86 protein-coding genes, 16 tRNA genes, 1 other RNA gene and 1 riboswitch (1 of these 104 running past the window's edge) are annotated in these 96,796 nt (G+C 39.0%); of the genes, 42 read left to right on the forward strand and 61 right to left on the reverse strand.

The genetic code is table 11. From position 1 onward, the window contains the following. The 5 genes from IMO47_RS05285 to rpoD all read right to left on the reverse strand — a co-directional run. Positions 1-888, reverse strand: the 5' portion of a protein-coding gene (locus IMO47_RS05285; protein WP_196076081.1) for an iron-containing alcohol dehydrogenase. Its footprint begins 297 nt before the window's first position; the window shows 888 of its 1,185 coding nt (coding positions 1-888); it begins with the start codon at positions 886-888; its stop codon lies off the left edge, out of view. 3 nt (positions 889-891) lie between these two features. Continuing rightward, complete coding sequence (locus tag IMO47_RS05290; RefSeq protein ID WP_004828241.1) at positions 892-1,425, reverse strand: hypothetical protein; 534 nt, start codon at positions 1,423-1,425, stop codon at positions 892-894. Positions 1,426-1,501: 76 nt separating this feature from the next. After that, positions 1,502-2,191: a lipoyl(octanoyl) transferase LipB gene (lipB, locus tag IMO47_RS05295; RefSeq protein WP_196076082.1), complete on the reverse strand. Its 690-nt coding sequence runs from the start codon at positions 2,189-2,191 to the stop codon at positions 1,502-1,504. Between the two features lie 171 nt (positions 2,192-2,362). Continuing rightward, positions 2,363-2,650, reverse strand: coding sequence for a DUF493 domain-containing protein (locus IMO47_RS05300; RefSeq protein WP_004828246.1), 288 nt, complete (start codon positions 2,648-2,650; stop codon positions 2,363-2,365). Positions 2,651-2,775: 125 nt separating this feature from the next. Continuing rightward, positions 2,776-4,722: an RNA polymerase sigma factor RpoD gene (gene rpoD / locus IMO47_RS05305; protein WP_277922760.1), complete on the reverse strand. Its 1,947-nt coding sequence runs from the start codon at positions 4,720-4,722 to the stop codon at positions 2,776-2,778. Positions 4,723-5,050: 328 nt separating this feature from the next. On the opposite strand from rpoD, the gene IMO47_RS05310 reads away from it, so the two are divergent. Continuing rightward, on the forward strand, positions 5,051-5,257 hold the full coding sequence (locus tag IMO47_RS05310) for a hypothetical protein (RefSeq protein ID WP_004722524.1): 207 nt from the start codon (positions 5,051-5,053) through the stop codon (positions 5,255-5,257). A gap of 66 nt (positions 5,258-5,323) precedes the next feature. After that, positions 5,324-5,848: a YecA family protein gene (locus tag IMO47_RS05315; protein WP_196076084.1), complete on the forward strand. Its 525-nt coding sequence runs from the start codon at positions 5,324-5,326 to the stop codon at positions 5,846-5,848. A gap of 134 nt (positions 5,849-5,982) precedes the next feature. On the opposite strand, the gene IMO47_RS05320 is transcribed toward IMO47_RS05315, so the two are convergent. From IMO47_RS05320 to IMO47_RS05335, 4 genes are all read right to left on the reverse strand, one after another. Next, a complete protein-coding gene (locus IMO47_RS05320) occupies positions 5,983-6,252 on the reverse strand; it encodes a DUF4282 domain-containing protein (protein ID WP_196076085.1) in 270 nt (89 codons plus the stop codon). 232 nt (positions 6,253-6,484) lie between these two features. Further along, a complete protein-coding gene (locus IMO47_RS05325; protein ID WP_196076086.1) occupies positions 6,485-7,093 on the reverse strand; it encodes a LysE family translocator in 609 nt (202 codons plus the stop codon). 411 nt (positions 7,094-7,504) lie between these two features. Further along, complete coding sequence (locus IMO47_RS05330) at positions 7,505-8,080, reverse strand: DedA family protein (protein WP_196076116.1); 576 nt, start codon at positions 8,078-8,080, stop codon at positions 7,505-7,507. Positions 8,081-8,319: 239 nt separating this feature from the next. Next, on the reverse strand, positions 8,320-9,252 hold the full coding sequence (locus IMO47_RS05335) for a rhodanese-related sulfurtransferase (RefSeq protein ID WP_196076087.1): 933 nt from the start codon (positions 9,250-9,252) through the stop codon (positions 8,320-8,322). Between the two features lie 232 nt (positions 9,253-9,484). Here IMO47_RS05335 and IMO47_RS05340 point away from each other — a divergent pair, with 232 nt between their 5' ends. Beyond that, complete coding sequence (locus IMO47_RS05340) at positions 9,485-9,967, forward strand: DUF1289 domain-containing protein (protein ID WP_196076088.1); 483 nt, start codon at positions 9,485-9,487, stop codon at positions 9,965-9,967. A 105-nt stretch (positions 9,968-10,072) separates the two neighbouring features. On the opposite strand, the gene ribB is transcribed toward IMO47_RS05340, so the two are convergent. Further along, entirely contained in the window at positions 10,073-10,732 is a 660-nt protein-coding gene (gene ribB / locus IMO47_RS05345) for a 3,4-dihydroxy-2-butanone-4-phosphate synthase (protein ID WP_196076089.1), read from the reverse strand. Positions 10,733-10,840: 108 nt separating this feature from the next. Further along, positions 10,841-10,998, reverse strand: a riboswitch (FMN riboswitch). A gap of 170 nt (positions 10,999-11,168) precedes the next feature. Between ribB and IMO47_RS05350 the strand changes: the two genes are divergently transcribed. Both IMO47_RS05350 and IMO47_RS05355 read left to right on the forward strand, forming a co-directional pair. After that, positions 11,169-12,998 (forward strand): DUF2157 domain-containing protein, encoded by a 1,830-nt coding sequence (locus tag IMO47_RS05350; protein WP_196076090.1) that lies wholly within the window; start codon positions 11,169-11,171, stop codon positions 12,996-12,998. Then, positions 12,995-13,627 carry a GDYXXLXY domain-containing protein gene (locus IMO47_RS05355; protein WP_196076091.1) on the forward strand — a complete coding sequence of 211 codons (633 nt, stop codon included), beginning with the start codon at positions 12,995-12,997 and terminating at the stop codon, positions 13,625-13,627. The genes IMO47_RS05350 and IMO47_RS05355 overlap by 4 nt, the downstream gene beginning before the upstream one ends. A gap of 57 nt (positions 13,628-13,684) precedes the next feature. Here IMO47_RS05355 and panD read toward each other — a convergent pair whose 3' ends face one another. From panD to IMO47_RS05410, 11 genes are all read right to left on the reverse strand, one after another. Continuing rightward, a complete protein-coding gene (panD, locus tag IMO47_RS05360) occupies positions 13,685-14,065 on the reverse strand; it encodes an aspartate 1-decarboxylase (protein WP_004722504.1) in 381 nt (126 codons plus the stop codon). 154 nt (positions 14,066-14,219) lie between these two features. Further along, positions 14,220-14,798, reverse strand: coding sequence for an aminoacyl-tRNA hydrolase (gene pth / locus IMO47_RS05365; protein ID WP_196076092.1), 579 nt, complete (start codon positions 14,796-14,798; stop codon positions 14,220-14,222). A gap of 20 nt (positions 14,799-14,818) precedes the next feature. Then, complete coding sequence (gene rplY / locus IMO47_RS05370) at positions 14,819-15,115, reverse strand: 50S ribosomal protein L25 (RefSeq protein ID WP_151812193.1); 297 nt, start codon at positions 15,113-15,115, stop codon at positions 14,819-14,821. A 97-nt stretch (positions 15,116-15,212) separates the two neighbouring features. Next, a complete protein-coding gene (locus IMO47_RS05375; RefSeq protein ID WP_004828271.1) occupies positions 15,213-16,166 on the reverse strand; it encodes a ribose-phosphate pyrophosphokinase in 954 nt (317 codons plus the stop codon). Positions 16,167-16,202: 36 nt separating this feature from the next. Continuing rightward, positions 16,203-16,277: transfer RNA gene (locus IMO47_RS05380), tRNA-Gln, on the reverse strand. Positions 16,278-16,367: 90 nt separating this feature from the next. Next, positions 16,368-16,442 (reverse strand) — tRNA-Gln (locus IMO47_RS05385). Positions 16,443-16,461: 19 nt separating this feature from the next. Further along, positions 16,462-16,536: transfer RNA gene (locus IMO47_RS05390), tRNA-Gln, on the reverse strand. A gap of 31 nt (positions 16,537-16,567) precedes the next feature. Beyond that, a tRNA-Gln gene (locus IMO47_RS05395) sits at positions 16,568-16,642 on the reverse strand. Between the two features lie 4 nt (positions 16,643-16,646). After that, complete coding sequence (gene ispE, locus IMO47_RS05400) at positions 16,647-17,474, reverse strand: 4-(cytidine 5'-diphospho)-2-C-methyl-D-erythritol kinase (RefSeq protein ID WP_196076093.1); 828 nt, start codon at positions 17,472-17,474, stop codon at positions 16,647-16,649. Between the two features lie 25 nt (positions 17,475-17,499). Beyond that, entirely contained in the window at positions 17,500-18,099 is a 600-nt protein-coding gene (gene lolB, locus IMO47_RS05405) for a lipoprotein insertase outer membrane protein LolB (RefSeq protein ID WP_196076094.1), read from the reverse strand. An 8-nt stretch (positions 18,100-18,107) separates the two neighbouring features. Then, positions 18,108-19,820 (reverse strand): hypothetical protein, encoded by a 1,713-nt coding sequence (locus tag IMO47_RS05410; RefSeq protein ID WP_196076095.1) that lies wholly within the window; start codon positions 19,818-19,820, stop codon positions 18,108-18,110. A gap of 77 nt (positions 19,821-19,897) precedes the next feature. Here IMO47_RS05410 and hemA point away from each other — a divergent pair, with 77 nt between their 5' ends. Then, positions 19,898-21,184: a glutamyl-tRNA reductase gene (gene hemA / locus IMO47_RS05415; protein ID WP_196076096.1), complete on the forward strand. Its 1,287-nt coding sequence runs from the start codon at positions 19,898-19,900 to the stop codon at positions 21,182-21,184. A gap of 217 nt (positions 21,185-21,401) precedes the next feature. Here hemA and IMO47_RS05420 read toward each other — a convergent pair whose 3' ends face one another. Both IMO47_RS05420 and IMO47_RS05425 read right to left on the reverse strand, forming a co-directional pair. Further along, entirely contained in the window at positions 21,402-23,315 is a 1,914-nt protein-coding gene (locus IMO47_RS05420) for a CHC2 zinc finger domain-containing protein (RefSeq protein WP_196076097.1), read from the reverse strand. Positions 23,316-23,464: 149 nt separating this feature from the next. After that, positions 23,465-24,487 carry an outer membrane protein assembly factor BamD gene (locus IMO47_RS05425; RefSeq protein ID WP_196076098.1) on the reverse strand — a complete coding sequence of 341 codons (1,023 nt, stop codon included), beginning with the start codon at positions 24,485-24,487 and terminating at the stop codon, positions 23,465-23,467. Positions 24,488-24,558: 71 nt separating this feature from the next. On the opposite strand from IMO47_RS05425, the gene rluD reads away from it, so the two are divergent. The 5 genes from rluD (at position 24,559) to IMO47_RS05450 (ending at position 30,535) form a co-directional block, all read left to right on the forward strand. Continuing rightward, on the forward strand, positions 24,559-25,611 hold the full coding sequence (rluD, locus tag IMO47_RS05430; RefSeq protein ID WP_196076099.1) for a 23S rRNA pseudouridine(1911/1915/1917) synthase RluD: 1,053 nt from the start codon (positions 24,559-24,561) through the stop codon (positions 25,609-25,611). Positions 25,612-25,649: 38 nt separating this feature from the next. Next, positions 25,650-26,393, forward strand: coding sequence for a peptidoglycan editing factor PgeF (gene pgeF, locus IMO47_RS05435; RefSeq protein ID WP_196076100.1), 744 nt, complete (start codon positions 25,650-25,652; stop codon positions 26,391-26,393). A 126-nt stretch (positions 26,394-26,519) separates the two neighbouring features. Beyond that, positions 26,520-27,086 carry a flavodoxin family protein gene (locus IMO47_RS05440; protein WP_196076101.1) on the forward strand — a complete coding sequence of 189 codons (567 nt, stop codon included), beginning with the start codon at positions 26,520-26,522 and terminating at the stop codon, positions 27,084-27,086. A gap of 240 nt (positions 27,087-27,326) precedes the next feature. Further along, a complete protein-coding gene (locus IMO47_RS05445; protein WP_242052610.1) occupies positions 27,327-28,796 on the forward strand; it encodes a hypothetical protein in 1,470 nt (489 codons plus the stop codon). A 422-nt stretch (positions 28,797-29,218) separates the two neighbouring features. After that, positions 29,219-30,535 (forward strand): hypothetical protein, encoded by a 1,317-nt coding sequence (locus IMO47_RS05450; protein WP_196076103.1) that lies wholly within the window; start codon positions 29,219-29,221, stop codon positions 30,533-30,535. A gap of 50 nt (positions 30,536-30,585) precedes the next feature. On the opposite strand, the gene smpB is transcribed toward IMO47_RS05450, so the two are convergent. Further along, positions 30,586-31,062, reverse strand: coding sequence for an SsrA-binding protein SmpB (smpB, locus tag IMO47_RS05455; protein WP_004828309.1), 477 nt, complete (start codon positions 31,060-31,062; stop codon positions 30,586-30,588). Positions 31,063-31,222: 160 nt separating this feature from the next. Between smpB and coaD the strand changes: the two genes are divergently transcribed. The 4 genes from coaD (at position 31,223) to IMO47_RS05475 (ending at position 32,524) form a co-directional block, all read left to right on the forward strand. Then, complete coding sequence (coaD, locus tag IMO47_RS05460; RefSeq protein ID WP_196076104.1) at positions 31,223-31,714, forward strand: pantetheine-phosphate adenylyltransferase; 492 nt, start codon at positions 31,223-31,225, stop codon at positions 31,712-31,714. 1 nt (position 31,715) lies between these two features. Beyond that, positions 31,716-31,985, forward strand: coding sequence for a YfhL family 4Fe-4S dicluster ferredoxin (locus IMO47_RS05465; protein ID WP_196076105.1), 270 nt, complete (start codon positions 31,716-31,718; stop codon positions 31,983-31,985). Positions 31,986-32,005: 20 nt separating this feature from the next. Next, an RNA gene (gene rnpB, locus IMO47_RS05470) (RNase P RNA component class A) lies at positions 32,006-32,383 on the forward strand. A gap of 64 nt (positions 32,384-32,447) precedes the next feature. After that, positions 32,448-32,524, forward strand: a tRNA-Met gene (locus tag IMO47_RS05475). 82 nt (positions 32,525-32,606) lie between these two features. On the opposite strand, the gene IMO47_RS05480 is transcribed toward IMO47_RS05475, so the two are convergent. Together IMO47_RS05480 and IMO47_RS05485 are read right to left on the reverse strand one after the other, a co-directional pair. Continuing rightward, positions 32,607-33,563, reverse strand: a complete 957-nt coding sequence (locus IMO47_RS05480; RefSeq protein WP_196076106.1) for an RDD family protein — start codon at positions 33,561-33,563, stop codon at positions 32,607-32,609. 218 nt (positions 33,564-33,781) lie between these two features. After that, positions 33,782-33,867 (reverse strand) — tRNA-Leu (locus IMO47_RS05485). 218 nt (positions 33,868-34,085) lie between these two features. Between IMO47_RS05485 and IMO47_RS05490 the strand changes: the two genes are divergently transcribed. Further along, the gene (locus IMO47_RS05490) at positions 34,086-35,852 is read left to right on the forward strand and encodes an alkaline phosphatase D family protein (protein ID WP_196076107.1); all 1,767 of its coding nucleotides are present in this window, start codon (positions 34,086-34,088) and stop codon (positions 35,850-35,852) included. Positions 35,853-35,907: 55 nt separating this feature from the next. Here IMO47_RS05490 and IMO47_RS05495 read toward each other — a convergent pair whose 3' ends face one another. The 3 genes from IMO47_RS05495 to IMO47_RS05505 all read right to left on the reverse strand — a co-directional run bounded on the left by IMO47_RS05495 (position 35,908) and on the right by IMO47_RS05505 (position 36,933). Then, positions 35,908-36,639, reverse strand: coding sequence for a hypothetical protein (locus tag IMO47_RS05495; RefSeq protein WP_196076108.1), 732 nt, complete (start codon positions 36,637-36,639; stop codon positions 35,908-35,910). Between the two features lie 124 nt (positions 36,640-36,763). Continuing rightward, positions 36,764-36,849: transfer RNA gene (locus IMO47_RS05500), tRNA-Leu, on the reverse strand. Between the two features lie 10 nt (positions 36,850-36,859). Continuing rightward, positions 36,860-36,933: transfer RNA gene (locus IMO47_RS05505), tRNA-Cys, on the reverse strand. A 152-nt stretch (positions 36,934-37,085) separates the two neighbouring features. Between IMO47_RS05505 and folD the strand changes: the two genes are divergently transcribed. Both folD and IMO47_RS05515 read left to right on the forward strand, forming a co-directional pair. Beyond that, positions 37,086-37,934 (forward strand): bifunctional methylenetetrahydrofolate dehydrogenase/methenyltetrahydrofolate cyclohydrolase FolD, encoded by an 849-nt coding sequence (gene folD, locus IMO47_RS05510; RefSeq protein WP_196076109.1) that lies wholly within the window; start codon positions 37,086-37,088, stop codon positions 37,932-37,934. 255 nt (positions 37,935-38,189) lie between these two features. Continuing rightward, a complete protein-coding gene (locus IMO47_RS05515) occupies positions 38,190-38,858 on the forward strand; it encodes a 50S ribosomal protein L11 methyltransferase (RefSeq protein WP_196076110.1) in 669 nt (222 codons plus the stop codon). A gap of 36 nt (positions 38,859-38,894) precedes the next feature. Here IMO47_RS05515 and IMO47_RS05520 read toward each other — a convergent pair whose 3' ends face one another. Continuing rightward, a complete protein-coding gene (locus IMO47_RS05520) occupies positions 38,895-39,320 on the reverse strand; it encodes a hypothetical protein (protein ID WP_196076111.1) in 426 nt (141 codons plus the stop codon). 147 nt (positions 39,321-39,467) lie between these two features. Continuing rightward, positions 39,468-40,787 carry an MFS transporter gene (locus tag IMO47_RS05525; RefSeq protein ID WP_196076112.1) on the reverse strand — a complete coding sequence of 440 codons (1,320 nt, stop codon included), beginning with the start codon at positions 40,785-40,787 and terminating at the stop codon, positions 39,468-39,470. Between the two features lie 456 nt (positions 40,788-41,243). Here IMO47_RS05525 and IMO47_RS05530 point away from each other — a divergent pair, with 456 nt between their 5' ends. Beyond that, a complete protein-coding gene (locus tag IMO47_RS05530; protein ID WP_196076113.1) occupies positions 41,244-41,999 on the forward strand; it encodes a DeoR family transcriptional regulator in 756 nt (251 codons plus the stop codon). A gap of 139 nt (positions 42,000-42,138) precedes the next feature. Next, positions 42,139-43,668: a glycerol-3-phosphate dehydrogenase gene (glpD, locus tag IMO47_RS05535; RefSeq protein ID WP_196076114.1), complete on the forward strand. Its 1,530-nt coding sequence runs from the start codon at positions 42,139-42,141 to the stop codon at positions 43,666-43,668. Between the two features lie 163 nt (positions 43,669-43,831). Here glpD and IMO47_RS05540 read toward each other — a convergent pair whose 3' ends face one another. Both IMO47_RS05540 and IMO47_RS05545 read right to left on the reverse strand, forming a co-directional pair. Beyond that, positions 43,832-44,710, reverse strand: coding sequence for an ATP-grasp fold amidoligase family protein (locus tag IMO47_RS05540; RefSeq protein WP_196076117.1), 879 nt, complete (start codon positions 44,708-44,710; stop codon positions 43,832-43,834). Between the two features lie 193 nt (positions 44,711-44,903). After that, positions 44,904-46,736 carry a phosphoenolpyruvate carboxykinase (GTP) gene (locus IMO47_RS05545; RefSeq protein ID WP_196077380.1) on the reverse strand — a complete coding sequence of 611 codons (1,833 nt, stop codon included), beginning with the start codon at positions 46,734-46,736 and terminating at the stop codon, positions 44,904-44,906. Between the two features lie 407 nt (positions 46,737-47,143). Between IMO47_RS05545 and IMO47_RS05550 the strand changes: the two genes are divergently transcribed. The 4 genes from IMO47_RS05550 to groL all read left to right on the forward strand — a co-directional run bounded on the left by IMO47_RS05550 (position 47,144) and on the right by groL (position 51,056). Then, entirely contained in the window at positions 47,144-48,085 is a 942-nt protein-coding gene (locus tag IMO47_RS05550) for a diacylglycerol kinase family protein (RefSeq protein ID WP_196077379.1), read from the forward strand. Then, complete coding sequence (locus tag IMO47_RS05555) at positions 48,066-48,821, forward strand: metallophosphoesterase (protein WP_196077378.1); 756 nt, start codon at positions 48,066-48,068, stop codon at positions 48,819-48,821. The genes IMO47_RS05550 and IMO47_RS05555 overlap by 20 nt, the downstream gene beginning before the upstream one ends. Positions 48,822-49,028: 207 nt before the next feature. After that, positions 49,029-49,319, forward strand: a complete 291-nt coding sequence (locus IMO47_RS05560) for a co-chaperone GroES (protein ID WP_196077377.1) — start codon at positions 49,029-49,031, stop codon at positions 49,317-49,319. A gap of 102 nt (positions 49,320-49,421) precedes the next feature. Next, positions 49,422-51,056, forward strand: a complete 1,635-nt coding sequence (groL, locus tag IMO47_RS05565) for a chaperonin GroEL (protein ID WP_004828344.1) — start codon at positions 49,422-49,424, stop codon at positions 51,054-51,056. A gap of 149 nt (positions 51,057-51,205) precedes the next feature. Here groL and IMO47_RS05570 read toward each other — a convergent pair whose 3' ends face one another. From IMO47_RS05570 to IMO47_RS05580, 3 genes are all read right to left on the reverse strand, one after another. Further along, on the reverse strand, positions 51,206-51,406 hold the full coding sequence (locus IMO47_RS05570) for a hypothetical protein (RefSeq protein ID WP_196077376.1): 201 nt from the start codon (positions 51,404-51,406) through the stop codon (positions 51,206-51,208). A 502-nt stretch (positions 51,407-51,908) separates the two neighbouring features. Further along, positions 51,909-52,283: a diacylglycerol kinase gene (locus IMO47_RS05575; RefSeq protein WP_196077375.1), complete on the reverse strand. Its 375-nt coding sequence runs from the start codon at positions 52,281-52,283 to the stop codon at positions 51,909-51,911. A 141-nt stretch (positions 52,284-52,424) separates the two neighbouring features. Further along, positions 52,425-53,570 (reverse strand): glycerophosphodiester phosphodiesterase, encoded by a 1,146-nt coding sequence (locus IMO47_RS05580; RefSeq protein WP_196077374.1) that lies wholly within the window; start codon positions 53,568-53,570, stop codon positions 52,425-52,427. A gap of 272 nt (positions 53,571-53,842) precedes the next feature. Here IMO47_RS05580 and IMO47_RS05585 point away from each other — a divergent pair, with 272 nt between their 5' ends. Beyond that, positions 53,843-56,941, forward strand: coding sequence for a multidrug efflux RND transporter permease subunit (locus tag IMO47_RS05585; protein WP_196077373.1), 3,099 nt, complete (start codon positions 53,843-53,845; stop codon positions 56,939-56,941). Positions 56,942-57,187: 246 nt separating this feature from the next. Next, the gene (gene mgtE / locus IMO47_RS05590; RefSeq protein ID WP_196077372.1) at positions 57,188-58,525 is read left to right on the forward strand and encodes a magnesium transporter; all 1,338 of its coding nucleotides are present in this window, start codon (positions 57,188-57,190) and stop codon (positions 58,523-58,525) included. A 16-nt stretch (positions 58,526-58,541) separates the two neighbouring features. Here the strand turns inward: mgtE and IMO47_RS05595 are convergent, their stop codons facing one another. The 7 genes from IMO47_RS05595 to IMO47_RS05625 form a co-directional block, all read right to left on the reverse strand. Beyond that, the gene (locus IMO47_RS05595; RefSeq protein WP_196077371.1) at positions 58,542-58,991 is read right to left on the reverse strand and encodes a DUF2726 domain-containing protein; all 450 of its coding nucleotides are present in this window, start codon (positions 58,989-58,991) and stop codon (positions 58,542-58,544) included. 63 nt (positions 58,992-59,054) lie between these two features. After that, positions 59,055-59,130, reverse strand: a tRNA-Asn gene (locus tag IMO47_RS05600). Positions 59,131-59,465: 335 nt separating this feature from the next. Next, positions 59,466-59,541, reverse strand: a tRNA-Asn gene (locus tag IMO47_RS05605). 5 nt (positions 59,542-59,546) lie between these two features. Continuing rightward, positions 59,547-59,622, reverse strand: a tRNA-Asn gene (locus IMO47_RS05610). A gap of 74 nt (positions 59,623-59,696) precedes the next feature. After that, on the reverse strand, positions 59,697-60,362 hold the full coding sequence (locus IMO47_RS05615; RefSeq protein WP_196077370.1) for a hypothetical protein: 666 nt from the start codon (positions 60,360-60,362) through the stop codon (positions 59,697-59,699). Positions 60,363-60,415: 53 nt separating this feature from the next. Beyond that, the gene (locus IMO47_RS05620; RefSeq protein ID WP_196077369.1) at positions 60,416-61,042 is read right to left on the reverse strand and encodes a superoxide dismutase; all 627 of its coding nucleotides are present in this window, start codon (positions 61,040-61,042) and stop codon (positions 60,416-60,418) included. Positions 61,043-61,251: 209 nt separating this feature from the next. Next, entirely contained in the window at positions 61,252-62,010 is a 759-nt protein-coding gene (locus tag IMO47_RS05625; protein ID WP_196077368.1) for a Nif3-like dinuclear metal center hexameric protein, read from the reverse strand. Positions 62,011-62,182: 172 nt separating this feature from the next. Between IMO47_RS05625 and IMO47_RS05630 the strand changes: the two genes are divergently transcribed. Then, the gene (locus tag IMO47_RS05630; RefSeq protein ID WP_196077367.1) at positions 62,183-63,358 is read left to right on the forward strand and encodes a trypsin-like peptidase domain-containing protein; all 1,176 of its coding nucleotides are present in this window, start codon (positions 62,183-62,185) and stop codon (positions 63,356-63,358) included. Positions 63,359-63,490: 132 nt separating this feature from the next. Here IMO47_RS05630 and IMO47_RS05635 read toward each other — a convergent pair whose 3' ends face one another. From IMO47_RS05635 to radA, 3 genes are all read right to left on the reverse strand, one after another. Beyond that, a complete protein-coding gene (locus tag IMO47_RS05635; RefSeq protein ID WP_196077366.1) occupies positions 63,491-63,838 on the reverse strand; it encodes an EF-hand domain-containing protein in 348 nt (115 codons plus the stop codon). Between the two features lie 379 nt (positions 63,839-64,217). Further along, positions 64,218-65,213: a TIM44-like domain-containing protein gene (locus IMO47_RS05640; protein WP_196077365.1), complete on the reverse strand. Its 996-nt coding sequence runs from the start codon at positions 65,211-65,213 to the stop codon at positions 64,218-64,220. A gap of 395 nt (positions 65,214-65,608) precedes the next feature. Further along, positions 65,609-66,997, reverse strand: coding sequence for a DNA repair protein RadA (radA, locus tag IMO47_RS05645; RefSeq protein WP_196077364.1), 1,389 nt, complete (start codon positions 66,995-66,997; stop codon positions 65,609-65,611). 280 nt (positions 66,998-67,277) lie between these two features. Between radA and IMO47_RS05650 the strand changes: the two genes are divergently transcribed. The 5 genes from IMO47_RS05650 (at position 67,278) to IMO47_RS05670 (ending at position 71,755) form a co-directional block, all read left to right on the forward strand. Next, positions 67,278-68,681, forward strand: a complete 1,404-nt coding sequence (locus IMO47_RS05650) for an amino acid permease (RefSeq protein WP_196077363.1) — start codon at positions 67,278-67,280, stop codon at positions 68,679-68,681. 146 nt (positions 68,682-68,827) lie between these two features. Next, the gene (locus IMO47_RS05655) at positions 68,828-69,058 is read left to right on the forward strand and encodes a hypothetical protein (protein ID WP_196077362.1); all 231 of its coding nucleotides are present in this window, start codon (positions 68,828-68,830) and stop codon (positions 69,056-69,058) included. 33 nt (positions 69,059-69,091) lie between these two features. Then, positions 69,092-70,336 carry a diaminopimelate decarboxylase gene (gene lysA, locus IMO47_RS05660; protein ID WP_196077361.1) on the forward strand — a complete coding sequence of 415 codons (1,245 nt, stop codon included), beginning with the start codon at positions 69,092-69,094 and terminating at the stop codon, positions 70,334-70,336. Between the two features lie 14 nt (positions 70,337-70,350). Then, positions 70,351-71,199, forward strand: coding sequence for a diaminopimelate epimerase (dapF, locus tag IMO47_RS05665; protein WP_196077360.1), 849 nt, complete (start codon positions 70,351-70,353; stop codon positions 71,197-71,199). A gap of 127 nt (positions 71,200-71,326) precedes the next feature. Then, the gene (locus IMO47_RS05670) at positions 71,327-71,755 is read left to right on the forward strand and encodes a hypothetical protein (protein WP_196077359.1); all 429 of its coding nucleotides are present in this window, start codon (positions 71,327-71,329) and stop codon (positions 71,753-71,755) included. 207 nt (positions 71,756-71,962) lie between these two features. Here IMO47_RS05670 and IMO47_RS05675 read toward each other — a convergent pair whose 3' ends face one another. The 3 genes from IMO47_RS05675 to IMO47_RS05685 form a co-directional block, all read right to left on the reverse strand. Next, entirely contained in the window at positions 71,963-72,340 is a 378-nt protein-coding gene (locus IMO47_RS05675) for a VOC family protein (protein ID WP_198426918.1), read from the reverse strand. Between the two features lie 235 nt (positions 72,341-72,575). After that, complete coding sequence (lon, locus tag IMO47_RS05680; protein ID WP_196077358.1) at positions 72,576-75,005, reverse strand: endopeptidase La; 2,430 nt, start codon at positions 75,003-75,005, stop codon at positions 72,576-72,578. A gap of 135 nt (positions 75,006-75,140) precedes the next feature. After that, positions 75,141-75,737, reverse strand: a complete 597-nt coding sequence (locus IMO47_RS05685; RefSeq protein WP_196077357.1) for a 5-formyltetrahydrofolate cyclo-ligase — start codon at positions 75,735-75,737, stop codon at positions 75,141-75,143. A 708-nt stretch (positions 75,738-76,445) separates the two neighbouring features. Here IMO47_RS05685 and IMO47_RS05690 point away from each other — a divergent pair. After that, positions 76,446-77,699, forward strand: a complete 1,254-nt coding sequence (locus IMO47_RS05690; RefSeq protein WP_196077356.1) for a putative solute-binding protein — start codon at positions 76,446-76,448, stop codon at positions 77,697-77,699. Positions 77,700-78,106: 407 nt separating this feature from the next. Continuing rightward, a complete protein-coding gene (locus IMO47_RS19570) occupies positions 78,107-78,262 on the forward strand; it encodes a hypothetical protein (RefSeq protein ID WP_227552221.1) in 156 nt (51 codons plus the stop codon). 111 nt (positions 78,263-78,373) lie between these two features. On the opposite strand, the gene IMO47_RS05700 is transcribed toward IMO47_RS19570, so the two are convergent. The 9 genes from IMO47_RS05700 to pyrC form a co-directional block, all read right to left on the reverse strand. Continuing rightward, a tRNA-Glu gene (locus IMO47_RS05700) sits at positions 78,374-78,449 on the reverse strand. Between the two features lie 42 nt (positions 78,450-78,491). Further along, positions 78,492-78,567: transfer RNA gene (locus tag IMO47_RS05705), tRNA-Glu, on the reverse strand. Between the two features lie 147 nt (positions 78,568-78,714). After that, on the reverse strand, positions 78,715-79,599 hold the full coding sequence (locus IMO47_RS05710) for a hypothetical protein (RefSeq protein WP_196077355.1): 885 nt from the start codon (positions 79,597-79,599) through the stop codon (positions 78,715-78,717). A gap of 129 nt (positions 79,600-79,728) precedes the next feature. After that, positions 79,729-81,159 carry an amino acid permease gene (locus IMO47_RS05715; protein WP_196077354.1) on the reverse strand — a complete coding sequence of 477 codons (1,431 nt, stop codon included), beginning with the start codon at positions 81,157-81,159 and terminating at the stop codon, positions 79,729-79,731. A gap of 334 nt (positions 81,160-81,493) precedes the next feature. Next, a tRNA-Glu gene (locus IMO47_RS05720) sits at positions 81,494-81,569 on the reverse strand. 348 nt (positions 81,570-81,917) lie between these two features. Continuing rightward, a complete protein-coding gene (locus IMO47_RS05725) occupies positions 81,918-83,345 on the reverse strand; it encodes an amino acid permease (protein WP_196077353.1) in 1,428 nt (475 codons plus the stop codon). A gap of 149 nt (positions 83,346-83,494) precedes the next feature. After that, positions 83,495-83,570, reverse strand: a tRNA-Glu gene (locus tag IMO47_RS05730). 20 nt (positions 83,571-83,590) lie between these two features. Further along, a complete protein-coding gene (gene rnt / locus IMO47_RS05735) occupies positions 83,591-84,250 on the reverse strand; it encodes a ribonuclease T (RefSeq protein WP_196077352.1) in 660 nt (219 codons plus the stop codon). Further along, complete coding sequence (pyrC, locus tag IMO47_RS05740) at positions 84,235-85,269, reverse strand: dihydroorotase (RefSeq protein WP_196077351.1); 1,035 nt, start codon at positions 85,267-85,269, stop codon at positions 84,235-84,237. The genes rnt and pyrC overlap by 16 nt, the downstream gene beginning before the upstream one ends. A 517-nt stretch (positions 85,270-85,786) precedes the next feature. Between pyrC and IMO47_RS05745 the strand changes: the two genes are divergently transcribed. The 3 genes from IMO47_RS05745 to IMO47_RS05755 all read left to right on the forward strand — a co-directional run bounded on the left by IMO47_RS05745 (position 85,787) and on the right by IMO47_RS05755 (position 87,968). Further along, on the forward strand, positions 85,787-86,818 hold the full coding sequence (locus IMO47_RS05745; protein ID WP_196077350.1) for a L,D-transpeptidase: 1,032 nt from the start codon (positions 85,787-85,789) through the stop codon (positions 86,816-86,818). A 160-nt stretch (positions 86,819-86,978) separates the two neighbouring features. Then, entirely contained in the window at positions 86,979-87,560 is a 582-nt protein-coding gene (locus IMO47_RS05750; protein ID WP_196077349.1) for a DUF4112 domain-containing protein, read from the forward strand. A 54-nt stretch (positions 87,561-87,614) separates the two neighbouring features. Further along, entirely contained in the window at positions 87,615-87,968 is a 354-nt protein-coding gene (locus IMO47_RS05755) for a bleomycin resistance protein (RefSeq protein ID WP_196077348.1), read from the forward strand. Positions 87,969-88,152: 184 nt separating this feature from the next. Here the strand turns inward: IMO47_RS05755 and htpX are convergent, their stop codons facing one another. Then, positions 88,153-89,058: a protease HtpX gene (gene htpX / locus IMO47_RS05760; RefSeq protein WP_196077347.1), complete on the reverse strand. Its 906-nt coding sequence runs from the start codon at positions 89,056-89,058 to the stop codon at positions 88,153-88,155. Between the two features lie 343 nt (positions 89,059-89,401). Further along, positions 89,402-90,262 (reverse strand): lytic transglycosylase domain-containing protein, encoded by an 861-nt coding sequence (locus IMO47_RS05765; protein WP_227552223.1) that lies wholly within the window; start codon positions 90,260-90,262, stop codon positions 89,402-89,404. A gap of 519 nt (positions 90,263-90,781) precedes the next feature. Here IMO47_RS05765 and ttcA point away from each other — a divergent pair. Beyond that, positions 90,782-91,690: a tRNA 2-thiocytidine(32) synthetase TtcA gene (ttcA, locus tag IMO47_RS05770; RefSeq protein ID WP_005030632.1), complete on the forward strand. Its 909-nt coding sequence runs from the start codon at positions 90,782-90,784 to the stop codon at positions 91,688-91,690. Positions 91,691-91,915: 225 nt separating this feature from the next. Beyond that, positions 91,916-92,299, forward strand: a complete 384-nt coding sequence (locus IMO47_RS05775; protein WP_004828485.1) for an SCP2 sterol-binding domain-containing protein — start codon at positions 91,916-91,918, stop codon at positions 92,297-92,299. A 154-nt stretch (positions 92,300-92,453) separates the two neighbouring features. Here IMO47_RS05775 and IMO47_RS05780 read toward each other — a convergent pair whose 3' ends face one another. After that, positions 92,454-93,563: a transglycosylase SLT domain-containing protein gene (locus IMO47_RS05780; RefSeq protein ID WP_196075075.1), complete on the reverse strand. Its 1,110-nt coding sequence runs from the start codon at positions 93,561-93,563 to the stop codon at positions 92,454-92,456. A gap of 561 nt (positions 93,564-94,124) precedes the next feature. Here IMO47_RS05780 and greB point away from each other — a divergent pair. The 3 genes from greB to IMO47_RS05795 form a co-directional block, all read left to right on the forward strand. Next, positions 94,125-94,619, forward strand: coding sequence for a transcription elongation factor GreB (gene greB, locus IMO47_RS05785; RefSeq protein ID WP_196075074.1), 495 nt, complete (start codon positions 94,125-94,127; stop codon positions 94,617-94,619). A 90-nt stretch (positions 94,620-94,709) separates the two neighbouring features. Further along, positions 94,710-94,799, forward strand: a tRNA-Ser gene (locus IMO47_RS05790). Positions 94,800-95,581: 782 nt separating this feature from the next. Then, positions 95,582-96,796, forward strand: a 1,215-nt coding sequence (locus tag IMO47_RS05795; protein WP_196077906.1) for an ESPR domain-containing protein, incomplete at its 3' end; no start/stop codon positions are given.

Genomic DNA, 96,796 nt, shown 5'->3' on the forward strand with positions numbered 1-96,796 from the left:
ATTGTATTCCAGCACATAAGGGAGGAATAAGTTCATACATAAACCATGTGGTAAGTGAGCGACTGCACCTAAAGCATGACCCAGTGAATGAACAATACCAACCATAGAGTTGGAAAATGCGATTCCTGCCATAGTTGATGCTTGTGCAAGTTCTAAGCGCCCGTTGGCATCACTTGGATTATCCAGTACATCAAACAGACTCTTGCTGATTTTTTTGATCGCAGCTGTAGCATAGGCATCTGAGATTGGATTGGCTGCGATACAGGTATAGGCTTCAATCGCATGTGTCATGGCATCCATTGCCGTCATTGCCGTCAAATGCGGTGGCAAGGTCTGAGTCATTCTAGGGTCAAGAATAGCCGCATGTGGCATTAAGTAATTAGATGCAAAAGCCAGTTTTACATTTTTTTGATTATCCGATACCACAGCAGCCAAAGTGACTTCGGAGCCTGTCCCAGAAGTAGTCGGGATCACGAAAAAAGGTTTGAGCGGGCGAGGGAGGTTGTGTGCACCTGAGTATTTTAATAAATCATCACCACCTTCGGATACAAGAATATTGGCAGTCTTGGATGTATCAATGACTGAACCCCCACCCACTGCAATAATCGCATCACAATTATTTTTGCGATAGGCTTGAGCCGCAGCTCGCACAGTTTCTAGGCTAGAGTCTGGAGGTACATCATCAAAGATTACGCCGATTTCAATCTCAGTAGATTCAAAGGCTGCTTCAATCGGTGCCAAGAGTTGATTGGCTCGAACACCTTTGTCAGTAATGATCATCGGGCGTTTAGCGCCTAATGCTGCAAGTTCAAATGGAATGTGCTCAAGCGCAGCATGACCAGCAATCACTTTTACAGGGCAGAAAAATTCGTAATATGGTTTTGACATGGGTTAAGCGCTCCCTTTTAAATATGATTGGGCAACTTTGAGATAAATATTCGCTGCGCCAGCTAATTTTTCTTTTAAGGTTAATTCTGAAGGATATTCCTTGACCGCAAGTTCTGCGACCAGTTTTGGTAAGATCAATGCTTCCATTTTGTTTAAGCAACGCACTAAACGGATCGCATAAGACACATCACCATCTGCAATCATACGGTCATTGGCAAAAGCTTGCGCTGTACTTTCTTGGAATGAAAAGACCAGGAAAGCATGATGAACATGCTTAAAAATAATCGAAAGATCAGGTTTATGATCTAATGATTTGACCAATTCAAGCTGTTGTTTTTGATTCACCTTGGCAATAAAAGAAGCGCCATTTGGAAAAACTTTCATCGATAATGTAAAACCAACAGGGAGTACAGATACTTCATGTTTAATTTCATCATCAACTTGACTCGCCATCACTAAACCTCTGCCAATCACATCCATCATGAGTTTGACATAGGCTTGTTCCAAAGCGGGTTTGATAGATTTACTCGAAATCACTCGCTAATCCCTTATTCAGTTGTATTTTGTTTTAGAGTAATTACTCTAATTTGTTTTTGGGGAAAAAGAAAGTGATTTATTTACATGTGACTTCATCGTCACTTGAGTTTTCGTCAATGACTTCGATCTCACTAAAGTAATTGCTTCGTTGAAAATACTCAACCACATCTTGAGACAATTGATTGTAATCTGGATAATTCTGAACTAAATCACAAACACGTACCATTTCTAAACCTGAATAGCCACAGGGATTGATGGTATGGAAGCCCTCTAAATTGCAGTCAATATTTAAAGCTAAACCGTGATAGCTCCGTCCTCTACGGATTTTAAAACCTAGAGAACCAATTTTCCTTTCATTGACATACACCCCGGGTGCATCAGGTTTGGCATATGCTTCAACTTGATATTTCTTAAGCAAATCAATCATGAGATTTTCTGCATAAGTCACGAGTGTGCGGACATTCCATTTCAAACGGTTCAAATCAAACATGAAGTAAATCACCATTTGACCTGGTCCATGCCAAGTCACTTGTCCTCCACGATCTGATTGCACTACAGGAATATCCGTATGCATTAAGATGTGTTCTGGTTTACCTGCCTGTCCCTGAGTAAGTACGTCAGGATGTTGGAGAATCCAAAGCTGATCAGGTGAGTGTTCATCACGTTGCTCAGTAAAGGATTTCATTTCTTGAAAACGTTCTGAATAAGAACTTAAGTCTTGATACTGGCGAATAATCAGGCGAGGTTTTAGAACAGCATCATTCACTGATATGTATCCTTGAGAGTAGGGAGGATTCATGAATTATAAAGAAATTTGTCCAATAAAAGTGAAAGCTGTTGCTGAACTTTTACAAATAACTGCCCGTCCAATATATTGAAGATAATGAATCGGCATAAAAAACACGCCATATAGGCGTGTTTTTTATTGAACGTCAAATTACAATGCGGTACGGATATGTTCGCAAGCTGCAAGGTCTGCATATAATGCATGGACTTGTTCAAGCTCATCAAAACGCAACTGAGCAGTAATTGAATGATATTTACCTGTACGCGATGGTTGTACAACGAGGGTTGCTTCATCAAATTCTGGAAAATGTTTAACCAAAATTTCGACGACAGCACCACGTAATTCTTCACCCGCATTACCAATCAATTTAATTGGGTAATCCATTGGAAAAACCCAAAGATGTTCTTGTAATTCGCGAGATGGAGTGCGGTCTAACATTTTTTCACCTCTAATTTATCAACAATGCCTGCAACAGTGCAGGCATTGTGTTTGTCTTAAATACTTAATGGGGTTACTCGATTAATTTTCAAGTCCCGACAGCATTCATAGATCAAGCATTGAAATCAGTCATTTTCAAGGAATGAACGCAAATGTTCAGAACGTGATGGATGACGCAGTTTACGTAAAGCTTTTGCTTCAATCTGACGAATACGCTCACGTGTTACATCAAACTGTTTACCAACTTCTTCCAGAGTATGGTCTGTTGGCATATCAATACCAAAACGCATTTTCAAAACTTTGGCTTCACGTTCAGTCAGGTTTTCAAGCACTTCACGCGTCGCTTCTTTTAAGCCTTCTGAAGTTGCAGCATCCACAGGCGAGGTGATGTTGCTGTCTTCAATGAAATCTCCAAGATGTGAATCTTCATCATCACCGATCGGTGTTTCCATGGAAATTGGCTCTTTGGCAATTTTGAGGACCTTACGTACTTTAACTTCGTCCATCTCCAAACGCTCACCTAATTCTTCAGGAGTGGGTTCACGTCCCATTTCTTGAAGTAATTGACGAGATACACGGTTGATCTTGTTGATCGTCTCGATCATGTGCACAGGAATACGGATTGTACGTGCTTGGTCTGCAATAGAACGAGTAATCGCCTGACGAATCCACCAAGTCGCATAAGTCGAGAATTTATAACCACGACGATATTCAAACTTGTCTACTGCTTTCATCAAGCCAATATTACCTTCTTGAATCAAATCGAGGAATTGCAGACCACGGTTGGTATATTTTTTCGCAATCGAAATTACCAAACGTAAGTTTGCTTCCACCATTTCTTTCTTGGCACGACGAGCTTTCGCTTCACCAATCGCCATACGTTTGGAAATATCTTTAATTTCTTTGACGTTTAGATTAAGTTCTTTCTCGATGTCTGCAATTTTTTGTTGAAATGCCAATACATCTGGGCGAACTTTTTCTAAATAAGCTTTCATCTCAGCAGGCGCTTTGGCAATTTGCTCGTCCAACCATGCTGGATTTGATTCTTGACCTGGGAATGATGTGCGGAATTGCGTACGATCCATACGTCCACGGCGAACTGCATAGCGCATCACTTCACGTTCGGAGGTACGAATCTGCTCATGTGTACCACGGATCATTTCAGAGATAATGTCAAACAAACGTGGTGTGAATTTGAACATCATAAATACAGTGGCAAGTGCTTCCATTGCTTCAACACCTTGAGCGCTATTGCGACCATGTTGAGCAATCGTTGCTTTTGCTGTATTCCAAACCGCTTCTAATTCATCGAAACGAACTTTGGCAATTTCAGGGTCCGGACCAGACTCACCTTCAGAATCATCATCACCTTCTGACTCTTCATCTTCGTCATCATCATCCAGTTTAACGTCTTTGGTCGGTTTGGTTGATGAACTGCTTTCATCATCAACTAAATCTTCTGACTCATCTTCTAAAACTTCAGGAATCTCTTCATCTGTTTCAGGATCTAAATAACCTGAAAGAATATCGGCAAGGCGACGTTCACCTGCTTCATAATCTTTATATTCTTGTAGTACAACTTCTACTGCATTTGGCCAGTAAGCGATGGAATGTAAAACATCACGTATTCCTTCTTCGATACGTTTAGCAATGCTGATTTCGCCTTCACGTGTAAGAAGTTCAACAGTCCCCATTTCACGCATATACATACGTACAGGGTCAGTGGTACGACCAGGTTCATTTTCTACAGAGGCAAGTACAGCAGCAGCTTCTTCTTCTGCAACTTCATCGCCAGCTTCGCTATTCCCATCAAACATTGCATCGTCAGTTTCTGGTGCACGTTCATGAACAGGAATACCGACGTCTTGAAGCATTTGAATAATGTCTTCAATCTGTTCGCTTTCTGTGATTGAGTCTGGGAGATGATCGTTAACCTCAGCGTAGGTTAAGTAACCTTGTTCTTTGCCTCGGCTAATAAGAGCCGCTACTTGTGAAGTAGGGGAATGCATTTCGCTCATCTTTACTCTCTTCTCGTTGAATCTGTGGCAGTGAAAAACCGTGCATGATAGCACAATCTGTTAATATATAGATGTGAATAGCTCAGCTATCCCATCAGAAAACCCGTCAAGAATGGTCTGATAGAATGTTTAGAATTCAAATTCAATCAATTAGGTGGGGCTGAAATTGTTATTTTCAAGATCATCCCGTGCGTTTTTTGTCCGAATTTATCGAAAAACAGCAAGACGCAGGGTGGATTATATCATTGCATAAAATAGGGCTTAAAAAAAGCCCAATTTGGTCGATGAATGCAAAAAAAATAAAAAAAACTTGACAAGTTTTCTGAAGACAGATAAATAGCGCCTAGACCCATTCACTTTTTTTCATTATGAGGTAGTTTTAGTGTCTTCTACAGATTTTGAACTAGATGATAACTACGGTGATGATGATGTTAGTTTTGATGAGTCATCAAGCAAAATTAGCGCCAAAGAATCTTTAGAAAAGCGACGTTTGATCGATGATTTACTTGCACAGCGTCGTTTGGAAAAAGATCTAAAAGATTTTGATTATGACATTGATGATGACGACGATTTTGATGATGAAGATTAAAAATTCATTGGGCATAGGCTTGGAAAATGCTATGCTTAAATCTGATCAAAGTTTATTGGAAACAAAATGAGTGCTTTAGATTTAGACCTGCTGAGCGATTATCTAGATGGTGACCAAAACGAATTTGGTCTAGATTTCGCAGCGACTCACGGTTTCTTGTGCGCAACTGCAGTTGGACCTCGTTTTGATCAATGGCTAGATGAGTTGTTTGATAACAATCAAAAGAAAGTGCCAGCTGAAATTATTGCACAAATCAAAGCATGGCTTGAAGCGATTCGTCAGAACTTGGCCAACGAAGAAGGAATTGAGTTTCCTTTTGAAATTGAAGAAGCAGACGTAGAGTCTAGTTTAGGGGACTGGAGCGTAGGTTTTGTAGACGCAATGTTCCTGAATGAAGATGCTTGGTTTGCACCAGAATATGAAGAGCAAATTGTAGATTTAACACTGCCGATGATGGTATTTAGTGGTGTTGATGATGAAGATCCTCAAATGGAGTCATTCCGCCGTAATGGACAGTTGATGGATGAAATTGCTGAAGAAATTCCAGAAAACCTCAATGAGATTTACTTGATGTATCATACACCAAGTTAATCGACTCAGATAAAAAAGCCTGCTTTCTCCAGAGAAAGCAGGCTTTTTTTGTTTTGCCTATAACACACGGATATGATCATATTGAAGGATATAAATTTGAACTATATCTGCGTATTTACACCATATTTTTTATGTCACGGTTGTCGATCTGCAATTTTCTTTAAATTTTCATGAATTTTAAAAATCACAATCAGCAATTCAGAGTAAACCCGCACGGCCAGACCACCAAATACAATAATCAGTACTGCTGAAATCAAACGGCTAAAAAATCCTGAATATGCGCCATAGCCAAAACCAAACAGTGTCGTCAAAGCAGCGATCACGACACCAATCAATCCGAGCCAATATAATACCGTGACAATTTTAGGGGTAAGCATGTCGTTGAGGGTGAATAAATTATTCATATATTAAGTACCTGTTATATTCTTCATTCAATGTTGTATGTGCATTGGTTTGTAAATGATTAAAATTTGCACTTTTGATATTAAATGAGATTTATTACATAATCAATCTTGCAAATAAAACAGGTTGAATTTCCTCCCGGTTTCAATTGTTCACATACAAATGATTTTTGAGTTATTTAAAAGATACTAATTTCTCTCAAAAATCATGATATCAGAATGTTTTTTTCGAAATTTAGAACTTCGCGAAAAGTAAGCTGCAACCTAAAATGAATAATAGAATCCCAATAATCTGATTGATGATAATTTCATGATCTAAAATTTTATTGCGGATTGTAGGGTGAGCGCAAAATAGGGCAATAAGTGCGAACCAAATGAAATGGCTGATTGAAATGAAGGCGCCATAGGATACTAATTTCAGCGTGGAGTTACCCGCTGTGGTCATCAGTTGTGCAAATAAACTGACGACAAACAGGGTCGTTTTGGGGTTCAGACTATTGGTTAAAAAACCATGTCGAAATGCCTGCCAAGCAGTGATGCCTACACCATTTTCATCCAACTGTACTTTGTTTTGGGTGAAGGTTTTGTATCCCAGATAAATCAAATACCCTGCACCAATATATTGAATCATTTGCAAGAGATAAGGCATATGATTTTTTAAAAAACCGAGTCCCAGTAGACTGTATGCCACATGAATCCAGACACCGCCTGCAATTCCCAGCGCCGTACTTAATCCAATTTTACGACCATATAAATAACTGTTGCGCGTCACTATGGCAAAGTCAGCACCTGGGCTAATAACAGCCAAACAAGTGATTAAGATGACGGCAATCATTTCATTCACTCATGTATTCCTTTTTTAGAAAATAAATTATTGTGTATATTTTTCATATATTTGATTTGGAATAAATCAACAATAATTTTTGACTATCTATGAGTTTTTGGAATAAATATAAGAGTGGTTGAATTTCTTCAAGTTTATTTGCCAATTGCTAGATTTATCTTTGTTGCGGCTGTAAAGATTGAGATCAAGTGATTAAATCATCGCCATTTTAAAGATAGTAAGGGGTGCAGGAGTTTGAACATTTTTTAGAAAGGCATGTGGAAAATTATTTTGCAATTGAATTCATATATTTTATAAGTGCAAAGTAGGAAATGTACCGATTTGATCTAAGGAATGGGTGGGCGGTCAGCATCGTGCTTATCCATTTATACGCTCTAGATTTTCAGATTTGATATTCTTGACTGTACTGACTTAGCTCTTTTTAAGTTTTCGATATAGCCAGTACATGATGAAAATTACCACAATGAAAATAATCACATAGCTCACCTGACTGAAAATCTGTTGCATCAACGCAGTATTGTTTCCAAAGTAATAGCCGACTGCAGCAAGGAAACTGGTCCAGATGACAGTGCCCAGACTGCTGTACAGCATAAACTTCCAGAAGGGCATATGGCTCATACCTGCCGGAATACTAATCAACGAGCGCACAGCTGGAATCATCCGCCCAAAAAAGACCACATTGTGACCATACTTCTCAAACCATTCTAAAGCCTTTTTAACGTCTTCTGTCTTGATAAAGAGATATTTTCCATAGCGATCTATCCAGTCTAAAATTTTTCGATTGGGAATCTTATACCCGACCCAATATAACAAGGCTGCTGCAACAAGTGAGCCCATACTTCCTGCAATAATGACACCTGATAGGAGCAACTGTCCTTGAGATGCGGTAAATCCTGCAGATGGCATAATAATTTCAGAGGGAATAGGGGGGAAAACATTGTCTAAAAACATCAGCAGAGCAATACCGAAGTAACCCAGTTGCTCCATGATCGCAATAATCCAATCAGTCATTTTATATATAAAAATAGGCAGTTATAAACATACTATTGTGTACATTTTAGAAAATATAGTAGGGATTTGTTGTGCTTGAAACTGTTTTGATTAAATCATCAAAAAGCGTATAGAAATTTTTTTATAAATTTAAACCTGATATACAACATCCGACAGATATTTCAAAAAAAGCCGCAGTGGATTAACTACGGCTTTCTGTGGGGAGTGTTCTAAAATTAAAGACGTTTGCGCTTTGCTGCAACAATTTGAGATTGGCGCATTCGGAAACCTTCTTTTTGCTTCTCAGATGTTTTGTCAATGCAGTATTTACAGGATACACCGTGTTCATAACTTGGAAGAGCAGCTTCTTCCGGAATCAATGGCCAACCGCAGGCATGACATTTAATATTTTCACCTTCTTGCATGCCATGTGTGACAGCAGTACGACCATCAAATACGAAGCATTCACCTTCCCACATACTTTCATCAGCAGGGGTTTCTTCAAGATATTTTAAAATACCGCCTTTAAGATGATACACCTCGTTAAAACCTTCTTGTAAAAGCAAAGAAGTCGATTTTTCACAACGAATTCCACCGGTACAGAACATCGCAATTTTTTTGTCTTTATGCTGTTCTAACTCTTTTTTTACGTAGTCTGGAAATTCTCGGAAAGTCTCTGTCTTTGGATCTATGGCACCTTTGAATGTACCCGCCTTATATTCATAATCATTGCGTGTATCAATTAAAATGACATCATCACGAGCAATCAATTCATTCCATTCTTTAGGATCTAAATAGTGACCCACTAGATCACGTGGCTTGACTTCTACACCCAGTGTGACAATTTCTTTTTTAAGTTTAATTTTCATTTTACGGAACGGTTTTTCGGCACTATGGGATTCTTTGTATTCCATCGTGCTGAAACCTTGATCTAACAGGAATTGATGAATTGTATCAATCGCTTGACGGTCACCAGCAACTGTTCCGTTGATTCCTTCATCCGCTACAATAAGAGTACCACACAGGTTGATTGTTTTTACCAACTCTAAGAGACGCTGTTGAAGATCAGCAGGATCTTGAACTTCTTTGAATTGATAAAGTGCGGCAACAACCCAACCAGAGGTCGCTTGCTGTTCTACAGGTGCAAGCTGTTCTACAGTAGCGTTCATGGAGTACTCCAAATATAAAATAGGACAAAATTAAAGGCGGCTATTTTAACGTGATTTGCCGGAATTTGCGAGAAAACCCTAGTATTTGTAGTGCTTTTTTATTCCATGAGAAAAATATGGGTTTTTATACTAAATCTAGTGCTTTAAAATAAACTATATACAATATATAGTATTGCGGAATGATGGTTTTATGCTGGAATCTGCGCAGTTTTGTGGATATAAGGAGTATATTTTGAGTAATGAGCGTCGAATACCAACTTTAACACCATGCGCTGGTCGTTGCTCAACGGTATTTGGTGATTCTGTATGTCGTGGTTGCCGTCGCTTTAATCACGAAGTCATTCAATGGAATACATATAATTCTGATCAACGGTTAGCGGTTTGGAAACGCTTAGATGCGCAGTTAGACCAGATTTTGGTTCCAATGCTTCCGCTTGCGGATTTAAGGCATATAGAAGGTTTTATTCAAGCTAAGCGCATTCGTGTACTCGATTCGGCTTCAAAGGGTCGTAAGCTATATCATGCTTTAAAACTTTGTGAAAAAAATAAGCATCTGGCTGAGGAAAGTGGTTTAGGCATTCAGCCTAAGCAGGTTAAGCCATTATGGGATGAGTTTGAGCGCCGTGTGTTGGCTTTGGCAAAAGCAAGCTATGATTTTGCCTGGTTGCGTGCAGATGGTATTCGACAAAGTATTTTGCATTTGGAAGATGTTTAGATCTTTACGCTATATGTTTTAAAAATAAATTAAAGCGATAAAAAAATCCCAATTCCATCATGTGAATTGGGATTTTTAAATGCAAATTATATTGTCAGTAAATTTCTAAATATTATGTTTGAGGCGGTATTGAACCAATTCCTCGATGGTAATGACAGTCAAATGGTGTGTCTGAGCATAAGCAAGCACTTGAATTCCCGCAGCCATTGTTCCATCCGGATTAGTGACTTCACATAGTACGCCAGCCGGTTTTAGACCCGCCATACGAGCCAAATCAATTGAACCCTCAGTATGACCACGTCGTGTCAATACACCTCCATCGCGACCACGTAATGGGAAAATATGACCGGGACGGTTTAAATCACTTGCTACCGCTCCTGTTTTAATCGCAGCATGAATTGTGGTGGTGCGATCTTTTGCTGAAACGCCTGTTGTAACACCTTGGGCAGCTTCAATGGTCACAGTGAACGCTGTTTTAAATTGACTTGAATTGTCCTGCACCATAGGCGGTAATTCAAGATGGTCTGCGAGTTCATCAGTGAGTGTCAAACAGACAATACCGGAACCATCACGAATCATACGCGCCATGGTTTCGACATTGAGTGTTTCAGCAGCAACAATCAGATCAGCTTCATTTTCACGATCAAAATCGTCCATGACCAAAACAGGTTTGCCTTGGCGCATATCTTCTAAAGCTTGTGCTATACGTTGATCGGCAGGAGATAAAGCAGAAAAGAATATTTCAGGTTGAATTAAACTAGACATTGAAACGCTCTCGTAAAAGTAAAAATACGGTGGAACATTTCAGGACATGTGAAATAGTGGCGTTACAAAAGCATTTCCAATACAAAGTATTGAAATCTATAGCTGTGACGTCGTCTTCTTTCATCCGGACTATACCGTCGGCTTTGGTATTTCACCAAATCTGCAAACCACTGTTGAATGTGATTCGCTCGTGGGCTGTTGGATCATGATTGAAAATCGGTCCAATTTACCACCGGTGGGGAATTACACCCCGCCCTGAAGCGATGTAGATTTATTATAGTCAGTTTTTATTGAAAAGGATGCTTTTTTTTAGAATGATGAGTACTATACTTAGAACAATAGTTGCTATAGAAAATAATCAAATTTATACATCATTTCATCCTATTTATTGTCATAGTGATTCATAACAACAAAGAATAAATAAGAGGGGCGTGCATTGCTTAATATTCAGCAAGAATTATATTCATGGCGAAATGATCACTTTGTTAAGCATTTACAGATTGTGGGATTTGCGCTTATCGCCGTCAGTATTTTATATTTGACTGCAGCAAATTGGTTGATGTTGCCTCACACATTCCAGTTGGCAATTCCTCAGGTTTTATTGTTATCGAGTGCTTTAGCAAGCCTTTTTATGACACAGCATGATTATTTAGTGCAGTGTTTACATACAATGAGTGGTTTAATGCTGGGGTTAAGTTTGGCTGTCATTGGTCAAATTTATCAAACAGGTGCGGATAGCTATCTACTGTTTTTAATCTGGTCGATTTTATTACTTCCATGGCTGTACCGTCCTAATATCGGTGTTTTTAGCTTGATGTGTATTATCAGCCAACTCACCCTATTTTTATTTTTTAAACAAACATTTTGGGCAGATGAATATCCAGTCATATTCTTAGTCAGTTTGAATCTACTTTCATTATTTCAGTTTTATCTTTGCCTTCGTTATTATCAAAAGCTGCGTTATCTGTTTATTTTATGGTTTGGCATTCTTTCAATTTGGCATATGGGGGTATTTCTATATGCAGATGGCAGTTTAGCATTCGCTACAGCCATGGTCTTTACTCTGCTAAAAGTTAAGATCGCATATTTGCTTTCATCATTTTTCCTACTTTCTGTTGCATTGACTTATTTTTATCGTAAAAGGGATCAGCTGTGCAGTGTATTGTCGGCAGTAGGGCTTGGAATAACTTTTACACTGGTGATTTTTAAGTGGATGGAGGGTCTGTTTCGTGAGTCTGAAGTACTTGGATTATTTTTAATCGCACTGGTGATTTTTAGTTGGTTTGCACTGATTACTTATCTGTTGATTAAATTTATCCCTCAAAATAGATTTAACAATATACCTATTGCGGTAGGTGCATGGATTGCAGGTGTCTTATTGGCATCATTGATGCTGACATTTTGGGGTAATTTTTCCTTGATCATGGGCGCAGTTTTTGTGCTATTGGCTGCCTTTATTTTAATGAAAAAACAGACTTTGTTTTTAAGACAATTTGCTTATTGTATATGGGTTGCAGGGCAAAATGCTGTGATTTTCCATACATTTGAATTAACGGATCTATTCTTCCCAATTTTCTTTATTCAACTGATCCTGCTAGCGCTCAGTTATTTTATCCGCACACATTGGTTCTTTGTTTTTATTCAGATATTTGCTTTGTATCTGTCTGGCATTGCGATGATTTGGGACATCAGTACTTTCTTTGGCGTACATCGTTTTGTTGAAAATTTCTCATATCTGGTCCTATTGAGTTATGGGTTTTATCTGGTCATGATCTGGATAGATCGTATTCAACCCCGTCAGTATCAACGAAGTTTAGCACTGGCTAATTTGTTGATTATTCTCTCGTCCTTGGGTTTTTATACTTTATTTGGTCAAGATGAATTGGATCAAATCAAATATATTCCTATCCTCTACTTGGGCTTACCTATTTTATGGTTGGCTTTATTTATGCTGTTGCGGATGCGCAATCAATTTAGCTTGATTGCCCAATTGATATTATTGGCTTTTGCAGCGGTATTGATATTTTATGGTTATTTTGAAATTTTTATTTGTATTGCCATCCTTTCGTGGGCATTGTCACAGCGAGATAAGATTGTCTATGGTCTAGCTTTAGTGACTTTGGTGCTGATCCTGTGGTTTATTTATTATGCCTTGAATGTCAGTTTCCTTGTGAAGAGTCTAAGTATTTTTAGCTCAGGACTACTTTTATTGATACTCACTTGGGTGCTGCATAAATTCCAAATAAAAGAGAGAGTCAATGTATGAAAAAAATCATTCCTCTTTGTCTGGCTTGTATCAGTATCATTATTTTCCTGGGAATAATTTTTAAGAATGAACAACATTTAAAGAATAGCCAAAGTATCTATGTCCGTTTGCAACCTGTAGATCCTCGTTCATTTATTCAAGGGGATTATATGGCACTTAACTATCAGCTTTATTTGATTCCGCAGGATACAAGGCTATCAACTGGTAAGCCCTTAGATGCTGCAAATATCGATAAAGAGTCTACCGAGTCAATCAGTCAGGTATTTTCAGGGCGTTATTATGATGAACATATTAAAAATAAGTCCTCGATTTTGACGTATGTAGTATTAGATCAGCAGCGTCGAGTGATTCATACTTATTTTGCTCCTCCTGAAAATATGGCAACTCTCAAGTTGATATTAAAAAATCCAGACAATCGATATACGTCATTATATCCGGCTTCTAAAAGCTTTTTATTTGCGGAAGGTTTGGGACAATGTTATCAAGCTGCGCATTATGCAGAGTTTAAAGTTGACAAGCAGGGGAATGCGATCCTTGCATCTCTAAAAGGAGAGCAACTACAAGATTTGGACTGTGAAAATAAACAGCGTTGGCGAGATGGATTGCGTTCTACCAACAAAGCATTATAAGCAGATTAGGCAATAAAAAACCCGCATGATTGCGGGTTTTAAAGTTTTTATTGTTGCTTAAGCAACTTGAACAGGAATACAGTTTGCTGTGTGATTCACTGTATTATCTGGATTTGCATAAACAAGCCGTGGTTTGTGCGCATCTGCTTCAGCATTGGTAAAGTCACCAAAGGTTGCAATGATCATTAAATCACCCACATCCGCTTGAAGCGCAGCACCACCATTGACCGAAATAATGCCTGAGCCTTCTTCTCCACGAATCGCATAAGTTGTAAAACGTTTACCATTGGTCACGTTCCACATATGAATTTCTTCATATTCACGAATACCCGCCAAATCCAATAAAATACCGTCGATTGCACAAGAGCCTTCATAATGTAATTCTGCTTGTGTTACAACACAACGATGGATTTTTGCTTTTAATAAACGAGATAGCATGATGCGCGTCTCCAGAGTTGCCCTTACGATTGTTATCTTGCGGTGAATCAACAATTTTCAATAGGGGGGATACATTTGAAAGCGCATTTTGCTCTTAAAAATGAATCATGGCAAGAAAAATTGTTGAACAAGAAAGATAAAATTTAGCGTCAAATTAAGGTTTATAGGCGTTGATTTGATTCATAGCTTGCTGAATCTCACCATTGACCAGTAATTTAGTTCTGCCTAAAGCATGATGTATTGCATCGTCCATCAGTGTCTGTTCACTACTTGGTGCTTTACCAAGAACATGTCCTGAAACTTTTTCTTTAGCACCAGGATGACCAATACCAATACGCAGACGATGAAAATTAGAACCGATATGCGGGACAATGTCACGTAGACCATTGTGTCCACCATGTCCACCACCCGTTTTTAAACGAATTACACCTGGATCCATATCCAGCTCGTCATGGGCGATCAGAATTTCTTCTGGCTTGATTTGATAGAATTTTGCGAAAGGAACAACACTTTGACCAGAAAGGTTCATATATGTTGTTGGTAGTAGCAGACGAACATCTTGTCCTTCTATATTGCCACGACCACTGATTCCTTTGTACTTTGAATCAGTTTTTAAAGTAATGCCATATTGGTCTGCAAGGCGTTCAACGAACCAAAAGCCTGCATTATGGCGGGTTTGGGCATATTCAGAACCTGGATTACCCAAACCAACAATCAGTGAAAGTTTACTCACTCATTTGCACCATTGAACACTTATGCGCGTTTGAAGTCAGCGTGCATAGGCGTGTTTTTAGATGGGTGACGTTGTAACGCTTGGATTTTAACGCTTTCAACTTTACCATCAATGTTGATTTCAACAACTTCTTCAAAGAAAGCATTGCTTTCTAAAGCTTTAACAAGCTCACGAAGTTCTAAAGTTACTGCTACAGGTTCAGCAGCGCCACCGTAGATGATCGCTGGAACTTTATTTTGAAGACGAAGGCGGCGGCTCGAACCTTTCCCTTGAACTGCTTCTTCACGTGCTACTGCATTTAATACGAAGTTTGCCATGATGACATTTCCTCATTGAGTTTAATTGACTGAACTTTCGACCAGTCCAGTGATAGAAAGCCCCACCTAGAGGCAGGGCTTTGAAAATTTTGCGCTATTATAGATAAGAATCAAACATTGCGCTAATAGATTCTTCGTTGTTAATACGACGAATTGTTTCAGCAACCATGCTGGCCACTGAAACTTGGCGAATCTTACCAAGTTTTAAAGCTTCTTCTGAAAGTGGAATTGTGTCAGTAACAACCAATTCATCAATCACAGATTTGCTTAAATTTTCAAGTGCTTTACCAGAAAGTACAGGGTGTGTTGCATAAGCAACCACTTTACGCGCACCAAAAGTTTTTAATGCATCGGCAGCTTTACACAAAGTACCAGCTGTATCGACCATGTCATCCACGATCACACAGTCACGATCACGTACATCACCAATCAAATGCATCACTTGTGATTCATTGGCTTTTTGACGACGTTTATCAATGATAGCTAGGTCGATATCACCCATTTGTTTTGCAACAGCGCGTGCACGTACAACACCACCAACGTCAGGTGAAACCACCATTAGGTTGTGATGCTGTTGTTGACGCAAGTCAGCAAGCAATGCCGGTGTACCGTAGATGTTATCTACAGGGATATCAAAGAAGCCTTGGATTTGGTCAGCATGTAAGTCGATCATGACAACGCGGTCAATTCCAACAGTTGTCAGCATATCTGCAACAACTTTTGCTGTAATTGGAACACGTGTTGAACGTGGGCGACGGTCTTGACGAGCATAACCAAAGTAAGGAATTACAGCGGTAATACGACCAGCACTTGCACGACGCAGAGCATCAGCCATGACTAAGATTTCCATCAGGTTATCATTGGTCGGGGCACAAGTGGGTTGTACGATAAATACGTCTTTACCACGCACATTTTCAGTAATTTCGACAGTGATTTCACCATCAGAAAATTTACCTACAGCAGCAGCTCCAAGAGGAATGTGCAAGTGGCTAACGACTTTTTGGGCGAATTGTGGATGCGCAGTTCCACTAAAAACGACAAGATTGGGCATGAAGCACCCTTGGCGGTTGGCAGATTTGAAATTAGATGGCAGGGGCGGCTGGATTCGAACCAACGGATGCCGAGATCAAAACCCGGTGCCTTACCACTTGGCGACGCCCCTAATGCGGCAGAATTTTAGTGTTTTTGCATGTTTCTGTCAAGGTAAATCAACATTAAATGCAAATACCATGTTCTGTCTTTTTTGAGAAAATGGCAGGGGCGGCTGGATTCGAACCAACGGATGCCGAGATCAAAACCCGGTGCCTTACCACTTGGCGACGCCCCTAATTCGATGTTGTATTTAATGGCAGGGGCGGCTGGATTCGAACCAACGGATGCCGAGATCAAAACCCGGTGCCTTACCACTTGGCGACGCCCCTAAAATACAACGATCTATACAGATGAAAATGATGGCAGGGGCGGCTGGATTCGAACCAACGGATGCCGAGATCAAAACCCGGTGCCTTACCACTTGGCGACGCCCCTATCATTACACTTTAAAATGAGTGAGTGGTGATTCATTCAAACTGTTCACCAAAAAGGCTTTGCAGGGTGAATGATTTAAAATATCATCAATCTTCATTTGTTCAGTGACTTCAACAAAAACACAAGCACCTGTACCTGTAAGCTTTGCTGTACCGAACTGATCTAAATACTGCATGGCTTCATCAACTTCAGGATATAAACTTCTTGCCAATGGCTCAAAGCTATTTCTGAAATCAGATGGCTTTAGCTGATAGGCGCAAAATTTAGTAGGCTTCGTATCTCTTGTCAATGTTTTTTGTGAAAAAAGTCGTTGAGTGCTGATAAAACAGTCAGGTTTTAACACAATGTATTGTTTTTGATCTAAGTCTATGAATGTTAAGTGTTCACCAATCCCTTCTGCCCAGGCATTACGACCATGCACAAAGATAGGAACATCTGCACCCAATTTAACGCCAAGTGCTGCCAACTGTTCAGTATTTAACCCACACTGCCATAATTGGTTTAAGACGATCAGTGTTGTTGCTGCATTTGATGAGCCTCCACCTAAGCCAGCTCCCATGGGAATATTTTTTTCGATACGAATATTCAAACCACTTGAGTGTTTTGCATGAGGAAGTAGCATGTGTGCTGCTCTGTAGATCAGGTTTTGTTCCAGATCTACATGCTCCAATCCTTCAATTACGATTTGATTAGAATCTGTTTGGCTAAATTCCAGCCAGTCATATAAATCAATGAGCTGAAAAATACTCTGCAACTCGTGATAACCGTTTTCACGGCGACCAGTAATATGCAAAAACAGGTTTAATTTTGCAGGTGAGGGAACACGAAGCATAGATTTGATTGCCTGATGTTGAGATTTAACGGTTTTGAATCACCATTGTAATACGATTTTCCTGACCTGATTCAAGTTGTTGCTTTAAAATCAGCTTGTTGGGTAAGGTTGCCTGATTGTTATAGTTGAAATCCACGGTCCAACCATCTTCAACGATTTGAGAAATACGTTGAGTTGAGTCACGTGCGACTTGTGCATTTTCAGTAGCAGGATAGCCTTGAACCCAATCAACGATATGTGTGATGGGGGCAACCCAACCTGTGGCTTTTTCAAGAAGCTGTTCAGGGCTTTCAGCTGAAATTAAGCCAGTCTTGGCGCTATTTAAAGTAACTTCACCGGACTTGCCTTCAATAATAGTTTTACCAAGACCCAAGATACCATTTAGCTGGATATTGAAGTCATGGTCGTTTTGCGCCCACGTATAGAATGCACTACCCGATTGCTTGGGGGTTTTTACACCGATTTTTCCCTCAAGGTTGAATTGATTCGACGGTTTTTGAGTTGAACCATCTGTTGGTTCCAGTGTAGGCGTAGTTACAACAGGTTTAACCACTTGCTGACACCCTGTAAAAGCGAGTGTTGCTGTTGCAGTAAGGGCAAAGATGATTTGCTGAATGTGACGCATATAGGCGATTAACTCTTTTTAATATGTTGCGGTAATATTAATGAATCTAATTGATTTAATTGAGGATCATTTGGATGATTTTGTTTGAGTTGTTGTAACACTTCATTAAATTGCGGCAATGCACCTTGCATATACAACGACTTTGCATATCGGATGCCAATATTAATACTATGACTCAAACTATAAGCCTTGGAGAGAATATTCGAGGCAGCATCAAAATCATTTTGCAAAAAGGTAATATATCCCAGAGTATCCAAAATAGATGCTTGATCAGGAGCATATTCCAGTGCGTGTTCAGCATAGCGTCGCGCCTCGTCTAGACGTCGATTTTGCAGAGCCAGGGTATAGGCATAAGCATTTAGATAAGCCGGATTATTGGGCTCTAAACTCAATAATTGTTTGAGTGCTTTATCCAGAATATCGCGATTTTCAAACGGGTCTAGCAGTAAAATTTCAGAGTATAAAATTTCGGGGTCGTCGGGTAGATTCTTGACAGCTTCATTGAGCAAACTCAAAGCTGCTTTTTTATTGCCCATACGTTTTAAAATTTCTGCTTGTGCTTGATACAAGAAACTTGCATGTTGTGGATAATTTACACGTTCCTGAGTCAAAAAGCGCAGAGCATCATTCATTTTATTTTGTCTTTCAAAAATCGAGACAAGATTTCGACGTGAAACCGTATATAAATTTCCATCCACTAAACGATAATAGGCTTTTGCGGTTTCGTCATTCTGCTTACGCTCAGCATTGACCGCTAAATAAAAATAAGCTTCGTTTTGATAGCGAGACGAATAACGTAATTCAACCAAGTACTGTTCAGCCTGGTCAAATTTTTTTAAATCAATTGCCGTTAAGCCAGCAATAAACAAAGCTTCCTCAGCATCGGGCCATGTTTGAATAATGGTTTCCAATTTATCCAATGCCAGTTCAGGTTGATGCGTTTTAATCAGGTATTTGACTTCGGCGAGTCGAATATCATAGTTATATTTGTTTTTGCGACTGCTGCGATTGTACCATTTTAAGGTTTCCTCTTGATCTCCTAATGCCTCGAGCAGGTTGGCTTTCATGAGAATAAAACCAGTCACTTTTGGACGCTTTTTCAATGCTTTATTGACTGTCTTAAGTGCTTGTTCAATCTCATCACTTTGTGCTTCTAAACCTGCAATTAAGATTAACACTGAAGGATTATTTTTTTCTTTGCTCGCTCGAAGTGTGCTGAGTAGATTTTGACGGTCAACTTCAGACTCAGGAGCAATTCCTTCTAGAATTTTTTCTAAATCAGCATTTGGATCGATTGTGAGAATACTGTCGAGCGTTTCAGCAGCCAGTTCATACTCATGTGATTTGAGTGCAATATGTGCCAAATAAAATTTAGCAGGAACATCTTCAGGTTCTTGTACAACCCAATGCGTTGCAATATCTAATGCTGCTTTTAAATCATTTTGTTCAATCGCTACATTGAGCGCACGTTGTTTAATGGTGGTCGAATTACTGCGAATTGCCAATACCGTATAATTGTGTAAAGCAGTTGCTGTATCATGATATGCCAGTGAAAATTCAGCAATGATGCTTTGTTTTAATGCATTTGTATTATATTTTGCATGATAAAATTCTCCAGATGCTCTAATATGAGCACTAGAAGCCATGCTACCAACCAGTAAGAATGTGGTAGAATATTGCTTAATTGTCATGCCGCTTAAGCGGTTGTTTATTTGACGCAATTTTTCCGAATCCAAGTATGCTTTTTATGACACCGTTATTGCACAATAGCATAAATTTAGCGAAATGATGATCTGATATGTCTTTCTTTGCATTGGGTGTCAACCATCAAACTGCCTCTGTTGAGCTTCGTGAGCAGATTGCTTTTAATCCAGAACGATTAAAAGATTTGCTGACGCAGCAAAGCCACAGCCAAAATTTAAATGATATGGTGGTGGTCTCAACATGTAACCGCACTGAAGTCTACGCCATGGCTGAAAATGCCGATATGGTATTAAATTGGCTTGCCCAAACCAATGGTATTGATGTAAAGCAATTGTCAAATCATGTATATCGTTATGAAAATACAGATGCTGTTTCACATTTAATGCGTGTTGCCAGTGGCTTGGATTCTTTGATGTTGGGTGAACCTCAGATTTTGGGACAGGTCAAATCCGCATTGTCAATCGCTAAAAATGCTGAAATCGTTTCACAGAATCTCAATCAGATTTTTGAATATGCCTTTTATGCAGCTAAACGTGTGCGCTCTGAAACGGCAGTCGGAAGTCATGCCGTATCGATGGGCTATGCAGTTGCACAGCTTGCTTTACAAGTATTTAGCAAGCCTGACAAACTGACGGTGATGGTGGTTGCAGCAGGTGAAATGAATAGCCTGGTGGCTAAACACTTGGCTGAAATGGGTGTGGCAAAAATTCTCATTTGCAATCGAAGCCGTGAACGTGCAGAAAAGCTAGCACAAGAAATTGCACATCGTGTTGAGGTGGAAATCATTCCTTTTGATGAACTTGCAACTCAACTTTATCGTGCTGATGTAATTTCAAGTTGTACTGGGAGCTTACATCAGGTAATTGCTTATACTGATGTAAAAGCGGCACTAAAAAAACGACGTTATCAACAAATGCTTATGGTCGATTTAGCTGTTCCCCGTGATATAGATCCGAAAGTTGAAAGTCTGGATGGTGTTTATCTTTATGGGGTGGATGATTTACAGAGTGTGATTGATGAAAATCTAGCTCAACGTCGGCAGGCTGCCGTTGAAGCTGAGGTGATGGTCAATCAACTGGTCACTCAATTGGTTACGCATCAGAAAGTCAAAGATGCGGGCAGTACCATTCAGCAATTCCGCGAGCATGGTGAAGAGCAACGTCAAGCGGAACTTGCACATGCCTTGGAGCGTATTCAAGCAGGTGAAGATACTCAGCATGTATTAGAGGATTTTGCCCACCGCCTGACCCAAAAATTATTACATCCTGCCTCGATTTTACTGCGTCAAGCAGCCCAGGATGAAGATCCATCTCATTTTGAATGGATGAAAGAAAATATTCAGGATATTTTTGAGCAAGAACGAAAACCTAAAGCAAAATAGAAAAATTTCATTCAGTTGAATGCGGTGTTTTAAATGAATCAAGGTGACATATTTTAAGATTGAATTATAAAAAATATTAATTTTTCAATATCTTATTTTGTTATGCGTCCTGAAAAACAGACCTTCTCATAGCTTTGCTTTCGAATAGTTTTGACATTCAGTAATACAACCCACAGAAGCCGTTAAGCGACATGCGCTTCAAGATATGGATTGTATGTTAGCTATGAACCAACTTTAAACTAATTTGTTTTGTTAATTCATTGAGTTGTTTACGTAAATTACGAGACTCACTTAATGAGGCTGGTGCTTTAAGTTTTTGCTTTAAATACTTTTCTTGTAATGCCAGAGAGTAGTCCGAAGCTAACTTATCTGCCATTTCCGGCGCTTCTGTCAAAGCTTGAATATTGGTTCGTTGCATAATTTCGGATAATTCTAAGTGATATGCACTGCAAGCACCTAAAATATAATAGGTTGCCAGTTCTTGATCATCGGGCAAATCATCAAAAATACGGTCAAAAACAGCGAGGACTTTTGCCAGCAATTCATCTGGATGAATAAATGCACGCAAGACTTCAAAGTGAATATATAAAAATGGATGCTGCATCAGAATGGCAACAGCAAAGTCTTCATCTTTGGTACGAATGTTAAATGACAGCGATGCATCCAAGCTGACTTGAGGCTGCCATTTGCGGTTAAAGCCCAGCTTTTCTTTAAAAAATTGTCTTAACAGATAACGATATGAACCTTGTTTGGGAAGTAGCTCAGTCAATTGATTCAGTTCAGCCATCACCTGACTTTTCCCTTCAGGCGTTGTAACGTCATAATTTTGGCTCAATAAGGCAAAGACAAAATCTGATAATAATGGAGATTGTTGCCAGATCCGCTGAAAAGTTTCCAGACCTTCCTTGCGAATTAAAGAGTCTGGATCATGTTCTTTGGGAAGTACAAAGAATTTAAGTTCACGTCCATCATTTAACAAGGGCAAGGCGATTTCTAAAGTTCGACGAGCGGCTTTTTGACCTGCTGCATCTCCATCAAACGCAATGGTGATCTGATTGTTTTGTTTAAATAAAATACTTAAATGATCGGCATTGCTTGCTGTACCGAGGGTTGCCGTTGCACCAGAAATTCCATTTTGCTGTAGCGCAATAACATCCATATAACCTTCAACCATGAGCCAGTTTTGAGCACGGTCTTTGCGCCCCTCATACAAGCCATAGAGAAGTTGATTTTTATGGAAAACTTCTGAATCTGGGGAGTTGATATATTTTGGTTTGATCTCGTCATTGAGCGCACGTCCCCCGAAACCAACGACACGACCTTTATGGTCTCGGATAGGAAATATTACCCGATCACGAAGTAAATCAAAGTCACGTCCACTATCACTGGTACGAATCAAACCCAGTAATTTTAGACCTTCAATATCTTGAGGGAATGCTTTTTCTAAATGTTGCCAATCTTCAGGTGCATAACCCAAACGCCAATATTGAATGGTTTCGGTACTTAAACCACGATGCTTAAAGTAATTTTGTGCAACTTTACTCTGTGGTAATTGGCGTTCATAGAATTGAGCGATATTTTCAAGTAAGTCGTAAAGATTCCCATCTTGTGGAATGTGTTCAAAGCCTGTCTGATCAAATTGAGTGGGATCAAAATGTTCTGGATCTGGATATTGATTAAATGCCTCAAAAGGATCCATTTCAAAAACAGGGGGGCGTGCTGATTTCTGTTCATTTGACGATGAATCTACATTTTTATTTTCTTGGATTTGAACTGGAGGTCTGGCTTGTGGTTTTACCGTTTCACGCTTGTAAGACAACTTTTTATTGTCCTGGTTGTCTTTAGGAAGCTCTACACCTGCGTGACTGGAAAGCTCTTTCATGACATCGACAAAGTTTCGATTATCAATATCCATGAGAAAACGGATGGCATTGCCGTTTGCCTGGCAACCAAAGCAATGATAATACTGTTTGTCACGATATACATGAAAAGAAGGGGACTTTTCCTGATGAAAAGGGCAGCAACCTGAATAGGTGCGACCCGTTTTTTTCAATTTCACACGTTGACCGATGAGATCGACAATATCGGTACGATCTAAAATTTGATCTATTGTGTGCTGAGGAATAGCCATAAAGTTAAAGTCATGTATCGTGATCAGTCTTTTTTAAGTTTAACGCAGTTTTAAACTTAAAAATATCCATGAATAAAAAAGACGGGTAAAAAACCCGTCTTGATTTTTCGCGATCATGTCCTGTCAAAGACGATATTTCCTATCACGCATTATTTACGTTGACCGTCATATAGGCTTTCATCTGCTCGAGCAGGTTCTTTTGAAACTTCACGATTCGGACGATCAAGCAAGCCAAAGCTAACTTTATTCAATAGGCTTGACTTCTGTTCTGAGTGGGTTGATGTTTCCGTATTTGTATCTTTTGATACTTCAGCTTTTTCGCCGCGACCCAAAATACCAAGAGTCGCGCGGTTCCACCAGCTTCCTTCTTTACGAGCAGCACGTAGATTGACTTCACCATTGGATTTAACAAGGTTTGGATAATTCAGTTTAAGTACTTCAATATACTGTTGTGCAGTATCTTTATCACCCAGCTTGTCGTAACCATACGCCATGGTGGCTAAAGCTTCAGGAATTTGTGGAGTTTGTGGGTAATGTTCAACCACCCATTGTGAACGTTCGATTGCCGCCAAATAAGCCTTGCGTTTAAGATTGAAACGGGCAGTATTCATCTCACTTTCAGCCAACTCCTGACCGATGTATTTCATGCGTTGCGCAGCATCAACCGAATATTGACTGGATGGATAGCGACGAATCAAATCAACAAAGTTTTGATAAGCATTTTTTAAGTAACCGACATCCCGATGTGCCTGTTTCAATGAAGTATAACGAAGCAAGCTGTCATAATTTTGCTCCATGTTTGCAACACCACGCACATAATAGGCGTAGTCTAAATTTGGATGTTGAGGATTTAAGCGAATGAAACGGTCTGCCAGTGCAATTGTGCCTTCATAGTCTTTTTGCTTGAACTTGGTATAAAGCAGTTCAAGTTGAGCCTGTTGTGCATACTGTCCTGTTGGAAAGTAAGTATCCATTGCTTCCAATGCTTTGGCAGCATCACCGTATTGCCCACGGTCTAGTGATTTTATCGCATTATTGTAATAAGTCTGCTCATTTGATTTTGGACCTGTATCGACAACCTCCTTCTTGGGATTGCTGCTACAACCTACAAATACTGTTGCTAAGCCTACAGTTAAAGCAAGCATTGTGACTTTATAACGTGGTAGCGACATAAAAATTCCTCTGTTGATACGGGCAATAGGCTACAATTGCGCTATTAAACCATTTTTGTCCGAATGAGCAAATGACTTCAGCACACTCTTCTAATTCTAATTTCTCAGAAAATGATTTCAATTTACTTGAAGATTCTGAGGATGCAGATAATCATAATTCTGCACCAACTGCAACACGTTTATCGTTGCAATTTCAACTGGATGAAAGCTATTTAGGGCAACGTATTGACCAAGTTGCTGCACTGGTTTGGAGCGAGTTTTCTCGTGAAAAACTTAAGCAGTGGATGAAAGAAGGTCATTTGTTGGTAAATGGTAACACGGTCAAGCCTAAGTATAAATGTGAAGGCAATGAACAGTTAAGTCTTAATGTGGAACTGGAAACCCAAACTTCTGCGCAGCCTGAGAATATTCCTTTAAATATTGTCTATGAAGATGACGATATTATGGTCATCAATAAACCTGTAGGTATGGTTGTACATCCAGGTGCAGGTAATCCAAATGGTACTTTGGTGAATGCTTTACTTTACCACTATCCTAAATCTGCTGAATTAACCCGAGCGGGGTTGGTTCATCGCATTGATAAAGATACCAGTGGCTTATTGGTTGTCGCTAAAAACTTAGAAGCTCAGTTTTCTTTGAGCAAGCAATTGGCTAAAAAATCAGTCTATCGTGTTTATGATCTAATTTGTTATGGTCATATCATTGCAGGTGGAACAATTGATGAACCGATCAAGCGGCATCCTGTAGATCGTGTCAAAATGGCGATCTTGCCGGGTGGTCGCGATGCAGTGACACATTATAATGTTAAGGAGCGTTTTCAGCATTTTACGCGTGTACAAGCACAATTAGAGACGGGGCGTACCCATCAGATTCGCATCCACTTTACCTATATTGGTTACCCATTGGTTGGTGATCCTGTCTATGTAAGTCGCGTTAAAGTACCTGCTGGGGCTTCGGAAAAGCTAAGCAGTACTTTGCGTAATTTTAAACGCCAAGCTTTGCATGCCTCTAAATTAGGACTCATTCATCCGCGCACTCAAGAGGAAATGATGTTTGAAGCACCTTGGCCAGAAGATTTCACAAACTTGGTAGAAGTTTTACGTTCTGAAAATAAAGCATATTGATTGATTTAAAAATAAATTGACGATTAATGGAGAACCACATGCAATTTGTTCAAGGATTACCTCAAGGTGTGTATGTGGGGCAAACACATATACAACATCCACTGGCATTGCCATCTGTACAGCCAGAGTTGGAAGGTTTGAATTTAGCATTGCATGTGAATGATGATCCGCAACGGGTACAGCAGCATCGGATGATTTTACTAGATGAATTTGCTGTGCACGGTGTCAAAAAGATCACATGGATGACCCAAACACACAGTACGATTTGCCACAGCATCAATGAAGAAATTACAGTGAATGCTTTAGTGGGAGATGGGTTGGTGACGCAGACACAGGGTCATGCCTTGATGATGATGACTGCGGATTGTTTACCTGTGGTTTTGGGAAATGCGGAGGGTACTGAAGTTGCTAATTTACATGCAGGTTGGCGAGGTTTAGCAGGTGGAATTATTGAAAATACCATTTCAGCAATGACATCCCAACCCACATGGGCATGGTTAGGGGCTGCAATCAGTCAACCCTGTTTTGAAATTGGCGAGGAAGTAAAAGCTGCTTTTTGTACGAAATATGCTGCATTGGAAAATGCTTTTATTGATGGTGAACAGGCCGGTAAATACTATGCGGATTTATATGCCATTGCCCGCTATATTCTACAACAGCAGGGCGTTGAAACTGTCACAGGGGGGGATCAGTGTTCTTATCGTCAGTCTGACGACTTTTACTCCTACCGTCGTCATCCTAAAACAGGTCGTATGGCAACTTTTGTATTTATGCAAAAATAAAATTTATATTTTTATGACATTTATTCTGTTTTATAGATTCAGTTCAAGTACTTTTAAACCATGACAAGAATTGTTTAAAAATGAATTGATGTTAAACTTGACTAAATTTGTTTGTTTTCAATTGATATGTCTTTATCTACCAAATCTATCGCGATCGTTTACCACAGCCCGTTTGGTCATACTGCCAAAGTTGCGAGCTATATTGCGCAAGGCATAGAAAAGGTTGGATTGACTGTCCATAAAATGGATATTGAACATATTGATTGGGATATTCTAGACCGAGCAGACGCGATTGTTTTTGGTTCACCAACATATATGGGCAGTGTGACAGGTCCATTTAAAATGTTTATGGATTCCACTTCCAAGCGTTGGAAAAATCGTGATTGGCAAGGCAAACTTGCTGCTGCATTTACCAATTCAGGTGGTTTAAGTGGAGACAAACTGTCTGTACTGCAACAGATTAATATCTTTGCGATGCAACACGGCATGTTATGGTCAGGTTTACCTTTAATGCCGACAGGAATTAAGCCAACGGACTTAAATCGTATGGCAGGCTATTTGGGTTTAATGACACAATCCGACAATGCACCAGTCGATATGACACCGCCATCGGGTGACTTACAAACTGCATTGTGGTTTGGTGAGTATCTTGCATTGTTGTTAAATAAAATCACTTCACATAATAAAGACTGATTTATATAACATCGCCTCACATGTGTTGTTCAAATGAATCATTCATTGTCGTGACATGCTAGCTAATTTGTCGCAGTAAGCGAATTTTCCCGTATCACATTGCGCTATGTTTTTTGAAAATAAAAAGTATGCGTGGATGATATGGATATCTGTAATAGAAAAACAATTAAAACTGCAATGGTGGTCTTAGCGTCAACAGTATTTTTTTTGTCAGTCAGTTGTTTTGCGAATGATGAAAAAGTGAGTAGTTTGATTCAGTTAGATGATACAGAGCTGTCTGAGGTTAAAGGTCAGGCGTTGATGAGTCTATCGTATCTAGCACCTAGAGATTCGGCAAATCCAATGCGGAATGTAACCTCAAATAATATTGGATTCTATAAATTAGGTGTGGAAGCAGAGTTGGAACTCAATGCCAATATTAGAAACCTTCAGCTTGGCTGTGGTGGCTCTAAAGGTGGCGGAGCTTGTGATATCGACATTAAAAATCTAGCGCTCAGTGGCTTACCGGATTTTTACGATTTAAATGGTGTGCCCGTATACAGCAAAGGACGTGCATCAACCAGTGCTAAATTAATTAATCCATTCATGGAGCTTGCAATCAGCAATCCAAATTCGGCTTCAACACGTGAAGTAAAAGGAATTCGATTTAGTGCAGAACAAATCAGTGCATTACTTACAGCAGGTCTGGCAAACAATCAGTCACCATCGACAACGGATGGGATACAAAGTCTGAGTGGTTTTATGCGAATCGCCCAAACTACAGGCACAGCAAGTACCGCACAAACTAAATTCGGTTTAACTCAAAACCAGCAGTTAGGTGGTGTTGCAAGACTGTGTGTTGGAATAATTAACGATTGTGCTGTAGCTAATACGGATATTAACTTTGTGAGTAAACCATTTTCTTCAGCTTCAACTGGAATTACTGTGCCATCAGTTTCTACTGATTTCGTTTTACCTGCATTCACAATTAACGGTTCAAGACAAAAAGTAGCTGTAGTGAATAATATTTTGACAAAGATTGATAAAATTCCGATTGCAGCTGATTCCGCGGGACAATTTAACCCCGCTTTATTTAACAGTGATCTATTGGAAGTCGATCTGAATTGTAGGGGGGTAAGCGGTCGAGGATGTAATTTGATTACATTACTCAAACCACAGGCAAGATTTAAAATGGGAAAAGACTCTGCCATTAATAACTTGAATATGAAAATTGATTTTGAGCAGTCACTGAGTATGTTTCATAACATTCCATTAGAAGGTACGGGTGGATATTTATCATTACAACAAATGGCATTGTTGTGGCCTGGCGCATATTTAGATCCCTCAGATACTTCAAAAAGTAATTTGGCATTCATGAGTAAAAATACAGATGTCGCGCAACCAGGCTGGTGGATGTCCTTTGCGAAACCAATTGAACTGGGGCATTTGAATGTAACGAATCAAATCATTTTAGATGATAATATTCTAGGACAGGTCGCCGATCGAGTGACTGAAACACTAACCCCCAACTATGTTAATAAACCGCAAGCAACAGCAAGTAATTTACTTCAAGTAATTAGTTTATTGTTAAATAACCCCTTAACATCTAAAGTTGTGGCTGATTTGAATTCGGCTACCATGCAGAATCCAATATATTTTAAATTGCAAAACCAGCGTTTAGGGAATCAGGAAGTCATTTCTAATTGTTATGGGAAGTTGAAATTCTGCTAAATGTTTATAAAGAAAATCTGCTTTTTAAGGTTTTCTTTTTTTTACAATTTTCAAGAAGAATTATTCATATCATATCGACTCAAAATAAAGGTTCTTACTCAACTCTCAATATGATTTAGAGCGTCAAATTTATTTTATAAAATTAATAATCTGGTTAGATTCATGCATCCCTAAACAACGTATAAATTTTCAGAAATTTTGTTGACAAATACATCAACTTTTTTGTTGCATGCTGCATGATAATTTAATGTGATTACATAACTAAACAAAAATAATTTACATAAAAACTCTTAAAAATCATGCGCTCATTTAAATGAAAATTAACATTATCAAATGAGACAGCCTATTTGTCCCAATGGGCTATTCTGTTACTGCTGGTTTTCCTATATTTTTGACCAATAATAAAAATCTGAGCAGGTGATATGGATATTGTTGTGAAAAAGGTAATTGAAATCAGTAGGATGGTTTTAATTTTTAGTGGATTATTCGTTTCAACTTATGGTTTTGCAAATTTTTCTCAGTCACAAGGTCTGGTTGAGTTAAATGATACAGAACTTTCAAAGGTTCAAGGTCAAGCATTGATGAGTCTGGGGTATATTGCTCCAAACGATGCTGCCAACAAAATGCAAGGGCAGGGCGTAGGATTTTATAAACTTGGACTTGAAGCAGAACTAGAACTCAATGCCAACATAAAAAAATTACAACTAGGATGTGGCGGTGCCAATGGTGCTGGCGGATGCGATATTGATATTGATAATCTGAGTCTTTCAGGTCTGGCAGATACCCGAGAAGGAAGAGTGGCTTCAAGTGCAAAATTAACCAATCCCTTTTTAGAGTTTGCGATCAAGAATCCTGAAGCTGCATCTACTCGAGAAGTCGTGGGTTTACGTCTCAGTGCTGAAAAAGTTTTGGGAATGTTGACTGCGGGCACGGAAAACTCTGAAACACCTAATGGTATTAATTCACTCAGTGGATTTTTAAAGACAAAAGCGACCACCGGTTTAGGTTATACAAATAGTCGAGGCATGAGTTATACAGATACTCAAATGCCAATTACCGGAAATGTAGATGTTTGCGTGCTATTTTTTTGTGGGCGATTGCCCTTATCTTCAACAGATTATAATTTAACTTTGCAAAGTACTACAGCACCCATTCAAGTTGACTCAGCAACAATTAATGGGATGCGACAAAGTAGTGTGAACTTGACGGGCAAAGCTTATATTGACCGTTTAAACTTCGGTGGTCGATTAAAAGCGGGTGTACAAATTCCTTTGTTGGGAACATTAAATTTAGAGAAACAGGTCAACGGTGATATTACAGGATTAACAGCAAACTTAACGATCAGTGAAAGTTTGGGCTATATCCATAAGATTCCTTTAAATAATCCTTTTTCTTTATCATTGCAAAGTCAGAATGTATGGTGGCCAAATGCTGAGGTGACTGCTCAGAGAGGTTGGTGGATGGCATTTGAAGATGCTGTTGATATTGGAAATGTCACTCCTTCTAAAGGAATCGATATTACTAATGATGTACTTAAGCAAGTCGTTGGTCCATTAAGTAATGCATTGGCGACGACAGCTGTACCATCCTGCCAAGCTTTAGATTGTTTATTGGGCAGCTCATTAGAAATCGGTAATATTAATTTACCGAATACATCAGTCAATTTTCCATTGCAAGATTTACAGCTTAAAAACCAGGATTTCGCGCCTAACTGCTATGGTTCATTAAAATTCTGTTAAACATCATTACGATAGGATTAATAAAAAACCTCCACTCAGGAGGTTTTTTATTATTTGTGCATAATACGTGCTTTGTCACGTTGCCAGTCACGGTCTTTTTCAGTGGCACGTTTGTCATGCAACTGTTTACCTTTTACCAAAGCAATTTCAAGTTTTGCTAAATGACCTTTCCAATAACAAGCCAAAGGTACACAGGTATAACCTTTTTGATTTACTGCACCCATGAGCTTTTCTAACTCACGGCGTGAAAGAAGTAATTTACGAGTGCGCGTCGCTTCAGGCACAACATGAGTCGATGCTGAAAGTAATGGTTGAATCTGAGCGCCAAAAAGAAATGCTTCATTATTTTTAAAGGTAATATAGCTTTCTGTAATGGTCATGCGTCCAGCACGCAATGACTTGACTTCCCAGCCTTGCAACGAAAGCCCAGCTTCAAATTTTTCTTCAATAAAATAATCGTGACGCGCACGTTTATTTTGTGCAATCGTCCCGCCATTATTTTTTTTAACGACAATATTTTTCGACATAATACAAATAATTCCAAGAATAGCCTTATTCTGCCTCAAACTCGGCTTCAGGTGAAGTCATTTCACAATTAAAGCAAAGGCTAAATGTGCAGAGGTTATTCGCTAAGATTTAAGTTTTTGTTAAACTATAGCTCTACATAACAAACTTGAGTACAAATGGATGTCTAAAACTCGTGTCATCTATCCAGGAACTTTTGATCCAATTACCAATGGCCATGTGGATTTGGTTGCCCGCGCTTCACGGATGTTTGATGAAGTCGTGGTCGCAATTGCTATCGGACATCATAAAAATCCAGTATTCAGTTTAGAAGAGCGTGTAGACTTAGCGAAAATATCACTTAAACATTTACCGAATGTTGAGTTTGTTGGCTTTGATGGCTTATTGGTAAATTTTGCTCGTGAACAGAATGCGACCGCAGTTTTACGTGGATTAAGAGCTGTTTCAGATTTTGAATATGAGTTTCAGCTTGCCAATATGAACCGTCAATTGGACCATGATTTTGAAACTGTATTTTTAACCCCCTCAGAGCAATTTTCATTTATTTCTTCGACAATGGTTCGGGAAATTGCACGATTAAAAGGTGATGTTGCTAAATTTGTGCCACAATGTGTGGTGGAAGCTTTTCACCGTAAACATCAACAAGGTTGGTAATGTGTCTTTAATAATCACTGATGAATGCATCAATTGTGATGTATGTGAACCGGTATGCCCGAATGAAGCCATTTTTATGGGGGAGGAAATTTATGAAATTCATCCAAACCTATGTACAGAATGTGTGGGGCATTTTGATGAGCCGCAGTGTGCACTTTTTTGTCCAGTAGATTGTATTCCACGTGATCTGAATCATTTGGAAAGCCAAGATGACTTGATGGAAAAGTATAAAAGTTTAATTGCTCAAAAAAGCGCAAGCAATTCCCAGTAAAATTTGTTAGCATACGCCCCGAAGTGAGCCAGACGATCGCTGCTGTGGAGATCTCCGTGATTGAAGCAGGGGAGGAAAGTCCGGGCTTCATCGGGCAAGGTGCCAGGTAACGCCTGGGCGGTGTGAACCGACGGAAAGTGCAGCAGAGAGTAGACCGCCTTCAATATCGTTTCTTTTCGGAGAAATGGAAGGTAAGGGTGAAAGGGTGCGGTAAGAGCGCACCGCATGACTGGTAACAGTTCATGGCATGGTAAACCCCACCGGAAGCAAGACCAAATAGGGATCCTACAGGCATGGCCCATGCTGGATCCGGGTAGGTCGCTTGAGCGTATGAGTGATTGTGCGCCTAGAGGAATGATCGTTCTAGACAGAACCCGGCTTATCGGCTCACTTCAATGAATTTTATTGCAATTATTGCTTGACGTAACGTGAGTTACAGCAGATAATGCGCGCACAGTTTTAGGCTATGTAGCTCAGTTGGTTAGAGCACCGCACTCATAATGCGGGGGTCACAGGTTCAAGTCCCGTCATAGCCACCATTTTTATAGACCACGTTTCCAAAAACGTGGTCTTTTTTTATCTTTCAAATATGCATCTTAAAAAACATTGATATGCTGTTTTTTAAAAACCAATTTTAACAGATGTATTTTCCCCTATATGGGTTAGCTGAGCCGTTGTAGCCGTCCTTTTATAATCATAAATTGTTGCTTTTGATAGTTTTGCCAAACCGAATTGGTAGGAAAAATTAAATTGCACTTGATTGATTTTATATTGAGTTAAAATATTGCTGTCTTGTTGAAGTGTTTGAACTAATGTTTTAGCAGCATCAACATGATAAAGATAAGCGGGTTGGCTGACTGTTAAAATGAGAACTTGATTGGCTGATTCTGCTTCGCCGATTGCCGTATAGTGATTTTCAATCTGAACATTTTTAATATCTTCAGAGATTAAAGAAAAATCAGATGTTGATAAATATTGATTTTGAACATAATGCCAGATATTGATTGAAAGAATGATTACGGTAATCAACGATAGGATGTAGTAATGTGCTTTCCAAATTGGCTGCTGAGACATATTGGTTTGCGTATTTCTAAGTATCTGTGTATGAGTCAACAAATCATGAAGTGACTGTTGGCTGTTTCCGTTAAAAATTGCCAAGTAGAAACATGCAAAAACAATACTTTGGAATAGGAAAATAATTAAAATCAGTATAAGTGTCTGATTTGAAAAATTTTGTAGATAACCAATAAAACAAAATGGAATAATGAAAATGCTGGATCGAATGAAGGAATGAATGGGTGAAATTGAACTGCCTGTAAAATCTTTTACACGAATTTTACAGAGTATTTTTCCGATGGTTTTGCCTTCACCAATAGTGCTATTGAAAGCTGCGAAATAAAACAGGCAAAGGAGCGTACCGATACATTGGAAAATAAAAGCTGAATTTTCAAAATATGGATAAAGTATTTTGCCCACCACGAGACAAGCAACACTGACGATCAAACAATCAACGATAAAGGCGAACAGACGAGGAAATATTGGGGCAACGGTTTTAGCCTGATTTGGAATTTCTTTCATAAGATTTGGTTAAATTAAGTTTATAAGAATATTGAAAATTATCCACATTATAAATATTAAAGTATGTGGGAACCAGAAAAAGGTATGCTCTTAAATTTTGCAATAAGTGTCAATGTTGAATATTTAACAATGAATAATTAGGAGACATTAAATTTTAGGCGAAAAAAAACCAGCAATCGCTGGATTCTTTAATTGCACCATTTTAAAACATATTAAAATGGTGCCCGAGGCCAGACTCGAACTGGCACGCTTTGTGGGCGGGGGATTTTAAATCCCCTGTGTCTACCGATTTCACCACTCGGGCATGTGCGCCATAATAAAGGAGTGTTTTTCTCTTGGCAAGCGTATTTAATACGAATTGCTTTCTTTTCAAGCAATTCAGATGTTTATGTTTGAAAATGAAGCATTCTACCCAACAGAACAGCTACTTTTTGTCATGATCTGTTCATCATTCTGAGATGAAAACGCAATATTCAGGCTCTAAATTGATTGGATAAAAAAACTTAGAGGAAATCCATTTCAATGCCAAGCTCAATTTCACGCCGTGAACTTATTCAAAAGTCATTAGCCAGTTTTGGGGCACTATCCATACCAGTTTCTTTGACCGCCTGTGGGAGCGACAACAATGATTCAACAACGCCAACCACTAAAGTTGAATTTTTACATGGAGTAGCGAGTGGTGATCCACTCAAGGATCGTGTGATTTTATGGACGCGTGTGACTCCCCAAGATACCACCTTGCGTATAGAAGTTGTTTGGGAGATTGCGACAGATGATAAATTTGCACAAATCATCAACACTGGCAAAGTACAGACCACTCAAGCCCAAGATTTTACGGTTAAAGTCGATGCAGATAAGTTAAAGTCGGGGCAAACTTATTACTATCGTTTTAAATTCGGTTCGGTGATTTCATCTGTTGGTCGTACCAAAACATTACCGGAAACAACCAGTGCGGTTCAATTTGCTGTATGCTCATGTTCAAATTATCCAGCAGGTTATTTCTATGTTTATCGAGAAATGGCAAAACAAGATGTCGATGCAATTATTCATCTTGGTGATTATATTTATGAATATGGCAAAGATGGCTATGCAACTGAAGATGCGGCTAAACTAGGACGTACACTTCCTGCGGACAATGACAAAGAAATCATCAAGCTGGATGATTATCGTAAGCGTTATGCGCTTTATCATAAAGACGTTGATTTGCAAGCCGCGCATGCACGTCATCCCTTTATTGTGATTTGGGATGACCATGAATTAGCCAATGATGCGTGGAAAGAGGGTGCTGAAAATCACCAACCCAATGAAGGGAGTTTTTCTGACCGTAAATTAGCGGCATTACAAGCGTATTTTGAGTGGATGCCGATTCGACCAGTCAGTGAAAAAGATCATTTGAATATTTATCGACAGTTTGACTTCGGTTCATTGGTGCAATTGACGATGTTGGATACACGTATTCTGGCTCGTGATAAGCAACTGGATTATGCGGATTATATGACGGCTTCTGGACTGGATATTGCTAAGTTTCAGGCAGATTTGACCAGTACCTCGCGTACTCTGATGGGTTATACACAACGAGACTGGTTACAGAAGAAACTGGCACAATCTACAGCGACATGGAATGTGTTGGGACAACAAGTGTTAATGGCAAAAATGTTGATTCCAGCTGAATTATTGCTTTCATTGGCTGCAATTACCAGTGGTAATGTCACAACGGAGACATTGGTGAAAATGAATCAGCAGATTACCGAGTTAGTTGCATTGAAAGTACGCATGCAAAAAGGTGATCCAACTTTAACAGCAACTGAAAAAGCACGGGTGACGACGGTAGCACCCTATAACCTTGATGCTTGGGATGGCTATTATGCTGAACGTGAAATTTTATATGGAACGCTCAAAGCTCTGAATAAGAAGGTTGTTGTGTTGGCTGGTGATACGCATAATGCTTGGTCTGCGGACTTACATACCCAAACAGGCGATTTCGTTGGTGTTGAATTGGCAACCAGTTCTGTGTCTTCACCGGGAATGGAAAAGTATCTCAGCATTCCTTTAGCACAGTTGCAGCAATTTGAAATGGCATTTACCACACTGATTGATGAATTGAACTATACCAACTTAAATCAGCGTGGTTATTTAAAGGTGAGTTTTAACGCTCAACAAGTTCAAGCAGATTGGATTTTTGTGAGTACCATTAAAGAAAATGCATATACTGTGGATGCTAGTCGTGGACATCAACTGGTGTTGAATAATAATTTGATTGATGTAAAGACCATTCAAAAAAGTGCTTAATTTTTTAAGTATAAAACCGAGTTTATTCATGGGCTCGGTTTTATTGAAAAAGAGATCACATCATGCTGTCCATATAGGCATCTAAATCTTCATATTTATATGTTTTGCACATTTCATTTTCATACTTTAATAACTGTAAATGTAATTCTAAGTATTGCGTGAGTTGCTGCTGTTGAAGTTTATACTGATCAGAACTTTTAGGGTAAAACTTCATTTTGAATCTGGCTTTTTTGGCTTGTTTGTAGGCCCAAAAGCAGGTTCTGCGAATTTGTTGTAATTGATAAAACTCAGTGTCTTTGGTGCTGTCTCGAAAAAGATTTTCTTTGTAGAATTTCACAAAACCAAAACTCATCGCAAAGAAAAATAGCAAGCCTTGTAAAAGTGTACTTTCAATAAAATATAGATTTAGCGCTTGTAGAATAATCAATGCAGCAAGTTTAAATGGGGTATTGCTGAGTTGATAATATAGATGAGTGGAGCTGTGTTTGATTTGATTGATAATAATGGGAACAATCAACATAAAAAACAACATAATCGCCAAGGCTGCTATGGCATTGGCTTGAAAAGTATCAAATTGCGTAAAATGAACAGCAATAAAATGACCTAAGCTGAAGTAAATACTGCAAAAAATCATAATTGATAAAATCCAAGGAATAAATTCCTTCGCTTCATCTAAAAGCCCTTTGGTTTTAAGTTGGCTATAAAATAAAAAATTGTATTTAAATGCTTTTGGATATTGTTGTTGTAACTGATTTAAATAGAAGGAAACTTGCTTGTTTTGAATCATATAGGCTTCACTTATTTAAACTGCAATTTAGAGAATAACATAAAAAGCTAATATAAAATTTTAGACATAAAAAAACCAGCTTGTCGCTGGATTTTTTATTACACCATTTTAATGTTGATTAAAATGGTGCCCGAGGCCAGACTCGAACTGGCACGCTTTGTGGGCGGGGGATTTTAAATCCCCTGTGTCTACCGATTTCACCACTCGGGCTTTACAAGATTGGAGGCGGAGGTCGGAATCGAACCGGCGTACACGGAGTTGCAGTCCGCTGCATGACCACTCTGCCACCCCGCCATGTCTTGGTGATGCACATATTAGCAATCTTTGAAAAAAAAACAATACTATATTTCATGCATATGCACATAAATTCAGCATACGAAAGAAAATTGTCTAAATAATCATGTATTATTTGCAAAATTGATTCATATCTACTTTGGAGATGTGCCGTGGCATTGGTATTGGATGGTCGCGCATTAGCGAAACAAATTGAAGCAGACTTGTTGACTCGTGTTGAAGCTTTAAAAGCAAAAACAGGTCGTACCCCAATTTTAGCGACTATTTTAGTGGGTGATGATGGCGCATCTGCGACCTATGTCCGTATGAAGGGAAATGCATGTCGTCGTGTAGGTATGGATTCTTTAAAAGTTGAATTAGGCAAAGAAACCACGACTGAACAATTATTGGCTGAAATCGAAAAATTAAATGCCAATCCTGATGTACATGGCATTTTGCTACAGCATCCTGTGCCTGAACAAATTGACGAACGTGCTTGTTTTGATGCGATTGCTTTAGAAAAAGACGTCGATGGCGTTACCTGTCTTGGTTTTGGACGCATGGCAATGGGTGAGACTGCATATGGTTCTGCAACTCCCGCAGGCATTATGACCATGCTTAAAGAAAATAACATTGAGATTGCCGGTAAGCATGCTGTCGTTGTCGGACGTTCGGCAATTTTAGGAAAACCGATGGCAATGATGTTGCTTCAAGCCAATGCTACAGTGACAATCTGTCATTCTCGTACGCAAAACCTTGCTGAATTGATTCAACAGGCGGACATAGTGGTGGGTGCAGTAGGTAAAGCGGAGCTGATTCAAAAAGATTGGATCAAACCAGGTGCTGTCGTGGTTGATGCTGGTTTCCATCCTCGCGAGGGTGGTGGTGTGGGTGACATTCAATTGGTGGGAATTGAGGAAATTGCTTCAGCATATACGCCTGTTCCGGGCGGCGTAGGTCCAATGACCATTACCACATTGATTCGTCAAACAGTTGAAGCCGCAGAAAAAGCTTTAGCTTAATAGCACATGAATGTCAAAACCCTGCTTTGTTTTTCAGAGATGTAGGGTTTGGGTCTCAGCAGCTTTTGTTTCGGTAAAAGCTGCTTTAATGAAAGCCATGTATGGCAATCATGAATAACAATATTTGATCATTGCGTCAGCGTTATATGGATGATTAAATGATTCGAAATAGTAGTAAATTGTTGAAATACATGTGGCAGTGAGGATTCAACTGTATTTCTGAATGATCAAAATAATCATCTCGGTTAAATATCTATGAGTTGCACCTTACAATTTCCCAAAGCTCCACAACATTTACTTGATGCTTTGCATGAGATTATTCCCCAATGTGAACTACTTGCTCAACAGTTGCCTGATACACCCATTTCATTGTGGCTGATTCCACCTATTTTCCCAACAGACCGTTTGGACGATGAAGTGATTCGTCGTATTTGGAATGACACACCTTATTGGATCTTTTGCTGGGCATCTGGTCTGGCGATGGCGCAATGGTTACTGGCTGAACCCCATCATGTAAAAGATAAAGTCGTGCTTGATTTTGGCGCTGGATCAGGAGTTGTTGCGATTGCAGCAAAGTTGGCGGGAGCAAAACGTGTGATTTGTTGTGACATTGACTCAGTAAGTCTGAATGCTTGCCGTGAAAATGCTGCACTGAATGATGTTGAGCTTGAATATTTAGAGGATCTATATCAAGCAGAGCAAGTCGATGTTTTATTGGCTGCAGATGTTTTATATGATCAGTGTAATCGTTTTTTCTTGGATGAATTCTTAAAGTTTGCTCCTGAAGTCTGGGTAGCTGACAGTCGGGTAAAAAACTTTAGTCATTCACATTATCAAAAACTAGATGAGCGCAGTGCGACCACATGGCCAGATCTGGATGAAGCTAAAGAATTTAGAAACGTGAGTTTTTATAAGACGCTATAAAGCGTCTTATTTCAAGCGCATATAAATTCAGCTACATTAAGAGCAGGTATAACGTACAACATGCAATGTACTCGGACGAGTTTCAAGCGCTTGTCGAGTTGCATAATCTTCACTGTTGTTTAAATTCGGGGTATTGGAAAGTCCAAAAGAAGTTCGACTATGTCCGAGTTGAACACCTGCTTGATTTTGTGCAGTTTGTGGATTGATGATTTCATTGATACTGAGAACAGAAATTTTATAGGTTTTATTTGCACCTAAGACTTTTTGACATGCACGTTGTAATTTACTGGCATCCAAATCACGATCAGCGCGCCCAGAAAGCGTATATGCCAATGTTGCACTATTGCTTGACTTGCTTTCGATTTGGTAGCCTGTCACTCCATTATATTGACGTGGCGTGGTTTGGCATGCTGCCAAAGCTAAAGCCATTAACCCTAAACCTATACAAGTGATTATTTTCATCTTTTAAAGTCCCAGCTTTTTTGAATTATTTTTAGTATGCCATAGCTTTGTGATTTTCTCGATGATTGAATTGTTCAAATAAAACAGCTTTTTTATTGGAATAAAAAAGCTGTTTTTAATCAAACTATCACATGATATGAGGGGAGATCAGTCATCTGTAATCAAACTATGTTTCTTGGTATCTTTCATAAAGATGTAAGTAATGAGTGATAAACCAATCATAAAGGTGATGTAGTAGAAGAAATAGTTCTCATGCCCAGCGTTTTTAAAACTTAATGCAACTAATTCAGCAGTACCACCAAATACGGTATTGGCTAAGGCATAAGGTAGAGCAACGCCCAGAGCGCGAATGTGGGGAGGAAACAGTTCCGCTTTAACCACGGCATTAATCGCTGTATAGCCAGTCACAATCACCATACCGCTCATACATAAGAAAAATGCAGTTTTAGGATCGGTGGTCGAGCCCAATCCATTGAAAATGGGAATAGTGAATAAAACACCCAAAACACCGAAAGTGATCATAATCGGTTTACGACCAATTTTATCTGAAAGTGCACCCACAGCAGGTTGAATCAACATGAAGACAAAAATCGCCGCAGTGGTAATTTCTGTGGCTGTGGTTTTTTCAAAACCAGAGGTATTGACCAAATATTTTTGCAAATAGGTGGTAAATGTATTGAAGGCCAAGGTTCCACCGGCAGTCAGCATAATTACCGTAAATGCCTGTTTAGGGTACTTGGTGAATAAAGCAAACGCTCCTGATTTTTCACCACCATTTTTGGCATGTTCTTGGGCTTTTTTAGCAGATTCTGTTTCAACTAAGCCGCGGCGAATCCAGAATACAACAATGGCCAACAATGCACCGATAAAGAATGGAATACGCCATCCCCATGCATGTAATGCTTCTTCTGCAAGTGTATGCTGTAAAATGATCAATACGCAAAGTGCCAACAACTGTCCTGAAATCAGGGTCACATATTGGAAGCTTGAAAAGAAGCCACGATGGTTCTTTCCTGCCATTTCAGTTAAATAGGTTGCACTTGAACCATATTCACCACCCACACTCAAACCTTGTAATAAGCGAGCGAAAAGTAAGAGTGCTGGAGCAAGCATACCGACAGAATCATATGATGGCGCACAAGCGATAATTAAAGATCCGACACACATCAAAGATACAGAAAGTGTTAAACCGGCTTTACGCCCTTTACGATCGGCATAAATTCCCATAATCCAAGCGCCAATCGGGCGCATTAAAAAACCTAAAGCAAAAACAGCAGCAGCTTGGAGAAGCTTGACTGTTTCATTACCTTCCGGAAAGAACACTGGTGCAAAGTAGAGGGTAAATGCGGCGTAGACATACCAGTCATACCATTCAACTAAGTTACCGGCTGAGCCACCAAGTATGGATTTGAAACGAGTTTTTCTATCAAGTGGCGAGGGAGCAACCTGAGGTGATGAATTGGACAAGGCAATTCTCCAAAAGAATATGCAAAACATGGCCTGTTTAATTTTCATTTGGGGTGAAAATATAAACAGAAAAATCAAGAAGAGAGAATTTCAATCAGTACTGCGGAGAGATACAAATCATTACACAGCTCGTTATACGCAAGAATGAAGAATGCCCTTATTAGACTTTGGTCGTATGCTTTTTTTATATTCAGGCTCAGTAATTATTTAAGAATGACTAAAATAAGGAATAATTTTTTTAAAACAATTATTTAATTTTATATTGTTTGCTGAGAGTACATTTTGAATACAGACAAAGTGTTGTGTTCCGATGAATCAAATGTGTGAAAAGTACACAAATTAAAAATACGATAAATATTCAAAATGACTAACCAAAGCTAGGAGAGCAGCAAGAATTTATGTTATTTATGTATTTAAATGTTCATTTTCGAAAATAAAACAATAAGGTTTATATGTATGAACTTCATGATTCGACAACAGCAAATTTTGGAACTGGTTAAACAACGGGGATATATCAGTATTGAAGAAATTGCGCAGATATTTTCAGTAACACCACAAACTGTACGCCGAGATATTAACCAAATGGCTGATGCAGGATTATTGCGACGTTACCACGGTGGTGCAGCGATCGACTCGAGTGTGAACAATACTGAGTACAGTACACGTATGAGTCATAACGCTGAGGCAAAACAACGGATTGCAGTAGCTGTCGCAAAAGCTGTTCCTGATCACGCATCTTTATTTATTAATATCGGTACAACCACAGAAGCAATAGCTGTCTCTTTATTGCAACATTGCGGGCTTAAAGTTATCACCAATAACTTAAATGTTGCCAAAATTCTAAGTGTAAAAGAAGATTTTGAAGTGCTGATTGCCAGTGGCAAAGTTCGTTCTGATGGCGGGGTCATTGGGCAAGCGACATCTGAATTTTTTAAACAATTCAAAGTCGATTATGCTGTGATCGGGATCAGTGGAATCGATGCAGAAGGTACATTGTTAGATTTTGATTTTCAGGAAGTTTCAGTCTCTCAGGAAATTATTGCAGGGGCGCGACAGATTTTTTTAGCCGCAGATGACAGTAAATTTGGTCGTCATGCAATGATGCGCATGGGACATCTTCGAGAAATTGACCGTCTTTTTACCAACTTGCAACCGGATGAACCTTATCTCCAACAAATCCATGCGGCAGAAGTGAACTTGATTGTGGCATAGAACTCAATCGACTCATAAAACACAATTCATTTAAAATTGCACATTTTTTGATAGACATTGATCAAAAAACTATCTATTATTTTTCTTAAATGAAAATAAACGAAAATATATTGATACTCTTCAATCAAAAGGTGGTGTTATGATGCAAATGAATGAACCGCAAACTTGTTATGACATCGTGGTGATTGGAGGTGGAATTAATGGTATCGGGATTGCCAATGATACAGTGGGGCGTGGTTTATCAGTATTGCTTTGTGAAAAAGATGATTTAGCAAGCCATACCTCATCTGCCAGTAGTAAATTGATTCATGGTGGTTTACGTTATTTAGAACATAAAGAATTTCGTTTGGTTCGCGAGGCTTTGGCAGAGCGTGAAGTTTTACTTGCGAAAGCCCCCCATATTATTCGTCCGATGCGCTTTATCATGCCCCATCAACCGCATCTTAGACCTGCTTGGTTGATTCGTACGGGTTTATTTTTTTATGATCATTTGGGGAAACGGGAAAAATTGGCAGGATCAAATTTGGTTCAATTCAACCCAGAGACCAGCCCATTAAATAAAGATATTACTCGCGGTTTTGAATATTCCGATTGTGCTGTCGATGATTCTCGTTTAGTGATTCTTAATGCAATACAGGCAAGAGAAAAGGGCGCAAAGATTGTTACTCAAACACGTTGTATTGCTGCGCAACGTGAAAATGCTGTATGGGCAGTGCAGCTTGAAAATGAGCAGGGGATATATCAAGTTCAAGCCAGAGTATTGGTCAATGCAGCTGGACCATGGGTTGCGCAATTTATTCAACAGGATTTGAAATTAAAATCACCTTATGGGATTCGTTTGGTTCAAGGCAGTCACATTATTGTGCCAAAAATTTATGAAGGTGATAAAGCCTATATCATGCAAAATGATGATCAGAGAATCGTGTTTGCCATCCCTTATTTAAACCAATACACCATGATTGGGACGACAGATCGAGAATATCACGGTGATCCTAATCAAGTTGAAATAACCCAACAAGAAATTGAGTATCTTTTAAAAGTATCCAATGATCATTTTAAGATACAACTCGTTCGAAATGACATTGTTAGCACTTTTTCAGGTGTACGCCCCTTATGCGATGATGAATCTGATAATCCTGCAGCGATTACACGTGATTATACTTTAGCAGTGTCTCAACAACATTCAGCCGAAGCGCCTTTATTGTCTGTTTTTGGGGGGAAGTTGACGACTTACCGAAAGCTTGCTGAATCAGCACTGGAGCAGTTGAAAAAGTTTTTCACCACAATGGGGCAACCTTGGACGGCAGATGCTTTATTACCGGGGGCTGAAAATTTGGTTTCTGTAGAGGATTTAATATCGGAGATCCAGACAAAAATCAAAGGTATTGACTTACACACAGCAAGTCGTTGGGCACACGCTTATGGGACGTATGTATGGAAATTTTTAAATTATTCCAGCTCAGTACATGAGCTTGGTCAAAGTTTCGGGCACGGACTTTATGCGCAAGAGGTGGACTATTTGGTTGATCAGGAATGGGCAATCACCAGTCAGGATATATTGTGTCGCCGCAGCAAGCTGTACCTTGAGTTTAAACAGGATCAAGTTGATCTTTTAGATGCTTACTTGCTTGAGTTGCATGAACGTCGATTGCAAAAAGAGGTCGCATAATAAAAGATGTCGGATAATGGATGATGCAATCTTGAACTCTAAGTTGTTTAAATAGCTTTCACAATCAACAAATCAAAGATTGCAGTTCATTGGATTTGTTGATTGGGCTTTTAATGAATATTTTGAATCGTCGAGTGTCTGTAATCCCATTGAAAATGTCAAATTAATAGCTTCGCCATAGAGAACCCAGTTTAAAATCCCATTCACTTGGTGTAATAACCATGCGGCCTGCATTGGGTGTTAAAGTGATTTCACTGAAAAACACATCATCTCCCGCCAATAAAAAGTCGATACGACTATAACCATGTTTAAAACAAAGGTCTTGAGAAAGCTGAAGCATTTTGCTTAAACTTTTGGGTTGATCCAAAGCTACGGGACTATTATTCTTTAAGTCAACAGTAAAAGGCTGAAGTACCCAGGCAGTATCATAAATATTTGAATAATCAATACCTTGACCATCTTGAACGTCAACTTCTATATATCTGGGCTGACCTTCGAAACAATGTACCCGGCTGGTTGTGATCGTTAACTGGCTATTCGGATCTGTCCATAATTCTACAAATGCTTCCGCCAAAATCATAGGTGTAATATTTTTATAATGCCACTCTCTTTTTTTAAAATACATATTTTGTTTTAAATGATGCTTTAATTTCAATTCTGCTTTTTTTACATCAAATTGACTTTTATCGTGGCATACGATTGCGCTACCGCTATCATGATTGCATTTTAAAACAAATTTAGAGGGAAGTTTACTAAACTCAATTTCGCTGAAGCATTTGTAGACACCAAGCAGTGGCACAAAATGTGAACAACAAATTTTGTCTGAAATAATTTCTCTCACTGCCAACTTGTCAGCCAATTTGGTATGTAAGGGTGCTCTTTCATAGATCATGCGTGCTGTGACTTTTTCATTAAAACTTTCTGGTTGGTTAAAGTCGGGTGTGTAACCTAATTTATTGATAAATCTTTTTGTAAGGTATTTCTTGTCAGAGACAAATTTAGTTCGAATGACTTTCGCTGTATAAATAATATTTTCAATCATGGGAACGAATAAAAAATAAAGAAAGGAATTTTTGAATTATAGAGAAAATATGGATTTTGTATATGAAAATAATAACCATTTGTAGTTTTATTACAATATTGTAATAAAACCGAGATAATGCAGGTAAAAAACAGAATTTTCAAATATAAAAAGACCGCTCTGGAGCGGTCTTTTCAGCAGCTAGACTTTTAAATTAAGCTGATTTTTTTACAGCCTCTAAAAGCTCGTTTTGACGATTTTTTAATGCTGCAGGTAAACGGTCACCCAACTTGTTAAACAATTCAGTATGACTTTCAATTTCTTTGATCCATTGATCTTTATCTTGAGAGGTTACAAGATCAAATTGCTCTTTAGTAAAGTCAGAACCCGTCCAGTTCAACTGCTCAAATGTTGGTACTAAGCCGATTGGTGTTTCAACTGCATCAGCACGACCTTCACAACGGTCAATGATCCACTCAAGCACGCGCATGTTTTGACCAAAACCAGGCCATACAAAGTTGCCTTCAGCATCACGACGGAACCAGTTTACGTTGTAAATACCTGGTAATTTGTTGCCGGCAGCTTTTGCTTTGGCACCAACTTCTTCACCAAGTTCTAACCAGTGCGCAAAGTAATCAGCCATGTTGTAACCAGCAAATGGCAACATAGCAAATGGATCACGACGAACAACACCTTGTTGACCTACTGCAGCAGCAGTTGTTTCAGAACCCATAGTTGCTGCTTTATAAACACCATCTACCCAGTCGAATGCTTCTGAAATTAAAGGTACTGTATCCGCACGACGTCCACCGAAAATGAATGCAGAGATTGGCACACCAGCTGGATTTTCCCAATCTGCATCAATAGAAGGGCATTGACCTGCTGCTACAGTGAAACGTGCGTTTGGATGAGCTGCTTTTTCACCAGCAACATGTGGTTGACCTTTCCAGTTGGTTAGGTTTGCAGGTGCTTCTTTTGTTAAGCCTTCCCACCAAACTTCGCCATTGTCGGTAACTGCAACGTTGGTATAAATCACATCTTTGTGAAGTGTTGCCATACAGTTTGGATTGGTTTTGGTATTTGTACCTGGTGCTACACCAAAGAAACCAGCTTCAGGGTTAATTGCGTACAAACGACCATCTTCACCAGGTTTGATCCAAGCAATATCGTCACCCACAGTCTCAATTTTCCAACCTTCATAACCTGCAGGCGGGATCAGCATTGCAAAGTTGGTTTTACCACATGCAGAAGGGAATGCAGCTGCGATGTAATGTTTTTCACCTCGTGGATTTGTCACACCAAGGATCAGCATATGTTCAGCTAACCAACCTTGTTGGCGACCCATTGAAGAGGCAATACGTAAAGCAAGACATTTTTTACCTAACAATGCATTACCGCCGTAACCTGAACCATAAGACCAGATTTCACGCGTTTCTGGATAATGCACGATGTATTTTTCAGGGTTGCAAGGCCAAGCAACATCTTTTTGACCTTCAGCAAGTGGCGCACCAACTGTATGTACGCAAGGAATAAAATCACCATCTGTGCCAAGTACGTCATAAACAGCTTTACCCATACGAGCCATTTTACGCATACTTACAGCAACATAAGGTGAATCAGTAATTTCAATACCGATGTGTGCAATGTGAGAACCTAATGGACCCATTGAAAATGGAACCACATACATTGTGCGGCCTTTCATTGCGCCATCAAACAAACCGTTAAGACGAGCACGCATTTCAGCAGGAGCTTCCCAATTGTTAGTCGCACCAGCATCTTCTTGTTTTTCAGAACAGATGAATGTACGACCTTCAACACGAGCTACGTCAGACGGATCAGAATTCGCTAAATAAGAACCAGGATGTTTTTCTTGGTTCAATGCTTGCATAGTGCCGTTAGCGATCATCAAGTCGATATAACGTTGATTCTCTTCTTCGCTTCCGTCACACCATTCAATTTTTGCAGGTTTAGTCAATTTAGCAATTTCTTCAACCCAGGCAATGAGCTTAGGATGACGAACGAATTCTGGTGCGTTCACTTGGGTCATGGTGAGGCCTATCTAAAATATGTACAATTTTGTGTACAAATAATAATCTGAATGAAGGGATACAACATTCAAATTTAAGTAAGAAAAAAAGTGGACGTATTAAAACATATATTCATAAAAAAAATAAGACTAAAGGCTTAAAAGATGCTTAACCAAAGGAATGATTTAAGTGGTTGATTTTTAGTGCTTAAGCTGAATTATTGGTTGATATTTAACACTATTTAATAAGACAATGAGTAATATTTTTATTATAAATAATAATAATTAACAATAACTTGAAAATATGAAGCTGGTAAAAATTATTATTGATTTAATAAATGGGTATAATTCAAATTTTACATAAAGGTGCTTTTATTTGCTTAGAAAATCGACGAAATTAGAGCAAATACTTCACAATAATCAAACTTATGGATACAGATTTAAAGCCTCTTTCGATGATTTACAATGAAAAATCAGGTTTTCATGCAAATCACAAAGATGAGGTGTACGAAAAACTCATGACCATTTGGACTACACATGGTTTTGAAATACAAGTTTTCGATATCAGTGCTGAAGTTGACATTCAGACGTTAATGAAAAAAATCTATCAACGTCACGCACAATATTCACAACTTGGCGTCATTGTTGCCGCAGGTGGTGATGGTACGTTGAATGCCGTTGCCTCGCAAATGCTTCATCAACATATTCCGATGGGCATTTTGCCGTTAGGTACGTTTAATTATGTGGCACGTGCTTTGAATATTCCATTAAATCTGCTTGATGCGGCTCATGTGATTGCTACAGGAGAACCACGTGCATCACACATCGCATGTATCAATGACCAGATTTATTTAAATAATGCCAGTTTGGGATTATATCCTCTATTTATCAAGAAACGAGAGGCTTACAATCGGCGTTTTGGACGGTTTGCTTTAAATGCATATACCTCGGGCTTGGATGTGCTGATTCGAGATCGCAAAGAGCTTAAACTCGAAATTGAAGTGGATGGACAAAAATATCCAGTCAAATCACCTTTGATCTTTTTTGGAAATAACCAACTACAACTCAAAGAACTAAACTTACGAATTTCAAAATGTGCTGAAGTCGGTGAAATCGCAGGAGTAGTGATTGCAAAAGGGGATAAAGCCACCTTATTTAAAACACTATTTCAGACCATCCGAGGGAAACTAGAAAAGGCATCAGATGTGTATAGCTTTGGTGCCGAAAAAGTGGTTGTGTATTCGAAAAAGCCTAAACTGACAGTTGCGATTGATGGAGAAATTGTGTCAATGGATACTCCTTTGAATTTACATGTTGAAAAAAATGCTTTGAATATCATGGTGCCTGTGCATGCTGCTACATCTATCTGATCTGCATTTTGGGACGGAGCGTCCAGCGTGTATACAGGCAATTCAGCGGTTTTGTACAGAACATCAACCTGAAGTCGTAGTCGTGAGTGGTGATCTGACCCAACGTGCCAAATTCAAAGAATTCTATGCCTGCAAGCAATTTTTAGAATCTCTCAAAACTCCTTATTTTGTGGTGCCTGGTAATCATGATATTCCACTCTATCATCTGTGGAACAGGGCGCTTCGACCTTTTGGTCTGTATCAATTATTTTTTGGCAGTTTAGAACGGACATTGTTAACCAAACATTTTTATTTAATTGGCATGAACAGTATTCGACGTCGCTATCATACGCGTGGTCATATTTCATTCGAACAGATAGAGAGCGTTAATCAATTGTTGACGGATGCACCTGACAATAAATTAAAAATTATTGTCAGTCATCAACCGTTTTATACTTCGAATGAAGATCATCATTTAAAAGATTGTCCTGCATTAGGGCAATTTGCGATTAAAGAATGGGGACAGCATCAGCTCTATGCCTTATTGCACGGTCATTTACATCTTGTTGCTGTCTATGATTTAAACCAAGCATTTAATTTAAATCTATCTCATCCCGTCTATGAAGTTCATGCAGGTACTGCACTTTCTCGACGATTGCATAAAAAAATCCCCAATAGTTTTAATGTGATTCATGAAAATGGTACATTTCAACATTATTTTTTTGATGAACAATTACAAGAATTTATTGCGCAATAATGAGAAAATCAGTGGATTCTTTTGCCAATTTGAATTGAACGAATAAAAAAAATACAAATTAAATAAATTTTTTTTAATTTTCCCCTTGAAGCGTTTATTTCCATCCCCACAAATGTGACATACAAATATTTTGTCGATGACCTAGGAATAAGAAGTCATCTTCCCTGAGTAATCAATGACATTTAGACGATGTCTATGGAGTTTTATATGAGCAACATTCGTCCATTACATGATCGCGTAGTTATTCGTCGTGTTGAAGAGGAAACAAAAACTGCTGGCGGTATTTTACTTCCAGGTTCTGCAGCTGAAAAACCGGCACAAGGTGAAATCATTGCTGTAGGAAATGGTCAAATCACTGACAATGGTGTGCGTGCATTAGACGTTAAAGTTGGTGATAAAGTATTGTTCGGTACTTATGCAGGTACAACTGTAAAAGTAGGCGGCGAAGAACTTTTAATTATGAAAGAATCTGACATTTTAGCGGTACTTGAAGGTTAATTCAGACCGAGACGGTGTGTTGTTTCTGATGAAGTAAAAAACAATATACCTAATCAACTTTTAAATTAGATGGTTAAAGAATAAAGATTATTGGAGTTAAGCATGTCAGCTAAAGACGTAAAATTTGGTGATTCAGCTCGTTCAAAAATGATTGCGGGCGTAAACGTACTTGCAGATGCAGTTAAAGTAACTTTAGGTCCTAAAGGTCGTAACGTTGTTATCGATCGTTCTTTTGGTGCACCACACATCACTAAAGATGGTGTAACTGTAGCAAAAGAAATTTCGTTGAAAGACAAATTTGAAAACATGGGTGCACAATTGGTTCGTGAAGTTTCTTCAAAAACCAATGATATCGCAGGTGATGGTACTACAACGGCAACTGTACTTGCTCAAGCAATTTTAAATGAAGGGATCAAATCTGTAACTGCAGGTATGAACCCAATGGATTTGAAACGTGGTATCGATCTAGCAGTTAAAGCTGTTGTTGAAAACATCAAAGCAACGGCTAAACCAGCTTCTGATACTAAAGCGATTGAACAAGTGGGTTCAATTTCAGCAAACTCTGACGAAACTGTGGGTAAATTAATTGCACAGGCAATGGAGCGTGTTGGTAAAGAAGGCGTCATTACAGTTGAAGAAGGTTCAGGTTTTGAAGACGCTCTTGACGTAGTGGAAGGTATGCAATTTGACCGTGGTTATATCAGCCCGTATTTTGCAAACAAACAAGACACTTTGACGGCTGAACTTGAAAACCCGTTCATCCTTCTTGTTGATAAAAAAATTAGCAACATCCGTGAATTGATTACAGTTTTAGAAGCTGTTGCTAAAACAGGTAAGCCACTTCTCATTATTGCTGAAGATGTTGAAGGCGAAGCACTTGCGACACTTGTAGTAAACAATATGCGTGGCATCATCAAAGTATGTGCTGTTAAAGCGCCTGGTTTTGGTGACCGTCGTAAAGCAATGCTTCAAGATATTGCGATCTTGACTGGCGCTACTGTGATTTCTGAAGAAGTCGGTATGTCTTTAGAGCAGGCTTCACTTCAAGATTTAGGTACTGCACATAAAATCACAGTATCTAAAGAAAATACAGTGATCGTAGATGGTGCAGGTGATGCAAATCAAATTGCTGAGCGTGTAACTCAAATCCGCGCACAAATCGAAGAATCGACTTCAGAATACGATAAAGAAAAACTTCAAGAACGTGTTGCTAAACTGGCAGGCGGTGTTGCTGTAATCAAAATCGGTGCTGCAACAGAAGTTGAAATGAAAGAGAAAAAAGACCGTGTTGATGATGCGCTACATGCCACTCGTGCTGCGGTTGAAGAAGGTGTTGTTGCAGGTGGTGGTGTTGCGCTTGTACGTGCTGCAAAAGCATTAGACGGTGTTGTTGGTGCGAACGATGACCAGACTGTGGGTGTAAATATCCTTCGTCGTGCGATTGAAGCGCCACTTCGTCAAATCGTTTCTAACGCAGGCGATGAACCTTCTGTAGTGATTAACGCTGTAAAAAATGGTGAAGGTAACTTTGGTTACAATGCTGCCACTTCACAATACGGCGACATGTTGGAAATGGGTATCCTTGATCCTGCAAAAGTCACTCGTTCAGCACTTGAACATGCAGCTTCTGTTGCTGGTTTGATGTTGACCACTGAATGTATGATCACAGATATCCCTGAAGATAAACCTGCTATGCCTGATATGGGCGGCATGGGTGGTATGGGCGGAATGATGTAAGTCATTCTGATCTCAGATCATAAAAAATCCCCGCCATTGTGCGGGGATTTTTATTGGACTGATTGATTCAACCAGATCAATTAAGCGGGTTGTATGAAGTATTTGCTGGATATCAAGCCGGATTATTTTGAGCCAATAATATGCAAAAATTACGGTTCAATAAATAATGTATGGTGTGGGAAATCAATGAGGATTTTATGTTTTTGAATAAAATTGTTAGCAATTACGCCTTCTACATCCATATGCTTAAAATCGCCATCAACCACTACAGCATTAATCGCTAATTTATTCTCGGCTCCATTGATCATTATTTGAATTGCATCGTAATTTTTATCGTCTATTTTATTCATCACTGTTTTGCATGAAATTTCAGAATATTTTGATTTTAATCTTTTTTCCAGAATAAGGATAAGGTGGATCCTGTATCAATATTCATCTTGTGCTTCACATTTCCATTTTTTATTTAGATAGTTATTCCTTCTCCATCAAAACAACTAAAGGTAATGATATCCATCGATTTAAATCGGTTCTAAATTGATTCACATCTTCAGCAACTGATTCATGAGTCTGTTGAAAACAGGCTGGATTTTTTAAATTTTATATTTAGCATTTGGCTGGAATTATTTGATTGAAACTTAAGTTCAGACTCTGAGTATTTTTTATTTACTGAAAAATTAAATTCTGGTCGATGTTATCGAGGAATAACGTCCTTGTCACTTGCAGATAGATAAAGCTTAAATAATTAAAAAGATAGAACAGCAGCTCAATTCATATAGCCAAAATGAATAATCTTATTTAAAGCGTATTTTAGCTCATCTAAATATTCAACAGAAACTCTAAATAGATTTAAATCTACTTAAAAAGAATAATTATCCATGTAAAGAAAATAATCGATTGAGCAACAAATTGAGCGGCACTGCCCATGTCTTTGGCATTCTTGGAAAGAGGATGGCGTTCTAAAGAAACGCGATCAACCACAGCTTCTAATGCTGAATTAAATAATTCAACAATGATGGCAAGTAAACAGACACCGATCATCAAAGCTTGTTCAACTGAAGAAACATCAATAAAAAAAGTGATTGGAATTAGAATCAAATTAATCCAGACAATTTGTCGAAAAGCAGCTTCATTTTGATAGGCTGCTTTAAAACCTGCCAAAGAATAACCCGTTGCATTAAGAATGCGTTTAAACCCTGTGGTACCTTTAAATGGAGAATAATTACTCATAAAACCAAACTGCTATATTTTTGAACAAGTGTATTATTTTAAACTTAAATGGGGATTAAATTTAAGCGAAAACGCTCCATTTAGAAAAAAATAAAGCAAACGATCTACACGATTGCTTTATTTTATCGATATTTTAAAGCGTTATTTTACAGGTGGGTTGTTTTTCCAATAAGCATCTAAAGCTTTGCGTCCTAGACCAGGATCATCTGTAAACAGTCCATCGACACCTGCTTTAAAATACATCTCATACTCTTTGTTGGCACCCGTTTCACAACGTCTCGCAGCATCTTGTTCAGCTGTACTACATTTTAAATTAGCTGCCAAAAAATTGTTTTCAGGTCGGAAAGTATAAGGGTGCACTTTTAAATTGACAGCATGTGCATCTGCAACAAAAGAAGACGGGGCAGTATAGCTTTCATTAAAGATATAAGGTTTCCATGGACCTACGCCATCAGCATAGGTTGCAACTGTTTTTAAACCTTGTGCTGTTGCCATATCACCATAAGTTGTTTTAATACCTTGCACAACGTAATCTGCTGGGCTTGCTTTTTTGTCATCATAGAGTTGAATAATTTTGGCATTCTTTAAACTTTTATGAAGTGTAAGCTGTTCTTTGAAATATTTTAAATTATTGACTTCGAAAGACTGTAGATAAATAGGTGCGATTTCGCGCGTGTATTGATACTTTGCCAAAGTTTTAAGCAAAGGATCTTCCATGCCTAACCTCAACGATTGAAAATATGTGGGATGCTTGGTTTCAATGTATAAGCCAATAATTTTTCCAGTTTTTTTATAATTTTGTTCTGCCAGTTCGATAATCTGTTCAAGGGTGGGGATATTGAATTGATCATTATACTGCGTGTTGTTTGGGCGTAATGCAGGAATTCGTTCGCGTGCCTTAATCAACTTGAGTTCGTTCGAAGTGAAATCTTCAGTAAACCAACCTGTTAAAGATATCCCATCGATGATTTTGGTTGTCTTACGGTCTGTAAATTGAGAAAGGGTACCCACATTGGTGGTGCCACCAATTTCATTTTCATGACGTGCGACCAAAACACCGTCTTTGGTAGAGACCAGATCCGGTTCAATAAAATCAGCGCCATCATCTATGGCTTTTTGATAGCTTTCCAGTGTATGTTCTGGACGCAAAGCACTGGCTCCGCGATGCCCAACAATAATAATCTTGGGTTCTTTATATTCAGGCGTTGTCACGATATTTATTTTATCATCATTACATGCAGTTAAAAATAATACGCTAGTGCTGATGAGCCATACTTTTTTATTCATATTTCACTCAAATTATTGTGTTGAAATCAATGCTAGTCTATGCGGTTAAATTGACATTGTGATGACATCACAAGATGAATGAGCGACTTATTTATCAGGATGAATTGTATAAGATTCAGTAATCTCCACAGTTTCTCCATATTCAGCTTGATCATTCGGATTTCTGTTATTTTTTCTTGAGTTTTCGATCCAAGTCACAGAATATCAACATAAGCGGAATTTAATGGTTAACTCAACATTAATCTCAATCATTTGACACAGAAGCAAATCTGATGCTCTCTAAATTTTTTATTCAACGTCCTATTTTTGCCTGTGTCCTTGCGATTATCGTTATGGCTTTAGGTATTTTTTCGGTCGTCAATTTACCGATTGAACGCTATCCGGATATTGCTCCGCCGCGCATTACAATTTCCACTACATATACTGGTGCAGATGCTGAGACTGTTGAAGAAAGTGTTACTCAGGTTTTAGAGCAACAGATTAAAGGTATTGATCACCTTCTATATTTCAGCTCAAGCAGTGACTCATCTGGACGTGCACGAATCAGTATTAGCTTTGAAAATGGTACTGATCCGGACACTGCTCAGGTTCAAGTACAAAACAGTATCAACGGGGTACTCAACAGATTGCCAGATGATGTGCAACGTCAAGGCGTAACAGTGAACAAATCACTGGGCGATACATTCATGGTGGTAGGTTTGTATGATGAAACAGGTAAAAGTAACAATATTGAGCTTGGAGATTATCTCTCTGCACATATAGAGCAGGAATTATCTCGAATCGAAGGCGTTGGCGAGGTGGATGTATTTGGTTCGCAATACGCAATGCGAATCTGGTTGAACCCGAATCTATTACGTCAATATCAGTTGATGCCAAGTGATATTCGTAGTGCTATTGAAGTGCAAAATACTCAAGTTGCTGCTGGTGGTGTTGGCGATTTACCCGTAGCTTCTGATCAATATTTAAATGCAAAAGTGACGGCAGGCTCACGCTTAAGAACGGTTGACGAATTTAAAAATATTATTGTTAAATCCAATACAGATGGAAGTTATGTATATTTAAAAGATGTCGCACGCGTTGAATTGGGCGCAGAAAATTATCAGTCTTTTAATACCATCAACGGTTATCCATCATCGGGGATGGGGATCTCTTTATCTTCGGGTGCCAATGCCTTGGCTACATCAGCATTGATTAAAGCCGAATTAGCCAAGATTTCTGAAAAACTTCCACAAGGCTACAAGATTGTTTATCCACGAGACAACACGCCGTTCGTTCAAGAATCGATAAAAGAAGTGGTTAAAACATTGTTTGAAGCGATCGTTTTGGTTGTTTTGGTGATGTTTATTTTTCTACAAAGTTGGCGTGCGACACTTATTCCAACCATCACTGTACCGATCGTTATTTTAGGGACGTTTGCGGTACTGTTTGCACTGGGGATGAGTATCAATACACTTACCTTGTTTGCCTTGGTTTTGGCTATTGGGTTGTTGGTGGATGATGCAATTGTTGTTGTTGAGAATGTTGAGCGCTTGATGCATGAACAGGGCTTGACTGCAAAGCAAGCCTCTATTGAATCGATGCAAGAAATGACAGGTGCTTTGATTGGGATCACAGTCGTATTGACTGCTGTATTTATTCCAATGGCATTTTTTACTGGGTCTACTGGTGTAATTTACCGTCAGTTTTCTATCACCTTGGTTTCAGCAATGGCATTGTCATTGTTGGTTGCGCTGATCCTTACACCCGCATTATGTGCAATTATCCTAAAACCTAATCCCCAACCTATGCGTTGGGCGACTTGGTTTAATCGCCAACTCGATCATCTCAAGCAGCGTTATACTCAACTGATTCAGAAAACCTTGAATTTTAAATGGGTGATTTTGACATTGTTTTTTGGCTTGACTGTGGTTTTTGCACTTTTCTATCGTGCTTTACCCACCAGTTTTATTCCAAGCGAAGATCAGGGAATGCTCAGTGTACAGTTCCGTTTAGCAGATGGCGCACCTATGTCAAGTAGTCAGGTGGTTGGCGAAAGTATACGCAAATATTTTTTGGAAAAAGAAAAGCAGAATGTCGATATTGTACTGATTCGTTATGGTCGTAACTTCTCTGGTACTGGACAAAATCTTGGCACAGGTTTCATTGCGCTCAAACATTGGGATAATCGTTCCGGTTCGGAAAATTCTGCACAAGCCATTCGTGAGCGTGCCGTAAAGTATTTTAACAAGAACCCAAATGCTCGCATTACCGTAAGTTTACCAGCTTCTGTGAATGGTTTGGGAGACAGTGATAGCTTAGAGTTTTGGATTCAGGATGTGAATGGTCAAGGGCGTAAATATCTTGAGCAACAATTTGGTATTTTACAAAACCAGGCCAAACAATTTCTAACCTTTGAAAATTTAGATAAGAAGTCCAATCCTGACAAATCTAAATTAAAAATTCATATTGATCAAAAACTGGCATTGGCAAATGGTTTAAGTCAAACAGCAATTAATAGCACCTTGTCTGCGGCATGGGGTGGTTCTTATGTAAATGATTTTATTGATCGTGGGCGTATTAAACGTGTCATGATGCAGGGTGATGCTGAGTTCCGCTCCAAACCGGAAGACTTAGAGGTGTGGAGCGTTCGTAATGCACAGAACCAAATGATTCCATTCAGTAATTTCTCGACCATTGCTTGGGAAGGAGGGCCTGATGTCGTCAACCGTTTCCAGGGGTATACCGCCTTGCAAATGGAAGCCAATACTGCGGCTCATACCAGTTCTGGTCAGGCAATGAGTGATATTCAGAAGTTGATTGGTCAGCAACAGGGGATTGATGTTGCCTGGAGTGGATTATCCTTTGAAGAACAGAAATCTAGCAGTCAAGCATGGTTACTGTATTTAGTCTCTATTGGATTCATTTTTCTATGTTTGGCTGCATTATATGAAAGCTGGTCGATCCCCACAGCTGTGATTGCTGCAATTCCTCTAGGCATTGGAGGAAATATTCTGTTTAGTCAATTCGCAGGATTTCCCAATGATATTTATTTTCAAATTGCTTTGCTGACGACTATTGGTTTGTCGTGCAAGAATGCCATTCTCATTGTCGAATTTGCAGCTTTGGCACAAGAAAAAGGGAAAACAGCGATTGCAGCTGCACTGGAAGGTGCCGGATTGCGCTTACGTCCAATTTTGATGACCTCATTGGCATTCGGTGCTGGGGTCATTCCTTTGGTACTTGCTTTTGGTGCAGGTGCTGCAAGTCGCCAAGAAATTGGTGTAAGTGTATTGGGCGGGGTGATTTTTGGAACCATTTTGGTGTTGCTGTTTATCCCATTCATGTATGTGCTGATCCGAACGATTTTTAAACCCAAAGTGACTTCTGAATGATTCAAGGTATCGGCTTTTAAATTTTCACAGCCTTTGATGATGTGATGCTGTAAGGCATTGTTGTGTGGAAAGTGTACAGGTGATTTGAACCTTGCCTGCATACCCACTCAAATTTAGCTGACGGGCTGTATTCAGAAGCTATTCTTCTGGATTGAACCCCTCATTTTAACAACAAAAAAGCGCTTTATTTTCCTAGCATTACAGTCCAGTATTTGTGCCAAAGCGTGATCAACTTTGGACTTTCTTATGCAGTTTTCTTTAGAATTAATTTCAAAAATAGAAAAAGCCATTCAAAACCACCAATTTGAATTGATAGAACAATATTTTGATCAAATTAATGATGCTGATATAGCAAAGCTGTTGGGTGATCTGTCATTAAGTGAACAGGTGACCTTGGTTGAGCATCTGCCCAATGCTGCCTATATTCTTGAGTTCCTCTCATTAGACCAACAGCTTAAAATCGCAGAGCATTTGCCAAAGCAGAACCTGATTCAAGTTCTTTCGCAGATGCATTCAGATGACCAGACAGATTTATTTAAATATTTGCCGTATTCATTACAACAGTCTATCTATACTGAACTTAGTCCTGAAATCCAACAGCAAATTCAACATTTAGCCAAATATCCAGAAGAATCTGCTGGGGCAATCATGAGTTCAGACTATGTGGCAGTGCCACCAGATCTGAATATTACCCAAGCGATTGAACACATCAGAAAAAGTGCTAAAAATCGTGAAACAGTTTATCTCATCTATGTTGTAGATCCGCATAATAGATTATTGGGTGTCGCTTCTTTACGTGAAATGATTTTGGCTGATCCCCATCAAAATATGACTGAAGTGATGCGTACTGATTTAATTGTAGGAGATGTCAACGAAGATCAGGAAAGTATTGCGGAAAAATTACATTATTACGATTTTATTGCCCTCCCTATTGTAGATCAGCAACAACGTTTAGTGGGGATTGTGACCTATGATGATGCAATGGATATTGCGACTGAAGAGGCGACAGAAGACTTTTTAAAATCCAGTGCAGTCACGTCTTCGCCCAAAATGAGCATTAAAACGGCGCCCATTCATTATCTGTATAAGAAACGTGTATTCTGGTTGGTCATCTTGGTATTTGGCAGCTTATTGTCAGGTTTTGGTATCGCGCATTTTGAAGACATCATTGCTAAGAATATTGTATTGGTGTTCTTTTTGCCTTTGCTTGTGGGAAGTGGAGGGAATGCTGGCTCTCAATCTGCAACTTTGATGGTACGTGCTTTGGCAACTGGGGATGTCCATTTAAAAGATTGGCTATATCTGATTGGACGGGAGAGTTTGGTTGGCTTATGTCTTGGTGGGACGATGGCAATAGCAGTTTCCATACTCGGCTATTTTAGAGGTGATGCAATGGTTGCTTTGGTCCTCGCACTCAGTATGATGGGCATTGTATTGATGGGCTGTCTTATTGGTATGAGCCTACCGTTCATCTTGAACCGTTTAAGGCTAGATCCAGCAAGTGCATCGGCCCCATTGGTGACGTCAATCTGTGATGCAACCGGTGTAATTGTTTATCTGTGTATCGCCTCGATTATTTTATAAGTGCTGTGTGATCAACTTAATGGGCAATATCTTTTCGGAGTTCTCGGCTGCTGGGGATATCTGTATAGCGAAATACCTGATAACCCGCCTGTATCAGCATGGCATCTCGTTGTGCATCGATATGTTCTTTACCGATATGACTGGGATCATCGAGTTCAATAATTGCAATCACTTCGAGTTGTGGACTGAGCAGAACAAAGTCAGTGACTTTACGATTGAACTTGGAACGTAACTTGAATTGATCAGAGTCAATTAAGGCACTGAAAGCAACTTGTGCCAGCACGTGGTGTTGAGGAAAAGTCTCATTCAAGCGGAAAAACATTTTCTGTTCAAATGGTGTAATTACACGTTTTGCATAGTAATGTTGGCGTTGAAATAGATAACGGCCAAAACATGCAATCAGCAAAGCGATTGTTGCGATACAGCCGATAAATAAAAATAAAGCCTGATGGGAATTCAGCGACATAAATAAAACAGTATCTGATAGGCAAGAAAAAACCCACTCATAATTGAGTGGGTTTTCAGAATTTGGCTCTCCAACCTGGGCTCGAACCAGGGACCTGCGGATTAACAGTCCGTCGCTCTACCGACTGAGCTATTGGAGAATCTGGAACGCATTTTAGGGAGGAAATGCTGATGGGTCAAGGAAAAATTGTTAAATTCACCATAAAAAAGTATTGTTTGCTAAATAATTGATCATTTTGAATAAAAATAAAGAAATTCATAGATTTGTTTAAAAGGAGTATTCGGCTTCACCAGAGTCAGTGTTTAACTTAAACCTTAGATCAACTCAATCATCATTCAAATGACCTAGCTCTACTGGCAATCTATTCAGCCAGTACTGATTTTCATTTAATTGATTGTACGGTTTGTCTTTGCAATACTGTTAAATTTTAACCATAAAAAAGCCCACTTCATCATGAGTGGGCTTTTTAGAATCTGGCTCTTCCACCTGGGCTCGAACCAGGGACCTGCGGATTAACAGTCCGTCGCTCTACCGACTGAGCTATGGAAGAATAGATGGCTCTCCAACCTGGGCTCGAACCAGGGACCTGCGGATTAACAGTCCGTCGCTCTACCGACTGAGCTATTGGAGAATCTGATGCGCATTTTATGGATGAAAGCCAAAGTGGTCAAGTGAAATTATGCCAAAAATACCCTAAATGTTTTTTTATTGTCCGAATTTAAATAATTTGTATATATATTGATTATTTTTAAAGTTTTCTAAATCTTTTTCAGAAATTAACCCTTCATATGCTTGGGGACAGCGTTGTAGCTGTAGAATACTTTCAATCCGCTTGGAAGCTTTCTTTCGGACTAAAGCACTAAAAATAATCGCAATTTCTAGGATTTGGGTACTTCTGAAAAGCAAGTTGGAAGATATGAATAAGTTTTTGACAGGATAGGGCTTTTTTCTAAAAACATGTTGCTGCATGATTTGATTGCACATGGTTAATTCAATTTCGTAACACATTCCATAGGAAAAACCACGATGTTCTTGCTGTCTTTTACGCAGGCTCAATGTGGAAATTTTTTCATAATCTACTTTGATGTTGATTGCAGCCATTTGAATTTGGCAAAAATCGCTGTGAAAACATAGCTGCGGACGTCCATATTTAATCAGTAGATAGATTGAAATCAGTTCGAATAACAAAATAAACAGCCAAAACAACAGTACGAAAATAAAAGTAAAGGTGATGTAGTCTGAAGCTGCGATATAAAGATAGCAAGGAATCTGTAGCGCAGTCAGAATGACAAAGCCCGCAATGATTTTTATTGGATCTGCTTTTATTGTATATGTAGTATCAATCATGAAATGATAAAAATAGAATGACATAAAAAAGCCATTCTAATCAGAATGGCTCTTTGACAAAATAAAATTATTCAATCTTATTTTTCAACACCCGCAGCTTGACCTGCATATTTAGCGTTTGCATAGTCCCAGTTCACTAAGCTTTCTAGGAAAGTTGAAATGTATTTTGGGCGAGCATTACGGAAGTCGATGTAATAAGCGTGTTCCCAAACATCGATTGTTAATACCGCAACTTTGCCATGAGCAAGTGGAGTATCTGCATTTGAAGTTTTAAGAATAGAAAGCTCACCGTTTACTTTGTCAGCAACAAGCCATGCCCAGCCTGAACCGAATTGAGTTGTTGCAGCAGCAGCAAACTCTTCAGCAAATTTTTCGTAAGAACCGAAAGCTTCATCAATTTTAGCTGCCAAAGCACCTGTTGCTTTACCGCCACCGTTTTTAGCCATACAGTTCCAGTAGAAAGTATGATTCCAAACTTGAGCAGCGTTGTTGAATACACCTGCCTTAGATGCATCGCCAGCAACAGCAACAATGATCTCTTCTAAAGTTTTACCTTCAAGATCAGTACCCTTGATTAAGTTGTTTAAGTTTACAACATAGGTATTGTGGTGCTTATCGTGATGGTATTCTAAAGTTTCTTTGCTGATGTGTGGCGCAAGATCTTCGTAGCCGTATGGTAGAGCAGGTAAAGTAATGGTTGTCATGTTTTAAATTCCTTGCATTGAGCTGGGTTTTAACATTTAAGTGGCTTTATTGTAATAGATTCTTCGCGCAATAGGGCATGATGTTAAATAACAATACACAATTTATTTCGATTTAATACGTATATAGACAATCAAGAAATCCAGTGAAGATTTTCTTGAAAAAGTATCAAGTCATTTTTAAAGATAATGAGCTGATACTTTTATCGAGATTAAATCGGATTATTCAACTCATGGTATTCAGACTCAATCTTGAACTGTGCCGCAATTGCTTTGGCTAATTCTTGTACGCCATAGCGTTCAGTAGCATGATGACCGCAGGCATAATAGTGCACATTTAGTTCTTTGGCTTCATAAAAAGTACGTTCGCTGACTTCCCCTGAAATATAGGCGTCACAGTCCATCGCTGCTGCTTTAACAATATAATCCTGTGCTCCACCTGTACAGAAGCCTACTTTTTGAATCCGTGATTTTTCTGCATTCAAATGAATGGTCTCGAAACCTAATTTTTCAGTCAGCAATTGTTTAAAATCTTCAGGAGAAAGAGCTTTTTTTAAATAACCGATATTGCCAATCGGATGACGTTCATAAGGATCCAAAGCTTCAATATTTTCCAAGTCCAATATTTGAGCAATCATGGCATTATTACCGAGTGTTGGATGCGAGTCTAAGGGCAAATGATAGCCGACAAGAGAAATGTCATTTTGAATTAAACGCTTGATGCGTTTACCACGCATTCCCGTAATTGGGTAAGGCTCGCCTTTCCAGAAATATCCATGATGGACCAATAACAGGTCTGCTTTTTTTTCAATGGCTGCATCAATCGCATCTTGTGAAGCTGTCACTGCACAAAGAATTTTCTTTACTTCAGATTTTCCTTCAATTTGTAACCCGTTAGGCGAATAGTCTTTAAATTCATGTGATTTTAAGGTTTGATCACACCACAGAATAATATCTTTAAGTAAAGCCATGAATCACCTTTTATGAAATTACATTAATTGGAGGATATCAAAACACATTTTAAACTGTAACTAAAGCTGAACAAAACTCTTTGTATTTTTTATGTTTCTTTATTGAATTGCTTTACAATATACAAATTGCTTTTGCATCAACGAATTAAAAAATTCTTAGAGGAATAAAAACGTGCGGCGTTCATTTACTTGGCTCCCTTGGGTTTTACTAATACTGGTAATTATTTGTTTTGTCGTATGGCAGAAACTTCAGCAACCCAAAGCACCGATTGCAGCAGATGGTGTAAAAATGCCAGCGGAGAAAGTAGAGCCGTTGGTCAATACCTCTAGAACAGGTGGGGTGGTTTCGTACAGCGCGGCTGTCAAAGTTGCAGCGCCTGCTGTGGTCAATATTTTTACTACTCAAAAAGTAAAACAAAATCATCCATTGCTTAATGATCCTGCATTTCGAGAGTTTTTTGGTAATCAGATTCCTGAACAGAATCAAAACCAGAATGAAAATAGCTTGGGCTCTGGGGTGATCGTCCGCCCAGATGGATATATTCTGACCAACAACCATGTTATTGCACAGGCTGATCAAATTGTGGTTGCCCTGCAAGACGGACGCCGTGCAGAAGCAACTGTAATAGGAACTGACCCAGATACAGATTTGGCCGTCATCAAAATTGGTTTAAAAGATTTACCCGTCTTGCCGTTTAAATTGAGTGGCAATGAAGTGGGTGATGTGGTCTTGGCAATCGGTAATCCATTTGGAGTAGGGCAAACTGTAACTCAAGGGATTATCTCTGCAACAGGACGTTCTGATCTCGGGATCAATACTTATGAAGATTTTATTCAAACAGATGCAGCGATTAATCCAGGTAATTCTGGAGGGGCATTGATTGATGTTGCTGGGAATTTGATTGGGGTCAATACTGCAATTTTCTCACAGTCAGGTGGGTCTTTAGGAATCGGTTTCGCAATCCCTGCAAAAATTTGCCAGCAAATACTCAATTCGATTTTAAAAGATGGTCGAGTAATTCGTGGCTGGATGGGCATCAGTTTAGTTCCACCAACCCAAGAAGACGTGTTGCAACCTCGTCAGCCTGGTGTTGTTGTGGCAGATGTATTGAAAAGAGGTCCTGCGGCAGAAGCAGGAATCAAAGTTGGTGACCGTATTGTTAAAGTCAACAATGAAGATATTACCTCAACTTCGCATTTGATTAATTATGTTGCGTTGCAAGCGCCAAATACTGAGATTCAGGTTGAAGTTGTACGTGGTGACCAAAAAGTGAATTTAACTGTTAAAGTGGGAGAACGAAAAGTCCTGAATAATGACTCCCAATTTATTCCGCTACCAAAACGTTAATCTTATGTATGGAAGCCCTGATATTTCAGGGCTTTTTTATATTTTCAATAGCATCTAAACAGAGCAAGAGCAACAGAAATGATCTTCATCATTTATTTAAAATCTCTGGCCTGTCTCCTCCCAGTTAAGTTTTTACCAAAATTTCCATTTGGGCTTATGCGGCCAATCGGCACAAGGGTTTGGGAATAAAGTATAAACTTTGACCAATTCATCTTCTGTGATTTTACCGTCTTTATTTTCGTCTAGATATTTAAATAATTTAAGATTTTTATCTTTACCTTGAAACTGTCGGTCATCTGGCCAAGGGTATGGCGCAAAGTCTGTAACCTTTAAAAATTCATTCAGTTCAAAAGCATTATTTTTATTTAAATCATAAGTTTTATAAAATCCCTCCCAATCCATGGAAGCAGGTTCACAGCCGAAGCTTGAAGCGCTCAATGTACTGAGACTGATGAGTGTCGCATAGATTATCTTATTCACTGTTCTACTCTATTTGCAGGGATATTTAAAACATAAATATATCATTCAACGTCTAAAAGCAATTTAGGGGGCTGCGGGCATTTCATAAATGGTTTGCTGTGTCAGTGGCTTGGGGCAGCTTCGTGGTTCCCTTGTGAAACAGTGTTTCTCATCATTTAGAATGACTAAATTTGGTATTTGAGCCTAGAATCGCCTAAAAAACACATGGTTGCAAACCTAGGCGAATTGTTCAAAGCCTTTAATTATCCCGATCTTTCGATATGAAAGGGATAACATAGATCACTGCATCATGGGTTTGGATGGCTTTTGTGTTGGATTAAAATAAACAAAAACCAGCGTCTAAGCACTGGTTTTTGATAGGCATAAAGATCTTATTAGATTAGCTTTCTTGCTGAATGCCTGCTACTAACCAATCTTGGCTAGAACCCGCAGGTTTAACAAAATGCCATACTTCTGAGAATGGTGCAGGTAAGCTATTTAAATCTTCACTTACTGTACCCGTAAAACGAACACTCACCACATATTGACCATTTTCAGTTGCACTATCGACCACCAATGCATTCAAGTTCGAAAACTCAGCAACATCCTGATCCTGGTTTGCCATGATGTCGTTATACATGGACTGATAAAGATCAGGCGTTAAATAGCGTTGAATTTCTGCAATGTTACTGACAGAGTTCATGGATTGAATATGGTTAAAACGTTGGCGTGCCACACGTAAGAACGCCGCAGGTTCAGTCCCATCTGGAAGCTGATTGCCACTTTGCATTGATGCTGAACCAAAAGGCGCTTGTGGAGCAGCACCACCATTTACAGATTGACCAAAAATATTGGTATTGTCTGAATTACGTGCGGTGCTGTTTTGACCAAATGGTGCAGATGTAGGACCTGATGTATTTGGTGCATAAGGGTTATTGCCCGCTAATTTTTTTTTAGCGCCGAATTTACGGAACAAGAAGAATGCAGCACCCGCGATTAAAATTAACCAAATCCAACTTGGGATTCCGCCTTTTTTCTCTTCTTGCTGAGCCGCTTGTTGTTTCGCTAATTCAGCATCATTGGTCTGCGCTTGTGAATTGCCATTATGATTGTCAGCCATTGCATTTGCAGCGATTGCACCTACAGCCGCACCAGCCACACCAGCAGCCACCATTTTACCGACACCAGAGCCGGACTTTTGCTGACCTGCTTGAGCTGGCATTGGTTGTTGAGCAGGCGTAACTTGTCGAGGTTGAGAATAAGACTGACTTGAACTCGAAGAACGGCTCATGCCATGGCTTTTACCACCACCGGCGCGTTTTGCTTCAGCGAGCGGTGCAACAGCCAAAGTTGCCATTAAAATACCTGCGATCAAGCCGCGCTGTCGAACTTCCATTGAATGTACCTATTTAAAATATGTTTATGGGTATGAAAAGTAACTACCTGATGTTTTACTTTTCATAACTGTATTTATGCAGTCTTTTACAGAGAATTTCAATGTTTTTGACATTTATTTGCGTATATATTCACATAATCATAACGAATATATGGATGGCGAAGGTGATCAAAATAATCATGGAGCTAATTTATTTAAATAATTGAAAAGTCTGAATTTAGAGTAGTTTTATCATATTTGCGGAATTGTATAATTCTAACGCAAAAAAATAAGCATTTACTCTCAAAAATTCTCATTTAGCCTCATTCAATTGTGCTGTTTAGGCTGTAAAGCAAAAGCAGCACTCTTCTGAATCAGAAATGTTTTAGAAATGAAAGCATGCTTGAGTTTTGCGATTAAGCTACTTCGTCGCTCAGTTGCATTGTCTCAGTGAGCGCCTCATGTAAGCGAGCAACAGCAATCACTTGTACACCCGCAATTGGCTTTTGCGGAGCATTGCCTCTAGGAACAATAATGTATTTGAAACCGTGTTTGATGGCTTCTTTGAGACGTTCCTGTCCATTGGGAACAGGGCGTATTTCTCCAGATAGACCGACCTCACCAAACACCGCCAGTTGCTGAGGTAGAGCTTTGGAGCGTAAACTGGATGCGCAAGCCAATAGAACTGCCAAGTCAGAACCTGTTTCTGTAATCTTTAATCCACCGACCACATTCACGTATACGTCTTGTCCGGAAGTCTGTACACCACCATGTCTGTGCATCACTGCAAGCAACATGTTTAGACGGTTTTGTTCTAAACCGAGTGCTACACGGCGCGGCTGCCCATGGGCATCATCAACCAGCGCCTGAACTTCAACCAGTAAGGGGCGGGTCCCTTCACGACTGATCATCACAACTGAACCGGGAATGGCTTCATCATAGCGGCTTAGAAAAATAGCAGATGGATTTGCGACTTCTTTTAAACCCTTATCAGTCATGCCAAATACGCCAAGTTCGTTGACTGCACCAAAACGGTTTTTTACTGCGCGAATCATTCTATAGCGAGAGTCTGACTGTCCTTCGAAATACAAAACACAATCGACCATATGTTCAAGAACTCGCGGTCCGGCAAGTGAACCTTCTTTGGTAACATGACCAACAATGAATAAAGCAGTACCACTATTTTTTGCAAATCGCGTTAACAGCGCTGCCGACTCACGAATTTGTGATACTCCACCGGGCGCAGACTGCAAGGTTTCGGTATATAGCGTCTGGATTGAATCGAGAATCGCAACTGCAGGACGCAATTGTGCCAAGGTATCACAAATTCGTTCAACACAGGTTTCAGCCATAACCTGTAATTTATCTGTGGCCAAATCAAGACGGTTGGCACGTAAGGCAACTTGAGAAAGTGATTCTTCGCCTGTGACATAAAGTGCAGAGCTATTCGCAGCTGCCATATGTGTTGCAGTTTGTAAAAGAATGGTTGACTTACCGATGCCTGGATCGCCTCCGATCAATACAACCGAACCAGTAACCAAACCACCGCCAAGTACCCGATCGAACTCTCCAATTCCTGTGCCTAAACGCGTTTCATTGGAAACGGTGATTTGATTTAACAGTGTTACATTGGCTGCTTGTCCGGCATATCCACCACCCATAGGTTTCGCTCGATGTGACACCACAGGTTCAATACGGACTTCAGTCAGAGAATTCCATTCACCACAGTCTGAACATTGACCTGCCCATTTTGGATGGTCCGTACCACATTGTTCACAACGATAAACAGTTTTGACTTTGCCCATTTTGAGTGCATATACCTTTTCAATAATTTGATGAATGTACCAATAGCGCCTTTAAAATACAATTTTTTGCACAACATCTCGCCAAAAACAATTTTGGCACGTAAACTGCAAAATGAAGGAACGGTAAAAATAAGAAAGGTAAGGAATAGTCACTTGGCTATTTAATAAGCTAAAAGGTGGAAAATCCTAGATAATTAGGCGTATCCATTGAAAAAGGCTTTTTTATTTTTTTTGTTTTAAGCTACTTTTGTAAAACGAAATCTGAGAGAAGAATATAACAATGTCAAATGAAAACCTCAGTTCTTCTGCGGAAACAGGTGAACTATCTAGAAGTTTATCAAATCGCCATCTTCAATTAATTGCAATTGGCGGTGCGATTGGGACAGGATTATTTATGGGGTCAGGGAAGACAATCAGTCTTGCAGGACCTTCGATATTATTTATCTACATGATCATTGGTTTGATGGTGTTTTTCGTCATGCGTGCACTGGGGGAATTGCTACTTTCAAACTTGCAGTACAAGTCTTTTATTGACTTTTCAACAGATTTAATTGGTCCTTGGGCTGGTTATTTTGTGGGATGGACTTATTGGCTGTGTTGGATCACCATAGGGATCGCTGATTTATCTGCGATCATCTACTATTTGCAGTTCTTTAATAATGGTGTGGCGTTTACGCCAACCGAAGGCGCGATGATTAGTGTTGCTGCCATTTTCTTTATTCTGGGCTTGAACCTCGTCACTGTAAAATTATTTGGTGAGCTTGAATTCTGGTTTGCTTTGATCAAGATCATTGCCATTGTTGTGCTGATTTTAGTAGGACTTTGGATGATTTTCACAGGCTTTACTTCAGCTGCTACAGGTCAAGTTGCGTCCTTTACCCATTTATGGGATCACGGAGGGATGTTCCCCAAAGGTTTTGAAGGCTTTCTGGCAGGTTTTCAGATCGCAATCTTTGCCTTTGTCGGAGTAGAACTTGTCGGTACAACAGCAGCAGAGACCAAGGATCCTGAAAAGAACTTACCTAAAGCTGTCAACTCAATCCCAATCCGTATTATTTTCTTCTACGTTTTGGCTTTAGTAATCGTGATGTCAGTAACGCCTTGGGATCAAATCGATCCTAAAGTCAGCCCATTTGTAAACCTATTCAGCCAAGCGGGTATTGCAGCAGCGGCAATTATCATGAACTTGGTGGTATTGTCTTCAGTAATGTCTTCAATGAACAGTGGGGTGTTTTCGACCAGTCGTATGTTGTTTGGACTTTCTCGTGAAGATCAGGGGCCTAAGGCATTCGGCTTACTTAATCGCCGTGCGGTTCCAGCCAATGCTTTATATTTCTCTGGTGTGTGTTTATTGGGAGGTGCTGCATTACAGTACTTTGTCCCGAATACTGTAGAAGCCTTTACTTTAGCAACCACACTTTCAACGATTTTATTCATTCTGGTATGGATCATTATCTTGTGGAGTTATTTGGTGTATTACAAGACCCGTCCGGAACTGCATGCAAAATCCGTATTTAAATTGCCAGGCGGACCATTTACTTGTTATGTCGTCATCATTTTCTTTATTGGAACGATCGGTATCCTTGCATTAGAGCCAGATACCCTGAAATCCTTGATGGTCAGCCCGATTTGGTTGATTATCCTTGCGATTGGCTATTTCTGTTTCTATAAGAAAAAACAGTAATTAGCTATTTCAATGATACTCATAAGAAAACGCCAGTAATAGACTGGCGTTTTTTTTATTCTCAATTTAAGCTTGAGCGCTTGTTATTTTGGTCTATATTTTAGAATCAAGGTATACTGACAAAAATTTTGGAAATAGGTGAGCAGATGCGTTTAGCAATTTGTAGCATCGGTTTAGTTTTAAGTGCGGCCGTTTTAGTCGGCTGTGGTCAATCTGGTAATTTACAGTTAGCCAATAGTCCCGACTCAGACAAACGCGCCAAATACTTGTTGTATTCAAAGCATGACAACACCACTGTTCAAGCTGAGAAAAAAACAGTGGATCAGGCTGTACCCGCAGATCAGTCAGCCCCAGCATCACAAGTGACTTCAAACTAAACCTATTTAAACTTTCATTGAAAGGATACATTCATGAGTTTTTCCCGCATTGATGGGGTATTGCATGCAGAGCAATGTTCTTTAGATCAGCTTGCTATGCAATATGGCACACCACTTTATGTCTATTCAAAAGCGACATTTGAAAAGCATTATTTAGATATGGATCAAGCCTTCAGCTTTATCGATCATCAAATTTGTTTTGCGGTGAAGTCTAACTCTAATCTGGCAGTATTGAATGTATTGGCAAAACTGGGTTGCGGTTTTGATATTGTCACAGGAGGGGAACTTGCACGTGTACTTGCGGCAGGTGGTGATCCATCAAAGATTGTGTTTTCTGGTTTGGGCAAACAAGAACAAGATATACAAAAAGCATTGGAAGTGGGCATTGCCTGTTTCAATGTGGAGTCCCATGCTGAACTTGACCGTATCCAAAATGTTGCTGCACGTTTAGGTCAAAAAGCACCGATTTCTTTACGGGTCAATCCAGATGTTGATGCTAAAACCCATCCTTATATTTCAACCGGTTTGAAAGAAAATAAATTCGGTATTCCTTCTGATGTGGTTTTTGAAACCTATCAATATGCAGCGTCATTGCCAAATTTAGATGTGGTTGGAATCGATTGTCACATTGGTTCACAATTGACTGAAACTCAGCCTTTTGTGGATGCGCTTGATCGTATTATGATGATGATTGAACAGCTGAAAGCGCAGGGGATTGATTTAAAGCATATTGATATTGGGGGAGGGTTAGGGGTCACTTATAAAGATGAAACACCGCCAAGTGTGGTTGAGTACGCTGAATCTATGCGCCCAGCACTAGAAAAACTGGGTTTAAAAGTATATATGGAACCAGGGCGGAGTATTTCAGCAAATGCCGGTGTATTATTGACCAAAGTGGATTTACTCAAACCCACCCAGCACCGTAATTTTGCAATCATTGATGCAGCAATGAACGATTTAATTCGTCCATCCTTGTATCAGGCTTGGATGGATATTCAGCCAGTTAAGCCGCGCAAAGATGTTGAAAGCAAAACTTGGGATATTGTTGGTGCGATTTGTGAAACAGGTGATTTCTTAGGTAAAGAACGTAAACTTGCGCTTAAAGAAAATGATCATCTTGCTGTTTTAGGTGCTGGTGCATACGGTTTTGTGATGAGTTCAAACTACAACAGCCGAGGTCGAGCTGCTGAAGTGATGGTGGATGGTGAGCAATCTTATGTGATTCGTAAACGAGAAAGCATTGAATCACTTTGGGAAAATGAACGCTTGTTGCCTTAAGGAGTAATTTTTAGATGTTATTAGAATTTACCAAAATGCATGGTCTGGGCAATGACTTCATGGTGGTTGATTTGATTAGCCAACGTGCCTTCTTTGATGCGGTGACGATCCGCCGTTTGGCTGACCGTCATTTTGGCATTGGCTTTGATCAACTTCTCATTGTTGAACCACCAGATTTTCCCAATGTTGACTTTAAATACCGTATTTTTAATGCGGACGGTTCTGAAGTTGAGCAATGTGGTAATGGCGTGCGTTGCTTTGCGCGTTTTGTTTATGAACGTCAATTGACCAATAAAAAACGTTTTAAAGTGCAGACCAGTGCCGGCATTGTTGAACCGGAATTGGGTGAAAATGGCTGGGTTCGAGTCAATATGGGCTATCCGAAATTTTTACCTCAAGAGATTCCATTTATTGCTGAAGAGCCGGATGCCTTGTATGACATCGCTCTAGCAGATGAGCAGTCATTGACCATCGATGTGGTCAATATGGGCAATCCACATGCCGTGACCATCGTTACAGATGTTTTAACGGCAGATGTTGCACATATTGGTCCACAAGTTGAATCACATGAACGTTTTCCACAACGTGTCAATGCCGGTTTTATGCAAATTATTGATGAGAAACATGCACGTTTACGAGTCTTTGAACGCGGTGTGGGGGAAACCATGGCATGTGGTACGGGTGCATGTGCAGCAGCTGTGTCAGGTATGCGTCGTGGTTTGCTCGCCAACAATGTGGAAATTGAGTTGGCAGGTGGTAAATTGCAAATTGAATGGAAAGAAGGCGATGTCGTTTGGATGACTGGTCCAACGGCTACTGTTTATGAAGGTCGTTTGGATTTACGTTATTTTCAAAGTTCATGATTTGCCCTTAGCCCTGAATTGATGTCAGGGCTTTTAAATTGAATCGTTTGATTTTTGACCAATCACAAAAGTAATGATATTTATTAAAATTTAAAGCAAATAATCACAATCAACAGGAAAATAAGAAATGGCAATAGATCGGATAGATTGGCATGCTGAATCCGCAGAGCAAGCTGGATTTCCCTACAAAAATGGCGGTACACATATTGGCATGTATATGGCATGGATCATTAATCATCATTTAGAGGATGAATTCCACCAAGAAGAAAGTCAAACCGAACTAGAACAAGTACGTACGCGTCAAATGACGGGGTTGCAATTTTTGACAGCTATGTGTGATGAAAAATTCTGGGAAGAAGATTTGAATGATGAAGGCTTTAAATTCACACAAGCCTATTATGAAAGTCAGCAATATTTTAAAGATTATGATGCAACTTTGGTGTATTCAAAAGGCTTGACTGAAACCTATGCTGTAGAAGACAGTTGGGAAAATTACGATTTAATAGCTGCGGTAATCCGTCAGAAATACCAGCAATGGAAGCAAAACCGTCAATAAATTAATCAAAACAGTGATCCATAAAAAAACACAGTCCGAAATGGGTAGGACTGTGTTTTAATGTTGATTCGTCTGGAGACCAAACCAACATTAAGTAACCACACTACAGCACACATATTTGCTTAATGTATATATGAGGATGATTGGTTGTTTTTCAATCAATATAAATGTAAATTCTAAAAGTTTCAACGTTCTGAAACTGCTCAGTTAACTCATTGAATGAATTCCGAATATATTACCTTCAGTATCTATAGCTAAAACGATATGCCCATGCGGTTCGATCGACATTTTTGCTTGGTGAATTTGTCCTCCCGCGGCTACAACACGCGCTTCTTCAATCGCACAATCTTCACTACTGAAATAGATAATCGTACTGTTTCCGCCTGCACGCACACCTTGCATTTTGACCAATGTTCCTGCTGAGCCATACTGGTTCATGTCGGATGGAAAAGTCCACATTTGGGTATTTGCATCAGTCGGATCGCTCAATAAACTGAGCTCTGTTCCCAATACCGTTTGATAAAATAATTTGGCTCGTTGCATATCATCAACATAGATTTCAAACCAACAGACTGGATTTGGCATGATGGTGTCCTTTTGTTTTACTGTTATATGTATTAAACCATTCGTTGGCAGTTTGCTTGGGTCGATACAATCGAGCTCAGCCAGCAAATATTATTTTTAGACTTTATTGTGATTAGCTTATGACAAACTTAAATGTTGTACAGCTGTATTTTGTAAGCAGGTTTGTTTTTACTGATCGCTAAACAAAAAAAGAATGCCGAAGCATTCTCTTTTCTGAATTGTTGCAGCGCCAAGATTAATGACGCGCAGCTTTTTTACCTTCATCAACTGTTTTTACAATCGGTGCTTTGACCAATGGTGTAGGTTGTTCAACCAAAGCAAGTGGAAGAATCTCATCGATACTTTTCACAGCTTTAATTTCTAAACCATCTTTCACATTTTGAGGAATTTCAGCCAAGTCACGTACGTTTTCCTGTGGGATAAACACCAGTTTAACACCACCACGATGTGCCGCTAAAAGTTTCTCTTTCAAGCCACCAATACGCATTGCACGACCCCCCAGACTGGTTTCACCCGTCATGGCAATATCAGGACGAATTGCAATGCCTGTAAATGCTGAAACCAAAGCAGTCGTTAAAGCTAAACCTGCTGAAGGTCCATCTTTCGGTGTTGCACCTTCAGGCAAGTGAACGTGTACATCGGTCTCTTCAAAACGAGAAGCTTCAATGCCTAATTCATCTGCACGCGTACGAACCACAGTCATTGCTGCTGTAATCGACTCTTTCATTACGTCCCCGAGTGAACCGGTAGTAATGAATTTGCCTTTACCTTTGACTGCCGCAACCTCAATGGTTAACAACTCACCACCAACAGATGTCCAAGCCAAGCCATTGACACGACCCACTTGCGCTTCTTCTTCAGCCATGCCGTAATCAAACTTATGTACACCTAAATATTCAGGTAAGTTTTCAGCGGTGACATCGATATGCAAGTTTTTGGCTTTCTTGCTTACCGACTCTTTGACCACTTTACGCGCAATTTTTGAAACTTCACGTTCTAGGCTACGTACACCAGCTTCACGTGTATAACGACGCACGATGTCTCGAATCGCTTCTTCATGAACAGTCAGTTCTTTAGCACGTAATCCATTGTTCTTAATTGCTTTAGGAACAAGATAACGGTCTGCAATGTTCACTTTTTCGTCTTCGGTATAGCCAGGTAAACGAATCACTTCCATACGGTCTAATAACGCTTCTGGAATATTCATGCTGTTGGCCGTACAGATGAACATCACTTCTGACAAATCTAAGTCAAGATCAAGATAATGATCATTAAATTTGCTGTTCTGTGATGGATCAAGTACTTCAAGTAATGCAGACGCCGGATCACCACGATAATCTTGTGCCATTTTGTCAATTTCATCGAGCAAGAACAATGGATTCTTCACACCGACTTTGGTTAAAGACTGCACGATTTTACCTGGCATCGCACCGATATAAGTACGACGGTGACCACGAATTTCTGCTTCATCACGTACACCACCCAGTGCCATACGAACGAATTCACGACCAGTAGCTTTCGCTATGGATTCACCCAGAGAAGTTTTACCTACCCCAGGAGGACCAACCAAGCACAGAATTGGACCACGAAGTTTTTTCACGCGTGACTGAACGGCAAGGTATTCAACAATACGTTCTTTGACTTCATCTAAACCATAATGGTCAGTGTCCAAGATTTCCTGAGCTTTTGCCAAGTTAATGCTAACTTTACTGGCTTTATTCCAAGGCGTATCTAGGATCGCTTCGATATAGTTACGTACCACAGCCGCTTCACTTGAAGCCGGTTGCATTGCTTTCAACTTGCGGAATTCATTTTCAGCTTTTTTACGGACGTGTTCTGGTAAATCAGCTTCTGCCAAACGTTTTTCTATTTCAGCAACATCATCTTCTGCACCGCCATTCATATCAGAAAGTTCACGTTGAATGACCTTCATCTTTTCATTGAGGAAGTATTCACGTTGGTTCTTTTCCATTTGACGTTTTACAGAATCATGCAATGTCTGTTCAATTTGTTGCTCTTCTGATTGTTGCAACAAATAGGTCATGAGTTCTTGTAAATGTGCTTCAAATTCGTCGTGTTCTAGGAATTTTTGTTTAACATCAATATTCAAAGGCACACGCGTTGCAACAAAGAACAATAATTGCAGTAAATCATCAATCTTGTTGGCAGCTGCAATCAACTCGCGTGCATTACGTAATTTTGCTTCTGCATATTGTGAAAACAGCGCACGTAATTCATCTACACGTGTTGCTTGTGTAGCTTTGTCTGTCGATACAGTCATTGGACTTAACGCATGTTCTGCCGATAAATATTCATCATTGTCGATGATCTCAACCAGCTTAGAACGGTGTAAACCTTCAATGAGCACTTTGATGCAGTTTTCATCATTTTCATGGTTTACAACTTGTACAATCTTAGCGACAGTACCATATTGATATAGGTTGTCGTGATCAATTTCTTCTGTAAGCGAATCTTTTTGCGCAACTACAAATACTAAATTGTCACTGTTACGAGCCACATCAACTGCATTGATCGATTTTTCACGACCCACAAATAGCGCAATTTGCATGTGTGGATAAACCACCACGTCACGCAACGCTAACAGCGGTAATACACTTGGAACCTGTGGCTCTAAGTTTTCTTGATTCATAATAATTTCAGACATGGGCACTCCTAATGAGTGACAACGGTGTTGCCATGTTTTTTATAGTGATGTGTATTTCAAAAATTACAAGGGCTTTACTTAATAAAAAAATTAAAAAATCGCAAGTATCTGATTTGCAATCAAGCCTGGAGGAATTTATTGACCTATTTGGCGTTTAAAAAAGTATGTTTTTGTGGGTGTGATCAGGCTATCGAGGGGTTGATCCCACGGATTTCTTTCTAATTCGGTGTGTAGATACTGAAAATCATGAGCCAAACCTAATCGATGCGGATGTTGAAAAGCGGAAGCAAGTGTTCGATCATAAAAACCACCTCCCATTCCCATTCGTGTTCCTTTTATATCACATGCCAATAGCGGCATAATCACAATATCCAGTGTAGAAACATGCTTCCCACGGCTTGCCATGGGTTCTAGCATGCCCAGCCGATGCAATGAAAAACGTTTATTTTGATATTGCTGGTAGGAAATTCTTACCCAAACCAGGTGGTTATTCATATTGCAGATCATGGGTAAATAAACCTTTTTACCCTGAGTCAAGCAATATTCAATCAGACGTTTGGTTTTAACTTCTCCAAAGGCATCTAAATACAGTCCGATTTTCTGCGCGTTTAAAAATTTCGGATGCTTTAAACATTGCTTCAAGCACCGCAACTCGATCATTTTTTGCTGCTGTGAATTCAACTTGCGTCGTTGCTGACTGATGATTTTGCGCAGTTGTGAATTTTGATTCATGCTTTCAAGTTTAGTTCCAAACTATAAACAGTATACAATGAAGTGGATCGCAACATAATTGATAAATTTACAGTTTCGATTGATCTGAGATTAATAATGTGAGTTCGAGGCAACTCTACCTTTAGCTTATTGAAAAACAATAAGTCTCAGCAGAGTCTTGCTGAGTTTTCATCCAATTTTTGGATCTGCCTGCGGCTAGCCATACTTTTGTTTTGGGATGAGAAGTAAAGCTCCAGAAGGGTAACCATCCTGCACAGCGACATCGCTGCTCACTGCAAAACTTGTCAACCACCAGCAATACATTTAATCAGTCGCAGAAACAATACCTGATAAAATAGTTCTGCCTCGTACAGTGGCGAATGACGTTTCCGAGTATCCTATTTCATCAAGGATTTTTATCGAACTCAGAGTAATGGATTGTCGTATTTTGTGTTTAAGACTGATATTGTGGATTATGACCAACTCTTGATGAGGAGATACTTGAACTCCTATAAAGTTTTTCGATAAATGGACAAATCGGTCTAATCCTGCTAATTATCTGATAAACATCAACTTAAAATAATCATTTAGACAGGGATCAATAAACTATCTTTTTTGACAAATGTTGGATTTTACACAGTCAATTGCAAAGTTTCAGACTTCTATTAGGCTGAATAGGAATTCACGTGAGTGATGATGGATCAACAAGAATATAAATAGGACAAAGTGATGCAGGATAATCTGAATACACATCGTAGAATGCTGTTACGGGCATGGATGAAGGCAACTCTATTTGCATTGACCAGTAGTTTGTCTGTGATGACTTATGCTGCGCCAGCTGTGGCACCTAAATTAAATCTGGAACTTTCAGCACATTCAAAAAATAAAATTAAAACGTTGATGAATGATCCTAAAGTTTGGCAACAAATCCCTAAAACCGTCACACTCTGTGTATTTTCACCCGATGGGGCGAATAGTGAGGCTTTTGAACAAGCCACCAGTTATATCAGTGAACTGCCACGCATTACTCAAATTGCCAAAGAATTCGGTGTGGATATGAAAATTACACGCCCAACCAAACTGTCGATGCATATTGACTTAAATTATCCAAAACTTAAGAAAACAGCATCTACAGACATTAACTTACGTGTCTATACCGATGAGCGTGTCTTAACTGAAGATTTTCGCAGTAAACGCTGTGATGGGGCAGGTATCAGTAATATACGAGCGCGTCAATTCAACCCATTTGTTGGCAGTATCGATGCCATTGGCGCTGTCCAAAATTACAAGCAATTGACTACCGTGATTCAGTTACTTGCACGTCCAGAGTATGATGCAAAAATGGTCAACCGCGATTATGAAGTGGTAGGGATTGTGCCATTGGGTGCTGCTTACATCATGGTCAATGACCGTCGTATTGATACTTTATCTAAGGCAGCAGGTAAAAAAGTTGCTGTCATGAATTTTGATGGAACGCAGAAAAAGCTTGTCCAAAATGTAGGTGCTCAACCAGTATCTGTTGACTTATTAACGGTGGGTGGCAAGTTTAATAATAAAGAAGTCGATATTATGGCTGGTCCTGCATTGTTGTTTAAGCCTTTAGAGTTGAAAAAGGGCATGACGGATAAAAATGGCAATGTGGTTGGCGGTATTATCAAGTTTCCGCTCATTCAAGTGACAGGAACATTGATCATGCATCGTAATAAATTCCCCGCAGGAATGGGACCCATCGCGCGAGAAATGATTTCCAAACAACTCAGTCCTGCATTTGAGTTTGTTGATAAAATTGAAAGAGAAGTACCGGATAAATATTGGTTTGATATCCGTGAAGCAGACAAGCCTGGCTATATCAAGATTATGCGTGAAGCACGTATTCAGATGACCAAAGAAGGCTTTTACGATCCTGCGATGATGAAGATCTTGAAAAAAGTGCGCTGTGGACAAACACCGAGTAGTTTTGAATGTGCATTGAATGATGAATAAGGCAGCCAGCATTATTCATACACAGAAATAAAACCGTTGTTAAAGAAAAGATTGAAACAAGGCAAAATAAGCATTTATTTTGCCTTGTTTGATTCTCGATTTTGTAAACCTGTCGATCTCTGTTAAATTCACCACACAATGCTTAAAAATAATATTGAAAAAGATGTTCTTAAATCTATTGAGCGTTTTATTGATATTATTTTCTCCCATTTTTGGTTATGCCGCGACTTATCAAACAGGAGATATTATCTTCATAGCTCTAAACCAACCCAAAGCCTTGTGATTCAGCGAGCCACACAGTCACCATACAGTCATATGGGGATGATTGTGGTGAAAAATGGTCAGACAATGCGGTTTATTGTTCAGAGTGGGTTTGTAAAACGTATAAAAAAGCTTTAGCAATAGAAGTGGCACTCTTGGACAAACTATCCAGTTTTGATCTTGGTCATCCAAGTGTCAAAGCGCTAATGAAACAAAGATATGGTCAGCATATTCCATTGAATGACATGGTGATCGCATCCAGTATATGCTTTAATTCAGAGCAATTGATCGATGTACGATAAGATTTCAAGGATGGCAAAATAAAGATATTTAAACAGCCAGAAAACAAAAAACCTGAGTCATGATGCTCAGGTTTTTTTGTGAGACGTTTTATGAAAAAACAATCCCGAATGTGGCGACCCTACGGGGATTCGAACCCCGGTTACCGCCGTGAAAGGGCGATGTCCTAGGCCTCTAGACGATAGGGTCAATAAATTGAGGCAAACACTTGAAACAAAACCATAGTATTAATGGCGACCCTACGGGGATTCGAACCCCGGTTACCGCCGTGAAAGGGCGATGTCCTAGGCCTCTAGACGATAGGGTCGTTTCAGAGGTGGGCGTATATTAGGGTGAATACAGGGATGTGTCAAACCTTTTTCTGCAATAAAATTGAAAACTTGATTTATATGTATAAAAACAAAGCAATAACACAAAAAGAGCAAAACTATCCATTGAATTGTGCTGATGATATTTAAAGTGCGTCTACTATATTCTTAATCACGGCAGGATGCTGTAAATAGCCGGCAATCTGGTGGGGAGAATGGATAAAAGTTGAAATAGACGTATTTAAAATGGCAGGCTGAAAGTCAAATGGTGCATTGACCAAGGGAAAAGCCGTGAGGAAGTCATCTGGAGAGTAAAAATTATGCCAATCTCCATTTAAGCAAGCGGGGCTTTGAATCGGGGGTGTCAGTCTGGACTGAATGACTTTAAATGCCAAGGGAGAGCCCAACGTAATGAAGCGTTGGATTTTATATCGTGGGGAGAGTTGCTGTAAAAGGTTATACGCAATCACGGTCCCTAGGGAATGTGCAACGATGAGATGTGTCTGATCTGCTTCTAAGCTTGCTAAAATTCGTTGATGGACTTCATCCATAAATTGAGGATTGGCCAAGTATAAATAGGTTTCGATCAAAAACTTATGGATTAGACTTTCATGCAGTTTGGGAAAGTTATTTAAAATTACTGAAAATTCTTTTAATGCTTTGTCTTTGAAGAGCTGAGAAACTAAATACAGCCGTTTTGACAGTTTTAGCTCATGCTCGGGCATAAAGTAAGGTAAAACTGGAATGCTCTGCATTGTATTGGGGGCGGTGGGCGCTGTGCTCGCACTGTGTTTATGAAAATGCAGATTGACCCATGACTTAGGCAGGAAAGCATCCAGATCAAAGCGATTACTGAGTTGATGTTTGGTGATCAAATCTCCATAAAAGGGCAGACTGATATCAAGATCGCTGACAGAAATAACAAGTTTAAGTTCGTTGATACCCTGTTGAAAAATATCAAGCCAATGTTGTTTTAAATTATCAGCATTATAATTTTGTTGATTCATGCCATGAATAAAAATAATTTTCATTGCTGCTGCGATCAAACACAAGATTTATAAATTTAATTTACGAGCTTAAAGCTTTTTTGACTATCTCTAAATGTACAAAAAGTGTAGCAATTGCCACACTTTTGATTTGAAATACTGGCAGTATTTTATTTAAGACTGCGAATCATGCTGAGATTTATATAAGAATGCATAGCTGATGTAACAAATGGCGATAAAGATTAAACAGCAGATAAAACCAACCACCATTTCAGGATCAAACACCATACTAATACAGGTAATTAAGCAGAATACAAAACCCAAAATCGGTACGATCGGAAACAAAGGTGCGGCAAAACCTAACTCAGCTTTACTGTGACCCTGTTTATACCATTGACGTCTAAAATTAAATTGGCTCAGACAAATGCTCATCCACACCACAACCATGGTGAAAGCAGCCACACCCAATAGATTTTTAAAAATAGTTTCAGGTGCAAATTGTTCTGAAAGTAAGCCTGGTAACGCACCAAACATCGTTACAATCACTGCAATATAAGGAATACCACGCGCATTGACTCTTGAGAATATTGCAGGAAGTTGTTTTTTTGCTGACAGTGACCACATCATTCGTGAGGCGGCAAATAGTCCTGAATTCGCTGCAGACAGCAATGCAGTAATGATTACAAAGCGAATGATGTCCTCAGCATAAGGAATACCGATATGATCAAATACAGTAACGAAAGGGCTGCTGCTTACTCCTTCAGCGTGTAAACCTGCCATTTGATGTGGTAATAATGCGCTGATTACAATGATGGTGCCGACAAAGAAAATCAACAAGCGCCAGATCGCAGTATTGATGGCTTTAGGAACATTTTTGGCCGGATCTTCAGTTTCACCTGCGGCAACACCAATCAACTCAGTGCCAGAAAAGGCAAAGTTGACGATTAACATGGTCGTGAAAATAGGAAATAAGCCTTGAGGAAACCAGCCTTCAGCCGTTAAATTACTGAACAGCGGGGCTTCATGATGCCCTTGATAATTGAGAATACCAAAGATCGCCAGTAGACCAAAAAGAATGAAAGCAATGACGGTAATCACTTTGACCAATGACAGCCAGAACTCAGATTCAGCAAACCATTTGGTTGAACTCATATTCAATCCAAATACAATTGCTGCAAAAATAATTGTCCATAACCACATCGAGATGTGTGGAAACCATTCTTGCATCAATAAAGCGGCTGCGGTGAATTCTGTACCTAAAGTTGCTGACCAAGTAAGCCAATATAACCATGTGACAGTATAGCCTGTACCTGGACCGATATATCGTTGGGCATAAGTACCAAAGGAACCCGATTCTGGCATATGTACAGCAAGTTCGCCTAAGCAAAGCATGACCATATATGCAATTACACCGCCCAGAATATAAGAGAGGATGGCGCCAATTGGACCTGTTTGTGAAATCACTTCACCGGATCCCAAAAAAAGCCCTGTACCAATTGCACCACCAAGCGAAATCATCACCAGGTGACGAGTACTCATTGCTCGTTTGAGTGGTGAGGAATTAGATGATACTTGAGCATCATTTTGAATTGGTGATGACGGCATAAGCTTCAAATGGAAATAAAACAAGAAGCGCGCTATTTTAGTCCAATTGCGAAATAGTGCAATGACTGAGTGGTTTTAATCGGCAATAATCCATAATATAAATTTCCACTATTTTTTATTTTTTTTAATTTTTATATTAAATCAATTTCTTATGTTTAATTTAGCCTATATGAGTTTCATATAGAAAAGCTCAATTGTTCAGCAAAATGCTAAAAAGCATCGCCATGTTATTGCTGTGTTTTTGACCGCTTAAAATACTGGGATATAAAAAAACCTGAGTCTTATTGCTCAGGCTTTTTTATGAGAAGTTTCAATTAAGAAATCGACTCGAATATGGCGACCCTACGGGGATTCGAACCCCGGTTACCGCCGTGAAAGGGCGATGTCCTAGGCCTCTAGACGATAGGGTCGTTGTGAGGTGATGCGTATATTAATAATAAACCGCGCCTTTGTCAAAACAGATTTATGCAAAAATATGCTAACTGATGAATCAATCGACAATTACCGGTTTTTAAGCATATCATTTAATCAATACTGTATGAGATTCGCTTTGGTGATTAAAACCAAATGTAATTGGGAGTGTGCTGTAGATTAAAATTTAAGGTATGTCGGCAGGCTTTATATGGGGGATTTATTGAACATGGGTTTGATTCATCCATGATTGATTAACTTTATTTATATCATAAAATAATGAATGGCACTTAGCTTGATCTCAAGCACACATTGAACAGCTGGTGCCTGAGAAGCTTCTGAATGTATTATTTTTTCTGATGGTACACACCATAATAGGTCGCATAACAGAATGCCATAAATAATAAACAGCCAATAAAGCCTGAAAGCATTTCAGGATCAGCTGCCATGCTTAAGCCTGTTGCGGTACAGGTGATGAAACCCAAGACTGGAACAAGTGGATACCAAGGTGTCTTAAATTTTAAATCCGTCAAAGTTTTGCCGCTTGCGAGCCATTTACGACGGAAATTAAACTGACTCCAGCAAATGCTTATCCATACGATGACCATGGTAAATGCAGCGACACCCAATAAATTTTTGAAAATTACATCTGCACCGAACTGTTCTGATAATAATCCGGGTAAGCCTCCGATCATGGTGACCAAAATTGCAATCACAGGTGTTCCTGATTTAGTCAGTTTAGAAAAAATACGCGGTAATTGTTTTTGAACTGAGAGTGCCCACATCATACGAGAAGCAGCGTAAAGCCCTGAGTTTGCTGTAGACAATAATGCCGTGATAATCACGAAACGCATGATGTCTTCTGCATAAGGAATACCGATTAAATTAAATACCGACACAAATGGACTGTTGCTGATACCTTCTCCATGTATAGCAAGTCCAGCATCTTGATAGGGCAACAGTGAACTGATCACTATAATGGTGCCGACAAAGAAAATCATCAAGCGCCACACGGCAGCATGAATTGCTTTCGGTACATTTTTTTCTGGATTTTCGGTTTCTCCCGCTGCGATCCCGATCATTTCTGTACCATTAAATGCAAAGTTAACAATCAGCATGGTTGCAAAGATAGGAAATAGTCCATTGGGCAGCCAGCCGTGTGAGGTCAAGTGACTGAATAAAGGTGCAGACTCATAGCCATGAAATGGAATTAAACCGAATATCGCCGCCAAGCCTAAAAGAATGAAGACCAGAACGGTTGCCACCTTGACGAAAGATAACCAGAATTCAGACTCTGCAAAAAAACGGGTTGAAGTGAGGTTGGAGATCAGTACCGCGATAATGAAGATTAGGGTCCATAGCCAGATCGAGGTGGCTGGAAACCATTCCTGCATCAGCATCGCAGCGGCTGTAAACTCCGTACCTAATGTTGCAGACCAACCCAGCCAATACATCCATGAGACCATATAGCCTGTACCAGGACCAATGTTTTTGGCAGCAAATGCACCAAAAGATCCAGTAACGGGTTGATTCACAGCCAATTCACCCAGACAAAGCATGACCATATAAGCGATCAAGCCACCAATGATATAGGAAATCACAGCACCAATCGGCCCTGCTTGGGCGATGACTTCACCTGAGCTTAAAAATAAACCTGTGCCGATAGCACCACCTAAAGACAACATAATTAGGTGTCGTTTGGTCATGGATCTTTTTAAGACAAAAGACTGTCCATCAGCATTGATGTGCTGATTCGATTGATCGGGAGATTGCATATTTGATGTAACTGAGAATGCTAAATCAATATTTTAGATTAAAATGTGAAAATTCACAAAATAAAATGAAATAACTACGCGTAAAGTATAAGAAAATAAATTGGAATTACTCAGAATTAAGTAATGGTGTTGCATAAGAAGAGAAAATATGGCGACCCTACGGGGATTCGAACCCCGGTTACCGCCGTGAAAGGGCGATGTCCTAGGCCTCTAGACGATAGGGTCGTTTAGAAGATGGCGCTATCTTATTGATCCGCCATCAAAGTGTCAAGTAAGTGAGGGGCGAGTTTGTTCAAAATATAGCAGAACAGTTCGGCGGTCTTTTGTGTATCGTACAATGCTGAATGTGCTTCTCGACCATCAAATTCAATTCCAGCTTGAATGCATGATTTTGCCAAGACAGTTTGTCCAAACATCACTGCACTGAGTGTGACCGTATCAAATACTGAAAAGCTATGAAATGGATTTTGATTTTTTGTTCCGGTACGGGCAATTGCTGCTTTTAAAAAACCTAAATCAAAATGCGCATTGTGTCCAACCAAGACGGCATGTGTACAATTTTGTTGGCGACGCACTTCATTCACTGCTTTAAAAATGCGTTTGAGTGCCGTTTTCTCATCTTCAGCCATCGCCATACGCATCGGATTGAATGGATCAATGCCAATAAAATCCAATGAACGACGATCTAAATTTGCCCCTTCGAAGGGGTTGATATGTGCATGATGCGCTTCGCCAGGAACAAATTTGCCTTCGGCATCATACACAATCGGGATGCATGCTATTTCCAGCAACGCATCAGTATCTGCATTAAAACCTGCTGTTTCTACATCAACAACGACGGGTAAAAAGCCACGAAATCGTTGTCCAATCACAGGTAATGTTTCAGTTGTCACACCTTTCTCCATTGGATGGCTTTTCCAGCATAAAGTGGAATAATCTGTTCACCATCCAAATAATCTAAACTTTCAGGGATTACCTGTTCTTCTTTGACAAGAGTAATCGTATTTGTATTGCGAGGCAAACCATAGAAGTCCGCTCCAAAGATGCTGGCAAAACCTTCAAGACGTTCGATTTTGTTCACTTGGTCAAATGCTTGTGCATACAGTTCGATTGCAGTTGGAGCACTGTAACAGCCCGCACAGCCGCATGCATTCTCTTTGGCATTTTTAGAGTGTGGTGCACTGTCTGTACCCAAGAAAAACTTGGGATTTCCACTGGTTGCGACTTCTAGTAAAGTCTGTTGATGTGTTTGACGTTTTAAAATCGGTAAGCAATAGAAGTGAGGTTTTACACCACCCACCAACATGTCATTACGGTTAAATAATAAGTGCTGGGGAGTGATGGTTGCAGCAACATTACGGTCTTGTTCGAGTACAAAATGCGCTGCTTCACTGGTGGTAATATGTTCTAGAACTAATTTTAATTTTGGAAACTGCTTTAATAAGGGCGAAAGCACCTCATCTAAAAAGCGTTTTTCACGATCAAAAATATCCACATGATGATGAGTCACTTCACCATGTAATAGTAAAGGAACTTGATGTTCTTCAAGTTGCTCAATCACCGCGTAGACTTTACGAATATCACTTACACCATTATCCGAGTTGGTGGTTGCACCAGCCGGGTAAAGCTTAATGGCATTGACATGTTGAGACTCTTTAATTTTACGTACTTCATCTGGTGAAGTATGATCGGTAAAATACAAGACCATACGCGGGTCAAAATCCAGATCTGCTGGTACATGCGCCATAATACGATCACGATAGGCATTGGCTTCATCTACAGTTTTTACAGGTGGAACCAAATTAGGCATACAAATCGCGCGGGCAAATTGTTTGGCGAGATCTGGAACTGTACGCTTTAAAGCAAGACCATCACGGAGGTGGGCATGCCAATCATCGGGCTGAAGCAATGTGATCGTATTCAAGGCAATTCTGACTTAAAAAATAAATGAGATGATAATCTATAACAGTTTAAAATGATAACAGCTATTTCTAATCAATAATTCAAATTAAATGATTAAAAACAAATCTAAAGTCTATATTTTGCACACTTTGGTCATAGACTTGTCATGATAAAATGCTAACTCTAGTGAGATGAAATTGCACTTTAAAACATTGTGATATCTTTCAATTGCTTAATTTTAATTCTTTTTCAAATAAGGCATATAAAACCGAAATAGTCAGCAGGTGCTATTGCATATTTTGTTTAAAAAACGATAATGAAGTCATACAAAGCTAAACTGATAATACACATTATTTGAACAGAGTTAATGAATATCAGGTTGACTTTATAAAATAAGTTCTAAATTTTCGATGTGAAAATGATCAATAAGCTTTATTAAAATGAATTTTAGGGTGTTCAATTAATATTCTTCATGTATTTGATATTGCATGGTTTATTAAGGAAATGAATTATAAAATTGAGTAGGTAGCGAGTTTTATATGGGCAAGTTTCTGCCAAGTCTTATCTGTATCGTCTGTCTGACGGGTTTAAGTATCCAAAGCCAAACATTTGCCAAACAAAATGTGAAAAGCGAAAAAAACCAAGACGTCATTAAAACGGATTCAAAACAAGATTGGTCATTAAATAGTATCAACAATGCCACTTGGTCAACCCACCTAGGGCGAGGGCAGTTTCCTGCCTATGCACGTGCACAAGTGATGTTAAACAATCTGCATGCCTCACCAGGTCCGATTGATGGTAAAAGTGGTAAAAATTTTTTAAAAGCCATTGCTGCATATCAGCAAATTAAAGGATTACCGATCAGTGGAGAGCTGGATAAGGCAACTTGGGACAGTTTATTAAAAAACCAAACAACTTCCGCATTCGGTACTTATCAAATCACAGCTCAAGATCTGAAAGGTCCCTATGCGAAATCAATACCACGCAACTATGCCTTACAAGCCAAAATGCCGGGACTTTACTATACTCGTGTAAGTGAAATGCTGGGTGAGAAATTCCATATTGATGAGGATTTCTTAAAGCAGATTAATCCACATGCCAATTTCAAGAAAGTGGGTGAAACCATCAATGTTCCAATTGTCCGCAACGACTTACCACAAGATGTGGCATTGATTATTGCACATAAACCTGCACGTCAACTTTATTTGTATAATCATTCAAATCAAATGATTGCATCTTTTCCTGCGACGATTGGCGGGTCTGGTACACCGTCTCCAAAAGGCACCCATAAAGTCGTCAAAGTTGCGCCTAATCCTGTTTATGGCTATAACCCGAAAAACTTTGTACAAGGCAGCAATCGCCAGAAATTAGCCTTGCCACCAGGACCTAATGGACCTGTTGGCAATATGTGGATTGCATTGAGTAAACCGAGCTTTGGAATTCATGGTACGCCAAATCCATCATTAATTTCCAAAACCGCTTCTCATGGATGTATTCGTCTTACCAACTGGGATGCCAATGATCTTGGTCGAAAAGTACAACCTGGCACTGTGGTAAAATTTTTAGATTAGATATTCGTACTTTCTAAAAGGCGACCTATACAGAGTTTTTAGTGGTCGCCTTTTTTATTGTTTGTTGTGATATATCGCTGTATATCAAAAATATACACAATCCTAAGGATGGATTGGCTATGATGAATTTACTTAATCTTGTGAGAAGACAACCATCTTTATGAGTACAGAAAAAAAATTATCTACTCAAGAAGTCATTAAACTGGAACGTGATCTGGCGAAATTTGCCAATATGATGGATTCAGTGGTGCGGATACCATTTACCAAACAAGGAGTAGGTGCTGATGCTGCGTTAAGCACGATTCCGGTAGCAGGAGATGTCGCAGGTTTTATTTTGACTTGTTATGCCGTATACAAAGCCAAGCAGATTGGTGTGCCACAAGCCAAATTAAATGGCGTATTAAAGTTGGCGATCCTGGATGGTATTGTCGGGTGTATTCCAATTGCTGGAACATTATTTGACATTTTTATACGCCCCAGTCGTAAGGCTTTAGATATTGTACATGATCATATTCAGGCAGAGTATCAGATCTATACGGATGATCATGTTGTTCATCCATTTTTGCATGAAAAATTAGAGCAAAAGCAGCAGCATTCCGCTTTTTGGCGCAATCCAGTTGTGGCATGGATCTGGATTCATATTCCCGACATTCTAGGTTTGCTGGTGTTGGTTTTAATTGCAATTGCAATGTGGCTGGGTGTAAATATGTTGTGGGATTGGTATCAGAACTATAAAACTTAACAGCGCTGCTTGAGTTGATTTTAAAAATGAGTAGAAGCGAAGACAGAGGTCATCATGCAAGATTATATTTCGGCAAATCTTCCTGCAATAAATTTTGATCAGACACGTAAATTTTATGCATTTTTAGGTTTCCAATGTGATTATCAATCAGATCAATGGATGATTTTAACCAAAGACAGTCTAATTTTAGAGTTCTTTCATCATCCACAATTGGATCCTAAGGCCTCATGGTTTAGTGCCTGCTTAAGAACACATGTTTTAACGGATCTATTTCATTTTTGGCAAGCTTTGGATTGGACGCAACATCCGGATGCGAGAATGACAGAGATCGAATATTTAGAAGAAATTGATATGTTCTGTGTCATTGATCCAAATGGCAGTCTTATTCGCTGTATTCAATTGGCCTAGTATTTTTTAGTTAAGTTCGAATTTTAGTTCACGGCGTATTATTGAATTAAGCTCTCAAAAAGCCTGTAGCTATAATCGACTGCTGTATTCCATTTTGGATGCTTCAGAAACAACAAAGCCTCCAATCAGGAGGCTTTGTTGTTTCTGAAAGAAATGAATAAAGTAAATTCACGCAATCGTGTGTTTAAGGCAGATTTAATTGACGTAAAGCTGCAACACGTTGCTCGATACTTGGGTGGGTTTGGAATAAAGCGGCCAAACTAAAGCCTTGTTCCTTACCTTCCGCAATCGCAAATGCTTTCATTTCTTTTGGCATTTGGTCTGGCATCTCAGATTCAGCTTGTAAACGTAATAATGCTGAAATCATGGCTTCTTTACCCGCAAGCTGAGCACCTGCTTCATCAGCACGGTATTCACGGTAGCGAGAGAACCACATGACAATTGCAGAGGCCAATATACCAAAGACGATATCAAGCACAATGGTAATCGCAAAATATGCCAAGCCGGGTGCTTCACCATCTTCACGACCAAATACGTTACGGTCAATAAAGTCACCTACCACACGTGCAAAGAACATGACAAAGGCGTTGACTACACCTTGAATCAGAGACAATGTGACCATGTCACCATTGGCAACGTGACCAATCTCGTGTGCAAGTACAGCACGTAATTCATCTTTGTTCATGCGTTCGAGCAGGCCTGTTGAAACCGATACTAATGCATCGTTTTTATTCCAACCTGTGGCAAAAGCATTGGATTGATAAGATGGGAAAATACCAACATCTGGCATTTTAATACCAGCACGTTGAGAAAGTTGGGCAACCTCTTGTAATAACCAAACTTCTGCTTGGTTACGAGGAGCATTCGGATCAATTAATTCAGTGCCTGTTGTTTTCAGTGCCATCCACTTTGACATAAAGAGGGAAATTAAAGATCCCACCATACCAAAGACCAAACAGATGACCATCAGGTTGCCTAATTTAAGACCGCCAGCGCCGTGGTAACTACCAACACCTAATAATGATAGGATAATGCCAGCTACAACCAGTACCGCGAGGTTGGTTAGCAAAAACAAACCAATCCGCATCATGGAGAGAGTCCTCTTATAAATAATCGATAATACGATTTATGGGAATAAATCATGAATTTCAATATGAGGTTTAGGAGATTAAAATTCAAGAATCATTGAAAAAACCTATACGCTGAAAAATTAAAAAAATTCAGGTATAGGGATAGTCAATCAGAAATTTATCTAAAAAATTGAGTCAGATAAAAATAAATTCTCTATATAGGAGAAATCACAATAACTTTCAATGATTTGTTTAGAAAATGTAATTGTTCATTTGAGTGACTTGATTTATACATTTAAGTCTTAAATTTTACTCAATGTTATTCTCACATATAGATCATGAAAAAGCCTTGGCTTAAACAATTTAATTGCCTATTGTGATTCTTGCAGTTGCACTGGCATGGGCTGTTGAATAAGATCCGGCAGGTGCATCGGTATAAGTCCCATCTGAAGCAATAATAATTGGGCGACTACTATACTTTACAGGTTGAATGCTCGAAGCATTGTTGATCGTTGGTGCAGGTTCATTGTTACTTAAATCATTTGAATTAGATTGAGCAATCATTTGCCCAGTGCTGACATTGCTGTTGGTTGATAAGTTCAGACCGCCGGCATACAGATTGTTTAAACGGCTGGTGACACGTTTGACATAGTCTTGTGTTTCGCGAAACGGAGGAATGCCGCCATATTTGTCGACATTACCTTCTCCTGCATTGTATGCAGCTAAAGCCAAGTTGGTGTTTCCATTGAATCTTTTCAATAACCAGCTCAGATACTTCGCCCCAGCAAAAATATTCTGTTGGGGGTCAAATGAGTTAGATACGTTGAAGCGACGCGCAGTTGCAGGCATGAGCTGCATCAAACCTTGAGCGCCAACAGGGGAACGTGCATTTGAATTAAATCCTGATTCAGTATGCATTACCGCTTTGATTAAACCTTCGGATACACCATGTGTTTGAGCAGCTTGGCGAATAATGCTATCAAATGCATTACGGCTTTTGCTGTAACTGGGCAGAACTGAGGACTCAGAACTTCCCCAATTGCTATAACTGTGAATGTTACTGTCTTTGTAATAGGTCACTTTAATTTTTTGTAAAGCGCTGTCATTGTTTTTTCGGTTGGTGAGTAAAGTGGTACCGTTTTGATCTCTATAGAAGTAAATTTGACCTGCAAATGTTTGAGATGTGAATGAGAAAATACTCATACATCCTAAAACCGACAGCATAGAACCTGTAATTAATTTTTTCATTTGTAGTAATTAATATATTTCCCCAATTTCATTTTGGAGTTTATCAAAGTTATTGGGCAAGAAAAACCATGAATTGAGTTTTAACAATACAATTAAAAAAATGCAAGTGCTATTTGTTGGCATATTAAGCAAAAAAAATTTTATATTTTTTTTGAAAAATAACTATTGACTAAGATAAGACATTGAAATTTATATTAAAAATATAGTGGTTAAAAAATGATCAATTTAAGGAAAATGCCCATCATTGCGATAGAAATCTATGTCAAGCCCCAAAGAATCCACAATTTTATCCACAGGTTTTGTGGAAAACTGTGGAAAAGTCCAAAAGATAAGCACTTTGCATAAAAAATGAACTTTGCCGTCTATTTTAAATCGATGAATGAGTCAGAAAGATGACCAAATAAAAATTGATGCAAAATAAAAAAATCTTTAGATGCGGTTAACGTTCAAATCAGATAAAATTGCCCAGTATTTTTTTATGGGTCTATCTCGTCTATGTTCTCGCCAGTTGAGTCCGAGCAAGGATTTAATTTCAAACCAGAACTTCCAACAAGTTCAGCTTATTATCGTCTCTTGAAAAAACTCCGCCGTCAGGTGGGTCATGCCATTCGTGACTATAAAATGATTGAGGAAGGCGATAAGGTGATGGTCTGTGTTTCTGGTGGGAAAGACAGTTATACCTTGCTGGATATTTTGTTGCAATTTAAACGCATCGCTCCAATCAACTTTGATGTGGTTGCGGTCAATTTAGATCAGAAACAACCAGGTTTCCCGGAAGACGTATTACCAAAGTACTTGGAAGAAAACAATATTCCTTACTATATTTTGGAAAAAGATACTTATAGCATCACCAAACGTTTGACGCCGGAAGGCAAAACCTATTGTGCTGTATGCTCTCGTTTACGTCGTGGTTCACTGTACGGCTTTGCACAAGAAATTGGTGCAACTAAAGTGGCACTTGGACATCACCGTGACGACATTATTGCGACGTTCTTTTTGAATTTATTCCATGGCGGCAGTTTAAAAGCCATGCCTCCAAAATTACTGTCTTCAGACAAAAAAAATATTCTGATTCGCCCGTTGGCATATGTTGAAGAAAAAGACATCATCAAATATGCTGAAATCCGCAAATTTCCGATTATTCCATGTAACTTGTGTGGTTCTCAGGAAAATTTACAACGCGCAATGCTGAATGACATGCTGCGTGAATGGGATAAACAATATCCAAAACGTTTACACAGTATTTTTGGTGCATTACAAAATGTTTCACCTTCGCAATTAGCAGACCGTGATCTGTTCGATTTTGAAAAATTGGATGAAGAGCGTGAATTTGATATGAAATGTGACACTGAAGAAATGAAAAAACGCTTGGATGTGGTCAATCTGAGTTTTGCGGCAGACTGATCTTTTTTGCCAATTTTCTGAATGAATCGGGTACTCATATTGAAATGAGTGCCTGATTTTAAAAAATAAAACGATAAAACCAATAAAACATGAACAGTCCGTACAAAAAACTTTAGCCCAAATTGAAATTATCATGCTATAACATTGAGCAAGCAAAACTGCTTCACCCTGATGTTGTCTGGATAGATAGCACAATAAATTGAATAAATAATTTGAGGAATGAACATGCCTGCATTTTTAACTGATGATTGGTTTGCAAATGTTGAAAAATTAACTGCGGAAGCAGGTGATTTAAACTTGCCACCAGCGCTTTCTGGTTTAGCGATTAATTTGGTTGTTGCAGATGCTGATGGCAACACGGAGCTTGCTTTGGATGGTGGCAAAATCATTAAAGGTAGTTCTGCAAATGCCAAAACGACGCTCAATATGGATGCAGAGACCCTTCGTAAAGTGTTCCTAGAGTTTGACATGGCAGCTGCGATGCAAGCGTTCATGACAGGTAAAATCAAAGTTCAAGGCGATATGTCGCAATTAATGGCATTACAAACGGCGAAGCCTAGCCAAGAACAAAAAGATTTGTTTAAGAAAGTATTAGAGCAAACGGCTTAATTTTCTTGAAACTAAAAAAAAGCTTACTCTTAGAGTAAGCTTTTTTTTGCCTGATGATTTAAGTCGTTTGAAAACTCATCCTGTCTTGAGCGGGTAGGCAAAGACAGATGACCAAGAGACTTGAATATCCAACCATATTCATCGACGGAGTTAGTTAGATTTCCAGTAAACGCGGTGTCGTTTTGATGTGCTCTAAATACGCACGAATACGTGTAACATATTGTACTGCTTGCTTATAGCGACCATTACTGCTTTGATGGCGTGTTAAATAATCATAAAGATTCATCCAGTCATTGGGATCTTTACCTTGAGCTTTAATACGCTTTTGGATACCTTCAACAGCACCTGGTCCCATATTGTAGGCAACCAATGCATACCAATGGCGGTCAGGTGTACGAATGTAAGAATAGCGATTCAACATCATATCAAAATACTTTGCGCCACCTTGAATGCTCTGTGCTGGATCATTACGGTTACTCACACCCATTGCTTTAGCAGTATTGTTGGTTAACATCATTAAACCACGGACACCTGTGGGAGAAACAGAGTCTGGTTTTAAATATGATTCCTGATAACCAATCGCAGCAAGTAGATGCCAATCTAAACCATACTGTTGTGCAGAACGTTTAAAACTGGCTTTGTAAATCGGTAAACGAACACTGAGATCACGTTGAATGGTGTTCCAATCGTCTTTCTTTACAACATTACGATTATAAAATGATGCCAATTGCTGTGTTGCACCATTTTGTTTACTTTGACAGATGAAACCACTTGCCGTTGCTGTGAGCGGATCGTCAGCTTGCTTAAAGACCCAATTAATATCAGTATTTAAGCCATTGTTTTTTAAACTGTTGAAATCACCGCATGTTGCTGAAAAAGAAGTGAGATTTTGAGCTTCTATACTTTGCATCGTTGCAGTGGTAATCGCAAAATTCGCTTTGCCCTGATTCACCATCTTTAATGCAGCTGCATTATCTGCAACAGTTTTAAACTCAAGCTTTACGTTTAAGCTTTCAGCATAATTGTGGGCTAAGTCATAGCCGAAGCCATGCTTATATTGTCCATCCTTAAATACTATACTCGGATTGGAAACCGCAACTACAGTCAACTTACTTGAATTGACTACAGCATTGTATTGATTGTTCTTACTGGCATTAATACTGAAAGGAATTAACGCCGTGGATAAAACTAAACATTTAATTGGAAGAGCACGAAATAATGAGTTAAGGCAAAGCCTCGACCCAGAGGTTGAACTACTGTGCATGTTGTCTCCGCTACAAGTAATTTATTGCCCTAAAAAGTAATAAGCACAAAAGTACCTAAAAACTTCTTACAGTTGGTAAATTCAATAAGGGTGGGCAGTCATGAACGTCATTCAAAAAATGACATGTGGGATTGAAAGATTTTGCAGAAAAACTACAAAATTAAAAAAGTAAGCTAATAAAACATGTGCGCATAATATAGGCAGTTTTTTTACCTGTCAAATTTTGTTTAAAAAATGAACACTATATAATATGTAATACGATGATTTTTATAGTTATATTTTTTTTAAATTTATACTGAAATAGTTTTGAAATAAAAGTTGAAAAAACTGTAAGTAAATGTAGCGTATGTAAGTTAAGTTAGAACGCTGTTGAGAAAATTTTAGTTTAGGATTTTACATGGATTTTTTTCTATTTAGGGATTCAAGCGAGACTAAAAAACATAGTATATTTGTACTAAAAATCCGTTGCAGCGTTCTGACTTTTTTACACGTTGGCAGTAAACTAGCATCAGTATTTTTTAATGCATCTCAATGCAGATCTATGGTGAATGGTTTTAAATCATGAAATCTAATTTAATCACCCGTTCGGGACATGATTTACTGGTTGCAGAACTGCAACGACTTTGGCGTGAAGAACGCCCGGAAGTGACTAAAAAGGTAACATGGGCTGCCAGTCTAGGTGACCGATCTGAAAACGCGGACTATCAATACAATAAGCAGCTGCTAAGAAAGATTGATCGCCGTGTACGATATTTAGGTAAACGTTTAGAAGAATTACGTATCGTCGATTTTGCACCCGAGCAAGAAGGTAAAGTCTATTTTGGGGCTTGGGTCGAAATTGAAAACGATGAAGGGGAATCTAAAACTTTGCGGATTGTGGGTGTCGATGAAATATATGACCATCACCCACAACATATTTCGATTGACTCTCCGATGGCTAGGGCTTTGCTCTCTAAGCAGGTGGATGATGAAGTCGAAGTAATGACACCTTCCGGAAAAAAGCTTTGGTATATCAACTCAATTCGCTATGAAAAGCATGAAATTTCAGCAAATTAATGGGATTTGATTTTATTTTGTACATTCGAGTGTAAAAATGCAGAAAAAGATTTGCCAAGTTGTATTTTTATTTATATGATAGCCGCCATTGGAAGCGTGGCAGAGCGGTTTAATGCACCGGTCTTGAAAACCGACGAGGGTGTGAGTCCTCCGTGAGTTCGAATCTCACCGCTTCCGCCAAATATCTAAGAAAGCCCTTGTGATTGCAAGGGTTTTTTTTTGTCTATGTAATTACCCCTCATCTTACCCCACATCAAATGTTGGATTGAATTTAACAGAATTAGATTGAATTGGATTGATGTAGATACCGGTTTCATTTTGTGTTATTTTTAGTTAAATTATTGATATATATAATTTTTGTCATTGAAGTGACTTTTTCTAATTTTTTTTATTTCTTCGGATAATTTATTTGATAGAAATGAGATATCTTCATTTTCAATGATTGTTGTATAGGCTTGTTGATTCAATATGTTGGCTTCCTTAAGTTATTTAATCTCTTTTTCTAAATCTAAGATATGCTTTTGTTCTGGTGAGAGTGGATGTTTGCTTTAATCTATTGGATTAGCTTCACAAATCCATTTTATTATGATGAATAACAGCCCCTGATTTGTGGATAGCTGAAGCTATAGACTAACGGGAATTTAAAAGTACCTCATCTTTTCTTGCTGTGTAAATCCAGGAATATAACGTTTAATCATTTTTAAATCTCCAAATTTAACATTAGATTAGCTTTGGAGAGACTATATGTCCATTATTTCGGCTATGATCATTTTTATTTTCAATCAGTTATGGGATGTAGTCTAATGGAGGAAAGAAAATTTTAATGAATTTTGACTCAAAAAACTTATGAAAATAATAATCCATTCCAAAATTTCAAAGATATTATTGAAATTATTTTTGAGAAAAATTCACACTAAAATGATACTTTTATCACGTATTTTTAAAAAAATGTGAGATTAATTGTGAATAAAATTTATAAATTAATTTGGGGTACTACACAGAATGCATGGGTAGTCTGTTCTGAATTAGGTAAAAAAGGTAAATGTAATAGCCAAAGAGTTGAAAGTGCTTTGAAGTTAACTGCAATGCCTATCGCAATTGGTATGTTTTGCAGTGGTGTCGCTATTTCGACGGCTTATGCTGTAGTAACAACACCGATCCTAGTAAAAAATACTACATATAATACAAATCAAGATGTGAGTATTATAAATACCATGCAACCTTTTGCGATTGATGCTGAAAATAGTCAAGTCACTTTGGCTGGGTTGAATAATACAATTACTTCAGATACACCAAATTTATCAACTGGTGCTATTTATGCCAAAAAGAATTCAACTGTAACAGTATTGGGCAATGCAACATTTACTAGTAAAGATACTCTTGGGCCTATTAGAAGTGAAGAGAACTCTTCTGTTTATTTGAAAGGCGCTTCCACAATATTAAAAGCAGGTAATGCTGATTTAATTTTTATGGCGCATTTGATGGCTGGACAGAAGAATAGTGTTGTAGAGATAGAACATTTAACAGAAGGGAATAGTCAATTTGGAAATTTGATTGTCGTTGGTAGTAATGGTACCGTAAATATTAAAGATAGTGGGACAGTTTCTGCGGGTAGAAATCTTATAGAAAGCTCGTGGGGAACTGTGAATCTGAATAATGGTACTTTAACATCTTTTCTAGATTCGATTTATTTACCTGGTATTAAATCTTCTTACGGGCAAGTAATTCAAGCGACAAATACGATTAATATCAGTAATGCTGATTTAACAACTTTTGGTTCGTTTATTAATAATAGAACAGACACAAATGCCCAAAGTATAATTAATTTAAACAATAGTAAAGTTATTTCCTCAAAGTCTTTAATCCTAAATAATAGTCAAGATGGTTCATCTTCAGCTACAGTAAATTTCAATAAAAGTACGAGCCAACATAATGGGTACTGGACCGATAATATGGCTGGCACATTAACTGTGAATGCCAATGCATCTGATTTAAGTGGATTGACTAAAAAAGCAAATGCTGCAACTTCTTATTTTAATATTAATGATGCAACATGGCAGTTGACAGAAGTAAATGGAGACAAAACTGCGCAATTTACTGACTTGAATTTAGTAGATTCCCGTTTGGTTGCGTATGACTTAAATAATCAAGCGAATAAGATACATTCTAACTTTATC

It is taken from the genome of Acinetobacter sp. Res13-Abat-PEC15-P4-01, assembly GCF_015676285.1.
GTDB classification, from domain to species: Bacteria; Pseudomonadota; Gammaproteobacteria; order Pseudomonadales; family Moraxellaceae; genus Acinetobacter; species Acinetobacter nematophilus.

What these genes read in the sequence shown, in the direction of transcription:
- dapF (WP_196077360.1), top strand. Translation starts at nt 70,351, where the DNA reads ATGTTATTAGAATTTACCAAAATGCATGGTCTGGGCAATGACTTCATG.
- IMO47_RS05320 (WP_196076085.1), bottom strand. Translation starts at nt 6,252, where the DNA reads ATGAATAATTTATTCACCCTCAACGACATGCTTACCCCTAAAATTGTC.
- IMO47_RS05425 (WP_196076098.1), bottom strand. Translation starts at nt 24,487, where the DNA reads ATGTCGCTACCACGTTATAAAGTCACAATGCTTGCTTTAACTGTAGGC.
- IMO47_RS05560 (WP_196077377.1), top strand. Translation starts at nt 49,029, where the DNA reads ATGAGCAACATTCGTCCATTACATGATCGCGTAGTTATTCGTCGTGTT.
- htpX (WP_196077347.1), bottom strand. Translation starts at nt 89,058, where the DNA reads ATGATGCGGATTGGTTTGTTTTTGCTAACCAACCTCGCGGTACTGGTT.
- IMO47_RS05520 (WP_196076111.1), bottom strand. Translation starts at nt 39,320, where the DNA reads ATGAAAATAATCACTTGTATAGGTTTAGGGTTAATGGCTTTAGCTTTG.
- IMO47_RS05530 (WP_196076113.1), top strand. Translation starts at nt 41,244, where the DNA reads ATGAACTTCATGATTCGACAACAGCAAATTTTGGAACTGGTTAAACAA.
- IMO47_RS05375 (WP_004828271.1), bottom strand. Translation starts at nt 16,166, where the DNA reads ATGCCCAATCTTGTCGTTTTTAGTGGAACTGCGCATCCACAATTCGCC.
- lysA (WP_196077361.1), top strand. Translation starts at nt 69,092, where the DNA reads ATGAGTTTTTCCCGCATTGATGGGGTATTGCATGCAGAGCAATGTTCT.
- ispE (WP_196076093.1), bottom strand. Translation starts at nt 17,474, where the DNA reads ATGCTTCGTGTTCCCTCACCTGCAAAATTAAACCTGTTTTTGCATATT.
- IMO47_RS05675 (WP_198426918.1), bottom strand. Translation starts at nt 72,340, where the DNA reads ATGCCAAATCCAGTCTGTTGGTTTGAAATCTATGTTGATGATATGCAA.
- IMO47_RS05715 (WP_196077354.1), bottom strand. Translation starts at nt 81,159, where the DNA reads ATGCCGTCATCACCAATTCAAAATGATGCTCAAGTATCATCTAATTCC.
- pgeF (WP_196076100.1), top strand. Translation starts at nt 25,650, where the DNA reads ATGCAATTTGTTCAAGGATTACCTCAAGGTGTGTATGTGGGGCAAACA.
- IMO47_RS05685 (WP_196077357.1), bottom strand. Translation starts at nt 75,737, where the DNA reads ATGAATCAAAATTCACAACTGCGCAAAATCATCAGTCAGCAACGACGC.
- smpB (WP_004828309.1), bottom strand. Translation starts at nt 31,062, where the DNA reads ATGTCGAAAAATATTGTCGTTAAAAAAAATAATGGCGGGACGATTGCA.
- IMO47_RS05545 (WP_196077380.1), bottom strand. Translation starts at nt 46,736, where the DNA reads ATGACCCAAGTGAACGCACCAGAATTCGTTCGTCATCCTAAGCTCATT.
- IMO47_RS05550 (WP_196077379.1), top strand. Translation starts at nt 47,144, where the DNA reads ATGGATACAGATTTAAAGCCTCTTTCGATGATTTACAATGAAAAATCA.
- IMO47_RS05595 (WP_196077371.1), bottom strand. Translation starts at nt 58,991, where the DNA reads ATGTCGCTGAATTCCCATCAGGCTTTATTTTTATTTATCGGCTGTATC.
- IMO47_RS05315 (WP_196076084.1), top strand. Translation starts at nt 5,324, where the DNA reads ATGAGTGCTTTAGATTTAGACCTGCTGAGCGATTATCTAGATGGTGAC.
- IMO47_RS05725 (WP_196077353.1), bottom strand. Translation starts at nt 83,345, where the DNA reads ATGCAATCTCCCGATCAATCGAATCAGCACATCAATGCTGATGGACAG.
- mgtE (WP_196077372.1), top strand. Translation starts at nt 57,188, where the DNA reads ATGCAGTTTTCTTTAGAATTAATTTCAAAAATAGAAAAAGCCATTCAA.
- IMO47_RS05655 (WP_196077362.1), top strand. Translation starts at nt 68,828, where the DNA reads ATGCGTTTAGCAATTTGTAGCATCGGTTTAGTTTTAAGTGCGGCCGTT.
- IMO47_RS05745 (WP_196077350.1), top strand. Translation starts at nt 85,787, where the DNA reads ATGGGCAAGTTTCTGCCAAGTCTTATCTGTATCGTCTGTCTGACGGGT.
- IMO47_RS05450 (WP_196076103.1), top strand. Translation starts at nt 29,219, where the DNA reads ATGGATATTGTTGTGAAAAAGGTAATTGAAATCAGTAGGATGGTTTTA.
- IMO47_RS05780 (WP_196075075.1), bottom strand. Translation starts at nt 93,563, where the DNA reads ATGCACAGTAGTTCAACCTCTGGGTCGAGGCTTTGCCTTAACTCATTA.
- lon (WP_196077358.1), bottom strand. Translation starts at nt 75,005, where the DNA reads ATGTCTGAAATTATTATGAATCAAGAAAACTTAGAGCCACAGGTTCCA.
- coaD (WP_196076104.1), top strand. Translation starts at nt 31,223, where the DNA reads ATGTCTAAAACTCGTGTCATCTATCCAGGAACTTTTGATCCAATTACC.
- IMO47_RS05710 (WP_196077355.1), bottom strand. Translation starts at nt 79,599, where the DNA reads ATGAAAATTATTTTTATTCATGGCATGAATCAACAAAATTATAATGCT.
- radA (WP_196077364.1), bottom strand. Translation starts at nt 66,997, where the DNA reads ATGGGCAAAGTCAAAACTGTTTATCGTTGTGAACAATGTGGTACGGAC.
- IMO47_RS05490 (WP_196076107.1), top strand. Translation starts at nt 34,086, where the DNA reads ATGCCAAGCTCAATTTCACGCCGTGAACTTATTCAAAAGTCATTAGCC.
- IMO47_RS05585 (WP_196077373.1), top strand. Translation starts at nt 53,843, where the DNA reads ATGCTCTCTAAATTTTTTATTCAACGTCCTATTTTTGCCTGTGTCCTT.
- glpD (WP_196076114.1), top strand. Translation starts at nt 42,139, where the DNA reads ATGATGCAAATGAATGAACCGCAAACTTGTTATGACATCGTGGTGATT.
- IMO47_RS05480 (WP_196076106.1), bottom strand. Translation starts at nt 33,563, where the DNA reads ATGAAAGAAATTCCAAATCAGGCTAAAACCGTTGCCCCAATATTTCCT.
- groL (WP_004828344.1), top strand. Translation starts at nt 49,422, where the DNA reads ATGTCAGCTAAAGACGTAAAATTTGGTGATTCAGCTCGTTCAAAAATG.
- IMO47_RS05620 (WP_196077369.1), bottom strand. Translation starts at nt 61,042, where the DNA reads ATGACAACCATTACTTTACCTGCTCTACCATACGGCTACGAAGATCTT.
- IMO47_RS05555 (WP_196077378.1), top strand. Translation starts at nt 48,066, where the DNA reads ATGCTGCTACATCTATCTGATCTGCATTTTGGGACGGAGCGTCCAGCG.
- IMO47_RS05625 (WP_196077368.1), bottom strand. Translation starts at nt 62,010, where the DNA reads ATGGCTTTACTTAAAGATATTATTCTGTGGTGTGATCAAACCTTAAAA.
- IMO47_RS05670 (WP_196077359.1), top strand. Translation starts at nt 71,327, where the DNA reads ATGGCAATAGATCGGATAGATTGGCATGCTGAATCCGCAGAGCAAGCT.
- panD (WP_004722504.1), bottom strand. Translation starts at nt 14,065, where the DNA reads ATGCTATCTCGTTTATTAAAAGCAAAAATCCATCGTTGTGTTGTAACA.
- lolB (WP_196076094.1), bottom strand. Translation starts at nt 18,099, where the DNA reads ATGCGTCACATTCAGCAAATCATCTTTGCCCTTACTGCAACAGCAACA.
- IMO47_RS05690 (WP_196077356.1), top strand. Translation starts at nt 76,446, where the DNA reads ATGCAGGATAATCTGAATACACATCGTAGAATGCTGTTACGGGCATGG.
- hemA (WP_196076096.1), top strand. Translation starts at nt 19,898, where the DNA reads ATGTCTTTCTTTGCATTGGGTGTCAACCATCAAACTGCCTCTGTTGAG.
- rnt (WP_196077352.1), bottom strand. Translation starts at nt 84,250, where the DNA reads ATGGAGAAAGGTGTGACAACTGAAACATTACCTGTGATTGGACAACGA.
- IMO47_RS05615 (WP_196077370.1), bottom strand. Translation starts at nt 60,362, where the DNA reads ATGTCATTCTATTTTTATCATTTCATGATTGATACTACATATACAATA.
- IMO47_RS05420 (WP_196076097.1), bottom strand. Translation starts at nt 23,315, where the DNA reads ATGGCTATTCCTCAGCACACAATAGATCAAATTTTAGATCGTACCGAT.
- IMO47_RS05335 (WP_196076087.1), bottom strand. Translation starts at nt 9,252, where the DNA reads ATGAACGCTACTGTAGAACAGCTTGCACCTGTAGAACAGCAAGCGACC.
- ribB (WP_196076089.1), bottom strand. Translation starts at nt 10,732, where the DNA reads ATGTCTAGTTTAATTCAACCTGAAATATTCTTTTCTGCTTTATCTCCT.
- IMO47_RS05515 (WP_196076110.1), top strand. Translation starts at nt 38,190, where the DNA reads ATGAGTTGCACCTTACAATTTCCCAAAGCTCCACAACATTTACTTGAT.
- IMO47_RS05540 (WP_196076117.1), bottom strand. Translation starts at nt 44,710, where the DNA reads ATGATTGAAAATATTATTTATACAGCGAAAGTCATTCGAACTAAATTT.
- IMO47_RS05580 (WP_196077374.1), bottom strand. Translation starts at nt 53,570, where the DNA reads ATGAATAAAAAAGTATGGCTCATCAGCACTAGCGTATTATTTTTAACT.
- IMO47_RS05650 (WP_196077363.1), top strand. Translation starts at nt 67,278, where the DNA reads ATGTCAAATGAAAACCTCAGTTCTTCTGCGGAAACAGGTGAACTATCT.
- greB (WP_196075074.1), top strand. Translation starts at nt 94,125, where the DNA reads ATGAAATCTAATTTAATCACCCGTTCGGGACATGATTTACTGGTTGCA.
- rplY (WP_151812193.1), bottom strand. Translation starts at nt 15,115, where the DNA reads ATGGCAAACTTCGTATTAAATGCAGTAGCACGTGAAGAAGCAGTTCAA.
- IMO47_RS05355 (WP_196076091.1), top strand. Translation starts at nt 12,995, where the DNA reads ATGAAAAAAATCATTCCTCTTTGTCTGGCTTGTATCAGTATCATTATT.
- IMO47_RS05755 (WP_196077348.1), top strand. Translation starts at nt 87,615, where the DNA reads ATGCAAGATTATATTTCGGCAAATCTTCCTGCAATAAATTTTGATCAG.
- ttcA (WP_005030632.1), top strand. Translation starts at nt 90,782, where the DNA reads ATGTTCTCGCCAGTTGAGTCCGAGCAAGGATTTAATTTCAAACCAGAA.
- rluD (WP_196076099.1), top strand. Translation starts at nt 24,559, where the DNA reads ATGACTTCAGCACACTCTTCTAATTCTAATTTCTCAGAAAATGATTTC.
- IMO47_RS05765 (WP_227552223.1), bottom strand. Translation starts at nt 90,262, where the DNA reads ATGCTGTCGGTTTTAGGATGTATGAGTATTTTCTCATTCACATCTCAA.
- IMO47_RS05575 (WP_196077375.1), bottom strand. Translation starts at nt 52,283, where the DNA reads ATGAGTAATTATTCTCCATTTAAAGGTACCACAGGGTTTAAACGCATT.
- IMO47_RS05440 (WP_196076101.1), top strand. Translation starts at nt 26,520, where the DNA reads ATGTCTTTATCTACCAAATCTATCGCGATCGTTTACCACAGCCCGTTT.
- IMO47_RS05300 (WP_004828246.1), bottom strand. Translation starts at nt 2,650, where the DNA reads ATGTTAGACCGCACTCCATCTCGCGAATTACAAGAACATCTTTGGGTT.
- IMO47_RS05495 (WP_196076108.1), bottom strand. Translation starts at nt 36,639, where the DNA reads ATGATTCAAAACAAGCAAGTTTCCTTCTATTTAAATCAGTTACAACAA.
- IMO47_RS05330 (WP_196076116.1), bottom strand. Translation starts at nt 8,080, where the DNA reads ATGGAGCAACTGGGTTACTTCGGTATTGCTCTGCTGATGTTTTTAGAC.
- IMO47_RS05775 (WP_004828485.1), top strand. Translation starts at nt 91,916, where the DNA reads ATGCCTGCATTTTTAACTGATGATTGGTTTGCAAATGTTGAAAAATTA.
- IMO47_RS05750 (WP_196077349.1), top strand. Translation starts at nt 86,979, where the DNA reads ATGAGTACAGAAAAAAAATTATCTACTCAAGAAGTCATTAAACTGGAA.
- IMO47_RS05640 (WP_196077365.1), bottom strand. Translation starts at nt 65,213, where the DNA reads ATGGAAGTTCGACAGCGCGGCTTGATCGCAGGTATTTTAATGGCAACT.
- IMO47_RS05570 (WP_196077376.1), bottom strand. Translation starts at nt 51,406, where the DNA reads ATGAATAAAATAGACGATAAAAATTACGATGCAATTCAAATAATGATC.